The organism is Pseudomonas sp. EA_5y_Pfl2_R50, from assembly GCF_963970475.1.
Taxonomy (GTDB): Bacteria; Pseudomonadota; Gammaproteobacteria; order Pseudomonadales; family Pseudomonadaceae; genus Aquipseudomonas.
Genome location: NZ_CAXAPT010000019.1, coordinates 1 through 86729 on the forward strand (window position 1 = coordinate 1; position 86729 = coordinate 86729).

At 60.2% G+C, this 86729-nt stretch carries 75 protein-coding genes and 2 pseudogenes; 47 read left to right on the top strand and 30 right to left on the bottom strand.

Annotated features, from left to right (window positions below; all coding sequences use genetic code 11):
• The 3 genes from AACY19_RS24790 to AACY19_RS24800 all read left to right on the top strand — a co-directional run.
• A partial coding sequence (locus tag AACY19_RS24790; protein WP_339454202.1) for a hypothetical protein occupies nt 1-181 on the top strand: 181 nt, incomplete at its 5' end.
• Nucleotides 182-383: 202 nt separating this feature from the next.
• The gene (gene rhtA, locus AACY19_RS24795; RefSeq protein ID WP_339454203.1) at nt 384-1271 is read left to right on the top strand and encodes a threonine/homoserine exporter RhtA; all 888 of its coding nucleotides are present in this window, start codon (nt 384-386) and stop codon (nt 1269-1271) included.
• A 168-nt stretch (nt 1272-1439) separates the two neighbouring features.
• Nucleotides 1440-1721, top strand: a complete 282-nt coding sequence (locus tag AACY19_RS24800) for a hypothetical protein (RefSeq protein WP_339454204.1) — start codon at nt 1440-1442, stop codon at nt 1719-1721.
• 8 nt (nt 1722-1729) lie between these two features.
• On the opposite strand, the gene AACY19_RS24805 is transcribed toward AACY19_RS24800, so the two are convergent.
• The gene (locus AACY19_RS24805) at nt 1730-2299 is read right to left on the bottom strand and encodes a TetR/AcrR family transcriptional regulator (RefSeq protein ID WP_339454205.1); all 570 of its coding nucleotides are present in this window, start codon (nt 2297-2299) and stop codon (nt 1730-1732) included.
• A gap of 91 nt (nt 2300-2390) precedes the next feature.
• On the opposite strand from AACY19_RS24805, the gene AACY19_RS24810 reads away from it, so the two are divergent.
• Both AACY19_RS24810 and AACY19_RS24815 read left to right on the top strand, forming a co-directional pair.
• Nucleotides 2391-3119: an SDR family oxidoreductase gene (locus AACY19_RS24810; protein ID WP_339454206.1), complete on the top strand. Its 729-nt coding sequence runs from the start codon at nt 2391-2393 to the stop codon at nt 3117-3119.
• Between the two features lie 36 nt (nt 3120-3155).
• Entirely contained in the window at nt 3156-3746 is a 591-nt protein-coding gene (locus AACY19_RS24815) for a 2-hydroxychromene-2-carboxylate isomerase (RefSeq protein ID WP_339454207.1), read from the top strand.
• Nucleotides 3747-3805: 59 nt separating this feature from the next.
• Here AACY19_RS24815 and AACY19_RS24820 read toward each other — a convergent pair whose 3' ends face one another.
• The 5 genes from AACY19_RS24820 to AACY19_RS24840 form a co-directional block, all read right to left on the bottom strand.
• Nucleotides 3806-5614 carry an aminopeptidase P family protein gene (locus AACY19_RS24820; RefSeq protein ID WP_339454208.1) on the bottom strand — a complete coding sequence of 603 codons (1809 nt, stop codon included), beginning with the start codon at nt 5612-5614 and terminating at the stop codon, nt 3806-3808.
• 57 nt (nt 5615-5671) lie between these two features.
• Nucleotides 5672-6838, bottom strand: coding sequence for an aminotransferase class V-fold PLP-dependent enzyme (locus AACY19_RS24825; RefSeq protein WP_339454209.1), 1167 nt, complete (start codon nt 6836-6838; stop codon nt 5672-5674).
• 205 nt (nt 6839-7043) lie between these two features.
• Entirely contained in the window at nt 7044-7658 is a 615-nt protein-coding gene (locus AACY19_RS24830) for a LysE family translocator (protein ID WP_339454210.1), read from the bottom strand.
• Between the two features lie 100 nt (nt 7659-7758).
• Nucleotides 7759-8028 (bottom strand): hypothetical protein, encoded by a 270-nt coding sequence (locus AACY19_RS24835; protein WP_339454211.1) that lies wholly within the window; start codon nt 8026-8028, stop codon nt 7759-7761.
• Between the two features lie 169 nt (nt 8029-8197).
• The gene (locus AACY19_RS24840) at nt 8198-8551 is read right to left on the bottom strand and encodes an antibiotic biosynthesis monooxygenase (protein ID WP_339454212.1); all 354 of its coding nucleotides are present in this window, start codon (nt 8549-8551) and stop codon (nt 8198-8200) included.
• Between the two features lie 93 nt (nt 8552-8644).
• Between AACY19_RS24840 and soxR the strand changes: the two genes are divergently transcribed.
• The 11 genes and pseudogenes from soxR to AACY19_RS24895 all read left to right on the top strand — a co-directional run bounded on the left by soxR (nt 8645) and on the right by AACY19_RS24895 (nt 16487).
• Nucleotides 8645-9097: a redox-sensitive transcriptional activator SoxR gene (gene soxR / locus AACY19_RS24845; RefSeq protein WP_339454213.1), complete on the top strand. Its 453-nt coding sequence runs from the start codon at nt 8645-8647 to the stop codon at nt 9095-9097.
• Nucleotides 9098-9198: 101 nt separating this feature from the next.
• On the top strand, nt 9199-9654 hold the full coding sequence (locus AACY19_RS24850) for a VOC family protein (RefSeq protein ID WP_339454214.1): 456 nt from the start codon (nt 9199-9201) through the stop codon (nt 9652-9654).
• Nucleotides 9655-9870: 216 nt separating this feature from the next.
• Nucleotides 9871-10062: pseudogene (locus tag AACY19_RS24855) on the top strand (alpha/beta fold hydrolase); the annotation flags it as partial.
• Between the two features lie 179 nt (nt 10063-10241).
• Nucleotides 10242-11441, top strand: coding sequence for a PepSY-associated TM helix domain-containing protein (locus AACY19_RS24860; RefSeq protein ID WP_339454215.1), 1200 nt, complete (start codon nt 10242-10244; stop codon nt 11439-11441).
• A complete protein-coding gene (locus AACY19_RS24865; protein WP_339454216.1) occupies nt 11438-11980 on the top strand; it encodes a thiamine pyrophosphate-binding protein in 543 nt (180 codons plus the stop codon). Before AACY19_RS24860 ends, AACY19_RS24865 begins: the two co-directional genes overlap by 4 nt.
• On the top strand, nt 11977-12315 hold the full coding sequence (locus AACY19_RS24870) for a hypothetical protein (protein WP_339454217.1): 339 nt from the start codon (nt 11977-11979) through the stop codon (nt 12313-12315). Before AACY19_RS24865 ends, AACY19_RS24870 begins: the two co-directional genes overlap by 4 nt.
• Nucleotides 12312-12887, top strand: a complete 576-nt coding sequence (locus tag AACY19_RS24875; RefSeq protein WP_339454218.1) for a DUF6162 family protein — start codon at nt 12312-12314, stop codon at nt 12885-12887. Before AACY19_RS24870 ends, AACY19_RS24875 begins: the two co-directional genes overlap by 4 nt.
• Nucleotides 12888-12922: 35 nt before the next feature.
• A complete protein-coding gene (locus AACY19_RS24880) occupies nt 12923-13852 on the top strand; it encodes a metal ABC transporter substrate-binding protein (RefSeq protein WP_339454219.1) in 930 nt (309 codons plus the stop codon).
• Nucleotides 13853-13925: 73 nt separating this feature from the next.
• A pseudogene (locus AACY19_RS24885) lies at nt 13926-14682 on the top strand (metal ABC transporter ATP-binding protein).
• A complete protein-coding gene (locus AACY19_RS24890) occupies nt 14682-15581 on the top strand; it encodes a metal ABC transporter permease (RefSeq protein WP_339454221.1) in 900 nt (299 codons plus the stop codon). Before AACY19_RS24885 ends, AACY19_RS24890 begins: the two are co-directional and overlap by 1 nt.
• On the top strand, nt 15582-16487 hold the full coding sequence (locus AACY19_RS24895; protein ID WP_339454222.1) for a metal ABC transporter substrate-binding protein: 906 nt from the start codon (nt 15582-15584) through the stop codon (nt 16485-16487).
• Nucleotides 16488-16619: 132 nt separating this feature from the next.
• Here AACY19_RS24895 and AACY19_RS24900 read toward each other — a convergent pair whose 3' ends face one another.
• From AACY19_RS24900 to AACY19_RS24920, 5 genes are all read right to left on the bottom strand, one after another.
• On the bottom strand, nt 16620-16844 hold the full coding sequence (locus AACY19_RS24900) for an MbtH family protein (protein WP_007917715.1): 225 nt from the start codon (nt 16842-16844) through the stop codon (nt 16620-16622).
• 82 nt (nt 16845-16926) lie between these two features.
• The gene (locus AACY19_RS24905; protein ID WP_339454223.1) at nt 16927-18339 is read right to left on the bottom strand and encodes an aspartate aminotransferase family protein; all 1413 of its coding nucleotides are present in this window, start codon (nt 18337-18339) and stop codon (nt 16927-16929) included.
• Between the two features lie 143 nt (nt 18340-18482).
• A complete protein-coding gene (locus AACY19_RS24910; RefSeq protein ID WP_339454224.1) occupies nt 18483-18968 on the bottom strand; it encodes a GNAT family N-acetyltransferase in 486 nt (161 codons plus the stop codon).
• Nucleotides 18969-19097: 129 nt separating this feature from the next.
• Entirely contained in the window at nt 19098-20420 is a 1323-nt protein-coding gene (locus tag AACY19_RS24915; protein ID WP_339454225.1) for a sensor histidine kinase, read from the bottom strand.
• Nucleotides 20420-21100: a response regulator gene (locus tag AACY19_RS24920; protein ID WP_339454226.1), complete on the bottom strand. Its 681-nt coding sequence runs from the start codon at nt 21098-21100 to the stop codon at nt 20420-20422. Before AACY19_RS24920 ends, AACY19_RS24915 begins: the two co-directional genes overlap by 1 nt.
• Before the next feature lie 296 nt (nt 21101-21396).
• On the opposite strand from AACY19_RS24920, the gene AACY19_RS24925 reads away from it, so the two are divergent.
• The 4 genes from AACY19_RS24925 to dsbG all read left to right on the top strand — a co-directional run bounded on the left by AACY19_RS24925 (nt 21397) and on the right by dsbG (nt 25565).
• Nucleotides 21397-22080, top strand: coding sequence for a hypothetical protein (locus AACY19_RS24925; protein ID WP_339454227.1), 684 nt, complete (start codon nt 21397-21399; stop codon nt 22078-22080).
• A 124-nt stretch (nt 22081-22204) separates the two neighbouring features.
• On the top strand, nt 22205-23938 hold the full coding sequence (gene dsbD / locus AACY19_RS24930; protein ID WP_339454228.1) for a protein-disulfide reductase DsbD: 1734 nt from the start codon (nt 22205-22207) through the stop codon (nt 23936-23938).
• On the top strand, nt 23938-24819 hold the full coding sequence (locus tag AACY19_RS24935; RefSeq protein WP_339454229.1) for a TlpA disulfide reductase family protein: 882 nt from the start codon (nt 23938-23940) through the stop codon (nt 24817-24819). Before dsbD ends, AACY19_RS24935 begins: the two co-directional genes overlap by 1 nt.
• Nucleotides 24795-25565: a thiol:disulfide interchange protein DsbG gene (dsbG, locus tag AACY19_RS24940; protein WP_339454230.1), complete on the top strand. Its 771-nt coding sequence runs from the start codon at nt 24795-24797 to the stop codon at nt 25563-25565. The genes AACY19_RS24935 and dsbG overlap by 25 nt, the downstream gene beginning before the upstream one ends.
• A 120-nt stretch (nt 25566-25685) precedes the next feature.
• On the opposite strand, the gene AACY19_RS24945 is transcribed toward dsbG, so the two are convergent.
• Together AACY19_RS24945 and AACY19_RS24950 are read right to left on the bottom strand one after the other, a co-directional pair.
• A complete protein-coding gene (locus AACY19_RS24945; RefSeq protein WP_339454231.1) occupies nt 25686-26501 on the bottom strand; it encodes an alpha/beta fold hydrolase in 816 nt (271 codons plus the stop codon).
• A gap of 188 nt (nt 26502-26689) precedes the next feature.
• Nucleotides 26690-39688 carry a non-ribosomal peptide synthetase gene (locus AACY19_RS24950; protein ID WP_339454232.1) on the bottom strand — a complete coding sequence of 4333 codons (12999 nt, stop codon included), beginning with the start codon at nt 39686-39688 and terminating at the stop codon, nt 26690-26692.
• Between the two features lie 370 nt (nt 39689-40058).
• Between AACY19_RS24950 and AACY19_RS24955 the strand changes: the two genes are divergently transcribed.
• The gene (locus AACY19_RS24955) at nt 40059-40613 is read left to right on the top strand and encodes an RNA polymerase factor sigma-70 (RefSeq protein WP_122597088.1); all 555 of its coding nucleotides are present in this window, start codon (nt 40059-40061) and stop codon (nt 40611-40613) included.
• 135 nt (nt 40614-40748) lie between these two features.
• On the opposite strand, the gene AACY19_RS24960 is transcribed toward AACY19_RS24955, so the two are convergent.
• The 3 genes from AACY19_RS24960 to AACY19_RS24970 form a co-directional block, all read right to left on the bottom strand.
• On the bottom strand, nt 40749-41762 hold the full coding sequence (locus AACY19_RS24960; RefSeq protein ID WP_339454233.1) for a GNAT family N-acetyltransferase: 1014 nt from the start codon (nt 41760-41762) through the stop codon (nt 40749-40751).
• A gap of 87 nt (nt 41763-41849) precedes the next feature.
• Nucleotides 41850-42647 carry a substrate-binding periplasmic protein gene (locus tag AACY19_RS24965; RefSeq protein ID WP_339454234.1) on the bottom strand — a complete coding sequence of 266 codons (798 nt, stop codon included), beginning with the start codon at nt 42645-42647 and terminating at the stop codon, nt 41850-41852.
• 91 nt (nt 42648-42738) lie between these two features.
• Nucleotides 42739-43362, bottom strand: coding sequence for a TetR/AcrR family transcriptional regulator (locus AACY19_RS24970; protein ID WP_339454235.1), 624 nt, complete (start codon nt 43360-43362; stop codon nt 42739-42741).
• Nucleotides 43363-43545: 183 nt separating this feature from the next.
• Between AACY19_RS24970 and AACY19_RS24975 the strand changes: the two genes are divergently transcribed.
• From AACY19_RS24975 to ppnP, 8 genes are all read left to right on the top strand, one after another.
• The gene (locus AACY19_RS24975) at nt 43546-45330 is read left to right on the top strand and encodes an acyclic terpene utilization AtuA family protein (protein WP_339454236.1); all 1785 of its coding nucleotides are present in this window, start codon (nt 43546-43548) and stop codon (nt 45328-45330) included.
• Nucleotides 45331-45342: 12 nt separating this feature from the next.
• On the top strand, nt 45343-46212 hold the full coding sequence (locus AACY19_RS24980) for an SDR family oxidoreductase (RefSeq protein ID WP_339454237.1): 870 nt from the start codon (nt 45343-45345) through the stop codon (nt 46210-46212).
• Between the two features lie 3 nt (nt 46213-46215).
• Nucleotides 46216-47832 (top strand): acyl-CoA carboxylase subunit beta, encoded by a 1617-nt coding sequence (locus tag AACY19_RS24985; RefSeq protein WP_339454238.1) that lies wholly within the window; start codon nt 46216-46218, stop codon nt 47830-47832.
• A gap of 30 nt (nt 47833-47862) precedes the next feature.
• On the top strand, nt 47863-49020 hold the full coding sequence (atuD, locus tag AACY19_RS24990) for a citronellyl-CoA dehydrogenase (RefSeq protein ID WP_339454239.1): 1158 nt from the start codon (nt 47863-47865) through the stop codon (nt 49018-49020).
• Nucleotides 49017-49814: an enoyl-CoA hydratase/isomerase family protein gene (locus tag AACY19_RS24995; RefSeq protein WP_339454240.1), complete on the top strand. Its 798-nt coding sequence runs from the start codon at nt 49017-49019 to the stop codon at nt 49812-49814. Before atuD ends, AACY19_RS24995 begins: the two co-directional genes overlap by 4 nt.
• Before the next feature lie 112 nt (nt 49815-49926).
• Complete coding sequence (locus AACY19_RS25000) at nt 49927-51888, top strand: acetyl/propionyl/methylcrotonyl-CoA carboxylase subunit alpha (protein ID WP_339454241.1); 1962 nt, start codon at nt 49927-49929, stop codon at nt 51886-51888.
• Nucleotides 51889-51958: 70 nt separating this feature from the next.
• On the top strand, nt 51959-52501 hold the full coding sequence (locus AACY19_RS25005) for an exonuclease domain-containing protein (protein ID WP_339454242.1): 543 nt from the start codon (nt 51959-51961) through the stop codon (nt 52499-52501).
• 106 nt (nt 52502-52607) lie between these two features.
• Nucleotides 52608-52892, top strand: a complete 285-nt coding sequence (gene ppnP, locus AACY19_RS25010; RefSeq protein ID WP_007940055.1) for a pyrimidine/purine nucleoside phosphorylase — start codon at nt 52608-52610, stop codon at nt 52890-52892.
• A 72-nt stretch (nt 52893-52964) separates the two neighbouring features.
• Here ppnP and AACY19_RS25015 read toward each other — a convergent pair whose 3' ends face one another.
• On the bottom strand, nt 52965-53771 hold the full coding sequence (locus tag AACY19_RS25015) for an MOSC domain-containing protein (RefSeq protein WP_339454243.1): 807 nt from the start codon (nt 53769-53771) through the stop codon (nt 52965-52967).
• Between the two features lie 176 nt (nt 53772-53947).
• Entirely contained in the window at nt 53948-54883 is a 936-nt protein-coding gene (locus AACY19_RS25020; protein ID WP_003226705.1) for a chemotaxis protein CheV, read from the bottom strand.
• Nucleotides 54884-55335: 452 nt separating this feature from the next.
• Here AACY19_RS25020 and AACY19_RS25025 point away from each other — a divergent pair, with 452 nt between their 5' ends.
• From AACY19_RS25025 to AACY19_RS25035, 3 genes are all read left to right on the top strand, one after another.
• Complete coding sequence (locus AACY19_RS25025) at nt 55336-55806, top strand: hypothetical protein (protein WP_339454244.1); 471 nt, start codon at nt 55336-55338, stop codon at nt 55804-55806.
• A 453-nt stretch (nt 55807-56259) separates the two neighbouring features.
• Entirely contained in the window at nt 56260-57153 is an 894-nt protein-coding gene (locus AACY19_RS25030; RefSeq protein WP_339454268.1) for a sensor histidine kinase, read from the top strand.
• The gene (locus tag AACY19_RS25035) at nt 57150-57809 is read left to right on the top strand and encodes a response regulator transcription factor (RefSeq protein WP_339454245.1); all 660 of its coding nucleotides are present in this window, start codon (nt 57150-57152) and stop codon (nt 57807-57809) included. Before AACY19_RS25030 ends, AACY19_RS25035 begins: the two co-directional genes overlap by 4 nt.
• Here AACY19_RS25035 and yegS read toward each other — a convergent pair.
• On the bottom strand, nt 57793-58710 hold the full coding sequence (gene yegS, locus AACY19_RS25040; RefSeq protein WP_339454246.1) for a lipid kinase YegS: 918 nt from the start codon (nt 58708-58710) through the stop codon (nt 57793-57795). The two genes, AACY19_RS25035 and yegS, sit on opposite strands and share 17 nt — an antisense overlap.
• 319 nt (nt 58711-59029) lie before the next feature.
• Here yegS and AACY19_RS25045 point away from each other — a divergent pair, with 319 nt between their 5' ends.
• Nucleotides 59030-59335, top strand: coding sequence for a hypothetical protein (locus AACY19_RS25045; protein WP_339454269.1), 306 nt, complete (start codon nt 59030-59032; stop codon nt 59333-59335).
• A gap of 57 nt (nt 59336-59392) precedes the next feature.
• Here AACY19_RS25045 and AACY19_RS25050 read toward each other — a convergent pair whose 3' ends face one another.
• Nucleotides 59393-60619 (bottom strand): molybdopterin molybdotransferase MoeA, encoded by a 1227-nt coding sequence (locus AACY19_RS25050; protein WP_339454247.1) that lies wholly within the window; start codon nt 60617-60619, stop codon nt 59393-59395.
• Complete coding sequence (gene moaB / locus AACY19_RS25055; protein ID WP_339454248.1) at nt 60603-61142, bottom strand: molybdenum cofactor biosynthesis protein B; 540 nt, start codon at nt 61140-61142, stop codon at nt 60603-60605. Before moaB ends, AACY19_RS25050 begins: the two co-directional genes overlap by 17 nt.
• An 81-nt stretch (nt 61143-61223) precedes the next feature.
• On the opposite strand from moaB, the gene mobA reads away from it, so the two are divergent.
• Nucleotides 61224-61826 (top strand): molybdenum cofactor guanylyltransferase MobA, encoded by a 603-nt coding sequence (gene mobA / locus AACY19_RS25060; protein ID WP_339454249.1) that lies wholly within the window; start codon nt 61224-61226, stop codon nt 61824-61826.
• Nucleotides 61827-61904: 78 nt separating this feature from the next.
• Entirely contained in the window at nt 61905-62126 is a 222-nt protein-coding gene (locus AACY19_RS25065) for a YgdI/YgdR family lipoprotein (RefSeq protein ID WP_016770600.1), read from the top strand.
• Nucleotides 62127-62204: 78 nt separating this feature from the next.
• Here the strand turns inward: AACY19_RS25065 and AACY19_RS25070 are convergent, their stop codons facing one another.
• From AACY19_RS25070 to AACY19_RS25080, 3 genes are all read right to left on the bottom strand, one after another.
• Nucleotides 62205-63095 carry a pseudouridine synthase gene (locus AACY19_RS25070; RefSeq protein ID WP_339454250.1) on the bottom strand — a complete coding sequence of 297 codons (891 nt, stop codon included), beginning with the start codon at nt 63093-63095 and terminating at the stop codon, nt 62205-62207.
• Between the two features lie 72 nt (nt 63096-63167).
• Nucleotides 63168-63485, bottom strand: a complete 318-nt coding sequence (locus AACY19_RS25075) for a transcriptional regulator (RefSeq protein ID WP_339454251.1) — start codon at nt 63483-63485, stop codon at nt 63168-63170.
• 102 nt (nt 63486-63587) lie between these two features.
• Nucleotides 63588-63824: a glutaredoxin family protein gene (locus AACY19_RS25080; protein ID WP_339454252.1), complete on the bottom strand. Its 237-nt coding sequence runs from the start codon at nt 63822-63824 to the stop codon at nt 63588-63590.
• A 195-nt stretch (nt 63825-64019) separates the two neighbouring features.
• Between AACY19_RS25080 and AACY19_RS25085 the strand changes: the two genes are divergently transcribed.
• Complete coding sequence (locus tag AACY19_RS25085) at nt 64020-65732, top strand: cation:proton antiporter (RefSeq protein WP_339454253.1); 1713 nt, start codon at nt 64020-64022, stop codon at nt 65730-65732.
• Here AACY19_RS25085 and AACY19_RS25090 read toward each other — a convergent pair.
• Complete coding sequence (locus AACY19_RS25090; RefSeq protein ID WP_339454254.1) at nt 65729-66937, bottom strand: ammonium transporter; 1209 nt, start codon at nt 66935-66937, stop codon at nt 65729-65731. The two genes, AACY19_RS25085 and AACY19_RS25090, sit on opposite strands and share 4 nt — an antisense overlap.
• 306 nt (nt 66938-67243) lie before the next feature.
• Between AACY19_RS25090 and AACY19_RS25095 the strand changes: the two genes are divergently transcribed.
• The 8 genes from AACY19_RS25095 (at nt 67244) to AACY19_RS25130 (ending at nt 78565) form a co-directional block, all read left to right on the top strand.
• Nucleotides 67244-67558 carry a DUF883 family protein gene (locus tag AACY19_RS25095; RefSeq protein WP_339454255.1) on the top strand — a complete coding sequence of 105 codons (315 nt, stop codon included), beginning with the start codon at nt 67244-67246 and terminating at the stop codon, nt 67556-67558.
• Between the two features lie 2 nt (nt 67559-67560).
• Nucleotides 67561-67947 carry a phage holin family protein gene (locus AACY19_RS25100; RefSeq protein ID WP_016985474.1) on the top strand — a complete coding sequence of 129 codons (387 nt, stop codon included), beginning with the start codon at nt 67561-67563 and terminating at the stop codon, nt 67945-67947.
• Nucleotides 67944-68282: a hypothetical protein gene (locus AACY19_RS25105; protein WP_339454256.1), complete on the top strand. Its 339-nt coding sequence runs from the start codon at nt 67944-67946 to the stop codon at nt 68280-68282. The genes AACY19_RS25100 and AACY19_RS25105 overlap by 4 nt, the downstream gene beginning before the upstream one ends.
• A 121-nt stretch (nt 68283-68403) precedes the next feature.
• Nucleotides 68404-69567: an EAL domain-containing protein gene (locus tag AACY19_RS25110; RefSeq protein ID WP_339454257.1), complete on the top strand. Its 1164-nt coding sequence runs from the start codon at nt 68404-68406 to the stop codon at nt 69565-69567.
• 69 nt (nt 69568-69636) lie between these two features.
• A complete protein-coding gene (locus AACY19_RS25115; RefSeq protein WP_339454258.1) occupies nt 69637-70965 on the top strand; it encodes a deoxyguanosinetriphosphate triphosphohydrolase in 1329 nt (442 codons plus the stop codon).
• A gap of 329 nt (nt 70966-71294) precedes the next feature.
• Nucleotides 71295-71921 (top strand): response regulator transcription factor, encoded by a 627-nt coding sequence (locus AACY19_RS25120; RefSeq protein ID WP_064391377.1) that lies wholly within the window; start codon nt 71295-71297, stop codon nt 71919-71921.
• 8 nt (nt 71922-71929) lie between these two features.
• A complete protein-coding gene (locus AACY19_RS25125; protein ID WP_339454259.1) occupies nt 71930-75571 on the top strand; it encodes a transporter substrate-binding domain-containing protein in 3642 nt (1213 codons plus the stop codon).
• A 48-nt stretch (nt 75572-75619) separates the two neighbouring features.
• On the top strand, nt 75620-78565 hold the full coding sequence (locus AACY19_RS25130; protein ID WP_339454260.1) for an HD domain-containing phosphohydrolase: 2946 nt from the start codon (nt 75620-75622) through the stop codon (nt 78563-78565).
• Here the strand turns inward: AACY19_RS25130 and AACY19_RS25135 are convergent, their stop codons facing one another.
• On the bottom strand, nt 78566-79048 hold the full coding sequence (locus tag AACY19_RS25135) for a GAF domain-containing protein (RefSeq protein ID WP_339454261.1): 483 nt from the start codon (nt 79046-79048) through the stop codon (nt 78566-78568).
• The gene (locus tag AACY19_RS25140) at nt 79045-79935 is read right to left on the bottom strand and encodes an ATP-binding protein (protein ID WP_339454262.1); all 891 of its coding nucleotides are present in this window, start codon (nt 79933-79935) and stop codon (nt 79045-79047) included. The genes AACY19_RS25135 and AACY19_RS25140 overlap by 4 nt, the downstream gene beginning before the upstream one ends.
• A gap of 166 nt (nt 79936-80101) precedes the next feature.
• Here AACY19_RS25140 and AACY19_RS25145 point away from each other — a divergent pair, with 166 nt between their 5' ends.
• Complete coding sequence (locus AACY19_RS25145; RefSeq protein ID WP_339454263.1) at nt 80102-82423, top strand: hybrid sensor histidine kinase/response regulator; 2322 nt, start codon at nt 80102-80104, stop codon at nt 82421-82423.
• Here the strand turns inward: AACY19_RS25145 and AACY19_RS25150 are convergent.
• The 3 genes from AACY19_RS25150 to msrB form a co-directional block, all read right to left on the bottom strand.
• A complete protein-coding gene (locus AACY19_RS25150; protein WP_339454264.1) occupies nt 82407-82868 on the bottom strand; it encodes a MarR family winged helix-turn-helix transcriptional regulator in 462 nt (153 codons plus the stop codon). The genes AACY19_RS25145 and AACY19_RS25150 overlap by 17 nt on opposite strands.
• Nucleotides 82865-83350, bottom strand: a complete 486-nt coding sequence (locus AACY19_RS25155; protein ID WP_339454265.1) for a glutathione peroxidase — start codon at nt 83348-83350, stop codon at nt 82865-82867. Before AACY19_RS25155 ends, AACY19_RS25150 begins: the two co-directional genes overlap by 4 nt.
• A gap of 173 nt (nt 83351-83523) precedes the next feature.
• Nucleotides 83524-83919 carry a peptide-methionine (R)-S-oxide reductase MsrB gene (gene msrB / locus AACY19_RS25160; RefSeq protein ID WP_339454266.1) on the bottom strand — a complete coding sequence of 132 codons (396 nt, stop codon included), beginning with the start codon at nt 83917-83919 and terminating at the stop codon, nt 83524-83526.
• Between the two features lie 224 nt (nt 83920-84143).
• Here msrB and AACY19_RS25165 point away from each other — a divergent pair, with 224 nt between their 5' ends.
• Together AACY19_RS25165 and htpX are read left to right on the top strand one after the other, a co-directional pair.
• Nucleotides 84144-85355 (top strand): pyridoxal phosphate-dependent aminotransferase, encoded by a 1212-nt coding sequence (locus tag AACY19_RS25165; RefSeq protein ID WP_339454267.1) that lies wholly within the window; start codon nt 84144-84146, stop codon nt 85353-85355.
• A 303-nt stretch (nt 85356-85658) separates the two neighbouring features.
• Complete coding sequence (htpX, locus tag AACY19_RS25170) at nt 85659-86546, top strand: protease HtpX (protein ID WP_122591957.1); 888 nt, start codon at nt 85659-85661, stop codon at nt 86544-86546.
• The last annotated feature ends 183 nt before the right edge of the window (nt 86547-86729 follow it).

Consider the following 86729-nt stretch of genomic DNA (forward strand, 5'->3'; position numbering starts at 1 on the left):
ATTATTTTCAGAAGTTTTCGAAGAATTCTTCAACAACTTCAACCACTTGCGCTTCCGATCTCTCGTCAGCGGGAGGCGAATTCTACAGCGTTACACGCTGCTGTCAACACCTCTTTTTCAACTTCCTCTCGACTTCGATGAACTGAAGCAACCTGCTGCCGAAACCTACATAACTCATTGAATCTCAAGGAGTTTTCCGTTTCGACTGCGCCGGAAGTGGGGCGAATTATAGACATCTGAAATCTGCCGTCAACCCTTTTTTCCGTATACCTGAAAACCAATAGAAAAAGCCGCCTATATATAGACGCCACCCAAGCTTATGCGCAGTATATTGCTCAACACCAACAACAATACGCTGTTTTTACCCTGGACGATGCCCCGCAATGAATGACCAACCCCGCTCTCTCGCCTCCATGCTGTTTCCGGTTGGCCTGCTTTTAATCGCCATGGCGTCCATTCAATCAGGGGCCTCTCTTGCGAAAAGCATGTTCCCTATTGTCGGCGCTCAAGGAACGACTACCCTGCGGCTAATCTTCGCCAGCGTGATCATGCTGCTTATATTGCGTCCGTGGCGCGCCAGACTGACAGCGAAGTCACTGCGCACCGTAATCGTTTACGGAATGGCGCTGGGCGGGATGAATTTCCTCTTTTATATGTCACTGCGTACCGTTCCTCTGGGAATCGCCGTGGCTCTGGAGTTTACCGGGCCATTGGCCGTCGCTATCTATTCATCCCGTCGCGCCATCGACTTCCTCTGGATTGCCTTGGCCGCAGCCGGCCTGATGTTGCTGATTCCCACGGGCGCTACGACTGCCGGGATCGATCTGGTGGGCGCCGGCTATGCACTCGGCGCTGGTGCCTGCTGGGCGTTGTACATTTTGTTCGGGCAGAAGGCGGGTGCTGACAACGGTGTGACAACTGCGGCTCTGGGCGTGATGATCGCCGCCCTGTTCGTAGCCCCCATCGGCATTGTTCATGCCGGCGCAGCATTGTTGACCCCTACACTCATTCCAATCGCCATTGGCGTCGCGATTCTGTCCACCGCCCTGCCCTATACCCTTGAAATGGTCGCCCTCACCCGCATGCCTGCCCGCACGTTTGGCACACTGATGAGCATCGAACCGGCATTTGGCGCATTGTCGGGTCTGCTTTTCCTGCAGGAATACCTCTCGCTGTCACAATGGTTGGCGATCATGTGCATTATTCTGGCTTCCGTCGGGGCAACCATGACGATGGGCAGCGCGGCCAAGCCCGCCATTGCGGCGGATTGAGTCAGGATGCGACGAGGGTCTGGCAATTGGTTCTGATTTAGGCCATGTTTAGACCCCGCAACCTATCGCCACGTATGGAATTTTCGCAAAGGGATATCAGCACGCTTCAAGCGCGAGTGAAACAGGCAGACCCGAGCATCAGACTCGAGGCGGCAATTAAGGACGGTAATGAAACGAATTTTGATACTGATCGCCGTACTGGCGATCGCGGGCTGTGCTGCGACCTCCGAAACCCAGGTCAAACGCGGTAAAAAGGGGTTGCATATCAACTGTTCAGGCCTCTCGTCCTCTTGGGACAAGTGCTACACCCGAGCCGCCAATTCGTGCGCACCCAAGGGTTACAAAGTCATTGCCAAATCCGGGGACAGCGTCGAGGAGCCAGGTGATTATCCGTTTGGACTGAACCCCGCCGGCTATACCAGCCGCAGCATGATTGTCATCTGCAAGTAGTCTGCGCGCTATTCGGCTCGCGTAACGGCGAGCTGTCGCGCAATCTCCTCACGACTGGATTTCAAGACCGTGCGCTGGACGTCCGGCGTAGCCAGCATCCGCGCCACCACCAGAGCTCCCACGCACTGGGAAAGTATCGCCCACGCCAGGCTTTCGCTGTCGAGTATCTGCGCCCAGCTCTGTTGAAGGCGACAGATCCAGACTTGCGCCTGCTCACGCACCACAACATCCGAACGGGCAATCTCCGCGCCCAGCGTCGGCAAGGCACACCCGGATTCCGGTTGCTCGACATGGGCCATGCTCAAATACTGTTTGAGGCAGCGCTGCAGTCGCTCACGATCCTCACTTCCTTGCCCGCCGAGTCGCTCCAGACTCTGGCAAAGCTCACGTTCGACGATGGCAGAAAACAGCGCGTCCTTTGAAGAAAAGTGGCTGTAGAACGCGGCACCACTCAGGCCTATGGACTTCATCAGACCATCCACCCCGACCGTCGAGAACCCGAATTTCTTGGCCGACAGAGAACTGCTCTGCAGCAATCGCTCACGAGTCTCCAGCTTGTGGCCGGCCGAATAACGCATACGGATACCCCTTGATTGACTGCCTTGACGTGCTGGAAATCCTAGCATAACGTTCGTTAACTAAACGATCGTTCACTAAAGGGTGTCACCCATGAATAACAATAAGGTCGTACTGGTGGTAGGTGCTGGCGATGCAACGGGTGGCGCCATTGCCAAACGTTTCGCCAGCGAAGGGTTTACCGCCTGCGTCACCCGACGCAGCGCCGACAAACTGCAGCCGCTTGTGGATGCAATCAATGCTCAAGGTGGCGAGGCCCACGGGTTTGCTTGCGATGCGCGCAAGGAAGAAGACGTCATAGCTCTGATTGAAGATATCGAAACACGCGTCGGCCCGATTGAGGCGTTCGTCTTCAACATCGGTGCCAACGTGCCCTGCAGCATCCTTGAAGAAACCGCGCGCAAATATTTCAAGATCTGGGAAATGGCCTGCTTCTCGGGTTTTCTCAATGCCCGCGAAGTGGCCAAGCGCATGGTTACCCGACAGCGCGGGACCATTCTGTTCACCGGGGCCACGGCCGGCCTGCGCGGCGCATCGGGGTTTGCCGCATTCGCCGGCGCCAAACACGGCATCCGCGCCCTGGCACAAAGCATGGCCCGCGAGCTTGGGCCAATGAATATCCACGTCGCCCATGTCGTGGTTGATGGCGCCATCGACACAGACTTCATTCGCACCACTTTTCCCGAGAAGTACGCCAGCAAAGATCAGGACGGGATTCTCAATCCCGAGCACATCGCCGAAAACTATTGGTATCTGCACAGCCAGCCAAGGGACGCATGGACCTTTGAACTCGATCTGCGCCCGTGGAACGAACGCTGGTAAGCCCCTTCCCATCACAATAAACAGTGAGGCGCGAGCATGAGCAAAACCGTCGAGTTCTACTTTGACCTGGGCAGCCCCGCAACCTACCTGGCGTACACCCAGTTGCCAGACATCTGCGCCGAGACCGGCAGCGAACTGATCTACATTCCGATGTTGCTCGGTGGCGTGTTCAAGGCAACCGGCAACGCATCACCGGCGATGATCCCGGCCAAGGGCCGCTACATGTTTCAGGATCTGGACCGCTACGCCAAACGCTATGGCGTCCCCCTGAAGTTCAACCCGCACTTTCCGATCAACACACTGATGCTGATGCGCGCTGTCACCGGTATGCAATTGCATCACCCTGAGCGGTTCCAGCGGTTTATCGATTGCCTGTTCAAGGCGCTGTGGGTCGACGGTCGCCCTCTTGATGAGCCAGCCACGGTCGCCGCCGTGTTGATCGAGCAGGGTTTTGACCCGAATGAAGTATTGGCGCTGAGCAATGACGAGGTCGTCAAAGCCAAACTCAAGGAAAACACCGAAAAGGCCGTTAAACGCGGCGTTTTCGGCGCACCGAGCATGTTTGTCGAAGGGCAATTGTTCTTCGGTCAGGATCGACTCGATTTCGTCGAGCAAGCATTGCGCTAAAACTCGATCCCCTCGCCCTGAATGGCTGTACAACTGAGCCATTCAGGGGCGGCTTCAGATCAGATGGCCGCTGTACGCGTCTCAAGCCATTTCAGCGCGTCACCTTCAAGCAACGGGCTCAGACGCTCGCGCACTTCAGCGTGGTAAGCGTTGAACCACTGCTTCTCTTCCTCACTCAACAGCGACGGCACAAGGCAGCGCGTGTCGATCGGGCACAGGGTCAGGGTTTCGAACTTGAGAAACTCGCCAAACTCACTGCTGCCGGCCTCACGGTTCATTGCCAGGTTTTCGATGCGCACCCCCCAACGGCCCGGACGGTAAGTGCCCGGTTCGATAGAGGTGATCATCCCTGCCTGCATGGCCGTTTGCGGTGCTGGCGCAGCCTGGTAGGCGATCACTTGCGGGCCCTCGTGAACGTTGAGGAAATACCCCACGCCATGCCCGGTGCCGTGGCCGTAATCGACATTCTCGGCCCAGATCGGCGCGCGAGCGATGGCGTCGAGCAGCGGCGACAGAATGCCTTTTGGAAACTGCGCCCGCGACAGCGCGATCACGCCTTTCAACACGCGGGTGCAATCGTGTTTCTGCTCTTGCGTCGGCGTACCGACCGGGACCATGCGCGTGATGTCCGTGGTGCCGCCCAGGTACTGACCACCGGAGTCGATCAGCAACAGACCGTCGCCTTCGATCACCGCATGTTCTTCTTCGGTAGCGTGGTAATGCGGCATCGCGCCATTGGCATTGAACGCGGCAATGGTGTTGAAACTCAGCGACACATAGTCCGGTCGACGCTCGCGGGCAGCGGTGAGTTTCTCGTCGATGGTCAGCTCGGTGATGCGCTCGCGCCCCCAGGCCGATTCCAGCCAGGCGAAAAACTCGCACAACGCCGCGCCATCCTGCTCCATCGCTTTGCGGATGTGCTGCGCGTCGGCCTCACTTTTCTGCGATTTGGCCAATGTGGTCGGATTGAGGCCTTCGACCAGTTTCACACCGCTGTCGAGGTTGTCGAGCAAACCGCTGGTCACCCGCGCAGGGTCGACCAGCAGGCTCGCGCCACTCGGCACGGTGCGCAAAGCATCGGCGACTTCGCTGTAGTCACGCAGCGTCACGCCGTCCTTCTCCAGCACGGAACGCAAGTCGGCATCGACCTTGCTCAGCGCCACGAACAGCGTGGCTTGCTGTTGACTGATCAACGCAAACGAAACAAACACCGGGTTGAACGAGACGTCGCCGCCACGCAGGTTAAACAACCAGGCGATATCGTCGAGGGTGGCGATGAAGTGCCAGTCAGCGCCGCGTTCCTGCAAGGTGTCGCGCAGCCTGGCGAGTTTCTCGCCACGGCTGACGGTGGCTTGCGGCGGCAGATGCTGATAGATCGGTGCATTCGGCAGACCCGGGCGATCACGCCAGACTTCCTGCAACAGATCGATATCGGTGCGCAGACGGGCGCCGCGCGCTTCAAGCTTGCTGCTCAGGGTGCGCGCCGAGGCCACGGCCATCACGGCACCGTCGACCGCCACTACGCCACCTTCCGGTGTCTGCTCGGCCAGCCAATCCAGCGGGCTCGGCTGGCCCGGTTGCAGCTTGACCAGTTCGATGCCGCTGCCCTTGAGCTCCTTGGTCGCCTGTTCCCAGTAACGACTGTCAGCCCAGATACCGGCGAAATCAGTGGTGACAATCAAAGTGCCGACCGAACCGTGGAAACCCGACAACCATTGCCGACCCTGCCAGTAGCCCGGCAAATATTCCGACAAGTGTGGGTCTGCGGACGGCACCAGCAACGCGTGAATGCCTTCGCGGCGCATCACTTCACGGGTCTGCGCCAGGCGCTGGGGCACCGATCCTTCGGTCAAGGTCTGGTTACTCATCATGTCTCCTGCAAATCACTTCTTCGTTATTGTTCGTGGCCGTTAAGTCCGGCTCGTTTAAAGCCCTGTCGCCCAGAATGCCGGAGCACTGGCGCAGGCGGTCTTGATCAGTTCGCAAGCCTTGTCGATATCTTCGGCGGTGGTGAAGCGGCCGAGGCTCAGGCGAATGGTGCGACCCGCCAAATGTGCATCGTGACCCAAGGCCAGGAGCACGTGAGACGGTGCGTTGCTTGCGGAATTACAGGCTGAGGTCGCGGAAAACGCGATCGAATGGCTCAACGCGGCGCTGTTGAATTCGCCTTCGCTGAAGGTCAGGCTCAAGGTGTGCGGAATGCGTTGACTGACGCTGCCATTCAGGCGCACGCCCGGCAGGCTCAACAGTTGTTCGAGCAGACGCTCGCGCAACGCGACAATCGAACCCTTCTCGTCATCAAACGCAGCAGCCGCCAAGGCGAACGCTGCGCCCATCCCGGCAATCTGGTGCGTCGCCAATGTCCCGGAGCGCAAACCACCTTCATGACCGCCGCCGTGAATTTGCGCCTGCAAACGCTGCTGTGCCCCTGGGCCGACATACAACGCGCCGATGCCCTTGGGGCCGTAGAGTTTGTGTGCCGAGAACGACATCAGATCGACCGGCAATTGCGCCAGATCGATTGCCACTTTGCCGGCGCCCTGCGCCGCATCGACGTGAAACAGCGCCCTGCGATTGCGCACGACGTCGCCAATCGCCTGAATATCGTTGACCGTGCCGAGTTCGTTGTTGACCAGCATCAACGACACCAGAAACGTATCCTCGCGCATGGCTTCACTGACCGCCTGCGGCGTGATCAGCCCGTCAGCGTCCGGCACCAGATAGGTCACGGCGGTGCCGGCGTCCTGCAATTGCCGGGCGGTATCGAGGATGGCCTTGTGTTCGATCTGACTGGTGATGATATGCCCGCCGGGCACGCCGCGCCCCTGCGCCACGCCTTTGAGGGCGAGGTTGTTGGACTCGGTGGCACCGGAGGTCCAGACGATTTGCCCGGCTTGCGCGCCGACCAGTTCGGCAACTTGCCGCCGGGCCTGCTCGACCGTGTGCCGGGCCTGCTGGCCGAAGGCGTGGGAGCTGGAAGCCGGGTTGCCGAAATTACCGTGGAACCCAAGACACTCGATCATCACCTGGATCACCCGCTCGTCTACCGGGGTGGTGGCGGCGTAATCGAAATACAACGGACGTGTGTTCATAAAAGACTCGCAGAGCGTGTTCCGGGATCAGGAAGCTCGTGTCCGCAAACGGCACAACGCAGCCTTGTGAGCTGCGTGCCGGTTCGAGAGCGTCATCAATACCTGATCGGATGCCGTTAAAGAAGAACAACTTCGTTAAAAGTGCGTAGGAACGCTCCTGAAAGTCGAGCTTAACAGGCATCGGGGCGGCGGTTGAAGCAATGCGTCAGCTAAAGCTTTCGAGAAGTAACGGGTACAGCGACAGCACCAGTAGCGCAGCCATGCCCCAATTGAATACGCGCAGCCAGCGGCGATCCTTCAGCACGTTGCGCAACAGAGTGCCGCACGCCGCCCAGACACCGACGCTCGGCAGGTTGATGATGGCGAACACTGCCGCAATCACCACGACATTGGTGAAGTAACCCTGCATCGGCGTGTAAGTGCTGATGGCGCCGATGGCCATGATCCACGCTTTCGGATTGACCCACTGAAACGCCGCAGCGCCCAGAAAGCTGATCGGTTTGGCCTCGCCTTCAACGTTGTCGCCGACAGGCCCGGAGTGGGCAATTTTCCACGCCAGATAGAGCAGATACGCCGCGCCGACATAACGCAGAACCGTATAGAGGATTGGATACGTCTGGAACACCGCGCCCAGGCCAAACCCTACCGCCATCACCAGGACGAAGAAGCCGCAGGTGATACCGAGCATATGCGCAATGGTGCGGTTAAAACCGAAGTTCACGCCCGATGCCAGCAACATGGTGTTGTTCGGCCCCGGTGTGATCGAGGTAACGAGGGCAAACAGGGCAAAGCCCAGCAGCAGGTCCAGCGAGAGGGTCATGGGAGGCTATCCATCAGGTCATTCAGGTGTTGACCCTATCCCACGCCGCCCGACAAACCCACGGACAGTTGAGTAAAACTTCAACCAGTACAGTTTTATTTCAGCTAGGACGACCGTGCAGCTGTACGGCACGTTCGGCGCTCATTTCACCTTGCTTGTCGAAACCGAATGTCTTCTGTGGCTGGCCGAGCAACCGGGCTTTCTTCGCGTGGTACTCGTCGAAAGACAAACCGCTGCGATTCAACGCCTCCATCGCCAGTTCGCGGGATTCTTCGGCACTGTAGGGGCGCAGCTCCGGAGACACATGGCCGGCACAACCGGCGAGTACGGAAACAGCGAGCATCAGCGAAACAGTCAGTAAATGATTCATGGGAGCGTCCTGGCGAGCAATGTGGGGTCGATGGGGAAAGGCTACGCCCCGCCGCGCTCGTGCAGAAATCAACGCGTTCAATAGTGGCTATCAAGATTTGCGCACATATATCCGGGCCTGGCCGGCCGGAGGATGACCAGGCTCACCGGGCGGTTTGGCGAAACGAGATCTAGCCAAACAGATGGCAGTGCAACGCATCGTCATGACTACGGGCGATGCTGCTCAGCACCTGAAACGAATTGAAGGTGATGGTCTTCGCCTGATGAGCGTGGATCAATTGCCAAAAATTTTCTTCACCAGTCTCAAAACGGCGGAATGCCGCCTCCCCCGCCTCGCGGCTCTGCCATTGCAGAAAACTCAGCACCCGCCGGCCATCGTCGCTGGCCTGCACGCTGGCGCTGACGAATCCGGCATAGCGTTGGGCCAACTGTTCAGTCTGCACCACCAGTGCCGAGACCAGTGCCGGTTGCTGGCGTGGTTCGATTTCAAATTCGATCAATTGCGTAAAGCTGCGGTTGTTCATGGAAAGCCCCCACTCATCGTCAGACGAGCCTTGCGAGTCGAAGGCCTGCAGGGTAAAACCTCTAGTTAAGTCAAGGTCAAGAGCATTTTTGCAATGATCAGCAAGGAACAACTGCACAAGCAGCTCACCGTCGGCGAGGTCGCCGCACGCAGCGGGGTGGCCGTCACCGCCCTGCACTTCTACGAGTCCAAGGGCTTGATCAAGAGCCAGCGCAATGCCGGTAATCAACGGCGCTACCCGCGCGAAGTGCTGCGCCGAGTGGCGTTGATCAAAGTCGCGCAGCGTCTGGGAATTCCCTTGGCCGAGATTGGCGAGGCGCTGAGAATACTGCCGCAGGATCGCGCACCGTCGGCGGCGGACTGGAAGATTCTGTCCGAGCAATGGCGCCGAGAACTGGATGAGCGCATCGCGCAATTGACCTTGCTGCGCGACCGGCTCAACGGATGCATTGGCTGCGGTTGCCTGTCGATGGAGGCCTGCCCGCTGCGTAATCAGGGCGATGTGCTGGGTGAACAGGGACCAGGGGCGCATTTTCTCAAGCAATGACTGCTCGTCGGGGGAAAATCCTGCCTGCCTGGACAGTTCTATAGTCAATCTTCCACCGCCAGTGGAGCACTCATCACAGAACAACAAACAGGGAGAACGTCATGAGCGTCAAACCCATTCCCGAGGGGTATCACAGCATTACCCCGTATCTCGGTATCCAGAAGGCCGCCGAGGCCATCGACTTCTACAAAAAGGCTTTTGGTGCGACTGAAGTCATGCGCCTGTCCATGCCCGACGGCGGCATCGGCCATGCGGAGCTGCGCATTGGTGACAGCGCGATCATGCTCGGTTCGCCTTGCGATCAGGGACCGCTGAGCAGCCCAGGCACCGCGGTGTCGGTCGGTTTGCATCTGTATGTGACCGATGTCGACAAATCGTTTCAACGTGCACTGGATGCCGGGGCAACCACGGTGTCGGAGGTCAAGGATCAGTTTTACGGTGACCGCAGCGGGACGTTGAAGGACCCGTATGGGCATCTTTGGTTTCTGGCGTCGCGCAAGGAAGATTTGACTGAAGAGCAGATCAGGCAACGGGCGATGGAAATGTTTCAAGGTTGAGTTGTCCGGTGTCCGGACTGGCGTCTTCGCGGGCAAGCCCGCTCTCACAGTGATGTGTGATGTGGCCTGTAAAGGGGTCACGCTACAGGTCTGCGTGGGAGCGGGCTTGTCCGCGATGGGGCAGGCACTGATCCTGCAAACACTTCATGAACCCGCCCCGAACGCCGGACAATTTCAGGGTGACTCCAACAAGAACCCTGAAAAAAGATCCGTCCCTGGCACAGGATTGCCGCCCCCCCTGGCCGAGCACTTCACCGTGGTCACTGCCGACCTGCGCGGTTTCGGTGACAGTGGCCGCCCGCCGACGAACAGCACCGCAATCATTCAAAACCTGCAATGACCCGGCACGGCGTCGAATTGATGCAGTCGCTGGGCTTCGAGCAGTTTTCGATCCTCGCCCATGACCGAGTCATCGGGGAATTGCGAAACATTTACTTTCATATCGCCTTTCGGGATTTGCCGTGCTCATCCGTCCTATAGAGATGCAGGCCGTTCGCGTAGGCAACAGCCACGAACGGCTTTTCGGGGATACCGTGCTGCGAAGCCCGTAGCCACGTGCCCTTTCACCGAATACAAGACGCGCAATCATGTCGAAGAAATCCCGCTCCAAACTGTGGTTCCTGGTGCATAGCTGGCTCGCGTTACCGATCTGGTTCTTTGTCCTGATCGTCTGCGTCACCGGCACCCTGGCGGTGGTCAGCCAGGAAATCGTCTGGCTGGCCAATCCGCAAATGCGCGCCAGCCAGCCGTCGGACGATGCGCCACGCCTCGGTTATGAGGAGATCATCACGGCGATCAAGGCCGCAGAGCCGCAAGCACTGGTTCAACGCATCAGCCGTCCGGACGAATCGCATTTCGCTCTGGATGTCACCCTCAGCTACCCCGACGGGCGCTCGCTGGTCACCTACGTCAACCCGTACACGGGCGTGATCCAGGGTACGGCGCCGGAATTCAATTTCCAGGCTTTCACCCGTGCCTTGCATGGCTGGTGGCTGGTGCCGTTCACCAATGGCTACAGCTGGGGCTGGTACCTGGTATCGGCGCTGAGCCTGCCGCTGCTGGCGTCGCTGATCACCGGCCTGGTGGTGTACAAGCGTTTCTGGAAAGGATTTTTCAACCCGACCCTGCGCCTTCGGCACGGTGCACGTATTTTCTGGGGTGATTTCCACCGTCTGAGCGGTATCTGGTCGATCTGGTTCATCGCGGTCATCTCCATCACCAGCACCTGGTTCCTGATTGAAGCGGTGCTGTCCGATAACCACATTTCGATTTCCAGCGAGGCGATCATCCCGGCCATGGCGCGCGACAGCGTGCCGTTGACCGCCGATGGCCTGCCGCCGGCGAGGCTCAGTCTTGATCGCGCGATCGAAATCGCCCAGCAAAAGATTCCCGGGCTCGAGGCCAGCGTCATCAACATGCCCTTCAATGCCTACAGCCACCTCGATATCCGTGGCCGTGGCTGGTATCCCTTGATGTTCCAGAGCGCAACGCTCAATCCGTTCAACGGTGATCTGGCGTCCTCCCGCGTGCTGTCCGATCGCACGTCACTGGAGTTCGTCACCGAATCCATGCGTCCGCTGCACACCGGCGATTTCGGGGGGCTGTGGATCAAGCTCATCTGGTTCTTCTTCGGCCTGCTGCTGAGCATGATGGTGCTCAGTGGCTTGTTGATCTGGACCAAACGCACCGCGCTGGCCACCGCCAACGCACTGAAGCGTGAAGACAAGAAAAACCGCTTCAAGGCGCACCCGGCGGTCAGCCGTGAAACGTCGGAGGTCAGCCCGTGAGCAAGATCAACACCGCCCCACAGCCTTCGCGACTGAGCCTGTTCTGGCACAAGTGGCGCTTTCACATAAACGTACTGCTGTTGCTGATCCCGCTGGGCTTCATGCCGAAGTATTTTTCCGACGTTGCGTTGTTTCGCGGCGACAGCGGACTTGGCGAGCGAGAAGTCGGCGAGATCCAGGTCGGCCCGTGGAGCCTGCGTCTGGCTGAACTGCGCAATGAAGCGCCGCGCGCCGATGGTCCGGCCGGCTACTTGAAAGCGTTCAGCGCCGCCCTGTGCGACGCCTGCGTCGAACCGGTCAAGGCCACTTACCTGCGCATCGGCAAGCCACGCAGCCTGCGCGCTGCCGGGGTGATCTTCTTTGGCACGCCGTATCGCATGGGCACGCAATTGCCAATCCCGGAAAAAACCAAAGCCGATGCCGAACTGTGGATCACCATGGAAGGCTGGGACGGCAGCATGCATCAGGCCTCGATTCCCCTGAGCCAGGCCTCCCCCGCGACCATCGCCTGGCTGAACCAACAAGGAGCCAAACCATGACCCGCTCTCAACCTTCCCGCCTGTGCCTGAGCGCCGCGTTGCTGGTGCTGAGCGCCGGTTTCAGTGCCAGCGCTCTGGCGCACAACCCGATGTGCGAGTGCAAAGCCATTGACGCCGAACAGATCAAATGCACCGGCGGTTTCTCCGATGGCAGCGGCGCGCCGGGCGTGACCCTCGACGTGATTGGCTACGACGAAACGATTCTGGTGCCGGGCAAACTCGGCAGCGATTCGACCCTGACATTCAAGAAACCCGGTGCCGAATTCTATGTGCTGTTCGACGCGGGCCCCGGCCACGTCGTGGAAATCGACCAAGCGGACATCGAGGCCCCATGAGTACCCCCACCCACCAAGTCGTCCGCCCGGCCGGTGCCGGCCATGAAACCCTCAACGTCCTGCTGCTGTGCCTGTTGATCCTGGCGCTTGCCGGTTCAGTGGTGGCATGGCGCGGGGTGTCCCATGAACCGGAACCGGTGGCCACCCACCAGCTCGACGCCCGCCGCGACCTCAGCGCCGCCGAGCAAGGCATCTATGCCGATCTGCGGGTGACCCTCGACGAAATCCGCCTGCTGCGCGAAGAACAGGCAACCCTGCCGACGCCGCAGAATCTCGCAGACGAAGGCTTTGCGCCGTTTGCCCAGGATGTCAGCTCGGTCAGCCGTGGCGGCCATGAATGGCAACTGCTCGCGGGCACCGCGTATTTCGGCCACAGCCAGGCGCCCGCCGTGGCCGGTTCGTTCGTGATGCTGCTGAGCACCGACAACAGCGCCGCGCCGGACATCTGGCTCAACCGCGATACCGGCGTGCAAGCCCCGACGCAGTTGACTGACACCGCCCTGTCCGCCGCCGGCTGGAAACAGATCGTCGCGCAATACGATGCCGGGGTCACCCGCGAACATCGTCATTGATTCCTCGCCCCTATCCGAGAGAAGACCGCTCGCCCATGTCTATTTCATCGTCTCGCCGTCCGTTGCTACGTTTGTTCCTGCTAGGCCTGTGCGCCTGCCTGCTGAGCCCGCTGGCCAGTGCCGATCCGGCCAAACGCCTGCGCATCGGCATCACCCTGCACCCTTATTACAGCTACGTGGCGAATATCGTCGGCGACAAGGCCGAGGTCGTGCCGCTGATCCCCGCCGGTTTCAATCCGCACGCCTACGAGCCTCGCGCCGAAGACATCAAGCGCATCAGCGGGCTCGACGTGATCGTGCTCAACGGTGTCGGTCATGACGACTTCGCCGACCGCATGATCGCCGCCAGCGAAACGCCGAACATCAAGACCATCGAAGCCAACGAAAACGTGCCGCTGCTGGCCGCCACCGGTGTCGCCGCGCGCGGTGCCGGCAAAGTGGTCAACCCGCACACGTTCCTGTCGATTAGCGCGTCGATTGCCCAGGTCAACAACATCGCCCGTGAACTGGGCAAGCTCGACCCGGACAATGCCAAGGCCTACACGCAAAATGCCCGCGCCTATGGCAAACGCCTGCGGCAGATGCGCGCCGACGCCCTGGCCAAACTGACCGAGGCGCCGAACGCCGAATTGCGCGTTGCCACGGTGCACGCCGCTTATGACTACTTGCTGCGCGAATTCGGCCTGGAAGTGACCGCTGTGGTCGAACCCGCCCACGGTATCGAGCCGAGTCCGAGCCAGTTGAAGAAAACCATCGACCAATTGCGCGAACTGGATGTGAAGGTGATCTTCTCGGAGATGGATTTCCCCTCCACTTACGTCGAAACCATCCAGCGTGAGTCGGGTGTGAAGCTCTACCCGCTGTCGCACATTTCCTACGGCGAATACACCGCCGACAAGTACGAAAAGGAAATGACCGGCAACCTCAACACGGTGGTGCGGGCGATTCAGGAGTCGGGCGCATGACCTCCAAGGAAACGATTTCGAACGAGGCGGGAGCGAGCCTGCTCGCGAAAGCGCCGGATCAGCCAACGTCTGTATTGAATGTCCCACCGCAGTCGCGAGCAGGCTCGCTCCCACAAGTCTGCGGGCCGACTCTGGATTTTGCGCAAGTGTCTCTGACGCTCGGTCGCACGACGATTCTGGACAAGGTCACTTTTCAGGTATTGCCCGGGCATGTACACGCGCTGGTCGGCCCCAACGGCGGCGGCAAGAGTTCGCTGATCAAAACCTTGCTCGGGCAGATGCCGCATCAGGGCCAGCTCAGCCTGCAATGGCCCGGCGAGCCCGGCACCATCGGTTATGTGCCGCAGGCACTGGAATTCGACCGTGGCCTGCCGATGACAGTCGACGATTTCATGGCTGCGATGTGTCAGCGCCGCCCGGCATTTCTCGGCCTGAGCAAACACTACGCCGGCGCCATCGGCGACGCACTGGAACGGGTCGGCATGCAGAACAAGCGCAAGCGCCGCATGGGCGCGTTGTCCGGTGGTGAACGGCAGCGAGTATTGCTCGCACAGGGCCTGATCCCGGCACCGCAACTGCTGGTGCTGGATGAACCGATGTCGGCCCTTGATGAAGCCGGGATTCAAGTGTTCGAGCGGCTGCTCGGCGACTGGCGCGCCGCCGGCATCACCGTGCTCTGGATCGAGCACGATCTGGAAGCAGTCGGGCGTCTGGCCGACCGCGTCACCGGGCTCAACCGTCGCGTGCTGTTTGACGCGGCGCCGCAACAGGCGTTGACCCCTGAACGCTTGCTGACCCTGTTTTCGACCCATCCACGGAGCGCTGCCTGATGAGTTACGAAGCCTTTCGTTTGATGGTCCAGGGCTGGGCGTCCGCAGGTTACCTGCCGGAAGCGCTGGCCTATGGTTTTGTAGTCAATGCCCTGCTCGCGGGGCTGCTGATCGGCCCGGTGCTGGGCGGTCTCGGCACGCTGGTGGTGGTCAAGCGCTTCGCATTTTTCTCCGAAGCGGTCGGCCACGCGGCGCTGACCGGCGTGGCCATCGGCATTCTGCTCGGCGAACCCTACACCGGCCCATACGGCAGCCTGTTCGGCTACTGCCTGTTGTTTGGCATTCTGCTCAACTACTTGCGCAATCGCACCGGGCTGGCGCCGGATACGTTGATCGGCGTGTTCCTCTCGGTGTCGCTGGCATTGGGCGCAAGCCTGCTGCTGATTCTGGCAGGCAAGATCAACGTGCACATTCTCGAAAACGTGCTGTTCGGCTCGGTGCTGACCGTCAACGGCAATGATCTGGCGGTACTCGCCATCGTCGGTTCGCTGGTCATGGCGCTCGCGCTGCCGCTGTACAACCGCATCATGCTCGCCAGTTTCAACCCGCAACTGGCAGCGGTGCGCGGCGTGGCGGTGAAGACCCTGGATTACCTGTTCGTGATTCTGGTGACGCTGATCACCGTTGCGGCAGTAAAAGTCATCGGCGCGATTCTGGTCGGTGCGCTGCTGGTGATTCCTGCGGCAGCGGCGCGTTTGCTCAGTCAGTCGCTGAAGGGTTTTTTCTGGTGCTCGGTTTTGATTGCCACCGTCAGCACCCTGTGCGGGATTCTCGCGCCGATTGTGTTCGATCTGCCGATTCCGTCCGGCGCCGCGATCATTCTGGTTGCCGGTATTGCCTTCGCCCTCGCCGCCATCGCGCGCGGTGTCGTCCCCAGCCTGAAAGGGAATCTTGGATAAATGCTCTCTTCATTGCGAAAACTGACCCTGGCGATGGCCCTGTGTGGCGTGGTTTCCACGCCGCTGATGGCCACCGAAAGCGCCAAACCGTTGCGCGTCCTGGCGTCCTTGCCGATCACCTATGGCCTGGGTGAAGTGCTGCTCAAGGGCACCGACGTCAAGCTGGAACGCGCCGCCCCGGCAAATCTGCCGGGCAGCCGCCAGAGCGCGTACTTCACCGGGCGTGGCGCACCGGCACTGAGCAAACTGGCGGCCGATGCCGACGCAGTGATCGGCGTGCGCTCGCTGTGGCCGGACGATCAGCTGTACCCGATTGCCCGTCGCAGCAACATTCGCATCGTTGAAGTCGACGCTGCGCGCCCGGTCGATGGCGCCCTGCCCGGGATTGCCGTGCAACCGGAACTGAAGATCGATGGCCTGAACAGTCAGCCGTGGCTGGCGAGTAACAACATGGGGCGCATGGCCGACGTGATGGCCGCGGACCTTGTACGTCTGGCACCCGCCGCGAAGCCGAAAATCGAAGCAAACCTGGCGGCGTTGAAACAACGTTTGCTCAAACTCAGTGCCGACAGCGAGAAACGCCTGGCCCGCGCTGACAACCTGAGCGTGATGAGCCTGAGCGATCACTTCGGTTACCTGATCGGCAGCCTCAACCTCGAACTGATCGGGCAAGACCCGCGTCCGGACGCCGAGTGGACGCCAGACGATCTGAAACAACTGACGGCAACGCTCAAGGACAATGACGTGGCTCTGGTGCTGCATCATCGCCAGCCGTCGGAAGCGGTGAAAGCGGCGATTGCCGGGTCGGGCAGTCATCTGCTGGTGCTGAGCACCGATGCGGCGGACCCGGTGGCGGAGCTGGAAGGGAATGTTGATTTGCTGCTCAAAGGTCTGAGCGGGGCTTAACTTCAGCCGACACCGCGTTATCGCTCATCGCTGGCAAGCCAGCGATGAGGACCTGAGAGGCAACACAAACTCCAGCCATAAAAAAACCCGCTGACTGTCACCAGTCCAGCGGGTTTTTTCTTGCCCGGCCGCTTATTGCGCGGCGGCCTGGGCTTCCATCTTCTGGCGCAGGCTCAGCGGACGCATGTCGGTCCAGACTTCTTCGATATAGGCCAGGCATTCCTTTTTCAGGCCACTCTTGCCCACGGTGCGCCAGCCTTCTGGCACGGCTTTGTAATCCGGCCAGATCGAGTACTGCTCTTCGTGGTTGACCACGACCTGAAAGAGGATGTCCTCGCGGTCGAATACTGACGTCATGCTGGTTCTCCATCGCTGTAAGGTGGGCTGCACGACGGGTGCAGCCGGGTATGTAGTAAGAACGTTCGGCGCGGCGAAAAATTTACAGCCGGGCAGTGGCCCCGGCCAGCGCACGGCCAAAAATCTCGGCGACACGGTCGATTTCAGCGGCCGTGATCACCAGCGGCGGCAGGAAACGCACCACCGCGCCATGACGACCGCCCAGTTCCAGAATCAGACCACGCTTGAGGCACTCGCGCTGAACCAGCGGTGCCAGACGGGCGAATGCCGGCGGATGACCCAGAGCATCCGCTGCGCCATTCGGATCGACCAGTTCGACCCCCAGCATCAGGCCGCGCCCACGGATGTCACCCAATTGCGCAAAGTCGCGCTGCAGGATGCGCAGGTGCTCGCTCAGGCGCTCGCCCATTGCCGTGGCGTGTTCGCAGACCTTGTGCTCGACCAGATAACGCATCACCGCAGATCCGGCGGCCATCGCCATCTGGTTGCCACGGAAAGTGCCGGCGTGCGCGCCAGGCTGCCAGGTGTCGAGCCAGTCTCGGTAAACCACCACCGCCAGCGGCAGGCTGCCGCCGATGGCCTTGGACAACACCACGACGTCCGGCGTGATGCCAGCATGTTCAAAGGCAAACATCTTGCCGGTACGGGCAAACCCGCTCTGGATTTCGTCGATGATCAGCGCGACACCGGCCTTCTCGGTGATCCGGCGCAAACCGCGCAGCCACTCGATGTCCGCCGGGATCACCCCGCCCTCGCCCTGCACCGCTTCGACGATCACCGCCGCCGGCAGTTGCACGCCAGCCTCAGGATCGTTGAGCAGGTTGTCCAGGTAGCTGAGGTTCGCTTTCACCCCGGCGGCACCACCGAGCCCGAACGGGCAGCGATAGTCATACGGGAACGGCATGAACTGCACGCCATTGCTGAGCAACGCACCCAGCGGCTTTTTCGGCCCCAGACTGCCCATCAGGCTCAATGCACCTTGACTCATGCCGTGATAACCGCCGGAAAACGACAGCACGGTACTGCGCCCGGTCGCCGTGCGCACCAGCTTCAGCGCCGCTTCCACGGCGTCGGTGCCGGTCGGGCCGCAGAACTGGATCTTCGCCTGCGCCGCCAGCGCCGGTGGCAGCAGACCGAACAGGTCCTGCACGAACTGATCCTTGACCGGCGTGGTCAGGTCGAGGGTGTGCAGCGGCAATTCATCGGCGAGCACCTGCTGGATCGCTTCGATCACCACCGGATGGTTGTGTCCCAGCGCCAGCGTACCGGCACCGGCCAGGCAATCGATGAAGGTGCGCCCTTCCACGTCTTCGACATACAGACCCTTGGCACGCTTGAGTGCCAGCGGAATGCGCCGAGGATAACTGCGTGCATTGGATTCCTGCTGATTCTGACGGGCCAGCAGCGGCGACTCATTGAACTGGTACAAGGTTTCCGCCGGCGCCGAGCTGACCCGGGCCGACGACTCTTCGATAAGGCTGGTGGCGACTGACATCTCTCGACCCCTCAATTCGCTATGGATAGTGACCAAAACAGCACACCAGACAGGTGCGCGTTCCGGTCGCGGAGCGCACATGCAGGTTTTCCTGTTCTGGAAACGCTTAAGCAGGTCGAGGATTTAGACCCTTGATCGAGTTGTCAGCCGGCAAGCGTCAGGGGCTTGTGCATGGGAATGGTTCTGAGGCCTTGCCGCATCAGGGCCGGCGCCGATTCGCGGTATCCCAGGTGGCGATAAAACGCTTTGCTGCCAACGGTGCTGTTGAGCCTGGCATCCGCTGTGCGACGTATCCGCAACCAGCCTTCGAGATCCGCCATCAGAGCCCGCCCGGCCCCTCGGCGAAACCATTCCGGTTGCACATGGCAGAAGCTGACCTCGCCATGGGTCAATGCCATCGCGACACCCACCGGCTTGTCCTGCAGCAGCGCTATGTTCAGGTAATGGTGCGGATCGGCCAGCCAGCCGTTGATGCGGTCTGCTGAATGCTGGCGGACCCAGGTATTGACGAGGTGCGGATCATTGCGGTGATCGAGCGCGCAACCGACGCGGATCGAACGTTCGATGATCCGGCTGATAATGCCGGCGTCGGCGGGTGTGGCGGCGTAGATGTAGATCGGTGCTTCCATGGCGCTGTTCCCTCAATCCGTTGAGTCAAGGCAGCGCAGACGATAACGCCAGTGCGGGCGGATAGCGAACATCGAGAAGTTACATTTGATGTGCCACGACACCGCCCGCTGTAAGAGCTGCCGAAGGGATCAGACCGGTTGCAGCGGCATCGTCAACTCAACCCGCAAACCGTCCGGGCGGCTGTCGAAATGCAGGGCGCATTCGCAGCGCTGGACGATGGCCTGGACAATCGCCAGACCGAGGCCGCAACCGGTGCTCTGACCGTTGCGCCAGAAGCGTTGCGTCAGGTGTTGCAGATCATCCGGGGCGATGCCCGGGCCGTGATCGCGCACGACAAAGCGCACGCGATTGCCAATCGTCTCAAGACTCACCTCCACCGCGCAGTCTTCCGGTGTATGGCGCAAGGCGTTGTCGAGCAGGTTGCGCAGCGCAGCAATCGACAGTACGGCGGGCATTTGCAACGGCGCATCCGACAACTGCGTCGGCAGGTGCAGTTTGATCCGCAGGCGCTCACCGCCCGTGGCATCCTGAATCGCCAGCCTGGCGACCTGTTCGGCGCTGCATTGCACGCCGTCGTCGAACGACAGACTGCCCTCGACCCGCGCCAGCAACAGCAGTTGTTCAAGGGTGCGATGCATGCGATCCGCGCCCTCCTCGGCCCGGGCCAGCGACTGATCGCGGGCAGCACCTTCGGTCATGCGCGCCACTTGCAGGTGGGTCTTGATGGCCGTCAACGGGCTGCGCAGTTCATGCGCGGCATCGCCGGTGAGGCGACGTTCCCGCTCGATGGTCTTGCCAATGCGTTGGAAAAGTTGATTCTGGGTGTCGAGCAAAGGCTTCAATTCGCTGGGGAACGCCTGCAATTGCAGCGGCTCCAGCGAATCGGCATTGCGCCGCATCAACGCTTCCCGCAGACGATTGAGCGGCGCCAGCCCCTGACCGATGCCTAGCCACAACAGGCACAGGCAACCGAGCAAGGCCACCCCTACCGGCACTGATGCGGCCAGCAGGATCGACATGTTCAGGGCTTCGCGTTCGATCTGCCGATCCGCCGTGGTGATCCGCACGTCACCGCGCGCGAGGGTGAAACTGCGCCACGGTGCGCCGTCGATTGTCTGATCGTGGAAGCCCATCTTTTCGGCTTCCAGCGCTTGTTCGGGATTGTTGTGGCTGCGGGCGAGGATTTCCCCGCGCAATGAACTGACCTGGCAGGCCATGCCGCCGGGAATGTTCAGTTGCTCCGCGCTGAAATGGGTGCCCTCGCCTTTGCTCGGCAGCGTCGGCAACTGTTCGAGCAGCCCGGCGACCATGCGCGCCGAAGCCACCAGGCGCTGGTCGAGGGAAAACATCATCTGATTGCGCAGATCGCTGAGCATCCAGGCCGCCGCCAGCGCCCAGATCACTGCAAACGCGGCGCCGAGAGTCAGACTCAGGCGCAGTCGCAGACTCATCACTTGCCTTGATCTCCACCGTCCGCCGGACCGAGGCGATATCCCAGGCCGCGCACGGTTTCGACGATGCCTTTGCCAAGCTTGCTGCGCAGGTGATGGATATGCACGTTCAGCGCGTTGCTCTCCAGTTCGTCGTTGAAGCCATAGACGCTGTCTTTCAACTGCTCGGTGGACAGCACCCGCCCACGGTTATGCAGCAAGGCCTGCAACAGCGACTGCTCGCGACGCGACAAATCAATCGGCTGCCCTGCGAGCCTGGTTTCGCGGCTGCTGGGGTCGTAGGTCAGGGCGCCATGCTCGATCAGATTGACACTGCGCCCCGCCACTCGCCGCAGCAGGGTTTGCAGGCGCGCAAACAGTTCACGCAGATCGAATGGCTTGAGCAGGTAATCGTCAGCCCCCGCCTGCAGACCATCGACCCGATCGGTGACCGAATCGCGCGCGGTCAGAATCAGCACCGGAATTTCCAGGCCCTGTTGCCGCAACTGTTGCAGCAACTTGAGGCCATCTTCATCGGGCAGGCCGAGATCGAGCACCATCACGTCGAATTCGGCAACCTTGAGCATCGCCCGCGCCTTCGACGCGGTGTTGACGTGCTCGACCGTCAAGCCCTGGGCAGTGAGACCGGCAACGATACCGCTGGCGATCAGTTCATCGTCTTCGCAAACCAGTACGTGCATGGTGGTTCCCTGAGAAAAAAGGCAAGTCGAACAGAACAGGATTAAGCCGCAATTATGGCCGGGCCACAACCGACCAGACAGAGGCTTCATAGCTCGCCTGCGTTGACCGGTAATACCCCATCGGGGGCACCTGCAAAATACCATCCGGCAAATACAAGTCAAACTAACCGAAATAAAATACAACACCCTCGAACTATACAAACAAAGCAGCGAAAACTAATCTCGCCCAGCAACTTTACAACAACTAAACACCCAACCAGAAAGACCAATCACAAATTACTTGAGAAACCGTAAAAATGACCACTAGCAAAAACTTCGCTGCCGTTGACTGGAGCACCGGCCCTGACCGTATTTATTTCTTTTTCCGAGAAAAGAACACTTATGCCCGTTTCGACATCGGAGATAACAAAGTTCTCTCCGGTTACCCCAAATCGGTTGACGAACACTGGGAAGGCTTCGACAAGACTGCCGCAGACTTGCGCTTTGGCTTTACCACTACCAGCCCCAGCTGGGACGGCGGTATCGACACCCTCTGGCTGTTCTACGACGATGGCGATACTCCATCAGTCTGTGAATTCAACCAGCGATATGACAAGGCCGTATCGAACACCCCCGTCGCGCAATCCAAATGGGCAAAGTTACTGCCTTATTACTATAAAATAGTCGGTGCAATGTGCAACGAAAACAACTCGAAAGAATACACCTACTGGATATTACTGAACGACGGCAACTATCTGACTTACGAGATTTACTCGACAAACCTGCAAGTACTGCCCCTCAAAAACTCTCCATGGGATGAGCTGACACAATATCAAGGACGCATGATGACTGCTGCCCTGAATGACTACCCGAATTTCGACACATATTTTTATATCTTCCTGAATGACAACCAGTATCTGCGATATGAACAGGGCGCGAAAAAACTATTCGGCCCGTATACAATCTCCGAATCAACCTGGCCCGGTCTGCTGACGGACTGAGGCCATTTGCAGGCACCAGTGCATCGACGTCGGGGTTCCATCCGGCATCGTGCGGGGCGGTTAATCATCGGTTAATCGCTACCCGCCACTGTGCATTCCACTTGCACAGGGACAAGGCTCCTCCATGCGTCATTTTTTTCTTTTGTTTGCACTGCTGATCTCAGGCCTGGCTCAGGCGGGAAATAATCCATTCGAGACCAAACCGGAATTTCTGCCGGTCGACCAAGCGTTCGTGCTTACCTCCGAACGCCTGGAGTCCGGGGAAACCCAACTGTTCTGGCAGATCAGCGACGGCTACTACCTGTATCAGAAGCGCCTGAAACTCGACGGCCTGAAGGCCGAACAACAGCCGGTTCTGCCCGAGGGTGAATCCCACAGCGACGAATTTTTCGGCGAACAACCGGTGTATCGCCAGGGGCTGGAGGTAAAAGTCCCGGCCTCGGCCAGCGGTCAGATCAAGGTCAGTTATCAGGGCTGCGCCGATGCCGGCCTGTGTTATCCACCGCAAACCCGGGTCATCGATCTGGGTGGCAAAGCGACGCCGACGGCCAGCGCGCAAGCGCCGGATCAAGCCTTGGCCAGCGGCCTGCAACAGCGAGCGCTGGGCTGGAGCTTGCTGGTGTTCTTCGGCCTTGGCCTGCTGCTGGCATTTACCCCGTGTTCCCTGCCAATGCTGCCGATTCTGGCGGGAATGGTCGTCGGCAGTAGTGCCACGCCACGGCGTGGTTTCGCCCTGGCCAGCAGCTATGTGATCTGCATGGCACTGGTGTACGCCGCGATGGGCGTGATCGCCTCTCTGCTCGGCGCCAACCTGCAGGCGTGGCTGCAGAATCCCTGGCTGCTCGGTGCGTTTGCGGCGGTGTTCGTGGTGCTGGCGTTGCCGATGTTCGGCTTCTTCGAATTGCAATTGCCGGTGGCCTTGCGTGATCGCCTCGAACACGCCTCGCGCAGCCGCAACGGCGGCAGCCTGATCGGTGCCGGGGTGCTCGGGGCCTTGTCCGGTCTGCTGGTCGGCCCGTGCATGACCGCGCCGCTGGCCGGCGCCTTGCTGTACATCGCCCAGAGCGGCAATGCGCTGCACGGTGGCCTGATTCTGTTCGCGCTGGGCATCGGCATTGGTGTGCCGCTGTTGTTGCTGGTGACCGTCGGCAACCGCTTCCTGCCAAAACCCGGGGCATGGATGAACCTGCTCAAGGGCATCTTCGGTTTCCTGTTTCTGGCGACTGCGCTGCTGATGTTGCGCCCGGTGCTGGACTCCTCGTTGTGGCTGGGCCTGTGCGGCGCGCTGCTGCTGATCGCTGCGTTCTGTGCCTGGAAGCAATCGGAAGGCTTCGGGCGTGTCGCCCAGATGTTCGGCGCCAGCTCGCTGTTGCTCGGTCTGTGGGGCAGCCTGTTGATGATCGGTGCCGCCGGTGGCGGTGATGACCCGTATCAGCCGCTGCAGGTGTACAGCGCGGGTCGTGTCGCCAGCGCAACGCCGAGCGGCCATGACGCTTTCACCACCATCAAGGACCCGGCAGCGCTGCAGCGTGAACTGGATACCGCCAAGGCTCAGGGGCAGTGGGTGTTGCTCGATTACTACGCCGACTGGTGCGTGTCGTGCAAAGTCATGGAGAAACAGGTGTTCGGCAAGGACAAGGTCATGCAGGCGCTGAGCGACGTGCGCCTGCTCAGGCTCGATGTCACCGCCGACAATGCCGCCAGCCGTGAGCTGCTCAGCCGTTACAAAGTGCCGGGGCCGCCGACCTTCATCTGGATCGGTACCGACGGCGAAGAACGTCGCAGCCAGCGCATCACCGGTGAAGTCGACGCCGACACGTTCCTGCGACGCTGGACTGCCACCCGGGACGCCAATTAATGCTGACTTTCACCCTCGGCACTTTTGCCATCGCGCTCAACCACCTGCTGCTGATCAGTGCATTGGCGCTGGCGACCTTTGTCGGCTGGCGAGTGGCAAAACGTGGTGGCGATAATCCCGAGTCAGTGCTGTTCAGTCTGTTCCTCCTGGGCATGCTGGCTGCCCGCGTGGCATTTGTCGCGCTTTACTGGAGCCACTATCGCAATGATCCGTGGCAGATCGTCGACTTGCGCGACGGCGGTTTTCTCGCCTGGCCGGGGGTGATCGTTCTGCTGCTGGCGGCGTTCTATCGTGGCTGGCGCAGGCCTGGTTTGCGCCGTCCGCTGGGCTTTGGCGTTGCCAGTGGCGTGGTGTTCTGGTTGCTGGCGACACTGTCATTGAACATCTACGAACAAGGCACGCGACTCCCGCAAATCTCATTGCGCAACGCCGCCGGGGAAACCGTCCAGCTCAGCGACTATCAGGGAGGGCCGTTGGTGATCAATCTGTGGGCCACCTGGTGCCCGCCATGCCGCCGCGAAATGCCGGTGCTGGAAAACGCCCAGCAACAACGCCCGGACCTGACCTTCCTGTTCGTCAATCAGGCCGAAAGCATGCAAAGCGTGGCGACATTTCTCGAAACCCAGGGCCTGAGCCTGAATAACGTACTGTTTGATCGTCGCGGCCAGCTCGGTCAGGCCGTAGGTTCCATGGCATTGCCGACTACGCTGTTTTACAGCTCCGACGGGCGTCTGCTCGCCAGTCATCTTGGCGAGCTGTCCAACGCCAGCCTGGCCCGCGCCCTGGAAAACTTCGGCGAACCGAATCCGATCTCGAACCCGGCCGCAGCCCCGGCCACCTCTGCAAGGAAACTGCCATGCCCCGCCTCCGCCACCTGCTGACGCTGACTCTGGGCTCTGCCCTGCTGCACTTGCCGTCGGTGCAGGCCGCAGAAGAACTGCCTGCGGCGATCAAACAGATCGAAGCCAAAGGCGCGAAAATCGTCGGTCAGTTCGACGCCCCCGATGGCTTGCGTGGTTATGCGGCGCAGTATCAGAACCGTGGCATGGCGTTGTACCTGACCCCGGATGGCAAACACGTTCTGCTCGGCAATCTGTATGACGCCGACGGCAAGGACCTGAGCAGCGAGCCGCTGCAAAAACTGGTGTATGCACCGATGGCCAAGGAAGTCTGGGCCAAGTTCGAAACCAGCCACTGGATTCAGGACGGCAACAAGGATGCACCCCGCACCGTGTACTTGTTCAGCGATCCGAACTGCCCGTACTGCAACATGTTCTGGGAACAGGCGCGGCCGTGGGTGAAATCCGGCAAAGTGCAGTTGCGCCACATCATGGTCGGCATCATCCGCGAAGACAGCCCGGGCAAGTCAGCAGCGTTGCTGGCGGCGAAAGATCCGGCCAAGGCTCTGGAAGATCATGAGAAGGCTGGCAAGGGCAGCTCGCTCAAAGCGTTGAAAGATATTCCTGTGGCCGTGCAAACCAAACTGGCGGCGAACATGCAGTTGATGGAAGACCTCGACCTGCAGGCGACGCCGGCGATTTTCTACATGGACGACAAAGGCGAGTTGCAACAGCAACAAGGCGCGCCTTCGCCGGACAAACTGGTGAAGATTCTTGGGCCAAAGTAACCCTTCAATCTTCATTGCCTGATCTGGCCTGTTCGCGAGCAAGCCCGCTCCCACATTGGGTTCTGCGTACACAAATCCAAAGGCGGAAGCGGGCTTGCTTGCAAAGAACGATGGCTCGCTCTAGCGGTTGCGCTCGCTGAGGAAGGCGAGCAACGCCTCGGTGACAAACCCGGGATTCTCCAGATTGGAGATATGCCCCGCCTCCGGCACCAGCATCCATGGGCAACCGATCAACCCGGCCATTTCCCGGGCTTCCGACGGTGGTCGTGGTTTGTCCTGATCGCCACACAGCACCAGCGTGGTCGCTGCGTTCAATTCGCCCAGTCGAGGCAACACATCATCCCGACCAAAGGTGATACGCCCCATCGGCACGATGCTTTCGCGCAGTTGTTCGGCGGAGTACGCCGCCAGTTTCGCGCGAAAATCCTGATACAGCGCCGACTGCGGATCGATGCCCGGACGGAAGAAAATCGGGACGACGATATCCAGTAATTGCGCGGAGATTTCGCCGGTCGTTTCAATCTGTTTGAACAGCGAGAAGTAATACTGACGGGTAGGCTCCGGTTCAACGCCGAGGTAGGTGTCCATCAGCACCAGACCGTTGATCCGCTCTGACGCCGACAATGCCAGACGCGCACCCCACATGCCGCCGACCGACAAGCCAACCAACGTAACCTGATCGATGTTCAGATGATCGAGCAAGGCCTGTGCTTGCCGGGCGATATCGTCCAGCGATGTCGTGCCTTCAGGCAATTGCCCTGACTCACCGTGTCCCCACAGATCCAGTGCAATTACCCGATAGTGCGCAGACAACGCGGCAATCTGCGGTGCCCACATGGTCTGATCCCACAGATAACTGCCGGCCAGCAAAACCGCCGGACCTGTCCCTTGATCAAGGTAATGCAGCGCTTGTCCGTCCACCGTAAAAAAAGGCATCGACCACCCCCCGCGACAAAAAAGAGAACCGGAAGACTGAGCTGCCGGTTGCTGATCGTCAACCTGGGAAATGCCGACTTTTGTGTTGATGCTGATGCCGCCTTCGCGAGCAAGCCCGCTCCCACACAGGCCAGGGCAACTGTGGGAGCGGGCTTGCTCGCGAAGGGGCCGCTACAGACGCTAGAGCACTAGAGGCCCTCCAGCTCCGCCATCAGGTCATTGAGCCGATCAACCTTCTCCTCGGTGATATCACTCGCCGCCAACCCACCAATGTACTCAGCCAACTCTTCCACCGTGCTGCACTCGAACATCGCCCGCAGCGGCACATCGCGTTGCAGGGTTTTCTGCACCCGCGAAGCGATCTGCGTGGCCAGCAACGAGTGCCCGCCCAGCTCGAAGAAGTTGTCGCGAACACCGACCTGCCCGACCTTCAACACCTCAGCCCAGATATCGGCCAACGTCTGCTCCAGCTCGTTGCGCGGAGCCAGATAGTCCTGGCTCTGCAACTGGCCGATCTCCAGCGCCGGTAACGCGTTGCGGTCGAGTTTGCCGTTGGCATTCAACGGTAGCTGATCGAGCCATAACCAGTGCAGCGGCACCATGTACTCGGGCAGTTCGGTGCGCAGGCGCTGCTTGATGCGCTCCAGGCGTTCACCTGGATTCAGCGCAGTATCGGCGGCAACCAGATAACCGACCAGATGCTTGCCGTTGGCGCCCTCCTGCACACCGACCGCGCCATCGCGCACTTCCGCTTGTTCATGCAGGCGCGCTTCGATCTCGCCCAGTTCGATGCGATAACCGCGAATCTTCACCTGATGGTCAACCCGGCCAACGTATTCCAGCACACCGTCGCTGCGACGCCGTGCAAGGTCCCCCGTGCGATACAGCCGTTCACCCGGCACACCGAACGGATTGGGCACAAACACCGGCGCCGTGCGCAGCGGATCGCTGACATACCCGCGACCGACGCCCGTGCCTGCCACACACAACTCACCCACCGCCCCCAACGGCACCAGTTCCAGCGCGCCATCGACCAGGTACAGCAAGTTGTTGTCGGTCGGCGTGCCGATTGGCAGGTAACTGCCACGGGTCGAGGCCATGTCGACACGGAAGAACGCCACGTCATCGGAGCATTCCGCCGGGCCGTAAGCGTTGACCAGACCGATGTCCGGGTAACGCAGCAGCCATTGGTGCGCCAGTTCTGGCGGCATCGCTTCACCGGTCGGCAGCATCCAGCGCAGACCATCGAGGCTCAGGCGCTCCGAGGCGAGCATGCCCTGAATCAGCGACGGCACGCTCTCCAGCACGGTGATGCCCTGGGCCTGTACATGCATCAGCAAGCCTTGCGGGTCGTGGGCGATGGTGTTCGGTACGATGTCCACCCGCGCGCCGAACAACGGCGCGGCGAGGAACTGCCAGACCGAAATGTCGAAGCTTTGCGAAGCGGTCTGGGCGATCACGTCGGCATCGCTCAGATTCAGGTACGGCACCTTGCTCAACTGGTTGTTGAGCATGCCACGCTGCTCGACCATCACGCCTTTCGGCAGGCCAGTGGAGCCCGAGGTGTAGATCACATACGCGAGGTTGTCCGGGCCACTGTGGATGCCCGGGTTCTCCTGCGATGTCGCCAGCGCCTGCACCTCTTCCCAGATCAAAAGCCGTGGTCGGTTGGCACAGCTGAATTCATCGAGCAGGGTTTGCGCCTGTTCGCGGCAGGCTTCAGTGCAGACCAGCAGCGGCGTGCGGCTCAGTTCGATAATGCGTTGCAGGCGCTGGCTCGGTAGCCCCGGGTCAAGCGGCAGGTAACCGGCACCGGCCTTGAAGCTGCCGATGATCATGCCGAGCAGATCGAGATGACGTTCAGCGAGCAACGCCACCGGTTGATCCATCTGCACACCCGCGGCGACCAGTGCATGGCCGAGACGGTTGGCGTTGTGATTCAACCCGGCATAACTCAGTTGCTGATCAAGGCAACTGGCGACGACGCGTTGCGGATGCGCGGCGACCTGCGCTTCGAACAGCGCAACGTAGCTCTGCTCCAGTGGATAGTCGTGAGCACTCTGGTTGCAACCGTGCAGCAGGAAGTCCTGTTCTTCGCTGCCCAGCAGCGGCAGATCGGCCATGTCACCGTGGAAGCCATCGACCAGCGCCAACAACAGACGCTTGAACTCACCGAGCATGCGCTCGATGGTCGACTCGTCGAAATAGCGCTGATCGTAAGACAGATGCAGACCGAGGTCATCGCCGGGGTAGCACACCGCCGTCAGCGGGAAGTTGGTGTGGGTACGGCCCGAGTCCGACGTCGCATTGAGGCTCTGTGCACGATCCAGTACCGAGACTTCCACCGGCGCGTTTTCGAAGACGAACAGGCTGTCGAACAGCGGCTGGCCTTTCGGCAGTTCGCTTTGTTCCTGGATGTTCACCAGCGGCAGGTATTCGTACTCGCGCAATTGCATGTTGCTGTCGAGCAGAGCGCTCAGCCACTGCCGCACGCTGCTGCGCTGATCGTCCGCCGGCATCTTCACCCGCAGCGCAATACTGTTGATGAACAGGCCGACGGTGCGTTGCATTTCCGGCATTTCCACCGGACGCCCCGCCACCGTCACGCCGAAGAGCACGTCACGCTCGCCGCTCATGCGCCGCAGGACCAGGGCCCACGCCGCCTGGGCGAAGGTGTTGATGGTCAGTTGATGGGCCTGCGCCAGTTCACGCAGACGCACACCGTCCTCGACATTGAGGCGGGTATAGCGGTCGCCAACGATCATCCCGCCGCTGTCACCGGCGTGTTCGCGCAGGAACGGACGGTCGCTCGGGATCGGCGTGGTGCGCTCGAACCCTTGCAGGTTCTGCTGCCACCATTGCCGCGCTTCGGCGAGGCTCTGGCGCTGCAGCCAGCCGATGTAATCGCGATAACGCGGCGGCACGGCGAGCTGCGCTTCGCGACCTTCACCGAGGGCGGTGTAGATTTCGAAGAAGTCGTTCATCAGCAGCGAACGGCACCAGGCGTCGATGAGGATGTGGTGGTTGCTCATCATGAACCAGTAACGCGCCGCGCCGACCTTGATCAGGCGCAGGTGGAACGGCGCCTGATTGAGCAGATCGAAACCGGCCTCGCGCTCGTTTTTCAGCAACGCTTGCAGCTTCGGTTCCTGTTCGCTGTCGGCGATGGCGCTCCAGTCGAGGTATTCGATCGGCGTGCGGCCCGGCGTATGAATCACTTGCAGCATGTCTTCGCCGACGTTCCAGCAGAACGACGCACGCAAAGCTTCGTGACGGGCGATCACCGCTTGCCACGCCTGAGCGAAACGCTCGGCATCGAGTTCGCTATGGATGCGGTAGCGATCCTGCATGTAGTACAGACCGGTGCCCGGTTCAAGCAAGGTGTGCAGCAACATGCCTTCCTGCATCGGTGTCAGCGGATAGACGTCCTCGATGTGCGCGGCCGGCACCGGCAAGGCATCGAGTTGTGCCTGAGTCAGTTTCGCCAGCGGAAAGTCCGACGGCGTCAGGCCACCGGCCTCGTCTTGCAGGCAATGGCTGATCAGGCTTCGCAGCTCACCCAGGTAAGCGTGCGCCAGATCATTGATGGTCTGCGCGTCATAACGCTCGGCGCTGAAAGTCCAGCGCAGCAGCAATTCACCGCCGTAAACCTGACTGTCGACGCTCAGCTCGTTGGGCAACGGCGCCTGCGGATCGTGGGCGGCGCCGACCGCTTCATCCAGCGGACGGAACAGCGCATCACTGCCAAAACTCTGGTCGAACTGGCCGAGGTAGTTGAAGGTGACTGGCGCATGCGGCAGCGCGGCCATGCTGCGCCGACTGAGGTCATCGGCAAGATAACGCAGCACGCCGTAGCCCAGGCCTTTGTGCGGCACTGCGCGCAATTGCTCCTTGATTGCCTTGATCGAAGCGCCCTGCCCGGCAGCCTCTTCGATGTTGTGCGGGGTCAGGCGCAATGGATAGGCGCTGGTGAACCAGCCGACGGTGCGGGTCAGGTCGATCTCGTCGAACAGGGTTTCGCGGCCGTGGCCTTCCAGTTGAATGAGTGCCGACGGCTGCCCGCTCCAGCGGCACAGCACGCGGGCCAATGCGGTCAGCAGCAAGTCGTTGACCTGCGTGCGATAGGCGGCCGGCGCCTGTTGCAGCAGTTGCTGGGTGTGCTCGGCATCAAGGCGCACGCTGACGGTTTGCGCATGACGATTGTGCTGCCCGCCCTGCGGGTTTTCGCACGGCAGATCGGCGCTCGAACCGGCCAGCTGGATCTGCCACCAGTTGAGTTCTTCGCGCAGCGATTCGCTGCCGGCGTAGACCTGCAAACGCGCCGCCCAGTCCTTGAAAGCACTGGTTTTCGCCGGCAGTTTCACTGCTTGTTCGGCGTCGAGCTGGCGATACACGGTTTGCAGATCGTCAAGCAGGACGCGCCACGAAACGCCGTCGACCACCAAGTGATGGATGGCGATGAACAGGCGTTGCTGACCTTCAGGGCCATCGACCAGCACGGCGCGCACCAGCGGGCCCTGCTCCAGATCGAGACTGCGCTGGGCATCGGCGAACAGTGCTTCACACTGGTCCATCGAGGCCACGCGCAATTGCCACAAAACAGCAGCATCCGGGACGGCTTGATGAGTGGCTTGCCATTGGCCGTCGAGCTCGCTGAAGCGCAAACGCAAGGCGTCATGCTGCTCGATCACCGCCAGCAGCGCCTGCTCCAGACGATGGGGGTCGAGGGTCACGGTCGGCTCCAGCAACAGCGCCTGGTTCCAGTGCTGACGCTGAGGAATTTCCGTGTCGAAGAACCAGTGCTGAATCGGCGTCAGAGGCGAATCACCCGCCACCGGCCCTTGCTCCGCCGTCACTTGTTCGGTGCGGCTGGCCACAGCGGCCAGTGTCTGCACGGTTTGATGCTGAAACAGATCACGCGGGCTGAAATGAATGCCCTGCTGGCGCGCGCGGCTGACCACTTGAATCGACAGAATCGAGTCGCCACCCCGTTCAAAGAAGTTGTCGTTGAGGCCGACCTGTTCGACGTTGAGCACTTCGCACCAGATCTGCGCCAGCGTCTGCTCGAGTTCATTGCTCGGCGCGACGTAGTCCTGGCGATTGAGCTCCGGGTCTGGCGCTGGCAAGGCGCGGCGGTCGAGTTTGCCGTTGGCGGTCAGCGGCATGCTCGCCAGCAGAATCAGGTGGGTCGGCACCATGTAATCCGGCAGCTGCGCCTTGAGATGCGACTTCAGCGCTTCGCGCAGTTCAGCCTGCTCGGCTTCGCTTTGCTCAGCGACTTCAGTGACTAAATAGCCCACGAGTTGCTTGCCGCTTGGCACGTCGAGTGCGAGCACCACGGCCTCACGGATCAAGTCATGATCAAGCAGGCGTGTTTCGATTTCGCCCAGCTCGATGCGGAAACCACGGATTTTCACCTGATGGTCGATTCGTCCCAGGTATTCCACCAGGCCATCGGCACGCTGGCGCACCAGGTCGCCGGTGCGGTACATGCGCCCGCCATCGGTGGCGAACGGGTCAGCGACAAAACGCTCGGCCGTAATACCCGCACGGTCGTGATAGGCCTGGGCCAGACCGGCGCCGCCGACGAACAACTCACCGGTCGCGCCTTGCGGCACCAGCGCCAGATCAGCGTCGAGAATGTACGCCACACGCGCACCGATGACGCTACCGATCGGCACACTGCCGGCGCCCTCCTCCAGTACCTCCGGCGCCAGACTGGCCAGTGGCATGACCACGGTTTCTGTCGGCCCGTAGGCGTTGAAGAACAGGCTCGGCTTGAACGTGGCGCGGATGCGTTGCAGGTGTTCGCCGGTCAGCGCTTCGCCGCCGGTGATGATCATACGCACCGGAAGGATTTCGTTTTGCGTCGAGAGGAACTGCGCCAACTGACTGCCGTAGCTCGGGGTGAAACCGAGGACGTTGATGTTATGCGTGCGGATCAAGTCGCAGATTTCTTCGGCGTCCCACTGACCTTGCGCCCGCAACACAACCTGCGCGCCGCTCAGCAGCGGCACCAGCAGGCGCTCGGTCGCCGCATCGAAGTTGATCGAATAGAAGTGCAGTTCGCAGTCATCCGCACGCATGCCGAAACGCTCGATCACCGCTTGGCAGTGCATGGCGATTTCGCCGTGGGAGACCACCACGCCTTTCGGCTTGCCGGTCGAACCCGAGGTGTAAATCAGGTAGGCCTGATGTTGCGGCAGGCTGATGAACGGCAGCTCAGCGGCCGGGTAAGCGGCGAGTGCCGCGCTGTCCTCCTCCAGGCACCAGCGCGCCACGCCTGGCGGCAGATCGCCAAGGGCTTTGAACATGGCGCGATCACTGAGCAGCAGGCCGATTCGACTGTCTTCGATCATGTAATGCAAACGGTCGAGCGGGTATTCCGGGTCCAGCGGCACATAGGCGCCGCCAGCCTTGAGAATCGCCAGCAGGCCGATGACCATTTCCAGCGAACGCTCCAGCGCCAGACCCACGCGCACTTGCGGGCCGACACCACGCTCACGCAACGCCCAGGCCAAGCGGTTGGCGCGGGCGTCGAGTTCGGCGTAGCTCAGGGTGTGCCCAGCAAAGGTCAGGGCCGGTGCATCTTTGCGCGCCAGTGCCTGCTCAGCGAACAGGTGATGGATGCACTGGTCGAGACGGTGCTCGCCCGGCTCAACGCCAAGGCTGTCGAGCAGTTGCTGTTGTTCAGGTTGATCGAGCAGCGGCAACTCACTGAGGCGCTGTTGCGGATCGGCGATCAGCGCTTCGAGCAGATTGCGCCAATGCCTGGCCATGCGGGCGATGGTCGGCTCGTCGAACAAATCGGTGCTGTAAGTCAGGCAGCAGCCGAGGCGATGGTCGAGGTCGGTGACTTCCAGGTTGAGGTCGAACTTGGTCGCCCGCGCATCGTTCGCCAGGTACTCGACGGTCATCCCTGCGAGCGTGCGGCTCTGCTGGAATTCCCAGCGTTGCACGTTGCACATCACCTGGAACAGCGGGTTGTAGGCGGCACTGCGCGGCGGCTGCAAGGCTTCAACCAGATGATCGAACGGCAGGTCCTGATGCGACTGGCCTTCGATCACGGTGTGACGCACCTGCTCGAACAACTCGCCGACCGACATCATGCCGTCGAGCTGGCAGCGCAGCACTTGGGTGTTGAGGAACGCACCGATCAGCCCTTCGCTTTCCGGGCGGATACGGTTGGCCACCGGCGCACCGATGCGCAGATCGGTCTGGCCGCTGTAGCGGTAAAGCAATGTGGCGAGTGCGGCGGTCATGGTCATGAACAAGGTCAGACCGTTTTGCGCATTGAATGCACGAACCCGCGCGGCGAGGTCATCGCTCAGATCGAAACGGAACAGTTCACCCTGATGGCTTTGCACCGGCGGACGCGGACGGTCGCCCGGCAATTCCAGCAGCGGATGTTCGCGACCGAGTTGCGCGGTCCAGTAGTCGAGTTGACGCTGACGCTCACCGGACTCCAGCCAGTTGCGCTGCCAGACGCTGTAATCGAGGTATTGCACCGGCAGCGGTTGCAGCGGCGAATCGCGATCATCGACAAAGGCTTCGTACAGCGCACTGAGTTCCCGGGCGAAGATGTCCATCGCCCAGCCTTCGGTGACGATGTGGTGCAACGTCAGAACGAAGTAATGTTCCTGCTCGGCGGTTTTCACCAGACAGGCGCGCAGCAGCGGGCCGGTTTCCAGATCGAACGGCAGATGCGCTTCTTCGTCGGCCAGTTGCTGAACCTGTTGCTCACGCGTATCGGCGGCGAATCTGGAGAAATCCTTCCAGCCCATGCGCACGCCGGTTTCGGCATGCACCCGCTGACGGGCGATGCCGTCGACACTCGGGAACGTGGTGCGCAGGGTTTCGTGACGCAGGATCAGCGCTTGCAAGGCGGCCTCGAAATGCTCGACATGCAGGACGCCACGCAGGCGCGCCATGCCGCCGACGTTGTACGCCGGGCTGTCCGGCTCCAGCTGCCAGAGGAACCACATGCGCTGTTGCGAGTACGACAACGGCACCGGTTGGCTGCGATCAACCTTGTCGATTGGCGGCTGTTCGTTGGTACGACCGCTGGCCTGAATCAGGCGAATCTGTTCGGCGAAATCACCGAGTTCACTGTGTTCGAACAACGCCCGCAACGGCAGCTCGACGTCACAGGCCTGACGGCTGCGCGAGATGATTTGCGTGGCCAGCAGCGAGTGACCACCGAGGGCGAAGAAATCATCGCGCAGGCCGACCCGGGTCAAGCCGAGCACTTCGCGCCAGATCGCGGCGATCTGTTGTTCCAGCTCAGTCACCGGTTCGACGTGTTCGCGCACTTGCCATTGCGGTTCAGGCAAGGCGCGGCGGTCGAGTTTGCCGCTGGGGCTGAGGGGCATTGCGTCGAGGCGCATCAGTTGCGCCGGGACCATGTACTCCGGGAGCTCGGCAGCCAGCGCTGCTTTCAGGCGCGCGCTGTGATCGTCGTGATTCTCGTTGGCATCGGTCGCGGTGAAGTAGCCGATCAGCTGCGCGCCGGCAGCGGTTTCCCGCACCAGCACCACCGCTTGGGCGACGCCGTCCTGCGCGAGCAAGCGCGCTTCGATTTCTTCCGGCTCGACACGGAAGCCACGCAGTTTGACCTGTTGATCGAGACGGCCGAGGTATTCGATCACGCCATCAGACGTCCAGCGCGCACGGTCGCCGGTGCGGTACAAACGCGCGCCCTGCTCGCCCAGTGGATCGACCACAAAGCGTTCAGCGGTCAACGATGGCCGACCGAGGTAGCCGCGAGCCAGACCGATGCCGCTGATGCACAGCTCACCCGGCACACCGGCCGGCACAGGATTGAGGTCGGCGTCGAGTACGCGGCAAACCACGTTGCCCAGCGGACGGCCAATCGGCGAACGCTCGCCATCGGCCGTGGTGCTGTGCCAATGGGTGACGTTGATCGCGGTTTCGGTCGGGCCGTAACGGTTGTGCAATTGCACCGCTGGCAGTTGCGCCAACACGCGGTTGCGCAGTTCGGCCGGCAGCGCCTCACCGCCGGAGAACACCCGGCGCAAGGAGGTGCATGCAGCGCTCAGCGGTTCGTCGATAAACAGCGAGAGCAGCGGCGGCACAAAGTGCAACGTGGTCACGCCATGCGCTTGAACCAGTTGCGCGATGCGATGCGGGTCGCGGTGCTCGCCAGGGCCGGCGATCAGCAGGCGCGCGCCGCTGATCAACGGCCAGAAGCATTCCCACACCGACACGTCGAAACTGATCGGCGCCTTTTGCATCAGCACATCGGTTTCATTGAGCGCGTAAGTGCTCTGCATCCATTGCAGACGTTCGGCCAGTGCCGCATGGGTATTGCCGACGCCTTTCGGTTCACCGGTAGAACCCGAGGTGTAAATCACGTAGGCGAGGTTGTCGCCTTGCAGGTGCAGAGCCGGCGCCTGACTCGGCCAGTTTTCCAGGTGCAACGCGTCCATGGCGATGACGCTCACGCCGTCGCTGGCCGGCAAACGGCCGAGCAATTCGGTTTGGGTCAGGAGCAATTCGACGCCGCTGTCGCTGAGCATGTAGGCCAGGCGATCGGCCGGATAGTCCGGGTCCAGCGGCACGTAGGCGCCGCCAGCCTTGATGATCGCCAACAGACCGATCAGCAGTTGCGGCGAGCGCTCGGCGGCGATAGCCACGCAGACATCCGGGCCGACACCTTTGTCGCGCAGGTAATGCGCGAGGCGGTTGGCCTGGCTGTGAAGTCCGGCGAAGTCGAGACTGCCACCGCCCCACACCAGCGCGGTGCGTTCCGGCGTTTGCCGCGCCTGCTCGTCCAGCAGTTCCGGCAGCCACACTTGCGCCGCAGTGCACGGGGCGACGCTCCAGCTTTTTTGCTGTTCGTGTTCGTGGCCGCTGAGCAATTGCAGGTCGCCGATGGCGTGCTCCGGATGCTCGCAGACTTCGCGCAGCAGGTTGCTGAAATGCTCGGCGAGGCGTTCGATGGTCGCGGCGTCGAACAGTTCGCTGGCGTAATCGAACGACAAGGTCAGGCGACCGTTACGGTCTTCTTCGCTGTGCAGTTGCAGGTCGAACTTGGCTTCGCGGCTGTGCCACGGCAGTTCTTCGGCGAGCAGGCCCGGCAGGCGTTTGAGCGCACTCAAGTCGCGTTGCTGGTGGTTGAACATGACCTGGAACAAGCCTTGTTCACGGGCTTGGGGGAAAGCTTCAAGCAATTGTTCGAACGGCAGATCCTGATTCGCCTGGGCGCCGAGGGTGGCTTGGCGGGTGCGGGCCAGCAGCTCAACGAATGGCAGGCGCGAATCGACCTCGGCGCGCAATACCTGGGTGTTGATGAAGAAGCCGATCAGGCCTTGGGTTTCCAGGCGCGGACGGTTGGCGTTGGGCACGCCGATGCGAATGTCGCGCTGACCGCTGTAGCGGTGCAGCAAGCTCTGCAACGCGCAGAGCAACAGCATGAACGGCGTCGATTGATGGGCTTGCGCGGTGCTGCGGATCGCATCGCTGAGGCTGACGCCCAAGCGCACCGTGTGACGTGCGGCGCTGTGCTTGTGTTGGGTGGATCGCGGGTGATCGGTGGCCAGTTCCAGCACCGGATGTTCATCGCCCAGCTGCGCTTTCCAGTACGTCAGTTGCCGCTCGCCCTCGCCCTGCGCCAGCCATTGGCGCTGCCAACTGCCGTAGTCGGCGTATTGGGTCGGCAACGGCGCGAGGCTGGCGATTGCACCTTGCGAAGCGGCGGCGTACAGGCGTGAGAATTCGTCGATCAAGACATTCAGCGACCAGCCGTCGGCGATGATGTGATGCATCGTCACCAGCAACTGGTGATCTTCGTCGTCGAGGCGAATCAACGTCACCCACAGCAGCGGACCTTTTTCCAGGTCGAACCGGGTACGTGCTTGGTCTTCGCGGATTTGTTGCGCACGAGCTTCGTGCTCGGGTGCCGGCAGGTCGCTGATGTCGATCAGTTGCAGGTCGAATTCGGCGGCGACATCGACGTGTTGCAGGGCCACGCCGTCGCGTTCGAAGAAGCGTGTGCGCAGGGATTCATGGCGCTCGATCAGTTGCTGGAAACTGACACGCAAGGCGTCCTCGTCGAGTTCGCCGCGCAAGCGCAGGCCGCCGGGAATGTTGTAGGCGCTGCTTTGCGGGTCGAGTTGCCAAGTGATCCACAGACGGTTTTGCGCCAGCGATTGCGGCATCGGCTCGGTGCGCGCCAACGCCGTGATTGCACCTTGGGCGCTGCCGCCGTCCTGCTGTTGTTGCGCCACGGCAGCGGCGAATGCCGACAGCGTCGGAGCTTCAAACAGCAGGCGCAGGTTCAGCTCCAGCCCGAGCTCTTCGCGTACCCGAGCGATCACTTGCGTGGCCGCAATCGAATTGCCGCCGAGCAGGAAGAAGTGATCGTCGGCGCTGACCTGTTTGACGTTGAGTTGCTCGGCCCAGATCTTGCCGATCAGCGCTTCGAGTTCGGACGCGCTCGCGGTCGACTCTGCGCTGGCGGCGCTGGTCGACGGGAACACCGCGTAGCTGTCGAGACTGCCATCGGCCAGACGAATGCGGCACGCCGAACGTTGCAACTTGCCGCTGGAGGTTTTCGGCAGCGCGCCCGGGTTGAGCAACATCACGACGCTCGGCGCTTCCTGAAAAGCCTCGGCCACCGCTTGGCGAATGGCTTTGATCAGGGCTTCCGGCGGCAGTATTTTCTGCACGCTGCGGCTGATTTCCGCCGCGATGCCGATCCCTTCTTCACCGTCCTGGCTGACGGCAAATGCAGCGACGCGGCCCTTGCGCACCACTTCCACTTCGTTCTCGACGGTTTTCTCGATGTCCTGCGGATACAGATTGTGGCCGCGCACGATCAGCATGTCTTTCAGGCGACCGGTGATGAACAGCTCGCCGTCACGCATGAAACCCAGGTCACCGGTGCGCAACCAGGTGCGGCCGGCGTGCTGGACGAAGGTCTTGGCGCTGGCTTGCGGGTTGCGCCAATAGCCGAGGGCAATACTCGGGCCGGCAGCCCAGACTTCACCCACCGCGTTGTCGGCCAGTTCTTCAAGGGAGTGTGGTTCGACGATCAACACCGCGTGGTCCGGCTGGCTGATGCCGCAACTCATGATCGGGCTGCCCTCACCCGCTTCGGCGCGATTTTGCGCCAGCGCCTGATCATCCACGCGCAGTGCCGGGATGCCAGTGCCGCGCGGGGTGCCGGCGACGAACAACGTCGCTTCGGCCAGACCGTAGGAGGCCATGAAATTGTCGGCGCTGAAACCGCAGTTCACAAACTTCTCGGCGAAGCGTTCGAGGGTGTCGAGACGGATCGGTTCGGAACCGGAATAGGCCACACGCCAACGGCTCAGGTCGAGGCGCTCGAGAGCCGATTCGCTGACCCGCTCGCTGCACAAGCGGTAGGCGAAGTCCGGTCCGCCGCTGATGGTGCCGCCGTATTGGCTGATCGCTTCGAGCCAGCGCAATGGGCGACCGAGGAAGTACGCCGGCGACATCAGGATGCACGGCACGCCACTGAAGATCGGTTGCAGCAGACCGCCAATCAACCCCATGTCGTGGTACAGCGGCAACCAGCTGACGATGACGTCGTCCGGGTTGACATCGATGCCGAAACCGCGACGGATCAACAGTTCGTTGGCGACCAGATTGCCGTGGCTGACTTGCACGCCTTTGGGCAACGCGGTGGAGCCGGAGGTGTATTGCAGGAAGGCGATGTGGTCTTGCGGCAGGTTCGGCGCCACCCAACGTTCGGCCAGCGTGCGGTCGAGGGTATCGACACACAGCAGCGGTGGCGCGCCTTCGATTTGCTGCAAGGCGTCGCGCAGGTCGGCGCTGGTCAGCAGCAGGCGCGGCTCGGCGTCGGCGATGATCGACAGCAGGCGCTCCTGGTGATGACGGCGTGCGGATTCCGGTGGATAGGCCGGCACCGCAATCACGCCCGCGTAAAGGCAACCGAAGAATGCCGCAACATAGTCCGGGCCACTGGGAAACAGCAGCACCGCGCGATCACCGAATTGCGCCTGAGCCTGTAGCGCTGCCGCAATGGTGCGCGCGCGCTCGTCCAGTTCGCGGTAACTGAGCACCACGCCCTGCTCCTCGGTTTCGGCGAGAAAACGCAAGGCCAGCCGATCCGGGGTCTGGGCCGCGCGGCGCTGAAGGGCTTGGACCAGAGTGCTGGGGAGTTCGAACGCGTCGGTCATGAGGTTTCCTGCCTGAATTCGGCTTGCTAGTGGAATCGGGTTGCTGCGTCACGCCCGTCGAGGGCATGCAGGGCGCGGTCTACGCCGACCGCGCAAGGCATGGGAATGCTGTCTGGCCGGGGATGTGCGCCCGGAACCATTCACCAATGAGAACGGATGACGTCTTTAAATAATTAGTCGGCAGGCTGGATCGCCAGCGGGGCTGGGGTGTGGCGGCGTGTCGCAGTTCTCAGAATGCACCGCTATGGATCATTAGTTCTCTTTCTCAATTGACAATCATTATCATTCAACATAATTTGTCGCTCGATGTGTAGGACGGCCCCGTCCCCCCAGGCGTCCCACTAACCTATTTGGCAGCAAGGTGATTTCCATGACGGAACAAGTATCCACAAGCAGGTGCGATTCACCGCTACTTCAGGCATTCGTCGACAACCGACTGATTCTGGTCAAGATTGCAGCCCGCATTACCGGCTGCCGCTCACGTGCCGAAGATGTAGTGCAGGATGCATTTTTTCGACTGCAATCGGCCCCTCCAATCACGTCGTCGATCAAGGCTCAACTGAGTTATCTGTTCCAGATCGTGCGCAACCTCGCCATCGATCACTACCGCAAACAAGCGCTGGAGCAGAAATACTCCGGGCCTGAAGAGGAAGGGTTGAACGTGGTCATTCAGGGTGCTTCGCCGGAAACCTCGCACATTAACTTCTCGACCCTGGAACACATTGCCGACGCGCTGACCGAGCTGCCCAGCCGCACCCGTTACGCCTTCGAGATGTACCGCCTGCACGGCGTGCCGCAAAAGGACATCGCCAAGGAACTCGGCGTTTCGCCGACCTTGGTCAACTTCATGATTCGTGATGCGCTGGTGCACTGCCGCAAGGTGTCGGGCAGTCGTCGGGATGTGGTGATTGCGGGTCGTCGTTAAGATCTGAATTCGGCGTCAGACCATTCGCGAGCAAGCCCGCTCCCACATTGATTCGGCGTACACCGGGCCAATGTGGGAGCGGGCTTGCTTGCGAAGGTGGATTCGGGACCGCAATGAATCTCAAGCCCGACTGCCTCAGGCCAGCTTGCACCGGTCAAAAAACCGCTCACGCCCCAGAATCATCAACGCCGCGCGCTTGTGCGGGAAGTCGAATTCCTTCTCGCAGTGGAAGCACTGGTTCTGCATATGACCGATCATCTTCGCGTTATCGGCCCGCGGCTCGGCGACCACGCGCTGGGTGCGCGGATCATCGAGAAACAGATAATGCACCAGTGCCGATAACCAACTCGCCACCTTGTGCGGCCCACGGTGATGCTCTTCGCCGACCAGCATGTGAATGCCACGGTCGTAATTGTCCGCGTCATAGAACGGCGCAATGCGATCCTCCTTGGCCCAATAGGCTTCGAAGTAGGCAAACGGCTGATCGTCAAAACAACCGATCAACGTCAACGTATGCGGATCGGCGTCGAGCTTGCTCAGGTATTCGCGATGCTTCTCGATGCTGCCCTCTTCCTCCCAGAAACTGGCAACGCGCGGGCTGTTCTGCCAGCGATTGAAGCGCGGCAGGTCTGCTTCGATTTCCACCGTGCGCAGGGAAATCCACGCGCCGAGACGCGCATCGAAGCGCCGATAGACTTCACCGCGCGGCTTCACCGGCCGCAGCGGATGGCGCTTGCCCTGGCTGACGACCATTTGCTGCGGATAATTGCCAGCCAATGAAGTACCGAGCCACGGTTGCGGCAACTGCCAGAACAGCGTGCGCTCGCAGCGGTATTCACCGGCCACATCAGTGCTCACCAACAGTCCGCTGAGCAAGGCTTCGGTCGGCGGCTGATCGAGTTGCCAGACCAACTGCTCGCACCCGGGATCACGGGCGAACAGCCAGTAACAGGCCGCCCACAGTGCTTGCCCCGGCGGCAGCGCAAAGCGCTCATCGATCTGGATCGCGCCCCTGGCTTCGCGATCAAGGCGCAGGCGAATGAGCGGTTGCCCGTCCAGGCTCAGGCTCAAACGGCGTTCGGTTGTATCAGCGATCAGTTGACTGCCCGAGGGCAACGACAAGGCAGTCAGTTCATTCAGGTTGGACATGGGTCGGGCTCACGATAATCGTCGACAGTTCAACGATGGGACGTGATCCACACAATGAAATTTAGGCTTCGGCGAGAAATGAGTGCCTCAAGGATGAGGCACAGGCAGCACCGCAATCTTGTACGGCTCGAAAATCTTCAGCATCTCACCGTTGTCGCGCAAGCCTTGCAGCAGTTTGCCGAACACTTCGCCGGTGATCGGCGCGGTTGGTCGCAAAATGGCGTAATGGTGGTAAACCTGATCGATGCGCTGCGAGACGAGCAATTTATCCTCCACCTCTTTGTTGCGCAGCAGGTAATCGGATAGGTACGAACGCGTTACCAGCGCAATATCAGCGCGCCCGCGCAGGACCATCAGCAGGTTGCTGTCGTGGGAGTAGGTCAATGTGGCGTTGTAGTTCTGCGCAAGGAATCTCGGGTCGGCGTTGAAGCTGGCAAATTCGTAGTGATAACCGCTGAACAGCGCCAGGCGCTTGCCCGTGAGACTGGCAAAGTAGCCCTGCTGGCGACCGTCTTCTCGTTGTGCGACGAAAATTTCCGCGTCCTCCAGGCCCATGTCGACGTCCGAGTGCGGAATATTCTTCCAGCCCCACTCCGGGTTTTCGAAGATCGCCATGTCGATCCGGCCCTGCTTGAAATCGCCAAAGCGCCGGGGAATCGACGTGGGCACGAGGACGAATTGATAGTCGCTTTGCAGGCGGTTCAACGCCCCGACCAATTGCGGCAAAAGCCCGGTATCGGCACCGTTTTCCGGGCGAATGGTGTAGGGCGGAAAATGGGCGGCGCCCACTCGAACCAATTGCGCTGCCTGAACGGGCAATACCCAGAATGCAGCCAACGCCGCGAGCATCAGCCCCGCAGCCGTCCGAATTGGCAAAGACTTCAAAACACCCCACTCCCCGAAAAATATCGATCAATGCATTCAAACTAGGCGGTTTCGCCCAATTAGCCAGTTTCCCGGCCGGATAGAAAGCGTCTCAGCGCTCTTCCAGAACCAGAATCAGCGCTTCGTCCGCCAGTTGATCAAGGCTCAGACTGCCGCCGGCACGGAACCATGTGGTGGTCCAGGACAGTGCACCGGTGAGGAAACGTCGGGTAATAAATACGTCACCGCGAATAAACCCCTCTGCCTTGGCCTCGCCGAGCACTTGCAGCCAGAGTTCTTCGTAAACGTCACGCAGTGCAAGCACCTTGGCCTGGCCGTCCTCGGACAGTGAACGCCATTCATAAACCAGCACCGCCATGGCTTCGCCACTGCCGCCCATGATCGACTGCAATTCACAGCGAATCAGTGCCAGCACCCGCTCGCGCACATTGCTGGCGTCGGCGAGCGCCGCGCGCATCAGCGCTGTGTTGTAACGGATGGTTTCCTCCATCACCGCACGGAGAATCTCATCCTTGCTCTTGAAATGATGAAAAATGCTTCCCGACTGAATTCCCACGGCACCAGCGAGGTCACGCACCGTAGTGCGCTCGTAGCCTTTGTTGCGGAACAAGTGAGCCGCCACCTGAAGGAGTTTGCCACGGGCGCTGTCCGGGTCGGTCAACTGGCCTTCTTCGACCAATTCGCGCATGACCCTCAGGGCTTTTTGCTCGTCCACCCGTTCTCTCCTACAGTCGATCAGTCTGTTGCCCCCTGAACACGCAGGGTTGCGCGCAATTTAAGCCGCTGATGAGCACCAAGCAAGCGCTTGGGTAGAAGATATTTCAGCTATTTACAAACCAAGCGCTTGCTTGGTAGCCTCCAGACACTTCTGTCGCAGGTCCCTGAGTCGGAGAAAACAATGACAACCACCGTTCGCATCGGATGCGCCAGTGCCTTCTGGGGTGACACGTCAACCGCCGCCGCGCAGCTTGTAGCGGGAGGACACCTGGATTATCTGGTGTTCGATTATCTGGCCGAGATCACCCTGTCGATCATGGCCGGCGCACGGATGAAGAACCCGCAGGCTGGATTCGCCGGCGACTTCATCGAAGTACTCAGCCCGCTGCTGCCTCAACTGGCCGAGCACAATATCCGCGTGATCAGCAATGCCGGCGGGGTCAACCCGCAAGCCTGCGCCGCCGCGTTGCAAACGGCCTGCGACAAGGCCGGCATCGACCTGAAAATCGCCGTGGTGCTCGGCGACGACTTGCAGCCGCACTTCAAACAACTGACCGGCATCAGCGAGATGTTTACCGGTGCCCCGTTGCCGCAAACGTGTGTGTCGACCAACGCCTACCTCGGTGCGCCGGGCATCGTCGAGGCCCTGCGTCTGGGTGCCGATATCGTCATCACCGGGCGCGTGGTCGACAGCGCCGTGGTCAGCGCCGCACTGGTGCATGAATTCGGCTGGTCATGGCACGACTACGACAACCTCGCACACGCCGCGCTGGCCGGGCACATCATCGAATGCGGCGCGCAATGCACCGGTGGCAACTTCACCGACTGGCGCGACGTGCCGGACTACGAGCACATCGGTTTTCCCATCGTCGAAGTCAGCGCTGACGGCCAATTCCTCGTCAGCAAACCGCAAGGCTCCGGCGGTCTGGTCACGCCACTGACCGTCGGCGAGCAAATGCTTTACGAAATCGGCGATCCGCAGGCGTATTTGCTGCCGGACGTGATCTGCGATTTCAGCCAGGTCAAACTCCAGCAACAAGGCAAAAACGTCGTGCACGTACACGGTGCGAAAGGCCTGCCGCCGAGTGACCAGTACAAAGTCAGCGCCACGTATCCGGACGGTTTCCGCTGCACCGCCAGTTGCCTGATCGCCGGCATCGATGCGGTGGACAAAGCCCGGCGCGTCAGTCAGGCGATCATCGACAAGACAGCGGAAATGTTCAGCCAGCGTGGCTGGGCGCCCTACAGCGAAACCGACATCGAGCTGCTCGGCAGCGAAGCCACTTACGGTCCCCACGGCGAGCGACGCGACAGCCGCGAAGTGGTGATCAAACTTGCCGTGCGTCATCCGGACAAACAGGCATTGGTGCTGTTTTCCAGGGAGATCGCCCAGGCCGCCACCGGCATGGCACCCGGCTTGACCGGCATCGTCGGCGGGCGGCCAACGGTGTACCCGGTGATTCGCCTGTTTTCGTTTCTGATCGATAAGAGCATCTGCAATGTCGAAGTCGACCTGGCCGGCGAACGCCATTCGTGCGCCCTCCCCGCACTGAGCGCACTCGACAGCGCCGAACTGCCAATCCCCCATCAACCACCCAAACCCCAAGGCCGCGCGGATGCCAGCGTAGCGCTGGTGAAACTGGCTGTGGCGCGCTCCGGCGACAAGGGCAACCACAGCAACATCGGCGTGCTGCCCCGCCAGCCTGAATACCTGCCGTGGATTGCCGAAGCGCTCACACCCGCGGTGATCGTCGACTGGATGAGTCACGTCCTTGACCCGATCCATGGCCGGGTCGAACGCTGGTACCTGCCCGGCACGCACAGCCTGAATTTTCTCCTGGAAAACGCCCTCGGCGGCGGCGGCGTGGCCAGTCTGCGCATCGACCCGCAAGGCAAGGCCTTCGCCCAGCAACTGCTGGAAATCCAGATCCCGGTGCCGCAGAGCATCGCCGAACAGCTCGACTAGAGGAGGCTTTGCATGGCTTACGCTTCGATTTTCAACGCCGGGCTGTTCAGCGCTCAGACCATCATCGTGACCGGTGGCGGCAGCGGCATCGGTCGCTGCACCGCCCATGAACTCGCCGCCCTCGGTGCGACCGTGCTGCTGGTCGGGCGCAAGCCGGAAAAACTGCAAAAGGTCGCCGCCGAAATTACCGAGGACGGTGGCTGCGCGCACTGGAAGGCGTGCGATATCCGCGATGAAGAAGCGGTCAGGCAACTGGTCAAAGCGCTGATTGTCGAGCACGGGCCGATCCACGGGCTGGTCAACAATGCCGGCGGCCAGTACCCGTCGCCACTGGCCTCGATCAATCAGAAAGGCTTCGAAACCGTGCTGCGCACCAACCTGGTCGGCGGTTTCCTGATGGCCCGGGAAGTGTTCAACCAATCGATGAGCAAACACGGCGGCAACATCGTCAACATGCTCGCCGACATGTGGGGCGGCATGCCTGGCATGGGCCACTCGGGCGCAGCGCGCTCGGGCATGGACAACTTCACCAAGACCGCCGCCTTCGAGTGGGGCTACGCTGGCGTGCGGGTCAACGCGGTCGCGCCGGGCTGGATCGCCTCCAGCGGCATGGACACCTATGAAGGCGCGTTCAAAGCGGTGATCCCGACCCTGCGCGAGCATGTGCCGCTCAAGCGCATCGGCACCGAATCGGAAGTCAGCGCGGCGATTGTCTTTCTGCTCAGTCCGGCGGCGGCGTTCATCAGTGGCAGCACCCTGAAAATCGACGGTGCGGCCAGCCTCGGCAGTCGTGCGTGGCCGCTGCACAAGGCAACCCACAGCGAGTCGTTCAATGGTTTTCATCGGGCCTGTCTGCCCGATGTGCTCAAGGATGAGGAGTGAGCCATGGCCCAGATCCAGTCCCGACTCGATCCGCACAGCGACGAATTCGCTCGCAATCGGACGGCAATGCTCACGGCCATCGAACAGGTGCAGCAGCTTGAACAGAACCTGCTGAACAAAGCCGCCGAAGCCAAGGACAAATTCGACAAGCGTGGGCAACTGCTGCCTCGCGAGCGCCTCAACCTGCTGCTTGACCCCGGTGCACCGTTTCTGGAACTGGCCAGCCTGGCCGGCTACAAATTGCACGACGACAAGGACGGTAGCGCAGCCGGCGGCGGCTTGATTGCCGGCATCGGATACGTCTGCGGTATTCGCGCCATGGTGGTGGCGAACAACAGCGCGATCAAGGGCGGCACCATCTCGCCTACCGGCCTGAAAAAATCCCTGCGCCTGCAACAGATCGCCCAAGAGAACAAACTGCCGGTGATCACCCTCGCCGAAAGTGGTGGCGCCAATCTCAATTACGCTGCCGAGATTTTCGTCGAAGGCGCACGCAGTTTTGCCAATCAGGCACGCATGTCGGCGATGGGCTTGCCGCAGATCACCGTGGTGCATGGTTCGGCCACGGCGGGCGGCGCTTATCAGCCGGGACTGTCGGATTACGTGGTGGTGGTGCGCGGCAAGGCCAAGCTGTTTCTGGCTGGGCCGCCGCTGCTCAAAGCGGCCACCGGCGAAGTCGCCACCGATGAAGAACTCGGTGGCGCCGAGATGCACGCGCAGATTGCCGGCACAGCGGAATACCTGGCCGAAAACGATGCCGATGGCGTGCGCCAGGTGCGCGACATCCTCCGCATGCTGCCGTGGAACGAGCAACTGCCGTGGCTGCCGGAGCCGCAATACAAAGAACCGCTCTACCCCATCGATGAGTTGCTCGGGCTGATCCCGGACGATGCGAAAAAGCCCTACGACGTGCGCGAAATCATCGCGCGCATTGCCGATGAATCGAATTTCGTAGAATTCAAAGGCGAGTTCGATCAGCAAACCATCTGCGGCCAACTGAAAATCCAGGGCCGCGCCTGTGGCTTCATCGGCAACAACGGCCCGATCACGCCGAACGGTGCGAGCAAGGCTGCGCAATTCATTCAATTGTGCGACCAGAGCCAGATGCCGCTGCTGTTCTTCCACAACACCACCGGCTTCATGGTTGGCACCGAATCGGAACAGCAAGGCGTGATCAAGCACGGCTCGAAACTGATTCAAGCGGTGGCCAATGCGCGGGTGCCGAAACTGACGATTGTCGTCGGCGGCTCCTACGGCGCAGGCAACTACGCGATGTGCGGGCGCGGCCTTGATCCGCGCTTTATCTTCGCCTGGCCTAACAGCCGCACCGCAGTGATGGGGGGGGCGCAGGCCGGCAAAGTATTGCGCATCGTTACCGAAGCCAAGCAGCTCAAGGACGGTCTGGTGCCTGATCCGAAGATGCTCGACATGCTCGAACAGGTCACCGCGCAGAAACTCGACAGTCAGTCCACCGCCCTCTACGGCAGCGCCAACTTGTGGGACGACGGACTGATCGATCCACGCGATACCCGCACCCTGCTCGGCTATTTGCTGGACATCTGCCACGAGGCCGACATTCGCACGCTGCAACCCAACAGCTTCGGCGTCAGCCGGTTCTGACCGCCACGGATCTTATGGAGAACAATAACAATGATCTTCACCCCGGAACACGAAGCCCTGCGCCGCACCGTCCGCCAGTTTGTCGAGCACGAGATCAATCCGCACGTCGATGAATGGGAAAAAGCCGGTCGCTTTCCGATCCACGAGATCTTCCGTAAAGCCGGCGACCTCGGTTTACTGGGCATTTCCAAACCGGAAAAATTCGGCGGAATGGGCCTTGATTACAGCTATTCGATTGTCGCTGCCGAAGAGTTCGGCACCATTCATTGTGGCGGCATTCCGATGTCGATCGGCGTGCAGACCGACATGTGTACGCCGGCCCTCGCACGCTTCGGCTCCGATGAATTGCGCGAAGAGTTTCTGCGTCCGGCGATCAGCGGCGAGCAGGTCGGCTGCATCGGTGTTTCCGAGGTTGGCGCCGGTTCCGACGTCGCCGGGCTGAAAACCACCGCGCGCAAGGACGGCGACGACTACGTGATCAACGGCAGCAAAATGTGGATTACCAACTCGCCGAGCGCCGACTTCATTTGCCTGCTGGCCAACACCTCGGACGACAAACCGCACATCAACAAGTCGCTGATCATGGTGCCGATGAACACGCCCGGGATCAGCCTCAGCTCGCACCTGGACAAGCTCGGCATGCGCAGTTCGGAAACCGCCCAGGTGTTTTTCGACAACGTGCGCGTGCCACAGCGCAACCGCATCGGCCATGAAGGCGCCGGGTTCATGATGCAGATGCTGCAGTTCCAGGAAGAACGCCTGTTCGGCGCAGCGAACATGATCAAGGGCCTGGAATATTGCGTCGACAGCACCGTCGAGTACTGCAAGGAACGCAAGACTTTCGGCAATGCGCTGATCGACAACCAGGTCATCCACTTCCGCCTCGCCGAATTGCAGACCGAAATCGAATGCCTGCGCGCGCTGGTCTATCAGGCCACCGAGCAATATGTGAAAGGTCAGGACGTGACGCGGCTGGCGTCGATGGCCAAGCTCAAGGCCGGACGCCTCGGTCGCGAAGTCAGCGACAGTTGCCTGCAATATTGGGGCGGCATGGGCTTCATGTGGGACAACCCGGTGGCCCGCGCCTATCGCGATGTGCGCCTGGTGTCGATTGGCGGCGGCGCCGACGAAATCATGCTGGGCATCATCTGCAAACTGATGGGCATCCTGCCGGGGAAAAAGAAATGAGCCCCCTGCCCGAGTGCCGGACACTGTTGCTGGAGCTGCACGGCGGCGTGCTGCACATCACCCTCAATCGCCCGGACAGCCGCAATGCGATGAGCCTGCAGATGGTCAGCGAACTGCGCACGGTGCTGGCGTCGGTACGCGATGATCGCAGCGTTCGGGCCTTGGTGCTCAGCGGTGCTGGCGGCCACTTTTGTGCCGGTGGCGATATCAAGGACATGGCCAACGCCCGCGCCCAGGGCAGCGATGCCTACCGCGACTTGAATCGTGCATTCGGGTCTTTGCTGGAAGAAGCGCAACACGCGCCGCAAGTGTTGATCACCGTGCTGCAAGGCGCAGTGCTCGGCGGTGGTTTCGGGCTGGCGTGTGTCAGTGATATCGCCATTGCCGACCATCAGGCGCAATTCGGTCTGCCGGAAACCAGTCTGGGTTTACTGCCCGCGCAAATCTTACCGTTTGTGGTGCAAAGGATCGGCCTGACCGAGGCTCGGCGTCTGGCGCTGACCGCTGCGCGTTTTGACGGGCATCAGGCAAGACGCCTGGGACTGGTGCATTTTGTCGAGCAGGATTCGCAGGCACTGGCCGAACGTTTGGATGAGGTGCTGCAACAGGTGTTGTGTTGCGCGCCGGAGGCGAATGCCGTGACCAAGAAATTGTTGTTGGCGAGTGCCGGGCAGCCGCCATGTAAATTGCTTGATGAGGCCGCGCAGTGGTTCAGCGAAGCGGTCACCGGTGCCGAAGGGGTCGAGGGCACGATGGCTTTCGTGCAAAAGCGTAAACCGCGATGGGCCACCTGAATGCTTCGCGAGCAGGCTCGCGCCCACAGGGTGGAATGCATGCCAAATGTGGGAGCGGGCTTGTTCGCGAAGAGGCCACCCAACCCACCGCAAAAAACTCAGGAAGATCACCATGCCCGCCATCCAGAAAATCCTGATCGCCAACCGCGGTGAAATCGCCTGCCGCATCCAGCGCACCGCCCAGGCTCTGGGATACCGCACCGTCGCCGTCTACAGCGACGCCGACGCCGATGCCCTGCACGTACAAATGGCCGATCAAGCCATACACATTGGCCCGTCTCCGGTGCAGCAGTCTTATCTGAATATTCCGGCGATCCTTGACGCCGCCCGTCGCAGCGGCGCCGACGCGATTCATCCCGGCTACGGTTTCCTCTCGGAAAACGCCGACTTCGCCCGCGCCTGCGAACAAGCTGGTTTGACCTTCATCGGCCCCAGCATCGCAGCCATCGAATTGATGGGCAGCAAACGTCAGTCGAAAATCGCCATGCTCGCCGCCGGCGTACCGTGTATCGCCGGTTATCAAGGCGCCGGACAGGACGACGCCACCCTGCTGCGCGAAGCCGAGCGAATCGGCTACCCCTTGATGATCAAGGCCAGTGCCGGTGGTGGCGGTCGCGGCATGCGTCTGGTCCACAATGGCTCTGATTTACCGGCACAACTGCGCACTGCGCGCTCCGAAGCGTTGAACGGTTTTGGCAGCGACGAACTGATCCTCGAACAGGCGCTGATCGAGCCGCGCCACGTCGAAGTGCAACTGTTCGGCGATCAACACGGCAACCTGATCTACCTCGGTGAGCGCGATTGCTCGGTGCAACGACGCCACCAGAAAGTCATCGAAGAAGCGCCCAGCCCGGTAATGACCGCCGAATTGCGTCAAGCCATGGGCGAGGCTGCGCTGAAGGCCGGGCGGGCGGTGAATTATGTCGGCGCTGGCACCGTGGAGTTTCTGCTCGACGCGCGCGGGCAGTTCTTTTTTCTGGAGATGAATACCCGCCTGCAGGTCGAACACCCGGTGACCGAACTGATCACCGGGCTGGATCTGGTGGCATGGCAACTGCTGGTTGCCGAGGGGCAGCCGTTGCCGCTGACTCAGGATCAAGTCCGGCTCAGCGGCCATGCAATGGAAGTGCGCCTCTATGCCGAAGACCCGGCGCAGGATTTTCTGCCGCAAACCGGTCGCATCATGGCGTGGGAGCCGGCGCAGCAACACGGCGCACGCATTGATCATGGCCTGCGCGAAGGGCAACTGGTCAGCCCGTTCTACGATCCGATGCTTGGCAAACTGATTGCCCACGGCGCCACTCGCGAGGAGGCACGACGCAAACTCCTGCGCGCGGTTCAGGACACGGTGCTGCTCGGTGTGCAAAGCAATCAGCGCCTGCTGGTCAGCCTGCTGCAACATCCGCAGTTCATCAGCGGCGACTTCAGCACGGCATTCATCGCACAGCATTTCAGCGATCACCCCTGCCTGCATCCGTATTCGCCAAGTCTCGAAAATCTGGCCCTCGCCGCTGTGCTGCTCTATCAAACCAGCGCCCTCACCCACCGCAAGCCGCTGAGCGGGTGGCGCAACAACGCCAGCGTGCCGCTGCATTATCGCCTCGGTCTCGACGAGCAGAACTGGCCGCTACAACTGCTTGCGGAACCGCACGGCGTGTTCAAGGTGCAGGTCGCCGAACGCACAATCGAATTGAAATTGATCGACCACAATACGCAGTCGGTGACGCTGGAAATCGACGGCCTGCGCCAGCGTCACGCTTATCGCCTTGAGGCCGATCAACTCTGGCTGTTCACCCACCCCGGCAGCCTGCGGCTGGAGGATCGAACTCATGCGCTGATCGGCAGTCAGACCAGCGTCAGTTCCGGCACCCTGAAGGCGCCGATGGACGGCGCTATTGTCGACGTGCTGGTGAGCGAAGGCAGTGCGGTCAGCAAGGGTCAGTTGCTGGTGGTGCTGGAGGCAATGAAAATGGAGCACCCGCTCAAGGCCGGCATCGACGGAGTGCTCAAGCGGGTGCAGGTCAAGGTTGGCGATCAGGTAAAAAATCGTCAGGTTCTGTTGCAGGTCGAGTAGTCGCCCGGACGCAATCGCGGGGTTTGACTACGCTCTGAAGTATCAGAACACGGAAATCAGGAACCCTGCGATGCCACACTGGCTGGTCATAGATCTGGAAGCCACCACTGATGAGGGTGGCTGGCCGGTAACGGAAATGGAAATTATCGAGATCGGCGCCACACTGGTTGATCGTGCCGGGCGCGAGCAGGATCACTTCCAGCGCTTAGTCAAACCGACCCGACGCCCGTTGCTCACGCCGTTTTGCCGTGAACTGACGCACATCACTCAGGCCAATATCGATACGGCGCAGCCGTTGACTGAAGTCTGGCCGGCGTTCGAACGCTGGCTTGCACAACATCAAACTCGCCTTGAGGGCTGGGCCAGTTGGGGCGATTACGACCGCAAACAGTTGCTCCAGGAATGGCAGCGATTGCAAATCGACAGCGGGCTCAGCCGTGTGCCGCACATGAACCTCAAGCAGCGTTTCGCCAAGGCCCGACGCCTGGAACGGCCGCTGGGTCTCAACGGCGCGCTGCAACTGGCCGGCCTGCAGTTCAGCGGTCAGCAGCATCGGGCCTTGGAGGATGCGCGCAATACCGCACGGTTGTTGCCACTGGTCTTGCCACTCTAGGGTCAATTCGAGAACTCACCGGACAGATGTCAGGCAGGTGACGGCGCCAAAAGCCTTGTGCATACTGGCCGCCTCCAATTTTCTGACCCTTTTCGAGGAATCGCCCATGTTTAAAGTCAACGAGTACTTCGACGGCACCGTCAAGTCCATCGCTTTTGGCACCGCAGAAGGTCCGGCGACCATCGGCGTCATGGCTCCGGGCGAATATGAATTCGGCACCAGCCAGCGCGAAATCATGCATGTGGTGTCTGGCGCGCTGACCGTCAAACTGCCAGACAGCAGCGACTGGGAAACCTTTGCCGCCGGCAGCCAGTTCAACGTTCCGGCCAACAGCAAGTTTCAGCTGAAGGTTGCGGTAGACACCGCTTACCTGTGCGAATACCGCGGCTAAACCACACGGTTTTCACTGCGAAGAAAAAATGCCCGTGTCCAAGGACACGGGCATTTTCATTTCAGCGACGAATTACTCAAGAACTTCCACCGGCATGCCGACTTCGAGTCGACCATTGCCGTCATTCACCAGATTCTGGCCAAACATTGCGCCATCGGCTTGAGCACGGTATTTCTGCAACGTCGCCAGTGGCTCGCGATCCGCGCTGCGCTCACCGGTTTGCGGGTCGATGGTGGTGAGAATGCAGCGCGAGCACGACTTGACCACACGGAACTCGACATCACCGATACGGATACGCTTCCAGCTGTCCTCGGCATAGGCCTCGCTGCCTTCAATCACCAGGTTGGGGCGAAAACGCAGCATCTCCAGCGGGCGCCCGACCTTTTGCGAAAGATCCTGCAACGACGCTTCACCGATCAATAACAACGGGAATCCGTCAGCGAATGCGACCTGATCGTCGTCGTTGCCGAATCCTGCCTGGGTGGAACGGGCCCGGTTCAGCGGCACCTGCACCAGACGCGTCGGTTTGCCGATGAAGTCACTGACCCAGCGCGCCGCCTCATTGCCGGCATCCGGCACGCGCAAGGTGTCGCGCCAGATGGTCACGCCGCGCAGTTCGGCGTTGTCACCCGGCAAGGCGATTTCGATGGAGGGCTGCTCAGGTGCACTCAGGGTCAGGCCACCCTGGGCATTCCACAGGGCTGACAACTGGCTCATCTTCGCTTCGGCGCGCTGGGTCAGGAAACGACCACTGGCCTCGTCCACCAGCATCCAGCGTCGGTCGCCCTCAAGCCCCAGCTTATCGAGGTAGCTGCCTTGCAGAACATCGACTTTGCCGGATTTCAACGGGTAACGATAAAGCGCGCTCAGACGCAGCATGGCCAGCTCCCTGGGGGTTAAAAATGCCACCCTATACGAGCTTCATGCCCGAATCAAAGGAGTTTGTGCACTGCAAGCCTGGTGCTCGCGACAGCGGAAATTCGTTCAACAAATGTGTCGACATGGAATCCGCCTTCGCGAGCACGCTCGCTCCCGCAGGAAGTTGGGGGGTGATGTCAGGCCGGCACTTCGTCGAGCATCAAGCGCTGGCGCACCACGTCGACCAGTTTGTCCGGCTGAAATTTGGAGAGGAAGTTGTCGCAGCCGACCTTTTTCACCATCGAGTCGTTGAAGCTGCCGGACAACGATGTGTGCAGCACCACGTACAGACCACGCAGGCGCGGGTCGTTGCGAATCTCGGTGGTCAGACGGTAGCCGTCCATTTCCGGCATTTCCGCGTCGGTGAACACCATCAGCAATTTGTCGGTCATGTTCACGCCGGTATCGGCCCAGGCCTTGAGCATATTCAGGGCCTTCAGGCCGTCGCTGGCAATGTGCATCTTTACCCCGAGTTGACCAAGGGTGTCGCGCAGTTGCGAAAGCGCCACATTGGAGTCGTCCACCAACAGCACTTCGCGGCCACGGGCGCGCTCGAGCACCGGGTCATCGAGCTTGTCGCGGGAGACTTTGGCGTTGTACGGAACGATCTCGGCGAGCACTTTCTCAACGTCGATGATTTCCACCAATTGATCGTCGACCTTGCTGATAGCCGTCAGGTAATGCTGGCGGCCGGCGCTGGTTGGCGGCGGCAGAATGGCTTCCCAGTTCATGTTGACGATGCGGTCCACGCCACCGACGAGGAACGCCTGCACCGAACGGTTGTACTCGGTGACGATGATCGTGCTGTTCGGCCCGGGCACCAGCGGGCGCATGCCGATGGCCTGGGACAGATCGATCACCGGCAAGGTCTGCCCGCGCAGGTTGACCACACCGCAAACGAACGGGTGACGCTGCGGCATCAGGGTCAGTTTCGGCAGTTGCAGGACTTCCTGAACCTTGAACACGTTGATCGCGAACAATTGGCGTCCAGCCAGTCGAAACATGAGAATTTCCAGGCGATTCTCACCCACCAGTTGCGTGCGTTGGTCTACCGTGTCGAGAATGCCGGCCATCAATGACTCCTGGGCTGTTTCTGTTGAATTTACTAAGAAGACTTATCGGCTGCTTAAAGCGAATCTTGATGAATAGAAAATTAGCCATCAAAATGCCATAACCGGGCATTGATGTCACATTAACATCATGCTTTACTGGCTTCGTGATTTCATCTGCTAAAGTCTTTGCGGCGCGACCTCGGTACGCACGACAGGTTCCCTTGCCTAAGGGATTCCCCTACTCACAATCAGGCCCAACCTGATATTCGCGATATCCAATAGCCATTAATGTGACGCCATTCTCATTGCATGAACGGAGTCAGGCTATTGTGTGCGATCGCAGTTCAGTGGAAACACATCCCCTTGAAACCCCGAACTTGTGCACCTGCGCAATGGGGCGCGATCTCGCGACGGTTCATGATCGTCGACACACACGGCATTCCCTCATCAGACATGACGTTGTGGAGATAAACATGCCAGTCGACCGTAAAGAATGGGCCCAGCGGTTCCCCGAATTTCTTGTCGAGGCCGAAACACTCCTGGCCAAGTCCGAAGAATGCCTGAGCCATCTGCAATTGATCAGCAATGACAAGGATGCCATCGACTGCATGCTCACCACCCTCCTGAAACTCGCGAGCAGAGCCCAGGCCTTGGCGCTGGAGGCTGTTTCCGAGTTTTCCCTGCACATTTACGGCCTGCTCAACCTTGCTCAGGACCACGTCGACCTGCACGAGCAGGCACTGGCGGCTTTGAAGGACTGCTTCACCCTCATGGCCTGGCAGCTTGAACTGGTAGATCACAGCACCGGGCAATTAAGCCTGGACGACAGCGAACAGACCTCGCTGATCGAAGCCTTTGCCTTTCAGGTCGGGCAAAGCGAGTTTCAACCCGTACAGGAGAGCCAGCGTTTGTCACTTATGCCCTACTCGGAACGACAGGCCTGACCGCGCGCGAATGTCGTTATTGAATAGTTCATACCCGCCAGCGACAAATCGAATTAAATAATCAAGCCGACTAAAGCGAAATGTTGTTCGCTCAGACTCAGGGATTGCCTGTGTGCGAAGCGCATTACTTCAGGCAACATCGATATCTCTCGAACACAATATTCCGGCTTTTTTCCATTATGGAACTTGCGTCCAACATGGCGTATTTCCTGACCCACTGGACATATATAGCAAACGCGACCAACGGTAGCTTAAGTGGTATTATGCCGCCCATAAGTTGCCATCAAATAATGGCACCACGCTTTCAGCGTTCGCCGCTCACTCAAGTTGCCGCGCTATAACGAACATTGAATCGCGTTGAATTCAAAACCATATTTGACAGCATTTCCAGACAGAGACCCGCCAGGCACCGGCCGGTTTACCCGCAGCGAACATCCATTGGCTCCATCCGTTATGTACGCCAGCCTCAAGTCAATCACCACATGGCCGCCCTCCCGGGAAAATGCCCGCCGGTTCACACTCATCATGTGTGTCCTCGCGGCACTTGGCAGTGCGTTCACCTACAGTTTTTCCCTGCCTTTGTGCCTGGGACTGTTGCTGCTCAACTTCGCCGCTACCGCGTGTGTCTGGGTGCAATATCGGCTGTCACGCAAATCGATCAAGTTCCAGCCACAGGAACTCGCTGACCGCCTGCTGGAAGTCCAGGAAAACGAACGCCATCGCCTCAGCCGTGAGCTGCACGATGACATCGGCCAGTTGCTGACAGCCGCCAAACTGCAAAGTGAATGGCTCAAGCGGCGCCTGCCGGATGACCTGCAGGAACATTGCGCGACGCTCTGCGAAACCCTCGAAGAAACCCTCAACAAGGTGCGCGACGTCTCGGCAATCCTCAACCCAAGACAGTTGACCAGCCTCGGCCTCGAAGCCAGCCTGCGGGCTCACCTGCTCAAGACCCTGGCCAACACGTCGGTGAACTGGAGCCTCGATTGCCAGCAGCGCCTGAACGGTATTCCGGAAGAAATGGCGGTCGCCGCGTTTCGCATTGCCCAGGAAGCCGTGACCAATATCCTGCGCCATGCACAGGCGAAGAACCTGCTGATCCGCGTGCAACGGCTGCCGCAAGGCCTGACGCTGATGATCACTGATGATGGACTCGGATTTGCGCCCGCCGCCAATCCCGGAAGGGAAGGACAACGGGGCATGGCCGGGATGGCCGAACGGATCGAGCAACTGGGCGGCACCCTGAGCGTCACCAGTGAGCCGGGCAATGGCACTCAAATCGAAGCACTTTTCCCCTGGGCGCCCCGGGCACTCGAGCGGGCCAGTACGAATAAGGTTCTGCGTTGACTTGTAACTTACTTCTGGTGGATGACCACTCGCTGATCAGGGCCGGCGTGCGCGCTCTGGTACTGGATATTCCTGGATACGCGGTCATTGGTGAAGCCAATGATGGCTCGCAGTTGCTCGAAATGGTCGAGCAACTGCGTCCCGATATCGTGCTTCTGGATATTTCCATGAAGGAAACCGGTGGCCTGGAAGCCCTGCAACGGCTCAAGCGTGTACGTCCGCAGAGCAAGGTGCTGATCCTGTCGATGCACACCGACCCCGTACTGATCATGCAGGCGCTGGAATCCGGCGCGCATGGCTACCTGCTCAAGGACACCACCGCCACCGAGCTGGAACATGCCCTTGAAGCGTTGCGCAACAACGAACGCTACTTGAGCCCGGCCATCGCCCACACCGTGATCAACCAGGCACTGACGCGCAATCAGAAGCAGCAGCCGGAAGTGGCCGACTCGCATAACCTGACGGCGCGCCAGCTGGAAATCCTGCGCCTGATCGTGCGGGGCAAGTCCACTCGGGAAATCGCCAACGGCCTGGGCCTGAGCATCAAGACTGTCGAGACCCACCGATCACAAATCATGAAGCGCCTGCAAATTTACGATGTGGCAGGCCTGGTGCTGTTCGCCGTGCGCGAGCAAATCATCAGCCTTGATGATTGACCGAGCGCTTACCGCTCAACAGCGGTGAGTCTTTCGGCAAATGCACCTGCAACGCCCCAGGACGTGCAGCAAAACGCATGTTGTCGCCTTCCAGCGGCTCACCGTCAAGATTGATGTAAAGCCCCTCCGCCACCTTGATTTCGACCCACGGCAAGCGGGTCCGGACGAACATATTGTCGAGACCGAACCCGTCACTGAGCAGGTTTTTCAAGGTACCGACCAGCTCCTGCGGGGCCGGCAGGATACTGATATCCAGCAAGCCGTCATCCACCTGCGCCTGCGGACACAGCACATGTCCGCCGCCGGCCTGTCGACCATTGCCGATGCCCAGGGCCAGCAACTCACCCTGCCAATGGAAGTCCGGGCCCTGCAGCTCGCCGTAGGCGGCATGCAGTTCGCTGAATCGCGACAATCCGGTGAACAGATACGCTGCGCCACCCAAGACCTTTTTCAGGTCTTCCGAGGTGTTGGCGGTGACCTGACTGCCAAAACCGCCGGTGGCCATATTGAGGAAAATCTGCCCGCCCACTTCACCCAGGTCGATATCCGAAGGCGGAACATCAAGCAGGTCGAGTGCTTCCGCCGGCTCCAGCGGGATGCCTGCCGCGTGACAAAAATCATTGGCCGTGCCCAATGGCATGAGCACCAGACTGGCCTTGTGCGGATGCTGCGCCATCGCTTCGGCAATATCGCGCAAGGTGCCGTCGCCACCACCGGCAATGATCCGCGTATGCCCGTCAGCCAGCGCCTCTTCGACCAGACGCTGGGCGTCGCCCGCTTCCCAGGTCAAACGAACAGCCAGTTGCCAGCCTTTCTCGCGCTTGGCCTCGACCGCTGCACGAACCGACTCGTTGAGTGCCTGCTTGCCATGCAGAATCAATAGCGCCCTTTGCTCACTCATTAAAGTCACTCCGACAATGATTTGGTTATGAAATATCTTGACCACTCAAGCGCACAAAAAAGCCGTAGAAAGGCTAATTAATTCATGCCACCGAGCCGAAGCGTCCTACACAGCGGTATTTATTCTTACAAAACATAAGGAAATGGCCTAATTGACCGCACTTTGCCTGTAGTTCACCTTGTGTTGGCGGTATCAAATGTTCAACCGACACTACACAAGGATGTGCATGTAATGAGTGGATACACCCTTACGACGCCCAACAGGCTGAATGAGCGTACTGGCTGCAATCTCCGATTCGAACCGGCAGGCGGATGTTTTCATGCAAAGCGCTGACGCCAGAAAATCAGTGAGTCCGGTTGCGCCTGGCAGCAAAAGTTACGTCCCGAAAAAGGCCGAGATCAGAAGCACCACCCCCCCTCCTGGAGAAGTCGATATGGAACCTCGTTTTGCCGAACTTGAGACTCACCTCAAGTACATTCGACGCGACCTGGAAGAAGTCAGGGGTGACGTGAAATCGATCAGGCATCGCCTTGCCTATACGGCAGGCGCTACTGTCGTGGTACTCGGCTTGCTCGGATGGGTAGGCAACAGCCGATTCGACCAACTCGTTACCTTGCTCGGGTGATTACCGGAGTGCAGGCTGCGGCCGTTTCCGGCCCACCTGCACTCCCGCTGGGCCTCTTCAGCCCAAAAGATCACTCAGAGGGATGAAAAACACTTCATCTCCCGCTGTCAGCGTTCCTCCTTCCATTACTTCAACCAAGCCATCAGCCCAGGCCGCGCTGCGCAGGACACCAGAACTTTGATTGCGGTAAATGACCGCTCGCCCCTGCTCCAAACGCCCGCGAAGGTACTCACGCCGAGTGCCCGGCTGCGGCCAGTCGAAACCTGCCGGCACTGGAAACTTCAGCGGTTCAACATCCTTCACGCCCTGACGGCGCAATAGATACGGGCGAGCCAGCAAGGCAAAGGTCACCAGCGTCGAGGCGGGGTTGCCTGGCAAACCGATAACCGGGACATTGCGGAAATGCCCGACCGTCAGCGGTTTTCCTGGTTTGATCGCCAGCTTCCACAACGCCAGTTCACCCTCTTCCCTCAAGGCAATACCGAGGAAGTCAGCTTCCCCGACCGAAACGCCACCCGTGGACAGAATCAGATCAACATTCTGCAATTCACCCAGGCGGGCACGGGTCAGGGCCAGGTCATCAGGAAGAATGCCGGCATCGACCACGTCACAGCCAAGACGCTGCAACCAGCTGCAAAGCACCACGCGATTGCTGTTGTAGATTTGCCCCGGCCCCAATGCATGGCCGGGCTCGACCAGCTCGTCACCGGTGGAAAGCACCGCCACGCGCACCTTGCGCACCACGTTCAGACCGGCGCAACCCAAGGAAGCAGACAGGCCTTGTTCGATTGGCCCGAGCCGGGTTCCGGCCTGAAGAATCAATTCCCCCGCCGTGGTTTCCTGCCCTTTAGGGCGGATATTCTGTTCCGCCTTCATCGGTTCGATGAACCGCACGCGGCCATCAGCCTCGACTTCGGCGTTTTCCTGCATCTCGACACAATCGGCACCGGCCGGTACCGGCGCGCCGGTGAAGATTCGCGCACAGGTACCCGGTTTCAACGGCTCGGGCGCCTGTCCGGCAAACACCTTTTGACTGACCGACAATGGCTCCCCGGTCCAGTCGGCCAGGTTCAGGGCATAGCCATCCATGGCGCTGTTAGGCCAGGGCGGCAGGTCGAGCGTCGAAATCAGGTCATCTGCAAGCACGCGCCCTTGAACATCGGCCAGAGGCAAATATTCACGTTCGACAATCGGCGTGTGTCCAGCCATCTCCAGCAGACGCGCCAGAGCCGCCTCGACCGGCATCAGGCTGCCGGTCTTGCCCGGCTTACCCACGGGATTCACAAGGTGCCGCCTGTTTCAGATGAGGTACGAAATTACACGGGCGGTGACGCGCGTCCAGTTGCTCACCAAGAATGCCGTCCCAACCAGTACGCACAGCGTTGGTCGAACCCGGCAGGCAACACACCAGCGTACCGTTGGCCAGACCGGCCAGTGCGCGCGACTGCACGGTCGAGGTGCCGATATCGGCCACCGATATCTGCCGAAACAGCTCGCCAAAACCATCGACTTGCTTGTCGAGCAGGCATGCCACGGCTTCCGGCGTGCTATCGCGCCCAGTGAAACCGGTGCCGCCGGTGATCAGCACCACCTGCACGACATCGTCGGCAATCCAGTTGGCGACTTGCGCGCGAATTTTGTAGAGGTCATCTTTGAGCAGAACCCGCTCGGCCAGCAGGTGACCGGCAGCGGTCAGGCGGTCGACGAAGACCTGGCCTGAGGTATCGGTTTCCAGGGTGCGGGTATCACTGACAGTCAGCACCGCAATATTCAGCGGTACGAAAGGTACATCAGCCTTGGCTTTCATAGGCTCGTCCAGTTGTAGGAGAAACAGCCCGGTGTTATATCACAGCGCCCCATTTTTCCGCCGCCCTTCTGGAGTGCCGATATGTCCCTGAATACGCAATTGCCCCCCTGCTCCATTCTGCTTCTGGCAGGCGGACGCGGCCAACGCATGGGCGGTCAGGACAAGGGCCTCGTGGAGTGGCTGGGTGAACCATTGATTGCTCACTTGCAGCGCAAAGTGCGTCCCTTGACGGATGATCTGATCATCTCGTGCAATCGCAATCGCGAGCGTTATGAGCCGTTCGCCGATCAACTGGTCGGCGATGACGAAGAGGGTTTTCCAGGCCCGCTGGCCGGGATTCTTGCAGGGCTGAAGGCCGCGCGGCACTCACACTTGCTGGTTCTACCCTGCGATGTTCCGCGAATTGACGCAGCGCTTCTGCAAAGCATGCGCGAAAGCGCCCATCTGAATTCTGAAAAACCTTTAATGGTGTGGCATGACGAGCATTGGGAACCGCTGCTGTGCGTGATTCCTGCAAGCCTTTTGCCCGCCTTCGAAGCTGCCTGGAATGCCGGTGAACGCAGCCCCGGCCGGGTGATGCGCAACCTCGGCGCCACGGCCCTGCAATGCCCGGACAACGATCCGCGACTGGCCAACCTCAATACCCCCGAACTGTTAAATTCCCACAACACTGTGTCAGACTGACACCACTCAAGGAACTCTCACGCCTTGTATACGTCTCAAGCTCAGTAACCAAAAGAATTCCCATTCGGAGACACACCCATGACTCAACGGACCCTCGCCACTTTCATGCTCGCACTGGGCCTGGCTACCCTCGCCGGTTGCTCGTCGCCAACAGTGATCACCTTGAATGATGGTCGCGAAATCCAGGCCGTCGACACCCCGAAATACGATGACGATTCGGGCTTCTACGAGTTCCAGCAACTCGACGGTAAAGAAACCCGCATCAACAAGGATCAGGTTCGTACCGTTAAAGAGCTCTAAGCTCGAGGTCGACACCAGATATAAAAAAACCCGCATGATTGCGGGTTTTTTTATGAGCGCAGCACAGCAGACTCACTGTTACCACTGGAGCGTGATCCGGCTCTCGAATTCGCGCTCTTCGCCGGTCACCGGGTCGATAAATCGCAAGCCTTGCGCCAACAGCTTCAACGGATGGGCATAGTCGTCTTCGACGTCTTTGAGCACATCCGGGTAAAACGGATCATTGCAGATGCTCGCGCCCAATGCGGTCATGTGCACGCGCAACTGATGCTTCTTGCCGGTGACCGGATACAAACCATAGCGCCACAGATCACCGTTCTTCTCCCGCACTTCCACCGCCGTTTCCGTATTGCTTGCACCCGGCCCTTCCTGCATCCGGAAGAATGGCTCGCCATCGACCAGACGACTCTTGTGCACCAACGGGAAATTCAGCTCCGGCAGTGCCGGCGCAATGGCTTCGTAGCGTTTGTCGATCTGCCGCGTCGGAAACAGGGACTGGTACGCCGAGCGAGTTTGCGGATTGGCCGAAAAGATCACCAACCCTGCAGTATGCCGGTCAATCCTGTGCAGCGGCACCAGATGCGGGTTATCCAGACGCCGGATCAAGCGCCGCAGCAGCGTTTGCTCGACATACTCGCCGGCCGGTGTCACCGGCAGGAAATGCGGCTTGTCCGCCACCACCAGATGATCATCGGCGTAGAGAATCGACTCGACCACCGGAATCGGTTTTTCGTCCGGCACTTCGCGAAAGTAGTGAATGCGCAGACCTTCCTTGTAAGGCAAATCAAGCGTGATCGGCTGTCCCTGACCATCGAGCACCCGCCCTCGCGCAATGCGATCAAGCCACTGATCACGGCCGATGGCACTGAAATGCTCACAGAGGCAATCGAGCACCGTCCGCCAATGACCGGGAGGCAGATAAAGCGTACTGGCCTGGTTCTGAGCAGCAGAGAATGTAGGTGTGGACATACGAAAATTCAGACCCTGGAGGGAGGCCGGCATTATCCAACACTTGAGGCAGACGCACCTAGCCCGGATTTCTCAGGCAGGAATGGATTTCAACGCCGCCGCTTCAGTGAACTCCTTGAGCCAGCGCAATACGTCGACGGCCTCCCAACGCCCGGGATCGTACAAGGCGTACAGCAGGCCCTGATAACCCACCACATCCAGTTGCCTGTGATAACCGGCGCGCTGAAACAACGCCTCGATCTCGGCGAAACAGGTGTTGAAATGCAGCTTGTTGAAGGGTGTCTTGCCTTCCGTGACCAAGCCGTCCAGGCGCAATTCGAGGACGGCCTCGCGCACCACGTCAACCGACATCCGGTTTACGCTGCTTTTCAATTGTTCGACATTGACCACGATTCATCCCTCTGACGCATTTACTGTATGAACATACAGTAACCGAATAATCCGCAAACTGCCAAGGGATGGATATGCAACAACGACCAGCGGGAGCAGGTTTCAACCCAGAAATGCCACGATCTCGTCTGCACTGAACGGCCAGTCCAGTTCCGCCCCGGTGTCGACGCGGCGCAGCACCGGGATACGCAGGCTGTAAGCCTCGAACCAGCGCTCGTCCTCCGCGATATCGACCAGTTCCACCAGCAGGCCATGCTCGACAAGGGGCATCAGCTCGGCTTCCGCAACTTCACACAGGTGACACCCCAAGGTGCCGAACAACTGACATTCAGGAGGCATAATGGCTCAACCAGAAACAAGTGTGCCCATTCTAGGCCCCGTCCGAAAACCCGTCGACCCGTCCCGCCCAAAGGCTCAAGCCACTCGCACGTAAAACCCTGATGCAAATCAGCGCACACAAATGCCAATTACACGATGCTCACAGAGTTTTTGCCTCTACGCTTGAGAGGCCTGAGCCTGCCCCCGGAGTGTCCAGTGTTCGCCAACCTGCTGATCATCCTCGCTTCATCCCTCGTGATGATTGCCCTGTTCCGTCGCCTGCGGCTGCCGCCCGTGCTGGGTTATCTGTGCGTGGGCTTGCTGGTCGGGCCGAGCGCATTCGACTGGGTCAACGAAAGTGAACACCTGCCTGACGTAGCAGAATTAGGGGTGGTATTCCTGCTGTTTTCCCTGGGGCTGGAATTTTCCCTGTCGAAGATGATTGCGCTGCGTCAGGTGGTGTTTCGCCTGGGCAGCCAGCAGGTCCTGATCACCACCGCGCTGCTGGGTTCGCTGTTGGTGCTGCTCGGCATGCCGCTGACCCCGGCCCTGCTGCTCGGCGCCGGATTGTCATTGTCATCCACGGCGATTGTCACCAAGGAACTGGGCAGCCTCGGCGAAGTGTTCAGCAGTCACGGTCAGAATGCCGTCGGCGTCCTGCTGTTTCAGGACGTCGTCGCGGTGCTGCTGCTGACGCTGGTACCCGTGTTCGCAGGCAGTAGCGACCAGGCCTGGTATTGGGCCTTGCCCCTGACCCTGGCGAAAACCGTGGTGCTTTTTGTCGGCCTGCTGCTCGCCAGTCGCTGGCTATTGCCGCGTTTGTTCCATGAAGTCGCGGCCTCGCGTTCGGCCGAGTTGTTTGTGCTGCTCGCGCTAGTGATCGTGCTGCTCACCGCATGGCTGACCCACTTGCTCGGCCTGTCCCCGGCACTCGGTGCATTTCTCGCCGGCATGCTGCTTGGTGAGAGCCACTACCGTCATCAGATCGAGGCCGACATCCGGCCCTTCCGCGACATTCTGCTGGGGGTGTTTTTCGTCAGCATCGGCATGCTGATCGACCTGCAACTGTTCGTCAGTCACAGCCTGCTGATCTTTGGCCTCACCATTGGACTGATGCTGATCAAGGGCATCGTGCTGGCGCTGCTGGTGAAATGGCGCGGCAGTGACAGCGAAACGGCATGGCGCAGCGGTCTGGCCCTGGCGCAGGGTGGTGAGTTCTGCTTCGCGCTGATGGCGCAGATGCAGCAAAACAGCCTGCTGCCTGCCGAGTTGGGCGCGCTGTTGCTCGCAGCGACCTTCTGCTCGATGCTGCTGACGCCGCTGTTGTTGCGTGCCGCGCCACGCATCGCCGCTGGCCTGCACCGCAAACCCAATCAGGAGGCGCAGATCGAACAAATCAGCGCGCTCAACGCCGGCCTCGACAAGCATGTGGTGATCTGCGGATACGGTCGCGTCGGCCAGTCCATCGGGCGCTTCATGCGTAATGCAGGCCAGCCCTTCATTGCGCTGGACAACGACCCGATGCGGGTACAGGAGGCCTTGTCCGGCGAAAGTGACGTGCATTACGGCGATTCATCACGGGCCGACCTGTTGACGGCTATCGGCCTGATGCGTGCGAGGTTATTGGTGATCGCCGTTGATCAGAGTGATGTCGCCCTGCGCATTCTCGAGCAAGCGCGCCGACTCAACACACATATACCGATTCTGGTGCGCACCCGCGACGATAGCCAATGGGCCGAACTGAAGGCCGCCGGCGCCACCGAAGTGGTGCCGGAACTGTTGGAGTCGAGCCTGATGCTCGCCTCGCACGCGTTGATCATGGTCGGTCTGCCGGCACATCAGGTGCAGGCCAATATCGATCAGGTGCGCATCGACCGATATCGATTGCTGCACGGTTTTTATCCCGGGTCCGACGATGTCGAGAGTTAATCCTGACTCACTGCGCCGATTTTATGCAGCGACAGATCCGCGCCGTAATACTCCTGTTCCTGACTCAGGCGCAGCCCGTGCAGTGCCTTGATCGCGCCGTAAACAACCAGGCCACCGATCAGCGCCACCATGACGCCGAGCGCCGTGCCGATCAACTGGCTGATCAGGCTGACGCCACCGATGCCGCCGAGCGCGGTCTGGCCGAAGATCCCGCAGGCAATCCCGCCCCATACACCGCACAAACCGTGCAGCGGCCAGACGCCCAGCACGTCGTCGATTCGCCACTTCACTTGCGCAGCGGTGAAACACCAGACAAACAGTGCGCCGGCAATCGCGCCAGTGACCAAGGCGCCGACCGGATGCATCAGGTCCGAACCCGCGCACACCGCCACCAACCCGGCCAACGGGCCGTTGTGCAGAAAGCCCGGGTCATTGCGGCCGACGATCAATGCCGCCACTGTGCCGCCGACCATCGCCATCAACGAGTTGACCGCCACCAGGCCACTGACGCCTTGCAGCGTCTGAGCGCTCATCACGTTGAAGCCGAACCAGCCCACAATCAGAATCCACGAACCCAAGGCCAGAAACGGGATGCTCGACGGCGCGAAAGCCACCAGACGCCCGTCGCGATAACGGCCATTGCGCGGGCCGAGCAGCAACACCGCGGCCAGCGCCAGCCAGCCGCCCATGGCGTGCACGACCACAGACCCGGCGAAATCATGGAACGAGGCCCCGAAGGTAGTCGCCAGCCAGGCTTGCAAACCGTAGTTGCCGTTCCAGATCATGCCTTCGAAAAACGGGTAGATGAAGGCCACGATCAACGCCGTCGCGCACAACTGCGGGACGAAGCGCGCCCGCTCGGCAATGCCGCCGGAGATGATCGCCGGGATGGCGGCGGCGAAGGTCAGCAGAAAGAAAAATTTCACCAGACCGTAACCATGATCGGCACTCAACACCGCCGCCGGTTGCATGAAGGTCACGCCGTAAGAGATCCAATAGCCTATAAAGAAATAGGCCAGTGTGGAGACGGCGAAATCACTGAGAATTTTCGACAGCGCGTTGACCTGGTTTTTCTGGCGAACCGTACCGACTTCCAGAAAGGCGAAACCGGCGTGCATCGCCAGCACCATCACTGCACCGATCAGAATGAACAACGTATTGGAGCTGTGAACCAGCGTGTCCACAGCGCTTTGCAGATTTTCCATAAAGAGGCAGACCTGAAGGCCAAAAATGGCACCAAAGCGGTTCATGCAGCCATTTCATGCACCAAGTTGCGACCACGCTGTCACGGATCTGACTGTCCGTTGAACCGCTTTGGCGCACAAGGTCGATGGCCTGACACGAACCGGGAATATTTGAGTTAAGGTTTTCCTGCATGCCTGCCCGGCAAAAGCGCACAACAGCCAGGCGACGCACCACGACACAGCAAAAGACGTACCAGTCATTTCCACTGAACCTTCGCGCAAGGCTCATACTCGAACGCTTCAGACGCCACTTACGGAGATCCACGCATGGCCAGCATCAAGGCAAAGACTGCTCAAGAAATCCTGATGAACGACTTCCAGACACTGGTCGCCGACACCGAACGGTTGCTCGAGCACACCGCCACCCTGGCCGGCGATCAGGCCGATGAACTGCGCGAACAGATTCACGACAGTCTGTTGCGCGCGCGGGAAACCCTGAAGCTGACCGAAGACAGCTTGCGCGAACGCGGACAGGCAGCGGTCAACGCCACCGAGGATTATGTGTCGGCCAACCCATGGCAGTCCGTCGGCATCGCCGCCGGCGTCGGCTTTCTGATTGGCCTGCTGGCCACTCGGCGCTGATCATGTCGATCGGTGAATCCGGCCCGACTGCGGGCACCGCCTCTTCCACACGACGCTTGGGCGCCGCTGTCCTTGGTCTGCTCCACAGCCATGTCGAACTGTTCGGCATCGAGTTGCAGGAGCAGAAATCACGGACGGTCAGCCTGTTGCTGTTCGCCGGTCTGGCCTTGGTTTTCGCCCTGCTGTTGCTGGTGGGATTGTCGACATTGGTGATGATCGTGTTCTGGGACACTTACCGCCTGGCCGCGATCATCGGCTTGTGCGTTTTTTACACCCTGGCTTCGATCTTCTGCGGACTGCGCCTCAAGGCTGCGATCTTCGATGAATCCTCGCCCTTCCACGGCACCCTGGAAGAATTGGCCAACGACCGGGAGCGTCTGCTGCCATGAGCCTGCCCGAACTTCCTCATAACGGTTCACGCCGGGAAATGCGCAAGGCGCTGATTCGCTTGCGCATGGAAATGCATCGACAGGAAATCCGTCATGAAGCCGGGCAGGTGCTGCAACCCTTGCAGCGCATGCGCGGCATGACGCAAAACCTGCACAACGGTTTCGGCATCAAACACGCGCCTTTGTGGGGCGTGGGGGCTGTCACCCTGCTGGGATTTCTGACCGGCAAAGGCGCGAAGAGCGGCGGCGTCGGCGGACTGACCCGTCTGATTCGTCTCGGCACCACCCTTGGGCCGCTGATCAAACTTGTCATGCAGAGTTCCAGCAAGCGCTGAGCTGATACAACTGGCTACATTCTTGCAACGTCGCCGGGATGAACCTCTTTATCCAGAGGTTCAATCCCGCCTGCCTACCCGGTCGGCGGGGCTCAGCCAGAACAAGAACCAAGGAGGCCCCGTGATCGACGGGCAACCGCTCGCCTGCTTTCAGCCCTTCATCGATACTGCCACGGGACTTATTGCCGGCATCGAAGCATTAGGCCGCCTGCGTCAGGCTGATGGGCAACTGACCTCGGTCGGGCCGCTGTTTTCCGACCCCCGCACACCTGCCATCGCCCTGCGCCGCCTCGACCGGCAGATCCGCGACAACGCCTTGAGCCGTCTGCACGAAGCCCCGGCAGACTGGTTCCTCAGCCTGAACATGTCGCCCCGCTGGATCAGTCGCCTGCGTCCAGATCAGGCGCTGCCCAGCCTCAAACAACTGGCGCGACACGGTATCGATCCGCAACGCATCGTCTTCGAGATCACTGAACTGGGCGGCAACAGCCAACGCCTGGCCGAAGTGGTCGCGCGTTATCGCGAGGTCGGTGCCAGGATCGCCATCGATGATTTTGGCGCCGGCTATTCGCAACTCGACCGGGTGCTCGCCCTGCAACCGGACATCCTCAAACTCGACATGCGCCTGTTTCAAGCGGCGGCCCTTGGCGGCCCCAGCAGTGATGTGGTGAAAGCACTGGCGCAGATGGCCGAAAAGACCGGTTGCTGGATCATCGCCGAGGGCGTCGAGACCGAAGCCCAGCTGAATTTTGCCCTGGAGTGCGGTTCACGCTACGTGCAGGGATTTTTGTTTGCCCGCGCCCAAGAGGCGTTCTTTCCTGCAGACGCATTCGTGCAATGTTTCGCCGAACTGCGCCAGCGTTACGTTGGGCAAAAACTCGCCGAGCGCGGGCGACTGATGCAGATGCGCCAGCAACTCAGCGAACTGATGGCGATCCTGCAAGCCTGGGCGCAAACCCATGCGCCGCTCAGTGCGCTGCCGCAACTGGACGCCTTTCCCTGGCTGCTGCGCTTCTATCAGTGCGACCGTCACGGCACGCAACTGACCCCTAACCTCGAGTGGCGGCAAAACGCCTGGGTCGCCGACAACCGTTACCTGGGCCACAACTGGTCGTGGCGACCGTACTTCTATCATCTGCTGGCCGAGGGCTGGGAAGAGCGTCGACTGACGCTGTCCAACACTTATCGCGATGCCACGAGCAACCAGTACTGCCTGACCGCCGGACAGTTTTTCGACAATGGTGAACGGCTGCTGTTGATCGATATCGATGCCGCCGGGTTGTAGTTCCGCTTGCAGGTACAGGGCTGAACCCGGAAGCTAGGGCGATCAGTCACCAGACGGAGAGAATCAGCCTTGGATTGGCAAACCCTGCTCAACCGCGAACGCCTCGGAAAGCCGCTGCACAGCCCGCAAGAACTTGGCCGCAGCCCTTTCCACAAAGACCATGACCGCATCATTTTCTCCGGTGCCTTCCGCCGCCTGGGCCGCAAGACCCAGGTGCATCCGGTGTCGAGCAACGACCATATCCACACGCGCCTGACCCACTCGCTGGAAGTCAGTTGTGTCGGTCGCTCGCTGGGCATGCGGGTCGGCGAAACCCTGCGCAGCGCCTTGCCCAACTGGTGCGAACCCAGCGATCTGGGCATGGTGGTGCAATCAGCCTGTCTGGCCCACGACATCGGAAATCCGCCGTTCGGCCATTCCGGCGAAGACGCCATTCGTCACTGGTTCCAACAGGCTGCCGGACGTGGCTGGCTGGATGCAATGAGCGAAGCCGAGCGCGGTGACTTCCTCAATTTCGAAGGGAATGCCCAGGGTTTTCGGGTACTGACGCAACTGGAATATCACCAGTTCGACGGCGGCACCCGCCTGACCTACGCCACCCTCGGCACGTATCTGAAGTATCCGTGGACGGCGAGGCACGCCGATTCACTGGGCTATAAAAAGCACAAGTTCGGCTGCTACCAGAGCGAACTGCCGCTGCTCGAACAGATCGCGCACAAACTCGGTCTGCCGCAACTGGAAGACCAACGCTGGGCGCGCCATCCGCTGGTGTACCTGATGGAGGCCGCCGACGACATCTGCTACGCGCTGATCGATCTGGAAGACGGTCTGGAGATGGAGCTGCTCGATTACGCCGAGGTCGAATCCCTGCTGCTCGGCCTGGTCGGCGATGACCTGCCTGAGACCTATCGTCAGCTCGGGCCGCAGGACTCCCGGCGGCGCAAGCTGGCGATCCTGCGCGGCAAAGCCATCGAGCACCTGACCAACGCGGCGGCACGGGCATTCGTCGAACAACAGGAGGCGCTGCTCGCCGGCACCCTGCACGGCGATCTGGTCGAGCACATGCACGGCCCGGCCAAACGTTGCGTGTTGAACGCCAAGGATATTGCCCGCAAGAAAATCTTCCAGGACAAGCGCAAGACCTTGCATGAAATCGGTGCCTACACCACCCTGGAAATCCTGCTCAACGCGTTTTGCGGTGCGGCGCTCGAACAGCACAACGGTCGCACGCCGTCGTTCAAGAGCCGGCGCATCCTCGACTTGCTCGGCAACAACGCGCCTGATCCGCATGGCCCGCTGCACGCGTCGTTTCTGCGCATGATCGACTTCATCGCCGGCATGACCGATAGCTACGCCAGCGACATGGCGCTGGAAATGACCGGCCGCTCCAGCCACTGACCCGAACGTCTCAACCGGACAGGTTCTGCCCGGTTGAGACGCTTGCTGCACAAATGGTTTTTGATCAAAGTAATATTGCAAGATCGCCTGACAAACAATTCTGAAACATTAACAAATATCGCCACCACGCCTGCCAAACAACTTAAAACTTTTGATTAAACACATCTACCCCACACTTCCTAGCAACACACCCAATCCTGCCGTAGTCAAATTCCCTGATATATGTAGGAATAATCCTATATCGCTGTTAGGGGCATCTCAGTTCATGCGGTCGTTCATTCATCTGAGCTAATGTGCGCGCTTTATTCGCGCACGTATGGGATTTGATTATGAACTCCGTTTTTATTGTCGATGATCACCCCGTCATCCGGCTTGCCGTTCGCATGCTGCTTGAGCACGAAGGCTACAAGGTCGTCGGCGAAACCGATAATGGGGTCGATGCCATGCAGATGGTCCGCGAATGCATGCCCGACCTGGTGATTCTCGACATCAGCATCCCCAAGCTCGACGGACTGGAGGTTCTCGCCCGCTTCAACGCCATGAGCACGCCGCTGAAAACCCTGGTACTGACCGCACAATGCCCTACGCTTTTTGGCATTCGCTGCATGCAGTCCGGTGCATCCGGATATGTCTGCAAGGAAGAGGACCTGAGTGAACTGGTCAGCGCCATCAAGGCCGTACTGTCCGGTTACAATTACTTTCCCAGCCAGGCACTTAATCCGGTACGCAGTGACGATATACGTTACGCCGAACTGGAACTTTTCAAATCCGTGAATGACCGCGAACTTATGGTATTGCAGTTATTTGCTCAAGGTCGCACCAACAAGGAAATTGCCAAAGGCATGTTCCTCAGCAACAAGACAGTCAGCACTTACAAGAAACGCCTGATGCAGAAACTCAAAGCCAAGTCCCTGGTAGAACTTATCGAGATGGCCAAACGTAACGCGCTAGTGTGAGAGCCCGCATGCCCATTCGTTGTTTCTATCTCGCCGGATTGATTGCAGGTTTATGCCTCAGTTCGCAAGTAATGGCTTCCCTCCTTGACCCGGACCACTACGTCCTGCGCAGCCGGTCGACTTACGAATCCATGCCCCTGCATCTGGAAGCCTCGCAACGCCAATGGTTGCAGGGTCGACAGGAACTGAAGCTGGGCATTTCCGCACCGGATTATCCACCGTTCGACATGACCGTCAGCGGTCGTGACTACGAAGGCTTCACAGCTGACTATGCCGGGTTTCTGGGGCAGGCTACCGGGTTGCCAATCCGCATCGAGCGGTTTTCCACCCGGGATGCAGCGTTACGCGCTCTGGTGGCTGGCGAGGTAGACATGCTCGGCACCGCCAACGGCTTCGAAGCCAGCAACCCCAACGTGTTGCTGTCCCGGCCCTACGCCATCGATCAGCCGGTGCTGGTCACCCGCGAAGACGAAACGCGCTCGCTCACCGAAGGCCTGGCGGGATTGCGCCTGAGCATGGTCTATCACTATTTGCCGCAGGATGAAGTCAAAGCCCTGTACCCCGAAGCCATCCTGACGTCCTACCCGTCCTATCAGAATGCAATCAACGCTGTCGCATTCGGTCAGGCTGACGTATTTCTAGGCGATACCATTTCCACCCATTACATGATCAACAAGGGCTACCTGAACAACATCCGCATGGCCAACTTCGGCAAGCAGGAGGCCCATGGTTTCAGTTTTGCCGTGCACGCCGGCAACCGGCAACTGCTCGACATCATCAACAGCGTACTCGACGCCGTTCCGCGCAATGAGCGCGACAGTATCGCCAAGCGCTGGAGCGCCGGCAGCGACATCCTGCTGACCGACCAGAAGCTGCAATTGACCCGTAACGAAGAAGAATGGCTGAACCGGCACCCGGTCATTCGCGTGGTGGTGAATGACACCTTCGCGCCCCTGACATTCTTCGATGGCGATGGCAATTTTCGCGGCATTACCGCAGACCTGCTCGAACTGCTGCGCCTGCGCACCGGGTTGCGCTTCGAGATTCACCGCAGTCGCAGTGACGACGACATGATCGACCAGGTCAATCAGCACAGGGCTGATCTGATCGCCGCGCTGTTGCCCAGTCCCCAGCGTGAGAAAAGCCTGCAATTCAGCCGTCCCTATCTGGAAAACTCCTATGTATTGCTGACGCGCAAATCGGCCGACAGTCCTTCCCACCTGACGCAACTGAAAGATAAATACCTGGCGATTGCCCAGGGCAGCCCTCTGACCGAATACCTGCGCCGCCAGTTTCCCTACATACACATCATTGAAACCCCGGACACCTTCAGTGCCGCGACCCTGCTCGCCGAGGGCAAGGCAGACGGCGCCGTCAGTTCGCTGGTAATTGCCAACTACATGATTTCGTCGAAAATCTTCGAGCGTCCGCTACAGGTCACTACCACCATCGGCACTCATCAGGCAGCTTTTTCCCTGGCCCTCGCGCGCGACAACCGCGAGCTTGGATCAATCCTCGACAAGGCATTGCTAAGCATCACCCCCGAAGAGCTGGGAGTCATCAACAGCCGCTGGCGCGGGTTCTCCAACGCTGCACAGAGTAACTGGCAGCATTATCAGCGACTGTTTTACCAGGTGATTTTCGCAGCGTGCCTGCTGCTGTTGCTGTCGTTGCTCTGGAACGCCTACATGCGTCGCCAGATCAAGCAACGCAAACTCGCCGAGCGAGCGCTGAACGACCAGTACGAATTCATGCGCTCACTGGTCAACGGCACCCCGCACCCCATTTACGTGCGAGATTGCCGGGGGCTGCTGCAAAGTTGCAACGACAGCTACCTCGAAGCCTTCAATGCCAAACGCGAAGACGTGATCGGCAAAAGTGTCATGCAGGGGACACTCAGCAACGCTTTCGAAGCGCAGGCCTATCAAGCGGATTACCAGCGCGTGGTGGCCGAAGGCACACCACTGGTGCTCGACCGCCCGTTGCACATCGGCAACCGGCGCCTGACGATCTATCACTGGATACTGCCCTACCGCGACTCCAGCGGTGAGGTGCAAGGCATCATTGGCGGGTGGATCGACATCAGCGAGCGCCGCCAACTGTTCGATGACTTGCGCATGGCCAAGGAACAGGCGGATGAAGCCAACCGCGCCAAAAGTACCTTTCTGGCGACCATGAGCCATGAAATCCGCACCCCGATGAATGCGGTGATCGGCATGCTCGAGCTGACGCTCAAGCGCATGAATCAGCAACATCCGGACCGCTCGTCCATCGAAACCGCCTACCACTCGGCCAAGGATCTGCTCGGACTGATCGGTGACATCCTTGATATCGCCCGTATCGAATCCGGTCGCCTGAGCTTGAGTCCGGAGCGCGTCAATCTGGTTGAAACGGTGGCGTCGGTGACGAGGATTTTCGATGGCCTGGCCCGGCAAAAAAACCTGCCGCTGACCCTGACCGTCAATCCTCCCGAGCTGGACGTAGACGTGCAACTGGACCCGCTGCGCTTCAAACAGGTCCTGTCGAACCTGATCAGCAATGCCATCAAATTCACCGAGCACGGCCGGGTGCGAATCAATCTGGATGTCATTCCTGGCGGCCCCGCAGAGCCTTCATTGATCCAGTTGACGATTCAGGATACCGGCGTCGGCATCAGCGCCGAGGATCAACAGCGATTATTCGAGCCTTTCGCCCAGGCCGACAACGTCCATGAGCACACGCGCGGCGGCGCAGGCCTGGGGCTCTTCATCAGCCGCAGCCTCTGCGAAATGATGGGGGGCCAGTTGCAGTTGAGCAGTCAGCCCGGCATCGGCACCCAGGTCTGTCTGTCCATGCCATTGCAAACGCTGCCAAGTGAAGTCAGCACCGCACGGCGTGAACCGCCGATTCGCGTGGCCGTTGCACCGCTGGACATACTGGTGGTTGATGACCACCCGGCCAACCGCCTACTGATGTGCCAGCAACTGGAGTTTCTCGGTCACCGCTTCAGCCTTGCTGAAGAGGGTCGCAGCGGCCTGGAAAAATGGCAAACGGGCGAATTCGACCTGGTGATCGCCGACTGCAACATGCCCGTGATGAACGGCTATGAACTGACCCGTGCGATTCGCCGTCAGGAGCAACTGTCAGGGCGAACGCCGTGCACCATCCTTGGCTTCACTGCCAATGCCCAACCCGAGGAAATCCAGCGCTGCAAGCAGGCCGGCATGAACGATTGCCTGTTCAAGCCGTTGAGCCTGAGTGCCTTGAGCCAATGGGTCAACGAGCTGAAACCGGCGTCTGCGACGCCGATATTCAACCTTGAGGGACTGACCCAGCTCACGGGGGACAACCCTGTGCAGATCCGGCGCCTGCTCGCGGAGTTGCTCAACAGCAGCCGGGCGGACCGTCAGGAACTGCTCGCGCTGTCACCGCAAACCGATCGCGAGGCGCTGAGCGTGACGGCGCACAAGATCAAGGGCGCGGCGCGGATAGCTCAGGCCACCCGCCTGATCGCCTGCTGCGATGCACTGGAACGCGCCTGCACGCAAGCGGCGTCCACGGCTGCCATCGCTCAATCCAGCGCAGCCACCGATGCGGCCATGGTTGAACTCGAGCAAGCCTTGCAGCAACAACTGGAACAAACGCGAAAAAGCAAAATGTCCGAGCCTTAACTATGCTTGGACGCTGAGCAGTGTGTTTTCCCCCATGGAGAGTCAGCAATGCCCAGCCCACTGCGCACGAATCAACGTCGATTCCCCCTGCACGTGCATATCAGCGTGATGTTCACCTTTCTGATGTTGCTGACCGCCGTAGTGCTGGGACTGTTCAACTATAGCCAGACCACCCGGATCATTCTGTCGAGCAGCGAGCACCTGTTCAATCGGATCGAACAGGATGTGCGTCTGGACTTGCATGCCACCTATGAACCGATCCGTCACTTGTTGAGCCTGCTGGCCGACAACCCCGCCGCTCAGGCCTCGAACCTGCAACAGCGGCTGCCCTTGCTCAAACCCTTTAGTCAATCGCTGAAGAACAACAGCGATCTCGCCTCGCTGTACCTCGGCTACGGCAATGGCGATTTTTTCATGGTCCGAGCCTTGCGCAGTGACAACCTGAAAACCCAGCTCAAGGCGCCACAAGCCGCGAGCTATCAGATCTGGAGCATCGAGCACGACAGCAATGGCAACAGGCTCTCGCAGTCACTGTTTTTCGATCAGGCGTTGACACTTATCGCCCGTTCGGACAATCCCGATGACAGTTACGATCCACGCAACCGCAGCTGGTACAGCAGCGCAAGGGAGAGCGGCGACCAGATCACCACCGAACCCTATGTGTTTTTCTCCACCCACAATGTCGGCACCACCCTGGCGCGACGCAGCGGCGAAACGACGGTCATAGGCGCCGACCTGACCCTGGCCGCACTCTCGGCAACGCTGTTGAAACACGTGGTAACGCCAGCGACCGAAATCGTTCTGTTCGATGCCGACGGCAATGCCGTGGCCTATCCGGACAGCACGCGTCTGATCGTCGATGATCGCACCGCACGCCTGGCCAAGGCTGCCGACTTGAGCCCGAGTCTGCACGCGTTGCTATCCAGCGACCGTCAGGGCAATCGCATCGAGGTCGACGGGCGCCAGTGGATCGTCGCCCGCAGCAGCTTGCAGGAAGGCGGGCCAAAAGGATTGCAGATGGCCCTGCTCGTGCCGGAAGATGAACTGCTGGTCGACGCCTATCGCATGCGCTGGCAAGGCGCATTGATCACTCTGGCCACCTTGCTGTTGTGCCTGCCCTTGGGCTGGCTGATCTCGCGCACGCTGGTCAAACCGTTGCACGCACTGGTCAGAGAAGCCGATGCCATCCGCAGCTTTGATTTCAATTTTCCGGTGAGCCGGCGCTCTCCCGTGCTGGAAGTCGACCAGTTAAGCCTGTCAATGGCGCGCATGAAGGACACGCTGGCGAGTTTTTTCCGTATCACCGACAGCCTGTGCGCTGAAACCCGGTTTGCACCACTGCTGCAACGGGTGCTGTTCGAAACGGTCCAGATCGCCCAGGCCCAGGCGGGCCTGATTTACCTGCGCGAAAGCGATGGCAACCGGATGGAGCCTTACGGGTTGGTCATAGAGGGTGCATCACAAGCGTTGGACGCGTTCGACATCCAGGGGCATGAACTGCAATCGAGCCAGGCGCCAGAATGGTTTGAGCAACTGATTCACAGCGACAACGTGGTGAGCAACCTCGGTTTCGAACAGGCCCGGGACCTGCAAAATGTCCTGCTCGCCATGAGCGCACCGCGAGTGCATCTGATCGGCATCCGCCTGCGCAACCGCCACAACGAAACCATCGGCCTGCTGATTCTGCTGGTAAACGACAGCGGCACCCCTGCGGATCTGGAAAAGCTGCGCCCTGACCGCATAGCCTTCCTGCAAGCGGTGTCTGGCGCCGCCGCCGTGAGCATCGAGAGCCAGCGCCTGCAAGCCCGACAGAAGCAGCTTCTCGACGCCTTCATTCAGTTACTCGCCGGGGCCATCGATGCCAAGAGCCCGTACACCGGTGGCCACTGTCAGCGCGTGCCGGAACTGACGCTGATGCTTGCCCAGGCTGCCGCCGCCAGTCAGGCGCCGGCCTTCCAGAGCTATCAGCCGAGTGAAGACGAGTGGGAAGCCTTGCACATTGCTGCGTGGCTGCACGATTGCGGCAAGGTCACCACGCCCGAATACGTGGTCGACAAAGCCACCAAACTGGAAACCATCAACGACCGCATTCACGAAATCCGCACCCGTTTCGAAGTGCTCAAACGCGATGCCTGGATCGATTACTGGCAGGCTCTGGCCAAGGGCGGTGATGAAGCGCAATTGCGCGATGCACGCGACGCCACGCTGGCCGCGCTGGATGCCGACTTTGCGTTTGTCGCCCGCTGCAATCTGGGCGGCGAAGCGATGGCCGAAGCAGATTTGCAACGCCTCGACAAGGTTGCTCAACGTCAGTGGCTGCGCACACTGGATGACCGTTTGGGCGTGTCATGGGAAGAAAACCGCCGTCAGGCGCGCACGCCTGCGCCCAGCCTGCCGGTCAGTGAATCACTGCTGGCGGACAAGCCCGAGCACTTGCTGGAACGTGACCAGAACGAGCTGATCCCCGAAGACAATCCTTGGGGTTTCAAGCTCGATGTGCCGCGCTACAAATACAATCGTGGCGAGCTGTACAACCTGAGCATCAGCCGTGGCACATTGACCCGCGAAGAGCGCTACATCATCAATCATCACATGGTGCAAACCATCATGATGCTCAGCCACCTGCCCTTCCCGGGCCACCTCGACAGCATCGCGGAAATCGCCGGCGGTCATCATGAAAAAATGGACGGCACCGGCTATCCAAAACGCCTCAAGCGCGAAGACATGAGCCTGCCGGCACGGATGATGGCGATTGCCGATATCTTCGAAGCACTGACGGCGGCTGATCGCCCGTACAAGAAGGCCAAGTCCCTGAGCGAAGCATTGGGTATCATGGCCACCATGTGTCGGGAGGCCCACATTGATGCGCAGTTGTTCGGCCTGTTCATCAATGAAGGCGTGTACATGCAATACGCCACGCGCTTTCTCGATCCCCGGCAAATCGACGCCGTGGATTCGACCGGCCTCTTGCACAAGGCCGGCCTCACCGAATGATCAGCAGTCAGTCAGACGCAGGAAAATCGACGCCAATTGTTCGATGCCGGCCTGATCGTCCGCGCCGAAACGCGACAGTTTCGGGCTATCGAGATCCAGCACACCGATGAGGCGACCGTCCTTGACCAGCGGCACGACCAACTCACTGTTCGACGCGCTGTCGCAGGCGATATGCCCGGGGAACGCATGAACGTCTTCAACCCGCTGAGTTTGCAGCGTCGCGGCGGCGGCGCCACAGACACCGCGCCCAAACGGAATACGCACGCAGGCGATCTGCCCCTGGAACGGACCGAGCACCAGTTCTTCATTGCGATTGAGATAGAAGCCGGCCCAGTTCAGATCATCGAGCTGGTTGAACAGGAACGCCGAAAACTGCGCGGCGTTGGCGATGAAATCGCGTTCGTCCGCCAGCAGCGATTCCAGTTGGGCGGCCAACAGGCCATAGCCTTCGAGGCCCTGGCCACTTTGTTGCAGATCAATCATGCCTTGTGCTCCAACAATTTCAGTCCCACCCAGTATCGGGCGAATTGGTACGCGCAACGTCCGTTGCGATTGCCGCGGCCGGTGGCCCAGCGCACGGCGAGGATGTCCAGGGCTTCGTCGCGCTGCCAGACCAGACCGGCCTTGGCGGCCAACTGGTCGATCCAGTGTTCGACAACATTCAGGAAATGTTCTTGGGTAAACGGATAAAACGACAGCCACAAACCGAAGCGATCCGACAGCGCAATCTTGTCTTCCACCGCTTCGCTGGGGTGCAGTTCGCCGTCGACGCGCTTCCAGTTTTCGTTATCGCTTTCCTTCTCCGGCACCAAGTGGCGACGGTTGGAAGTGGCGTACAGCAAAACGTTGTCCGGCGCCTGTTCGAGCGAGCCGTCGAGGACGCTTTTCAGCACCCGGTAATCGCCTTCGCCGGACTCGAACGACAGGTCATCGCAGAACAGCACGAAACGCTGCGGCAGTTTGGCAATCTGTTCGACCACCCGCGGCAGATCGGCCAGATGATCGCGCTCAATCTCGATCAGGCGCAGGCCTGCCTTGGCGTGTTCGGCGAGCAGCGCGCGCACCAGCGAAGATTTACCGGTGCCGCGCGACCCCCACAGCAACGCATGGTTGGCCGGCATGCCGTCGAGGAATTGCTGAGTGTTGCGGCCCAGTTGCTCCAGTTGCCGGTCGACACCGATCAGATCGGACAGGCGCATGTCGAGGCTGACTTCCAGCGGCAGCAGGAAGCCGCTGCGGCCGTCACGCTGCCAGCGGGCGGCGAGACAGGTGTTCCAGTCGATAACCGGACGCAGCGCCGGCAGCAACGGCTCGATCCGCGCCAGAACCGACTCGGCGCGTTCAAGAAAAGCATTCAATCGGGAATCCACGTCTTCTCCTCGGGTACGTTCACAGTGATGATGGCGATCCAGCGACGTCACGCGGATCTCGATCCGCCGCTGCGCCGTTGTTACAAGGCGATTCGGGAACCTCAGTATCCATACATGATCGACTATGCTTGAGCAGCGAAGGGAAACGGAAGTGGTTCAACACCCCATGGATATCAAATTCACCCACCGGCTGTCTTACAAGCAAGCCAGGCTTACCGTGCTGGTCGGGTTCATTCTGGGCACGCTGCTCAGCCTGGTGCAAATCGGTATCGATTATGCCAGTGAAGACGCCTCCATCAACCGTGAAATCCTGTCTCTGCTGGAAATCAGCCACAATCCGGCCTCACGCATCGCCTACAACATCGACGCCGAACTGGCCCAGGAACTCACCCTCGGCCTGCTGCAATCACCCGCGATCATTTCCGCGCAACTGATCGACAACAACAATACCGTGCTGGCCAGCGTCAAGCGCCCGGAATTGCAAAGCGGCTACCGGGTGATCAGCGACTTCCTGTTCGGCGCCAAGCGCCAGTTCGAAGACCGCCTCTATCTCGACCACCTGCCCAATGAATCCCTCGGTGTCCTGAGCCTTGAGGTCGACACCTACGCGTTCGGCAGCCGCTTCCTGCGCCGCGCGGAAGTGACGTTGCTCAACGGCTTCGCCCGCAGTCTGATCCTAACCGGTCTATTGCTGGCGCTGTTCTACGTGATGCTGACCAAACCGTTGGTGCGGGTTATCCGCGAGCTCAGCAGCCGTGATCCACGCAGCGCCGAACCGACCACGCTCGAATGTCCGAGCGGGCACGGCAACGACGAGATCGGCGTACTGGTCAAGGTCGCCAATCAGCAATTCGAGAACATCGCCACCGAGATCCAGCAACGGCGCAATGCGGAAAACCGCCTCACCGATTACCTTGGTCAACTGGAAAACATCGTCTCGGCCCGCACAGCGGAACTGAAAGCCATCAACACCCGGCTCAGCCAGTCCAATCAGGAGCTGGAAGTGGCGCGCAGCACGGCATTGGAAATGGCCGAAGCACGCTCGGCGTTTCTCGCCAACATGAGCCACGAAATCCGCACACCGCTCAATGGCCTGCTGGGGATGATTGCGTTGTCCCTCGACGGGCCGCTGAATGCCGAACAGCAGCAACAGCTATCAATCGCCCACGACTCGGGGAAGGTTTTGGTGGAGCTGCTCAACGACATTCTCGACCTGTCGAAATTCGATGCCGGGCAACTGGAACTCGAGCACATCCCGTTCGACCTCGGCTCGTTGATCGAGGACACGGCCAACCTGTTGTCACAGAATGCGGCGCCGAGCGTCGAGCTGACCTGCCTGATCGATCCGCATTTTCCCGCGCTGGTGCTGGGTGATCCGACCCGGGTCCGACAGATCGTCAGCAACCTGTTGTCCAACGCGCTGAAATTCACCCGTTTTGGTCGGGTCGATGTGCGATTGTCAGCCCACGACGACGGCGTGCGCATCGAAGTCTGCGACACCGGTATCGGCATCGCACAGGAAGCGCAGGTCAAAATCTTCCAGCCGTTCACACAGGCGGGCGCCGGCATCACCCGCCAATTTGGCGGCACCGGCCTCGGGCTGGCATTGACTTACAACCTCTGCGAAGCGATGCAGGGCCGCTTGAGCATCAGTTCCGAAACCGGTTTTGGCAGCCAGTTCTGTGCCGATCTGCCTCTGCCCTGTCATACCCGCGCTCTGGCGCCGGCACCTTTGCAAGGCAACGTCCTCGCGATCACCCCGGCCAGCAGTGGTCTGGCGGAACTGTTGCAGCGGCTGTTGCCGGTCTGGGGCCTGGAATACCAGCAACGCACCATCGACGACTCACTGCTTGGCTTGACCCCGGACGTGGTCATTACCGATTGCCCCGAGTGTCTGTTTGGCTTGCGCCCGACCCTTGTCGCGCCGATTCTGCTGGTCACCGCCTACGGCAGCTTCCTGCCCAGTGAAGAGGCGACCGCCCTCGCCCCTCTGCAACAACAGGCCCGGCCGCTGGCACGTAACGCGCTCTATCAGAACCTGCGGCGCACCTTGCAGCCGGAGATCGCCACCATCAGCGATGCACGCCTCGAAACGGCACCCACGGTGAGACGCGGGCGAGTGCTTCTGGTCGAGGACAATCCGGTCAATCAATTGGTGGCCAAAGGCATGCTGGGCAAACTCGGCTGCGATGTGGTGGTCGCCGCTCATGGCGCCGAAGCACTGGATCAACTGGAATATCAGGAATTCGACCTGGTGCTGATGGACTGCAACATGCCGGTCATGGATGGTTACGAGGCCAGCCGGCAGATTCGCCAGAGCGGGCGCTGGCCGAGTCTGCCGATTGTTGCCCTGACCGCCAACGCCATGTCCGAAGAACGCGAACGTTGCCGGGCAGCGGGCATGAGCGACTACCTGGCCAAGCCGTTTCGCCGGGAAGAATTGGCGGCGCTGCTCGACCAATGGATTGCGCCTACGACAGCGTCTTGATCTGCTCCAGCAAGTGATCGAGCCCATTGCGCAAATCGTTGAGTCGATCCAGGTCGACCCCGCTGTCACACAGCAAACGGGCCTTGAGCGGCGCGACCTGTTCCCGCAGCGCCAGGCCTGCTGGGGTCAGACTCAGGTGCACTTCACGCTCATCACGCGAAGAGCGCTGACGTTGCACCAGTTGCAACTGCTCCAGACGCTTGAGCAGCGGCGTCAGCGTGCCAGAGTCCAGCGCCAGACGCTCGCCCAAGGCCTTGATCGTCGGCTGCTCCGGCGCGCTGTCCTGCCACTCCCACAACACCAGCATCGCCAGGTATTGCGGGTATGTCAGGCCCAATTGATCGAGCATCGGCTTGTAGGCGCGAATCACCGCCCGTGACGCGGCATACAGCTTGAAACACAACTGGTTGTCGAGCTTCAGCGAATCAACGGACAGGCGCTTCATTTGAGCAGGGCTTCGATCTCGCGGGTCAAATCCTGCGGCTTGGTGGCCGGGGCGAAGCGCTTGACCAACTGGCCGTCCTTGCCGATCAGGAACTTGGTGAAGTTCCACTTGATGCCCTGAGAGCCGAGTAATCCGGGCGCGCGCTTCTTCAATTGCACGAACAGCGGATGGGCGTCAGCACCGTTGACCTCGATTTTCTTGAACAGCGGGAAGCTGACGCCGTAGTTCAGCTCACAGAACTCGGTGATTGCTCCTTCGTTGCCCGGTTCCTGTTTGCCGAACTGATTGCACGGAAACCCCAGCACCACCAGGCCTTGATCCTTGTAGGTCTGCCACAGCTCTTCAAGCCCCTTGTACTGGGGAGTGAAGCCGCACTTGCTGGCGGTATTGACCACCAACACCGCTTTACCGGCGAAATCGGCCAGGGTCTTTTGCTCACCCTTGATGGTGGTGCACGGGATACTCAGCAGGTTGTCGCTCATGGGAAAGCTCCGCGGATCGTCGGGAAAGGCCAAACATAGCGAGCAATTAAATTGTGTGCAATTTAATAAATCAAATCGATGCTCTGGAGCTGTCGAAGGCTGCGCACTTTTGATTTGGTCTTTTTAATATCAAGATCAAAAGTTCGCAGCCTTCGGCAGCTCCGAGGCTCGCATTATTCGCGCGGTTCCAGATTCAGGCACACCGAGTTGATGCAGTAACGCCGCCCGGTCGGCGGCGGACCATCCGGGAATACGTGGCCCAAGTGGGCATCGCAGCGCGCGCACTTCACTTCCGTGCGGATCATGCCGTGAGTGGTATCGCTGATTTCGACCATGGCGTTCGCGCCAATCGGCTCATAGAAACTCGGCCAGCCGCAGCCGGAATCGAATTTGCTTCTGGAATCGAACAGCGGCTCATCGCAGCAGACGCAGTGGTAAACACCGTCGGTTTTGGTGGCGTTGTATTTGCCGGAGAACGGGCGCTCGGTCGCACTGAGGCGACAAACCTCGTACTGCTGCGGATCGAGCATGGCTTTCCATTCTTCCAGGGTTTTTTCCAACTTTTCCATCATCACACCTCAGCGGCTGAAAAAGCCCGATCTGTACCTTTTCCACGGATCGGGCGGCACGTATGATTGCGCCTCGTCACGCACCAGTCTGGCAGCCAGACCGGGCGCATTCAAACGGATTCTCGGGGCCACGGCTTCAATGATCCGCCTGTGCGCAAACGCAGGAATCCCAGCACGGTTGTCCACTGACCGCCTGGATCGTTCATTTTCGGGATCACATCGCCATGCAGTTCAGCAAATCGAACAAGCTCGCCAACGTCTGCTACGACATTCGCGGCCCGGTGCTCAAGCACGCCAAACGACTGGAAGAGGAAGGCCAGCGCATCCTCAAGCTGAACATCGGCAACCCGGCGCCGTTTGGTTTCGAGGCGCCGGACGAAATTCTTCAGGATGTGATCCGCAACCTGCCGACCGCGCAAGGCTACAGCGACTCCAAAGGCCTGTTCAGCGCGCGCAAGGCGGTGATGCAGTACTACCAGCAAAAGAATGTTGAAGGTGTCGGCATCGAAGACATCTACCTGGGTAACGGCGTCTCCGAACTGATCGTGATGTCGTTGCAGGCGCTGCTCAACAACGGCGACGAAGTGCTGGTGCCGGCTCCAGACTATCCGCTGTGGACCGCCGCCGTCAGCCTCGCCGGTGGTAACGCCGTGCATTACCTGTGCGACGAAGGCGCCGACTGGTTCCCTGACCTGGCCGACATCAAGGCCAAGATCACCCCGAACACCAAAGCCATGGTGATCATCAACCCGAACAACCCGACCGGCGCGGTGTATTCGAAGGAAGTCTTGCTGGGCATGCTGGAAATCGCCCGCGCGCACAACCTGGTGGTCTTCTCCGACGAGATCTACGACAAGATCCTGTACGACGACGCCGTGCACATCTGCACGGCCTCCCTGGCGCCGGATCTGCTATGTCTGACGTTCAACGGCCTGTCGAAGTCCTACCGCGTGGCGGGTTTCCGCTCGGGCTGGATTGCCATCTCCGGGCCGAAACACAACGCCCAGAGCTACATCGAAGGCATCGACATGCTGGCCAACATGCGTCTGTGTGCCAACGTGCCGAGCCAGCATGCGATCCAGACCGCCCTCGGCGGTTATCAGAGCATCAATGATCTCGTGCTGCCGCAGGGGCGCCTGCTGGAACAGCGCAACCGCACCTGGGAATTGCTCAACGACATTCCGGGCGTGAGCTGCGTCAAGCCGATGGGCGCACTCTATGCGTTCCCGAAAATCGATCCGAAGGTCTGCCCGATCCACAACGACGAGAAGTTCGTCCTCGACCTGCTGCTCTCCGAAAAGCTCCTGGTGGTGCAAGGTACGGCGTTCAACTGGCCGTGGCCGGACCACTTCCGTGTGGTCACCCTGCCCCGCGTCGATGACCTGGAAATGGCCATCGGCCGCATCGGCAGCTTCCTGAAGTCGTACCGCCAGTAGTTGGCCAGCAGTGCGCGACGTCCCGAACGTTGCGCACTGTCTGATTCAGCAACACTTCTGCGTTCCCCGTCTGCACACGCCTTCTACACTTGCGATTCGTACCGTTCAACCGCGCCCGGAGCAATGGCGACGGGTCGCGGCTGGCTGTCGTCCATGTCGGCATCTGTCGTGGGAAAGGGCTGAACGCCAAAGAATCCGCTGTAGGACACAGTTTGAAATAGTCACTCAGTTGAATAGCCCGGTGCAGCACCTTATATACCCCGCAGTACGCTACATCTTTAGCTTGAGGAGATTTCTACAACCATGATGCGCATCCTGCTGTTTTTGGCCACTAACCTGGCGGTCGTGCTGATAGCCAGCATCACCCTGAGCCTTTTCGGCTTCAACGGGTTCATGGCGGCCAACGGGGTTGATCTGGACCTCAGTCAGCTGCTGGTTTTCTGTGCAGTCTTTGGTTTCGCCGGTTCGCTGTTCTCGCTGTTCATCTCCAAATGGATGGCGAAGATGAGCACCGGCACCCAGATCATCAGCCAGCCACGTACCCGGCATGAGCAATGGCTGCTGCAAACCGTCGAGCAACTGTCTCGCGAAGCCGGTATCAAAATGCCCGAGGTCGGCATTTTCCCGGCCTACGAGGCGAACGCGTTCGCTACCGGCTGGAACAAGAACGACGCGCTGGTCGCGGTCAGTCAGGGCCTGCTCGAACGTTTCTCGCCGGACGAAGTGAAAGCCGTGCTGGCCCACGAGATCGGTCACGTTGCCAACGGTGACATGGTCACCCTGGCGCTGATTCAGGGCGTGGTAAACACCTTCGTAATGTTCTTCGCACGGATCATCGGCAACTTCGTCGACAAAGTGATCTTCAAGAACGAAGAAGGCCAGGGTATCGCCTATTACGTGGCAACCATCTTCGCCGAACTGGTACTGGGCATCCTCGCCAGTGCGATCGTCATGTGGTTCTCGCGCAAGCGCGAATTCCGCGCCGACGAAGCCGGTGCACGACTGGCCGGCACCAGCGCGATGATCGGCGCCCTGCAGCGCCTGCGCGCCGAACAAGGCCTGCCGGTGCATATGCCGGACACCCTGAACGCCTTTGGCATCAACGGTGGCATCAAACAGGGCTTTGCCCGCATGTTCATGAGCCACCCGCCGCTGGAAGCACGCATTGACGCTTTGCGTCGTCGCGGTTGATCAGATTGGCAAAAAGACAAAAGGCCCGCAGTGATGCGGGCCTTTTTTGTACTCTTTGTCCCGTCCTGAATAAGGTTTACACCTTCTGACCTATCCTCAGGAGGAACCAATGGAATCAGGAAAAAGGCGCAGTCAGCGTGATTACACGCTGAGCTTTAAATTGGCGGTCGTCGATCAAGTTGA

What these genes read in the sequence shown, in the direction of transcription:
- AACY19_RS24985 (WP_339454238.1), top strand. Translation starts at nt 46,216, where the DNA reads ATGGCCCAGATCCAGTCCCGACTCGATCCGCACAGCGACGAATTCGCT.
- AACY19_RS25125 (WP_339454259.1), top strand. Translation starts at nt 71,930, where the DNA reads ATGCCCATTCGTTGTTTCTATCTCGCCGGATTGATTGCAGGTTTATGC.
- AACY19_RS24820 (WP_339454208.1), bottom strand. Translation starts at nt 5,614, where the DNA reads ATGAGTAACCAGACCTTGACCGAAGGATCGGTGCCCCAGCGCCTGGCG.
- AACY19_RS24815 (WP_339454207.1), top strand. Translation starts at nt 3,156, where the DNA reads ATGAGCAAAACCGTCGAGTTCTACTTTGACCTGGGCAGCCCCGCAACC.
- AACY19_RS24935 (WP_339454229.1), top strand. Translation starts at nt 23,938, where the DNA reads ATGCTGACTTTCACCCTCGGCACTTTTGCCATCGCGCTCAACCACCTG.
- AACY19_RS24835 (WP_339454211.1), bottom strand. Translation starts at nt 8,028, where the DNA reads ATGAATCATTTACTGACTGTTTCGCTGATGCTCGCTGTTTCCGTACTC.
- htpX (WP_122591957.1), top strand. Translation starts at nt 85,659, where the DNA reads ATGATGCGCATCCTGCTGTTTTTGGCCACTAACCTGGCGGTCGTGCTG.
- AACY19_RS25065 (WP_016770600.1), top strand. Translation starts at nt 61,905, where the DNA reads ATGACTCAACGGACCCTCGCCACTTTCATGCTCGCACTGGGCCTGGCT.
- AACY19_RS25070 (WP_339454250.1), bottom strand. Translation starts at nt 63,095, where the DNA reads ATGTCCACACCTACATTCTCTGCTGCTCAGAACCAGGCCAGTACGCTT.
- AACY19_RS24925 (WP_339454227.1), top strand. Translation starts at nt 21,397, where the DNA reads ATGACCACTAGCAAAAACTTCGCTGCCGTTGACTGGAGCACCGGCCCT.
- AACY19_RS25165 (WP_339454267.1), top strand. Translation starts at nt 84,144, where the DNA reads ATGCAGTTCAGCAAATCGAACAAGCTCGCCAACGTCTGCTACGACATT.
- AACY19_RS24840 (WP_339454212.1), bottom strand. Translation starts at nt 8,551, where the DNA reads ATGAACAACCGCAGCTTTACGCAATTGATCGAATTTGAAATCGAACCA.
- AACY19_RS24895 (WP_339454222.1), top strand. Translation starts at nt 15,582, where the DNA reads ATGCTCTCTTCATTGCGAAAACTGACCCTGGCGATGGCCCTGTGTGGC.
- AACY19_RS25145 (WP_339454263.1), top strand. Translation starts at nt 80,102, where the DNA reads ATGGATATCAAATTCACCCACCGGCTGTCTTACAAGCAAGCCAGGCTT.
- AACY19_RS24945 (WP_339454231.1), bottom strand. Translation starts at nt 26,501, where the DNA reads ATGCCTTTTTTTACGGTGGACGGACAAGCGCTGCATTACCTTGATCAA.
- AACY19_RS25105 (WP_339454256.1), top strand. Translation starts at nt 67,944, where the DNA reads ATGAGCCTGCCCGAACTTCCTCATAACGGTTCACGCCGGGAAATGCGC.
- AACY19_RS24975 (WP_339454236.1), top strand. Translation starts at nt 43,546, where the DNA reads ATGACAACCACCGTTCGCATCGGATGCGCCAGTGCCTTCTGGGGTGAC.
- AACY19_RS25090 (WP_339454254.1), bottom strand. Translation starts at nt 66,937, where the DNA reads ATGGAAAATCTGCAAAGCGCTGTGGACACGCTGGTTCACAGCTCCAAT.
- AACY19_RS24955 (WP_122597088.1), top strand. Translation starts at nt 40,059, where the DNA reads ATGACGGAACAAGTATCCACAAGCAGGTGCGATTCACCGCTACTTCAG.
- ppnP (WP_007940055.1), top strand. Translation starts at nt 52,608, where the DNA reads ATGTTTAAAGTCAACGAGTACTTCGACGGCACCGTCAAGTCCATCGCT.
- AACY19_RS24915 (WP_339454225.1), bottom strand. Translation starts at nt 20,420, where the DNA reads ATGAGTCTGCGACTGCGCCTGAGTCTGACTCTCGGCGCCGCGTTTGCA.
- mobA (WP_339454249.1), top strand. Translation starts at nt 61,224, where the DNA reads ATGTCCCTGAATACGCAATTGCCCCCCTGCTCCATTCTGCTTCTGGCA.
- AACY19_RS25000 (WP_339454241.1), top strand. Translation starts at nt 49,927, where the DNA reads ATGCCCGCCATCCAGAAAATCCTGATCGCCAACCGCGGTGAAATCGCC.
- AACY19_RS25150 (WP_339454264.1), bottom strand. Translation starts at nt 82,868, where the DNA reads ATGAAGCGCCTGTCCGTTGATTCGCTGAAGCTCGACAACCAGTTGTGT.
- AACY19_RS25020 (WP_003226705.1), bottom strand. Translation starts at nt 54,883, where the DNA reads ATGGCCGGCATTCTCGACACGGTAGACCAACGCACGCAACTGGTGGGT.
- AACY19_RS24800 (WP_339454204.1), top strand. Translation starts at nt 1,440, where the DNA reads ATGAAACGAATTTTGATACTGATCGCCGTACTGGCGATCGCGGGCTGT.
- AACY19_RS24905 (WP_339454223.1), bottom strand. Translation starts at nt 18,339, where the DNA reads ATGTCAGTCGCCACCAGCCTTATCGAAGAGTCGTCGGCCCGGGTCAGC.
- AACY19_RS25005 (WP_339454242.1), top strand. Translation starts at nt 51,959, where the DNA reads ATGCCACACTGGCTGGTCATAGATCTGGAAGCCACCACTGATGAGGGT.
- AACY19_RS25130 (WP_339454260.1), top strand. Translation starts at nt 75,620, where the DNA reads ATGCCCAGCCCACTGCGCACGAATCAACGTCGATTCCCCCTGCACGTG.
- AACY19_RS24995 (WP_339454240.1), top strand. Translation starts at nt 49,017, where the DNA reads ATGAGCCCCCTGCCCGAGTGCCGGACACTGTTGCTGGAGCTGCACGGC.
- AACY19_RS25080 (WP_339454252.1), bottom strand. Translation starts at nt 63,824, where the DNA reads ATGCCTCCTGAATGTCAGTTGTTCGGCACCTTGGGGTGTCACCTGTGT.
- AACY19_RS24920 (WP_339454226.1), bottom strand. Translation starts at nt 21,100, where the DNA reads ATGCACGTACTGGTTTGCGAAGACGATGAACTGATCGCCAGCGGTATC.
- AACY19_RS24805 (WP_339454205.1), bottom strand. Translation starts at nt 2,299, where the DNA reads ATGCGTTATTCGGCCGGCCACAAGCTGGAGACTCGTGAGCGATTGCTG.
- moaB (WP_339454248.1), bottom strand. Translation starts at nt 61,142, where the DNA reads ATGAAAGCCAAGGCTGATGTACCTTTCGTACCGCTGAATATTGCGGTG.
- AACY19_RS24960 (WP_339454233.1), bottom strand. Translation starts at nt 41,762, where the DNA reads ATGTCCAACCTGAATGAACTGACTGCCTTGTCGTTGCCCTCGGGCAGT.
- rhtA (WP_339454203.1), top strand. Translation starts at nt 384, where the DNA reads ATGAATGACCAACCCCGCTCTCTCGCCTCCATGCTGTTTCCGGTTGGC.
- msrB (WP_339454266.1), bottom strand. Translation starts at nt 83,919, where the DNA reads ATGGAAAAGTTGGAAAAAACCCTGGAAGAATGGAAAGCCATGCTCGAT.
- AACY19_RS24890 (WP_339454221.1), top strand. Translation starts at nt 14,682, where the DNA reads ATGAGTTACGAAGCCTTTCGTTTGATGGTCCAGGGCTGGGCGTCCGCA.
- AACY19_RS24880 (WP_339454219.1), top strand. Translation starts at nt 12,923, where the DNA reads ATGTCTATTTCATCGTCTCGCCGTCCGTTGCTACGTTTGTTCCTGCTA.
- dsbG (WP_339454230.1), top strand. Translation starts at nt 24,795, where the DNA reads ATGCCCCGCCTCCGCCACCTGCTGACGCTGACTCTGGGCTCTGCCCTG.
- AACY19_RS24810 (WP_339454206.1), top strand. Translation starts at nt 2,391, where the DNA reads ATGAATAACAATAAGGTCGTACTGGTGGTAGGTGCTGGCGATGCAACG.
- AACY19_RS24950 (WP_339454232.1), bottom strand. Translation starts at nt 39,688, where the DNA reads ATGACCGACGCGTTCGAACTCCCCAGCACTCTGGTCCAAGCCCTTCAG.
- AACY19_RS25030 (WP_339454268.1), top strand. Translation starts at nt 56,260, where the DNA reads ATGTACGCCAGCCTCAAGTCAATCACCACATGGCCGCCCTCCCGGGAA.
- AACY19_RS24875 (WP_339454218.1), top strand. Translation starts at nt 12,312, where the DNA reads ATGAGTACCCCCACCCACCAAGTCGTCCGCCCGGCCGGTGCCGGCCAT.
- yegS (WP_339454246.1), bottom strand. Translation starts at nt 58,710, where the DNA reads ATGAGTGAGCAAAGGGCGCTATTGATTCTGCATGGCAAGCAGGCACTC.
- AACY19_RS25155 (WP_339454265.1), bottom strand. Translation starts at nt 83,350, where the DNA reads ATGAGCGACAACCTGCTGAGTATCCCGTGCACCACCATCAAGGGTGAG.
- AACY19_RS25025 (WP_339454244.1), top strand. Translation starts at nt 55,336, where the DNA reads ATGCCAGTCGACCGTAAAGAATGGGCCCAGCGGTTCCCCGAATTTCTT.
- AACY19_RS24980 (WP_339454237.1), top strand. Translation starts at nt 45,343, where the DNA reads ATGGCTTACGCTTCGATTTTCAACGCCGGGCTGTTCAGCGCTCAGACC.
- AACY19_RS25045 (WP_339454269.1), top strand. Translation starts at nt 59,030, where the DNA reads ATGCAAAGCGCTGACGCCAGAAAATCAGTGAGTCCGGTTGCGCCTGGC.
- atuD (WP_339454239.1), top strand. Translation starts at nt 47,863, where the DNA reads ATGATCTTCACCCCGGAACACGAAGCCCTGCGCCGCACCGTCCGCCAG.
- AACY19_RS24850 (WP_339454214.1), top strand. Translation starts at nt 9,199, where the DNA reads ATGAGCGTCAAACCCATTCCCGAGGGGTATCACAGCATTACCCCGTAT.
- dsbD (WP_339454228.1), top strand. Translation starts at nt 22,205, where the DNA reads ATGCGTCATTTTTTTCTTTTGTTTGCACTGCTGATCTCAGGCCTGGCT.
- AACY19_RS24870 (WP_339454217.1), top strand. Translation starts at nt 11,977, where the DNA reads ATGACCCGCTCTCAACCTTCCCGCCTGTGCCTGAGCGCCGCGTTGCTG.
- AACY19_RS25095 (WP_339454255.1), top strand. Translation starts at nt 67,244, where the DNA reads ATGGCCAGCATCAAGGCAAAGACTGCTCAAGAAATCCTGATGAACGAC.
- AACY19_RS24910 (WP_339454224.1), bottom strand. Translation starts at nt 18,968, where the DNA reads ATGGAAGCACCGATCTACATCTACGCCGCCACACCCGCCGACGCCGGC.
- AACY19_RS24900 (WP_007917715.1), bottom strand. Translation starts at nt 16,844, where the DNA reads ATGACGTCAGTATTCGACCGCGAGGACATCCTCTTTCAGGTCGTGGTC.
- AACY19_RS25100 (WP_016985474.1), top strand. Translation starts at nt 67,561, where the DNA reads ATGTCGATCGGTGAATCCGGCCCGACTGCGGGCACCGCCTCTTCCACA.
- AACY19_RS24860 (WP_339454215.1), top strand. Translation starts at nt 10,242, where the DNA reads ATGTCGAAGAAATCCCGCTCCAAACTGTGGTTCCTGGTGCATAGCTGG.
- AACY19_RS24825 (WP_339454209.1), bottom strand. Translation starts at nt 6,838, where the DNA reads ATGAACACACGTCCGTTGTATTTCGATTACGCCGCCACCACCCCGGTA.
- AACY19_RS25015 (WP_339454243.1), bottom strand. Translation starts at nt 53,771, where the DNA reads ATGCTGCGTCTGAGCGCGCTTTATCGTTACCCGTTGAAATCCGGCAAA.
- AACY19_RS24830 (WP_339454210.1), bottom strand. Translation starts at nt 7,658, where the DNA reads ATGACCCTCTCGCTGGACCTGCTGCTGGGCTTTGCCCTGTTTGCCCTC.
- AACY19_RS25135 (WP_339454261.1), bottom strand. Translation starts at nt 79,048, where the DNA reads ATGATTGATCTGCAACAAAGTGGCCAGGGCCTCGAAGGCTATGGCCTG.
- soxR (WP_339454213.1), top strand. Translation starts at nt 8,645, where the DNA reads ATGATCAGCAAGGAACAACTGCACAAGCAGCTCACCGTCGGCGAGGTC.
- AACY19_RS25120 (WP_064391377.1), top strand. Translation starts at nt 71,295, where the DNA reads ATGAACTCCGTTTTTATTGTCGATGATCACCCCGTCATCCGGCTTGCC.